Annotated in this window: 98 protein-coding genes, 1 tRNA gene and 1 pseudogene; 44 read left to right on the top strand and 56 right to left on the bottom strand. The window is 73.1% G+C overall.

Going from position 1 to position 115343, the window contains the following annotated elements; all coding sequences use genetic code 11:
• Positions 1–101: 101 nt before the first annotated feature.
• The 6 genes from H9623_RS04685 to H9623_RS04710 form a co-directional block, all read right to left on the bottom strand.
• Positions 102–1991: an alkaline phosphatase gene (locus H9623_RS04685; RefSeq protein WP_193718902.1), complete on the bottom strand. Its 1890-nt coding sequence runs from the start codon at positions 1989–1991 to the stop codon at positions 102–104.
• Positions 1992–2198: 207 nt separating this feature from the next.
• On the bottom strand, positions 2199–2795 hold the full coding sequence (locus H9623_RS04690; RefSeq protein WP_193718903.1) for a CE1759 family FMN reductase: 597 nt from the start codon (positions 2793–2795) through the stop codon (positions 2199–2201).
• A 91-nt stretch (positions 2796–2886) separates the two neighbouring features.
• A complete protein-coding gene (locus H9623_RS04695; protein ID WP_193718904.1) occupies positions 2887–3618 on the bottom strand; it encodes a hypothetical protein in 732 nt (243 codons plus the stop codon).
• Between the two features lie 138 nt (positions 3619–3756).
• The gene (locus H9623_RS20155; RefSeq protein ID WP_407671833.1) at positions 3757–3927 is read right to left on the bottom strand and encodes a lactococcin 972 family bacteriocin; all 171 of its coding nucleotides are present in this window, start codon (positions 3925–3927) and stop codon (positions 3757–3759) included.
• A 397-nt stretch (positions 3928–4324) separates the two neighbouring features.
• Complete coding sequence (locus H9623_RS04705) at positions 4325–4822, bottom strand: MarR family winged helix-turn-helix transcriptional regulator (RefSeq protein ID WP_193718905.1); 498 nt, start codon at positions 4820–4822, stop codon at positions 4325–4327.
• A gap of 149 nt (positions 4823–4971) precedes the next feature.
• Positions 4972–5733, bottom strand: coding sequence for an isoprenyl transferase (locus H9623_RS04710; RefSeq protein ID WP_193718906.1), 762 nt, complete (start codon positions 5731–5733; stop codon positions 4972–4974).
• 322 nt (positions 5734–6055) lie between these two features.
• Here H9623_RS04710 and trhA point away from each other — a divergent pair, with 322 nt between their 5' ends.
• The gene (gene trhA, locus H9623_RS04715; RefSeq protein ID WP_193718907.1) at positions 6056–6802 is read left to right on the top strand and encodes a PAQR family membrane homeostasis protein TrhA; all 747 of its coding nucleotides are present in this window, start codon (positions 6056–6058) and stop codon (positions 6800–6802) included.
• A 20-nt stretch (positions 6803–6822) separates the two neighbouring features.
• On the opposite strand, the gene H9623_RS04720 is transcribed toward trhA, so the two are convergent.
• Genes H9623_RS04720 through mca form a run of 3 tightly spaced genes read right to left on the bottom strand, consistent with a single transcriptional unit; the run spans position 6823 to position 8883 of the window.
• Entirely contained in the window at positions 6823–7665 is an 843-nt protein-coding gene (locus tag H9623_RS04720; RefSeq protein WP_193718908.1) for a carbon-nitrogen hydrolase family protein, read from the bottom strand.
• A gap of 1 nt (position 7666) precedes the next feature.
• Positions 7667–8017: a hypothetical protein gene (locus H9623_RS04725; RefSeq protein ID WP_193718909.1), complete on the bottom strand. Its 351-nt coding sequence runs from the start codon at positions 8015–8017 to the stop codon at positions 7667–7669.
• Positions 8014–8883 carry a mycothiol conjugate amidase Mca gene (gene mca / locus H9623_RS04730; protein WP_193719021.1) on the bottom strand — a complete coding sequence of 290 codons (870 nt, stop codon included), beginning with the start codon at positions 8881–8883 and terminating at the stop codon, positions 8014–8016. The genes H9623_RS04725 and mca overlap by 4 nt, the downstream gene beginning before the upstream one ends.
• 166 nt (positions 8884–9049) lie before the next feature.
• Between mca and H9623_RS04735 the strand changes: the two genes are divergently transcribed.
• Positions 9050–9541 carry a DUF4307 domain-containing protein gene (locus H9623_RS04735; protein ID WP_193718910.1) on the top strand — a complete coding sequence of 164 codons (492 nt, stop codon included), beginning with the start codon at positions 9050–9052 and terminating at the stop codon, positions 9539–9541.
• A 321-nt stretch (positions 9542–9862) separates the two neighbouring features.
• Positions 9863–10345, top strand: a complete 483-nt coding sequence (gene greA, locus H9623_RS04740; protein ID WP_193718911.1) for a transcription elongation factor GreA — start codon at positions 9863–9865, stop codon at positions 10343–10345.
• A 179-nt stretch (positions 10346–10524) separates the two neighbouring features.
• Here the strand turns inward: greA and ilvA are convergent, their stop codons facing one another.
• Genes ilvA through H9623_RS04755 form a run of 3 tightly spaced genes read right to left on the bottom strand, consistent with a single transcriptional unit; the run spans position 10525 to position 14359 of the window.
• A complete protein-coding gene (ilvA, locus tag H9623_RS04745; RefSeq protein WP_193719022.1) occupies positions 10525–11691 on the bottom strand; it encodes a threonine ammonia-lyase in 1167 nt (388 codons plus the stop codon).
• Positions 11692–11741: 50 nt separating this feature from the next.
• Positions 11742–13133 (bottom strand): AI-2E family transporter, encoded by a 1392-nt coding sequence (locus tag H9623_RS04750; RefSeq protein WP_321575282.1) that lies wholly within the window; start codon positions 13131–13133, stop codon positions 11742–11744.
• Entirely contained in the window at positions 13130–14359 is a 1230-nt protein-coding gene (locus H9623_RS04755; protein WP_193718912.1) for a cystathionine gamma-synthase, read from the bottom strand. Before H9623_RS04755 ends, H9623_RS04750 begins: the two co-directional genes overlap by 4 nt.
• Before the next feature lie 245 nt (positions 14360–14604).
• Here H9623_RS04755 and msrA point away from each other — a divergent pair, with 245 nt between their 5' ends.
• Positions 14605–15267, top strand: a complete 663-nt coding sequence (msrA, locus tag H9623_RS04760) for a peptide-methionine (S)-S-oxide reductase MsrA (protein ID WP_193718913.1) — start codon at positions 14605–14607, stop codon at positions 15265–15267.
• A 107-nt stretch (positions 15268–15374) separates the two neighbouring features.
• On the opposite strand, the gene H9623_RS04765 is transcribed toward msrA, so the two are convergent.
• Together H9623_RS04765 and H9623_RS04770 are read right to left on the bottom strand one after the other, a co-directional pair.
• Positions 15375–16292 (bottom strand): glycoside hydrolase family 19 protein, encoded by a 918-nt coding sequence (locus tag H9623_RS04765; protein WP_193718914.1) that lies wholly within the window; start codon positions 16290–16292, stop codon positions 15375–15377.
• Between the two features lie 182 nt (positions 16293–16474).
• A complete protein-coding gene (locus tag H9623_RS04770) occupies positions 16475–17242 on the bottom strand; it encodes a phosphatase PAP2 family protein (RefSeq protein WP_193718915.1) in 768 nt (255 codons plus the stop codon).
• A 125-nt stretch (positions 17243–17367) separates the two neighbouring features.
• Between H9623_RS04770 and H9623_RS04775 the strand changes: the two genes are divergently transcribed.
• Entirely contained in the window at positions 17368–18204 is an 837-nt protein-coding gene (locus H9623_RS04775) for a CPBP family glutamic-type intramembrane protease (protein WP_193718916.1), read from the top strand.
• A 53-nt stretch (positions 18205–18257) separates the two neighbouring features.
• On the opposite strand, the gene H9623_RS04780 is transcribed toward H9623_RS04775, so the two are convergent.
• From H9623_RS04780 to H9623_RS04790, 3 genes are read right to left on the bottom strand one after another with little or no spacing between them, the layout of a single operon-like run.
• Entirely contained in the window at positions 18258–18899 is a 642-nt protein-coding gene (locus H9623_RS04780; protein WP_193718917.1) for an SRPBCC family protein, read from the bottom strand.
• The gene (locus H9623_RS04785) at positions 18896–19306 is read right to left on the bottom strand and encodes an ArsR/SmtB family transcription factor (RefSeq protein WP_193718918.1); all 411 of its coding nucleotides are present in this window, start codon (positions 19304–19306) and stop codon (positions 18896–18898) included. Before H9623_RS04785 ends, H9623_RS04780 begins: the two co-directional genes overlap by 4 nt.
• Before the next feature lie 47 nt (positions 19307–19353).
• Positions 19354–20298 (bottom strand): LysR family substrate-binding domain-containing protein, encoded by a 945-nt coding sequence (locus tag H9623_RS04790; RefSeq protein WP_193718919.1) that lies wholly within the window; start codon positions 20296–20298, stop codon positions 19354–19356.
• Positions 20299–20357: 59 nt separating this feature from the next.
• On the opposite strand from H9623_RS04790, the gene H9623_RS04795 reads away from it, so the two are divergent.
• Positions 20358–20792, top strand: a complete 435-nt coding sequence (locus tag H9623_RS04795) for a DUF5997 family protein (protein WP_193718920.1) — start codon at positions 20358–20360, stop codon at positions 20790–20792.
• A 131-nt stretch (positions 20793–20923) separates the two neighbouring features.
• Here the strand turns inward: H9623_RS04795 and H9623_RS19925 are convergent, their stop codons facing one another.
• Both H9623_RS19925 and H9623_RS04805 read right to left on the bottom strand, forming a co-directional pair.
• Positions 20924–21232, bottom strand: a complete 309-nt coding sequence (locus tag H9623_RS19925) for a SelT/SelW/SelH family protein (protein WP_321575283.1) — start codon at positions 21230–21232, stop codon at positions 20924–20926.
• 194 nt (positions 21233–21426) lie between these two features.
• Positions 21427–22038 (bottom strand): LysE/ArgO family amino acid transporter, encoded by a 612-nt coding sequence (locus H9623_RS04805; protein WP_193718921.1) that lies wholly within the window; start codon positions 22036–22038, stop codon positions 21427–21429.
• Positions 22039–22107: 69 nt separating this feature from the next.
• On the opposite strand from H9623_RS04805, the gene H9623_RS04810 reads away from it, so the two are divergent.
• Positions 22108–22977, top strand: a complete 870-nt coding sequence (locus H9623_RS04810) for a LysR family transcriptional regulator ArgP (RefSeq protein WP_193718922.1) — start codon at positions 22108–22110, stop codon at positions 22975–22977.
• A gap of 34 nt (positions 22978–23011) precedes the next feature.
• Positions 23012–24289, top strand: a complete 1278-nt coding sequence (locus H9623_RS04815; protein WP_321575284.1) for a class I SAM-dependent methyltransferase — start codon at positions 23012–23014, stop codon at positions 24287–24289.
• 36 nt (positions 24290–24325) lie between these two features.
• Here H9623_RS04815 and H9623_RS04820 read toward each other — a convergent pair whose 3' ends face one another.
• Entirely contained in the window at positions 24326–24730 is a 405-nt protein-coding gene (locus H9623_RS04820; RefSeq protein WP_193718923.1) for an FKBP-type peptidyl-prolyl cis-trans isomerase, read from the bottom strand.
• Between the two features lie 176 nt (positions 24731–24906).
• On the opposite strand from H9623_RS04820, the gene H9623_RS04825 reads away from it, so the two are divergent.
• The 4 genes from H9623_RS04825 to H9623_RS04840 all read left to right on the top strand — a co-directional run bounded on the left by H9623_RS04825 (position 24907) and on the right by H9623_RS04840 (position 29198).
• Positions 24907–26913, top strand: a complete 2007-nt coding sequence (locus H9623_RS04825) for a glycoside hydrolase family 15 protein (RefSeq protein WP_193718924.1) — start codon at positions 24907–24909, stop codon at positions 26911–26913.
• Between the two features lie 66 nt (positions 26914–26979).
• Positions 26980–27834: an alpha/beta fold hydrolase gene (locus tag H9623_RS04830; protein ID WP_193718925.1), complete on the top strand. Its 855-nt coding sequence runs from the start codon at positions 26980–26982 to the stop codon at positions 27832–27834.
• Complete coding sequence (locus H9623_RS04835) at positions 27827–28426, top strand: TetR/AcrR family transcriptional regulator (RefSeq protein WP_193718926.1); 600 nt, start codon at positions 27827–27829, stop codon at positions 28424–28426. The genes H9623_RS04830 and H9623_RS04835 overlap by 8 nt, the downstream gene beginning before the upstream one ends.
• Before the next feature lie 58 nt (positions 28427–28484).
• Positions 28485–29198 (top strand): hypothetical protein, encoded by a 714-nt coding sequence (locus H9623_RS04840; RefSeq protein WP_193718927.1) that lies wholly within the window; start codon positions 28485–28487, stop codon positions 29196–29198.
• 33 nt (positions 29199–29231) lie between these two features.
• On the opposite strand, the gene H9623_RS04845 is transcribed toward H9623_RS04840, so the two are convergent.
• From H9623_RS04845 to H9623_RS04855, 3 genes are read right to left on the bottom strand one after another with little or no spacing between them, the layout of a single operon-like run.
• The gene (locus H9623_RS04845) at positions 29232–30638 is read right to left on the bottom strand and encodes a cystathionine beta-synthase (RefSeq protein ID WP_193718928.1); all 1407 of its coding nucleotides are present in this window, start codon (positions 30636–30638) and stop codon (positions 29232–29234) included.
• 7 nt (positions 30639–30645) lie between these two features.
• Positions 30646–31137, bottom strand: a complete 492-nt coding sequence (locus H9623_RS04850) for a hypothetical protein (RefSeq protein ID WP_193718929.1) — start codon at positions 31135–31137, stop codon at positions 30646–30648.
• A 59-nt stretch (positions 31138–31196) separates the two neighbouring features.
• Complete coding sequence (locus H9623_RS04855) at positions 31197–32066, bottom strand: Bax inhibitor-1/YccA family protein (RefSeq protein WP_193718930.1); 870 nt, start codon at positions 32064–32066, stop codon at positions 31197–31199.
• 286 nt (positions 32067–32352) lie between these two features.
• Between H9623_RS04855 and H9623_RS04860 the strand changes: the two genes are divergently transcribed.
• The 5 genes from H9623_RS04860 (at position 32353) to H9623_RS04880 (ending at position 37864) form a co-directional block, all read left to right on the top strand.
• Positions 32353–33327 carry an ABC transporter ATP-binding protein gene (locus H9623_RS04860; RefSeq protein ID WP_193718931.1) on the top strand — a complete coding sequence of 325 codons (975 nt, stop codon included), beginning with the start codon at positions 32353–32355 and terminating at the stop codon, positions 33325–33327.
• Entirely contained in the window at positions 33324–34196 is an 873-nt protein-coding gene (locus H9623_RS04865) for an ABC transporter permease subunit (RefSeq protein WP_193718932.1), read from the top strand. The genes H9623_RS04860 and H9623_RS04865 overlap by 4 nt, the downstream gene beginning before the upstream one ends.
• 65 nt (positions 34197–34261) lie before the next feature.
• Positions 34262–35704 (top strand): sensor histidine kinase, encoded by a 1443-nt coding sequence (locus H9623_RS04870; RefSeq protein ID WP_193718933.1) that lies wholly within the window; start codon positions 34262–34264, stop codon positions 35702–35704.
• Positions 35705–35832: 128 nt separating this feature from the next.
• Positions 35833–36477, top strand: coding sequence for a response regulator (locus H9623_RS04875; RefSeq protein WP_407671834.1), 645 nt, complete (start codon positions 35833–35835; stop codon positions 36475–36477).
• A gap of 106 nt (positions 36478–36583) precedes the next feature.
• A complete protein-coding gene (locus tag H9623_RS04880) occupies positions 36584–37864 on the top strand; it encodes an alpha/beta hydrolase family protein (RefSeq protein ID WP_193718935.1) in 1281 nt (426 codons plus the stop codon).
• Positions 37865–37949: 85 nt separating this feature from the next.
• On the opposite strand, the gene H9623_RS04885 is transcribed toward H9623_RS04880, so the two are convergent.
• Positions 37950–41183: an efflux RND transporter permease subunit gene (locus H9623_RS04885; RefSeq protein WP_321575285.1), complete on the bottom strand. Its 3234-nt coding sequence runs from the start codon at positions 41181–41183 to the stop codon at positions 37950–37952.
• A 98-nt stretch (positions 41184–41281) separates the two neighbouring features.
• Between H9623_RS04885 and H9623_RS04890 the strand changes: the two genes are divergently transcribed.
• A complete protein-coding gene (locus H9623_RS04890) occupies positions 41282–41800 on the top strand; it encodes a MarR family winged helix-turn-helix transcriptional regulator (protein ID WP_193718936.1) in 519 nt (172 codons plus the stop codon).
• 56 nt (positions 41801–41856) lie between these two features.
• On the opposite strand, the gene H9623_RS04895 is transcribed toward H9623_RS04890, so the two are convergent.
• Complete coding sequence (locus H9623_RS04895) at positions 41857–43092, bottom strand: MFS transporter (RefSeq protein WP_321575286.1); 1236 nt, start codon at positions 43090–43092, stop codon at positions 41857–41859.
• Positions 43093–43188: 96 nt separating this feature from the next.
• Between H9623_RS04895 and H9623_RS04900 the strand changes: the two genes are divergently transcribed.
• On the top strand, positions 43189–43743 hold the full coding sequence (locus tag H9623_RS04900; RefSeq protein ID WP_193718937.1) for a MarR family winged helix-turn-helix transcriptional regulator: 555 nt from the start codon (positions 43189–43191) through the stop codon (positions 43741–43743).
• 85 nt (positions 43744–43828) lie between these two features.
• Here the strand turns inward: H9623_RS04900 and H9623_RS04905 are convergent, their stop codons facing one another.
• Positions 43829–44335 (bottom strand): hypothetical protein, encoded by a 507-nt coding sequence (locus H9623_RS04905; RefSeq protein ID WP_193718938.1) that lies wholly within the window; start codon positions 44333–44335, stop codon positions 43829–43831.
• A gap of 107 nt (positions 44336–44442) precedes the next feature.
• On the opposite strand from H9623_RS04905, the gene H9623_RS04910 reads away from it, so the two are divergent.
• The 4 genes from H9623_RS04910 to H9623_RS04925 all read left to right on the top strand — a co-directional run bounded on the left by H9623_RS04910 (position 44443) and on the right by H9623_RS04925 (position 46888).
• Positions 44443–45081, top strand: coding sequence for an ArsR/SmtB family transcription factor (locus tag H9623_RS04910; protein WP_193718939.1), 639 nt, complete (start codon positions 44443–44445; stop codon positions 45079–45081).
• Positions 45078–45305, top strand: a complete 228-nt coding sequence (locus tag H9623_RS04915; RefSeq protein WP_193718940.1) for a hypothetical protein — start codon at positions 45078–45080, stop codon at positions 45303–45305. Before H9623_RS04910 ends, H9623_RS04915 begins: the two co-directional genes overlap by 4 nt.
• A gap of 99 nt (positions 45306–45404) precedes the next feature.
• On the top strand, positions 45405–46040 hold the full coding sequence (locus H9623_RS04920) for a ClpP family protease (RefSeq protein WP_193718941.1): 636 nt from the start codon (positions 45405–45407) through the stop codon (positions 46038–46040).
• Positions 46040–46888 carry a ClpP family protease gene (locus tag H9623_RS04925; RefSeq protein ID WP_193718942.1) on the top strand — a complete coding sequence of 283 codons (849 nt, stop codon included), beginning with the start codon at positions 46040–46042 and terminating at the stop codon, positions 46886–46888. Before H9623_RS04920 ends, H9623_RS04925 begins: the two co-directional genes overlap by 1 nt.
• Positions 46889–47001: 113 nt before the next feature.
• On the opposite strand, the pseudogene H9623_RS20160 reads toward H9623_RS04925, so the two are convergent.
• A pseudogene (locus tag H9623_RS20160) lies at positions 47002–47439 on the bottom strand (DUF6882 domain-containing protein); the annotation flags it as partial.
• Between the two features lie 151 nt (positions 47440–47590).
• A complete protein-coding gene (locus H9623_RS19930) occupies positions 47591–48019 on the bottom strand; it encodes a helix-turn-helix domain-containing protein (RefSeq protein WP_193718943.1) in 429 nt (142 codons plus the stop codon).
• A gap of 154 nt (positions 48020–48173) precedes the next feature.
• Here H9623_RS19930 and H9623_RS04935 point away from each other — a divergent pair, with 154 nt between their 5' ends.
• Both H9623_RS04935 and H9623_RS04940 read left to right on the top strand, forming a co-directional pair.
• Positions 48174–48569, top strand: coding sequence for a VOC family protein (locus H9623_RS04935; RefSeq protein ID WP_193718944.1), 396 nt, complete (start codon positions 48174–48176; stop codon positions 48567–48569).
• 375 nt (positions 48570–48944) lie between these two features.
• A complete protein-coding gene (locus H9623_RS04940) occupies positions 48945–52670 on the top strand; it encodes a hypothetical protein (protein WP_193718945.1) in 3726 nt (1241 codons plus the stop codon).
• Between the two features lie 614 nt (positions 52671–53284).
• On the opposite strand, the gene H9623_RS04945 is transcribed toward H9623_RS04940, so the two are convergent.
• The 16 genes from H9623_RS04945 to H9623_RS05020 all read right to left on the bottom strand — a co-directional run bounded on the left by H9623_RS04945 (position 53285) and on the right by H9623_RS05020 (position 70688).
• Positions 53285–53358 (bottom strand) — tRNA-Leu (locus H9623_RS04945).
• Between the two features lie 63 nt (positions 53359–53421).
• On the bottom strand, positions 53422–54276 hold the full coding sequence (locus H9623_RS04950) for an oxygenase MpaB family protein (protein WP_191800334.1): 855 nt from the start codon (positions 54274–54276) through the stop codon (positions 53422–53424).
• A gap of 94 nt (positions 54277–54370) precedes the next feature.
• Positions 54371–55930 carry an NAD(P)/FAD-dependent oxidoreductase gene (locus H9623_RS04955; RefSeq protein WP_193718946.1) on the bottom strand — a complete coding sequence of 520 codons (1560 nt, stop codon included), beginning with the start codon at positions 55928–55930 and terminating at the stop codon, positions 54371–54373.
• Positions 55931–56117: 187 nt separating this feature from the next.
• Entirely contained in the window at positions 56118–57512 is a 1395-nt protein-coding gene (locus H9623_RS04960) for a hypothetical protein (RefSeq protein WP_193718947.1), read from the bottom strand.
• Positions 57512–57841 (bottom strand): PadR family transcriptional regulator, encoded by a 330-nt coding sequence (locus tag H9623_RS04965; protein WP_193718948.1) that lies wholly within the window; start codon positions 57839–57841, stop codon positions 57512–57514. The genes H9623_RS04960 and H9623_RS04965 overlap by 1 nt, the downstream gene beginning before the upstream one ends.
• A gap of 166 nt (positions 57842–58007) precedes the next feature.
• Entirely contained in the window at positions 58008–58961 is a 954-nt protein-coding gene (locus H9623_RS04970) for a Ppx/GppA phosphatase family protein (RefSeq protein ID WP_193718949.1), read from the bottom strand.
• A 110-nt stretch (positions 58962–59071) separates the two neighbouring features.
• Positions 59072–59527 (bottom strand): DUF501 domain-containing protein, encoded by a 456-nt coding sequence (locus H9623_RS04975; protein ID WP_227748220.1) that lies wholly within the window; start codon positions 59525–59527, stop codon positions 59072–59074.
• A 231-nt stretch (positions 59528–59758) separates the two neighbouring features.
• Entirely contained in the window at positions 59759–60664 is a 906-nt protein-coding gene (locus H9623_RS19295) for a septum formation initiator family protein (RefSeq protein ID WP_227748178.1), read from the bottom strand.
• Positions 60665–60886: 222 nt separating this feature from the next.
• Entirely contained in the window at positions 60887–62167 is a 1281-nt protein-coding gene (eno, locus tag H9623_RS04985) for a phosphopyruvate hydratase (protein WP_193718951.1), read from the bottom strand.
• 180 nt (positions 62168–62347) lie between these two features.
• Positions 62348–63136 (bottom strand): MazG family protein, encoded by a 789-nt coding sequence (locus H9623_RS04990; protein WP_193718952.1) that lies wholly within the window; start codon positions 63134–63136, stop codon positions 62348–62350.
• A 79-nt stretch (positions 63137–63215) separates the two neighbouring features.
• Complete coding sequence (locus tag H9623_RS04995) at positions 63216–65324, bottom strand: carbohydrate-binding module family 20 domain-containing protein (RefSeq protein ID WP_227748179.1); 2109 nt, start codon at positions 65322–65324, stop codon at positions 63216–63218.
• Between the two features lie 269 nt (positions 65325–65593).
• Positions 65594–66421, bottom strand: a complete 828-nt coding sequence (locus H9623_RS05000) for an ABC transporter ATP-binding protein (protein WP_193718953.1) — start codon at positions 66419–66421, stop codon at positions 65594–65596.
• Positions 66418–67266 carry an ATP-binding cassette domain-containing protein gene (locus tag H9623_RS05005; protein ID WP_193718954.1) on the bottom strand — a complete coding sequence of 283 codons (849 nt, stop codon included), beginning with the start codon at positions 67264–67266 and terminating at the stop codon, positions 66418–66420. The genes H9623_RS05000 and H9623_RS05005 overlap by 4 nt, the downstream gene beginning before the upstream one ends.
• Complete coding sequence (locus H9623_RS05010; protein ID WP_193718955.1) at positions 67263–68210, bottom strand: ABC transporter permease; 948 nt, start codon at positions 68208–68210, stop codon at positions 67263–67265. The genes H9623_RS05005 and H9623_RS05010 overlap by 4 nt, the downstream gene beginning before the upstream one ends.
• Positions 68207–69175 carry an ABC transporter permease gene (locus H9623_RS05015; protein ID WP_193718956.1) on the bottom strand — a complete coding sequence of 323 codons (969 nt, stop codon included), beginning with the start codon at positions 69173–69175 and terminating at the stop codon, positions 68207–68209. Before H9623_RS05015 ends, H9623_RS05010 begins: the two co-directional genes overlap by 4 nt.
• A gap of 10 nt (positions 69176–69185) precedes the next feature.
• Positions 69186–70688: an ABC transporter substrate-binding protein gene (locus tag H9623_RS05020; protein ID WP_193718957.1), complete on the bottom strand. Its 1503-nt coding sequence runs from the start codon at positions 70686–70688 to the stop codon at positions 69186–69188.
• Between the two features lie 485 nt (positions 70689–71173).
• On the opposite strand from H9623_RS05020, the gene H9623_RS05025 reads away from it, so the two are divergent.
• Positions 71174–71905 carry a hypothetical protein gene (locus tag H9623_RS05025; protein ID WP_193718958.1) on the top strand — a complete coding sequence of 244 codons (732 nt, stop codon included), beginning with the start codon at positions 71174–71176 and terminating at the stop codon, positions 71903–71905.
• Between the two features lie 74 nt (positions 71906–71979).
• Complete coding sequence (locus tag H9623_RS05030) at positions 71980–73146, top strand: acyltransferase family protein (RefSeq protein ID WP_193718959.1); 1167 nt, start codon at positions 71980–71982, stop codon at positions 73144–73146.
• Here the strand turns inward: H9623_RS05030 and mfd are convergent.
• The 3 genes from mfd to H9623_RS05045 form a co-directional block, all read right to left on the bottom strand.
• The gene (gene mfd, locus H9623_RS05035) at positions 73109–76819 is read right to left on the bottom strand and encodes a transcription-repair coupling factor (protein WP_193718960.1); all 3711 of its coding nucleotides are present in this window, start codon (positions 76817–76819) and stop codon (positions 73109–73111) included. The two genes, H9623_RS05030 and mfd, sit on opposite strands and share 38 nt — an antisense overlap.
• A 224-nt stretch (positions 76820–77043) precedes the next feature.
• Positions 77044–78243, bottom strand: coding sequence for a GNAT family N-acetyltransferase (locus tag H9623_RS05040; protein WP_193718961.1), 1200 nt, complete (start codon positions 78241–78243; stop codon positions 77044–77046).
• Complete coding sequence (locus H9623_RS05045) at positions 78240–79364, bottom strand: GNAT family N-acetyltransferase (RefSeq protein ID WP_193718962.1); 1125 nt, start codon at positions 79362–79364, stop codon at positions 78240–78242. The genes H9623_RS05040 and H9623_RS05045 overlap by 4 nt, the downstream gene beginning before the upstream one ends.
• Before the next feature lie 235 nt (positions 79365–79599).
• On the opposite strand from H9623_RS05045, the gene H9623_RS19935 reads away from it, so the two are divergent.
• Complete coding sequence (locus tag H9623_RS19935) at positions 79600–80256, top strand: phosphatase PAP2 family protein (protein WP_193718963.1); 657 nt, start codon at positions 79600–79602, stop codon at positions 80254–80256.
• A gap of 32 nt (positions 80257–80288) precedes the next feature.
• Here the strand turns inward: H9623_RS19935 and H9623_RS05055 are convergent, their stop codons facing one another.
• A complete protein-coding gene (locus H9623_RS05055) occupies positions 80289–81521 on the bottom strand; it encodes a glycosyltransferase family 4 protein (protein WP_193718964.1) in 1233 nt (410 codons plus the stop codon).
• A gap of 84 nt (positions 81522–81605) precedes the next feature.
• Here H9623_RS05055 and H9623_RS05060 point away from each other — a divergent pair, with 84 nt between their 5' ends.
• Positions 81606–82733: a glycosyltransferase family 4 protein gene (locus H9623_RS05060; protein ID WP_193718965.1), complete on the top strand. Its 1128-nt coding sequence runs from the start codon at positions 81606–81608 to the stop codon at positions 82731–82733.
• 6 nt (positions 82734–82739) lie between these two features.
• Here the strand turns inward: H9623_RS05060 and H9623_RS05065 are convergent, their stop codons facing one another.
• A complete protein-coding gene (locus H9623_RS05065) occupies positions 82740–86132 on the bottom strand; it encodes a hypothetical protein (protein WP_193718966.1) in 3393 nt (1130 codons plus the stop codon).
• A 106-nt stretch (positions 86133–86238) separates the two neighbouring features.
• Here H9623_RS05065 and H9623_RS05070 point away from each other — a divergent pair, with 106 nt between their 5' ends.
• The 7 genes from H9623_RS05070 to H9623_RS05100 all read left to right on the top strand — a co-directional run bounded on the left by H9623_RS05070 (position 86239) and on the right by H9623_RS05100 (position 93512).
• Entirely contained in the window at positions 86239–87363 is a 1125-nt protein-coding gene (locus H9623_RS05070) for a glycosyltransferase family 4 protein (RefSeq protein WP_193718967.1), read from the top strand.
• A gap of 119 nt (positions 87364–87482) precedes the next feature.
• Positions 87483–88691, top strand: a complete 1209-nt coding sequence (locus tag H9623_RS05075; protein ID WP_193718968.1) for an ABC transporter ATP-binding protein — start codon at positions 87483–87485, stop codon at positions 88689–88691.
• A 2-nt stretch (positions 88692–88693) separates the two neighbouring features.
• Positions 88694–89512, top strand: a complete 819-nt coding sequence (locus tag H9623_RS05080) for an ABC transporter permease (RefSeq protein WP_193718969.1) — start codon at positions 88694–88696, stop codon at positions 89510–89512.
• Positions 89513–89531: 19 nt separating this feature from the next.
• The gene (locus tag H9623_RS05085) at positions 89532–90731 is read left to right on the top strand and encodes a glycosyltransferase family 4 protein (RefSeq protein ID WP_193718970.1); all 1200 of its coding nucleotides are present in this window, start codon (positions 89532–89534) and stop codon (positions 90729–90731) included.
• Positions 90728–91924: a GNAT family N-acetyltransferase gene (locus tag H9623_RS05090; RefSeq protein ID WP_193718971.1), complete on the top strand. Its 1197-nt coding sequence runs from the start codon at positions 90728–90730 to the stop codon at positions 91922–91924. The genes H9623_RS05085 and H9623_RS05090 overlap by 4 nt, the downstream gene beginning before the upstream one ends.
• Before the next feature lie 29 nt (positions 91925–91953).
• Entirely contained in the window at positions 91954–92142 is a 189-nt protein-coding gene (locus tag H9623_RS05095) for a hypothetical protein (protein WP_193718972.1), read from the top strand.
• 125 nt (positions 92143–92267) lie between these two features.
• Entirely contained in the window at positions 92268–93512 is a 1245-nt protein-coding gene (locus H9623_RS05100; RefSeq protein ID WP_193718973.1) for a GNAT family N-acetyltransferase, read from the top strand.
• On the opposite strand, the gene H9623_RS05105 is transcribed toward H9623_RS05100, so the two are convergent.
• On the bottom strand, positions 93484–97896 hold the full coding sequence (locus H9623_RS05105; protein ID WP_193718974.1) for a LamG-like jellyroll fold domain-containing protein: 4413 nt from the start codon (positions 97894–97896) through the stop codon (positions 93484–93486). The genes H9623_RS05100 and H9623_RS05105 overlap by 29 nt on opposite strands.
• Before the next feature lie 207 nt (positions 97897–98103).
• On the opposite strand from H9623_RS05105, the gene H9623_RS05110 reads away from it, so the two are divergent.
• The 4 genes from H9623_RS05110 (at position 98104) to H9623_RS05125 (ending at position 102315) form a co-directional block, all read left to right on the top strand.
• The gene (locus H9623_RS05110; RefSeq protein WP_193718975.1) at positions 98104–99462 is read left to right on the top strand and encodes a hypothetical protein; all 1359 of its coding nucleotides are present in this window, start codon (positions 98104–98106) and stop codon (positions 99460–99462) included.
• A 155-nt stretch (positions 99463–99617) separates the two neighbouring features.
• Complete coding sequence (locus tag H9623_RS05115; protein WP_193718976.1) at positions 99618–100283, top strand: BUD32 family EKC/KEOPS complex subunit; 666 nt, start codon at positions 99618–99620, stop codon at positions 100281–100283.
• Between the two features lie 107 nt (positions 100284–100390).
• Positions 100391–101233 (top strand): polysaccharide deacetylase family protein, encoded by an 843-nt coding sequence (locus tag H9623_RS05120; protein ID WP_193718977.1) that lies wholly within the window; start codon positions 100391–100393, stop codon positions 101231–101233.
• Positions 101230–102315 (top strand): glycosyltransferase, encoded by a 1086-nt coding sequence (locus tag H9623_RS05125; RefSeq protein WP_193718978.1) that lies wholly within the window; start codon positions 101230–101232, stop codon positions 102313–102315. Before H9623_RS05120 ends, H9623_RS05125 begins: the two co-directional genes overlap by 4 nt.
• Here the strand turns inward: H9623_RS05125 and H9623_RS05130 are convergent.
• Positions 102312–103316 (bottom strand): glycosyltransferase family 2 protein, encoded by a 1005-nt coding sequence (locus H9623_RS05130; RefSeq protein ID WP_193718979.1) that lies wholly within the window; start codon positions 103314–103316, stop codon positions 102312–102314. The genes H9623_RS05125 and H9623_RS05130 overlap by 4 nt on opposite strands.
• An 80-nt stretch (positions 103317–103396) precedes the next feature.
• Between H9623_RS05130 and H9623_RS05135 the strand changes: the two genes are divergently transcribed.
• From H9623_RS05135 to H9623_RS19945, 4 genes are read left to right on the top strand one after another with little or no spacing between them, the layout of a single operon-like run.
• Positions 103397–105562, top strand: coding sequence for a glycosyltransferase (locus tag H9623_RS05135; protein ID WP_193718980.1), 2166 nt, complete (start codon positions 103397–103399; stop codon positions 105560–105562).
• Complete coding sequence (locus H9623_RS19940) at positions 105559–106989, top strand: O-antigen ligase family protein (RefSeq protein ID WP_193718981.1); 1431 nt, start codon at positions 105559–105561, stop codon at positions 106987–106989. The genes H9623_RS05135 and H9623_RS19940 overlap by 4 nt, the downstream gene beginning before the upstream one ends.
• Positions 106986–108062 carry a glycosyltransferase family 4 protein gene (locus H9623_RS05145; protein ID WP_193718982.1) on the top strand — a complete coding sequence of 359 codons (1077 nt, stop codon included), beginning with the start codon at positions 106986–106988 and terminating at the stop codon, positions 108060–108062. Before H9623_RS19940 ends, H9623_RS05145 begins: the two co-directional genes overlap by 4 nt.
• On the top strand, positions 108059–109231 hold the full coding sequence (locus tag H9623_RS19945; protein ID WP_321575287.1) for a glycosyltransferase: 1173 nt from the start codon (positions 108059–108061) through the stop codon (positions 109229–109231). The genes H9623_RS05145 and H9623_RS19945 overlap by 4 nt, the downstream gene beginning before the upstream one ends.
• On the opposite strand, the gene H9623_RS05155 is transcribed toward H9623_RS19945, so the two are convergent.
• From H9623_RS05155 to H9623_RS05175, 5 genes are all read right to left on the bottom strand, one after another.
• The gene (locus H9623_RS05155; RefSeq protein WP_193718983.1) at positions 109191–110486 is read right to left on the bottom strand and encodes a glycosyltransferase; all 1296 of its coding nucleotides are present in this window, start codon (positions 110484–110486) and stop codon (positions 109191–109193) included. The genes H9623_RS19945 and H9623_RS05155 overlap by 41 nt on opposite strands.
• Positions 110483–112357 (bottom strand): tyrosine-protein kinase family protein, encoded by a 1875-nt coding sequence (locus tag H9623_RS05160; RefSeq protein ID WP_193718984.1) that lies wholly within the window; start codon positions 112355–112357, stop codon positions 110483–110485. The genes H9623_RS05155 and H9623_RS05160 overlap by 4 nt, the downstream gene beginning before the upstream one ends.
• Positions 112354–113568 (bottom strand): glycosyltransferase, encoded by a 1215-nt coding sequence (locus H9623_RS05165; RefSeq protein WP_193718985.1) that lies wholly within the window; start codon positions 113566–113568, stop codon positions 112354–112356. Before H9623_RS05165 ends, H9623_RS05160 begins: the two co-directional genes overlap by 4 nt.
• Before the next feature lie 173 nt (positions 113569–113741).
• Positions 113742–114341, bottom strand: a complete 600-nt coding sequence (pth, locus tag H9623_RS05170) for an aminoacyl-tRNA hydrolase (protein WP_193718986.1) — start codon at positions 114339–114341, stop codon at positions 113742–113744.
• A gap of 142 nt (positions 114342–114483) precedes the next feature.
• Positions 114484–115086 carry a 50S ribosomal protein L25/general stress protein Ctc gene (locus H9623_RS05175; RefSeq protein WP_193718987.1) on the bottom strand — a complete coding sequence of 201 codons (603 nt, stop codon included), beginning with the start codon at positions 115084–115086 and terminating at the stop codon, positions 114484–114486.
• Positions 115087–115343 lie beyond the last annotated feature (257 nt).

Consider the following 115343-nt stretch of genomic DNA (forward strand, 5'->3'; position numbering starts at 1 on the left):
AGGTCCCCGCGTCGGTGCGTGACGTCGTCGGGCGCCGGGGGCAGGACGGGCCGGCAGGCCCGGGCGCGCCGCAGCGCACCCGTGCCCGCCGGCTCAGGCGACTAGTCGACCGGGAAGAGCGAGACCGTCAGCGTGCCCGCGTAGTCGCCCGCGCGGGTGTCGACCGGGACCTCGAGCGCGAGGTCGGCCGAGACCGTCGTGGTCCCCAGGCGCCCGTCGGCGGTCGCGGTCGCGAGCGTGGCCGGAGCGGCGAGGCCCGCACCACCGCCCAGGAGGGAGGCCACGGGCGAGCCCGCGCTCACGCCGTCCTTGGCCGTGACCAGGCCGGGGGTCCAGCCGAGGTTCTGGGCGCGCAGCGTGCGGGGGCCGGAGGACAGGTCGCCTGACTGGCCCGACACGGTCCAGCCGCCCGCCGACCCCGCACGGGAGTCGGTCACCGAGACCTCGGGGAGCCGACCCGCGAAGCGCAGCCGGTCGCCCACGTTCTCGCCGCCCGTGAGCGCCACGCCCGCGCCGACGTCCGCGACCGACAGCGTGAGCTTGCCGTCCACCGTGCCGGGCTCGGGCACGGTCGCGAGCAGCGGGATGCCGTCCGCCTCGGTCGCGGCCCACAGCTCGTGGGAGACGCGCCCGACGTCGGCGTTGTCGAGGTAGGCGCCACGCACCGGGTCGGTGCCGGTCGCGGCAGCCGCGAGGAGCTCCGAGCCGGGGCCCTTGGCGTACACGGGCACGAGGTGGTTGGTGTGCCCGCCGCTGTTCCAGCTGACCTGCGGGGCCGCGCCCTGCGCGCCCTGGACGGGGGTCCAGGCCGGGTTCGCCGCGGGACCGGAGAGGTAGCCGCACTCGTGGTCGGCCGTGATGACCACGAGGGTCTCGTCCCAGCTCGAGTTCTCCTCGACCCAGTCCACGACCGTCTCGATGGTCCGGTTGAAGTCGACCTGCTCCTCGACGGCGCCCGCAGTGTTGTTGTCGTGGGAGGCCCAGTCGATCGCGCCACCCTCGATCATCACGAAGAAGCCCTCGTCGGACGCGTTGGACAGCACGTTGAGCGCGGCGTCCGTCATCTGCGGGAGCGAAGGGACGTTGTCGTTCCGGGGAGCCGTGAACGGCACGTCGCCGGACTTCAGCGCGGTGCGGTCCGCCTGGAGCGTGCCGGCGACCTGCGCGGTCCCCAGGACGTGCGTGGGCGTGTCCCCCTCGGCGAGGGCCAGGAAGTCTTCCTTGGACTGGACCAGGTCGAACGCGCTCTGGCCGTCGACCAGCTTGTTCCACTCGGTCTCGCCGATGTAGCTGTAGCTGGGCGTGGCCCGCTTGTCACCGTTGTCGTCGTACCAGGGGTTGCCCGCGCCGAAGATCACGTTCGCGCCCGAGTCCATCATGTCGGCCGCGATGTCGTGGTAGTTGTTGCGGTGCTCGTTGTGCGCCAGGTAGGACGCGGGCGTCGCGTGCGTCCACGGCACCGAGGTGACGACGCCCGTGGCCTTGCCCAGCTCGAGCGCGCGCTCGGCGACGGTCGTGAGGTCCTCGTGGTTCTCGTCCTGGCCGATCACGTTGTTGAGCGTCTTGACGCCCGTCGCGAGCGTCGTGGCCGCGGCCGCGGAGTCGGTCGAGCTCTTGAGCGGCGCGGAGAAGCTGCTCCAGTTCTGGACCGGGTCGTACGTGTTGCCGAACTGGTACGTGGACATCGCGAGGGCGACCGGGAACTCCTGGTAGACCTGCGTACCGGCCTGTCCGGGCACGGGCGTCGAGGCGCCGCCGGGCTTCACCGTGGTCTGGTAGGCCGTCCGGCCGTGCTCGAACTGGCTGCCGAGGTCGACCTGGTTGAACCCCATCCCGTCACCGATGAGGTGGATGATGTTCTTCGGCCCCGGCGCCCCGGGGTCGGCGGACGGCGCGGCGAGCGCTGGCGTGGTCGAGGAGATCGCGATACCTGCCGCGAGGACGCCGGTCCCGGCGACCCGCAGCCACTTCATCGGTACACGTGAAGTCATGGTCTCTTCCCTGTCGAGGTCTGGTCCGGTCCGGAGTCGAGTTCCGGCCGGCACTCCAGAGCCAAGCGGTCAGAGGTGGCGACGGGGTGAACGGCGAGGGGCCACCCAGGGAAGGACGGGGTAAATGTCCGTCTCGGCGCGGCGAGTCGCCGCCGTGGGCAGCTCGCGGCAGCGCGCTGCCCGGCTCGGGCGCGGGCCTCGCGCCGCTCAGCCGTCCGCGCGCAGGTCCGCGAACCGTACGAGCTGCCCCACGGCGCGCTCGGCGCGCTCGTCGAGCCACGGCATGGGGAAGAGCTCGATCGTCCAGTCCTCCTTGGACGCGAACACGCCCGTGGGCACGATCAGGTCTCCCATGAACGCGAACAGGGGACGCAAGGCCTGGTCGATCACGAGGGTGTGCCGGGCCGTCCCGCCCGTGGCGGCGAGCAGCACGGGCTTGTCGACCATGGCGAGCGAGTCGACGAGGTCGAAGAAGGACTTGAAGATCCCGGAGTAGGAGCCACGGAACACGGGCGTGGCGACGATCAGCAGGTCGGCCTGCTCGACGCTCTTGAGCGCGAGCTCGAGCTCCTCGCTGCGCATCCCGATCACGGTCGCGGTCGCGACGTCCTGCACGTGGTCGCGGACCTCGATCGTGCGGGCGTCGACCTGGACACCCGTCGCGGCCAGCCGGGCCACGGTCTTGTCGAGCAGCAGGTCCGTCAGGGCGCGCGTGGTCGAGGGGAAGCTCACCCCGCCGGTCACGGCGACGACGCTCAGCGCACGCTGTCCGGTCGGTACGGGCTGAGCGGGTGCTGCGGGCATCGTGGCTTCCTTCACTGCGGGACTGCGGGGCTGGTCTGCGTCACCTCTCGAACACGGGCGACGCGCAAGTTCATCCCGGCCCCGGCCCCCGCTACTGCTGGATCACCTGCGCAGGGACGCCGAACGTGTCCTGCTGGAGGAGCGTGTCGATCTGTCTGCGCTGGTCGCCCGACGTGTAGATGATCCGGACGAGCGCGCGATCGGGCTGGTCGTCGCACGGTAGCCCCGTCTCCACGCTCACGGAGGACCCGATGCTCTCGAGGTCCTCGACCAGACCCGGGTTCTGGGCGAGCGCGTCGTCGACCTCTCCGAGGAGCGAGATCGCGGCGAGCACCGTGACGCCGAAGCTCTGCTGGACCACGAGCGCGCGGAGCGTCCCGGCCGTCGTGTCGTCGGTCCACCGGGCGGTGATCGCCTCACGGTCCAGCCACTCGCGAAGCCCTGCCACGCGTGCCGTGTCGCCCGTGACCAGGTACTGACCACTGGCGTACGACGAGGCGAGCGCCTCGCTGCCACGGATCTGCGCGGTCCCGTCGTTGAAGAGCGGCGCGGCCGAGACCCCCGGCCCTCGCTCCCCCACGACGACGAAGACACGACCGCTCTGGTCGCCGGACAGGTCCGGCGCCACCTTGACGAGTCCTAGACCGAGGTCGTCGCTCAGAGCACCGAGCTCGGCGAAGACCTCGTCGTCGTCCATCGAGGACGCGCTCACGTCGATGCTGACGGTGGCGTGCGCCCCGATCGACTGAGGAAACGCCCGGTCGTGCAGGTCGGTCATCACGACCGCGAGCGTGGCCAGCAGCGCGAAAAGGACTGTGGACACCCCGAAGACGATGCTCCTGTGCAACTTGCTCCCCCTTGAGAACCCGCGTCCCGGCCACGACCGGTTCCCCGCGACGTTCGTCGATCGCTGCCGGGAAGGCCTCACGCCTTCCCGGCAGCGGTGTGATCACTTCGTCCGTCAGCAGGTCCGGTAGCAGTAGGCGTCGTCGTTGCTCCAGATGTTCACGGCCGACTTCTCCGCGGTCGACCGCTGGCCCGAGGCCGTGTCGGCGCTGCGCGACTGGTTGCCGTTGAGCACGACGGTGGACCCGTGGCACTTGTCGACGGTGCAGCAGGAGCGCACCTTCACGTTCCAGAAGCCGTATTCCCACGTCCCGCCCGACGACGGGTACCGGGCGTCGGGCCCCGGGTTCAGCCAGGTACTGACAGGGCACCGGTGATGGCCGGTACGACGGATGGCATCACGGCCGCGCTGGCAGCCGCAGGTGCTCCTAGGGCGGCCACCCCGAGCGCGGCGACGATGGTGGTCTTGATCTTCCGACTCATGTCTATCCCCTGATTCATGGACGGCACTCGGGATCCCCGCTGAGACGGGTCGAACCCCGTCCTCCGAGCGCAGGCATCCTTGCCTGCGTGGCGGACGCTAGCAGACTCGGGGGAGGTCGACACGTGGCGGGTCGAACCATGGTCACGTCGAGGGTGCGCGGTCGGGCGCGCTGCCGGGGGCGCTCCCTCGGCGACGCAGGTCAGGCGCGGCGCGCGGGGATGTCGGCCTGTGCGCTGCGCAGCTTGTCGAGCAGCCCCTTGAGGGTCGCGAGCTCGTCGGCGTCGAGCGCGCCGCCCACGTAGTCGCTGATGGTGCGCACGTGCTTGCGCCCGATCTCCTTCTGGAGCCGCGCCCCCTCGGGGGTGAGCCGGACGATCGTGCCGCGGGCGTCGTCGGGCGCGGGGACGCGTTCCACGAGGCCGCGCTGCTCGAGGCGCTCGGCCATGCGGCTCAGCGAGGGCTGGCTGATGAGGACGAACTCGTTGAGGTCGCGCAGGCGGGTGCCGCCCTGGGGACAGCCGGCGAGAGTGAACAGCACGTCGTACTCGCGCATGGTCAGCTCGTCCCAGATGTCGTCGGCCTGGAAGCGGCGCATGAGCGCGACCTGGGTGCGGAAGAGGGCTTCCCAGGTCTCGGCGGCCTCGCGCGTGGTGGCTCGGTCGCGGACGGTGGGGGCGACGGTGGTGGGGCTGGTCATGTGTCTCTCGATCCTGCGGCGTGCGCCTGCCCGACGGCGGTGCTCGCCTGCGCGGCACGCGTCACCCCGGGTAGATGCGTTCGTATGAACTCGAGCGGTACAACCGGCGGGGCGAGAGGTGTATTCCGGACCGCCCCGGCGGCACGCCCCTACCTGCCGAGCCGACGCTCTCGCTGCGAGTACGAGCGCAGGGCGCGCAGGTAGTCGACGCGACGGAAGCTCGGCCAGTACGCCTCGCAGAAGTAGAACTCGGCGTGCGCGCTCTGCCACAGCAGGAACCCGCCGAGCCGCTGCTCGCCCGACGTGCGGATCACGAGCTCGGGGTCCGGCTGGCCCTTGGTGTAGAGGTGCTCCTCGATGTGCTCGACGTCGAGGTTCTCCGCCAGGTCCTGGAGCGAGGCGCCGCTCGCGGCCTGCTCGGTCAGGTACGCGCGCACGGCGTCGGCGATCTCGTGCCGCCCGCCGTACCCGATCGCCACGTTGACCTGGAGCCCGTCGATGCCGGCCGTCCGCTCCTCGGCGTCGCGCAGCGCGGTGGCGAGGCGCTCGGGCAGGAGGTCGAGTCGGCCCATGACCCGCAGGCGCCAGCGGCCGGTCTCCGCGAGGTCGCACACGGCGTCCTCGATGATGTCGAGCAGCGCGCTGAGCTCTTCGCGCGAGCGGGACAGGTTGTCCGTCGAGAGCATCCAGAGCGTGACGACCTCGATGCCCAGGTCCTCGCTCCACGTGAGGAACTCGGCGATCTTGTCGGCCCCTCGACGGTGCCCCGTCGCGGCGGTCTCGCCGAAGGACTTCGCCCAGCGCCGGTTGCCGTCGAGGATGACGCCGACGTGGCGCGGCATGGCCTCACGCGGCAGGGAGGCCGCGAGTCGTCGCTCGTACAGCCCGTAGAGCAGGTGGGGCATGCGCACGTGAGGTCCTTCGCGGTGTGTAATGGATGAGCGGCGACGGGGCCGGGCGGTGCCCGGGAGCGTCGCGCGAACGGCACGAGCACGGAAGGGTGCTCGGGTTCGTCGCTCGCCACACGGTACCCGAGGCAACTGTCGATTTGTCCCGACGTCCGCATCGACGGGCGGCTTTGCGCAGGATCTTCACAGTCGCGCGCAGCAACCTACGGTGACGTAACTTACGATGGCGTAGGTTGTTCCTGAGCCACGCACGTCGACTCACGCGCACTCCCCGGGTCAGGGACGTCCCGCCCCACCCGACCGCCGAACGAGTAGGAGCTTCTCCGTGGCACGACCCTCCGACCGCCCGACCACCGGCGACGCCGTCGAGAACGCCCTGGAGTCGGCCACCGAGGCCGTGGCGAGCGCGAGCGGCAAGGTCGCCGACCTGGTCGACTCGGTCAAGCCCCGCCTGCGCGGCTGGATCCACGCCGGCACGTTCCCCGTGGCGCTCGTCGCGAGCATCGTCCTGGTCGTGCTCGCGCCACCGGTCGCGGGCAAGGTCGCGTGCGCGATCTTCGGGTTCAGCGCGTGCCTCCTGTTCGGCACGAGCGCCGTGTACCACCGCGGCAACTGGTCACCCCGGGTCGCGGGGATCCTGCGCCGGGCGGACCACTCGAACATCTTCCTCATCATCGCGGGCACGTACACCCCGCTCGCGGTGCTGCTCCTGCCGAAGCAGACCGCGACGATCCTGCTGGTCATCGTGTGGGCGGGGGCGCTGCTCGGGCTCGCGGCACGCATCATCTGGCTCAACGCGCCCCGCTGGGTCTACGTGCCGATCTACATCGCCCTCGGCTGGGTCGCGGTCGGGTACATGCCGCAGTTCTGGACCACCCCGAGCGGCCCCGCGATCGTGTGGCTCGTCGCGGTCGGCGGCCTCGCGTACACGCTCGGCGCGGTCGTCTACGGCCTCAAGCGCCCCAACCCCAGCCCGCGCTGGTTCGGGTTCCACGAGATCTTCCACGTGCTGACGGTCGTGGGCTTCGGCTGCCACTACGCCGCGATCATGATCGCGGCGCTCAACGCCTGAGGCCCCGCCTCCCGCCGTCGCTACGGCTCCCGCGGCCCGACGGCGTAGCGCCGGTTCGCGAGCGACGGGTTCGCCGCGCGCACCACGTCCAGCGCGTCGGGGTCGATGTCCGCGGTCCGCAGGTCCGCTCGCTCGTCGAGCTCGAGCCCCACCCGGCCGTCGGGCCCCACGAGCAGCGACCGACCGGTCACGCCCTTCCCGGCCTGCCCGACGGCGAGGACCACCGACGTGTTCTCGATCGCCCGGGCCCGGGCCAGGGTCCGCCAGTGGTCGGCCTTGAGCTCGCCCGCGGCCCACGCCGCCGGGACCACGAGGACGTCCGCGCCCGCGTCGACCAGCCTGCGCGCCGACTCGGGGAACCGCAGGTCGTAGCACGTCATGACACCGAACGTCAGCCCGCCCACCGTCATCGTGGTGGGGGGCGCGTCGACCGGGCCGGGCTCCAGCCGGTCCGACTCGCGGTGCCCGAACGCGTCGTAGAGGTGCACCTTGCGGTACACCCCGACCAGGTCGCCGGAGCCGTCGATCGCGACGACGGCGTTGACCGCCCGTGGAGCCGGTGCCGAGGCGGCAACCGTGCCCGTGCCCGGAAGCGTCGTGCCCGCGATGACCGCGACCCCGGTCTCGGCCGCCCAGCGCGCGAGCGTCGTGACGAACGGTCCGTCGAGCGGTTCGGCGTGCTCGACGCCGACGCCTCGCGGGTCGAACCCCGAGGCGTACTCGGGCAGGACCAGCAGGTCGGCACGCAGACGCTGCGCCTCCGTGAAGGCCGAGCGCACCACGAGCAGGTTCGCCGCGTGGTCGTCCGAGACCTCGATCTGGGCGATCGTGACCCGCACCGGACCACGCGGCGTGCGCGTCATGTCAGTCGTCGCCGCCGGAGTCGCCGCCCGAGCCGCCCGGGCCGTCACCAGCACCCGGGTCCCCGGCCGACGACGCGCCGTCCCGGCCGGTGCCGGTCCGCTCGGAGTGACGGACCTTGCGGAGCTGCTTGTTCATCGACACGAACAGCACGACGCACGCGAGCGCGACCGCGAAGATCGTCAGGAACCCCGGCAGGCCCGGGGACACGTCGGTCGGCTCGAGGCCGGGGCGCAGGTCACCGCCCGTCGGGGCAGGGGACGGCGTCGTCTCGGCCGTCACGCCGGCGGCCCAACCCGGGCCCCCCGGGAGGTGCGACGACAGGTCGACCGCGAGCTGCGGCGTCGGGCTCATGCGAGACCTTCCTCGGTGCGGATACCGGCGAACAGGTCGTCCTCCGGAAGCGTGGTGGGGACGCGCGACTCCGCGAGCTCGAACTCCTCGATGGGCCACACGGCCACCTCGAGGTCGCGCGGGATCGCGAAGAAGAAGCCGTCCGGGTCGATCTGCGTCGCGTGCGCGATGAGCGCCGCGTCCCGCTGCGGGAAGTACTGCGCGACCTCGACCCGCGTCGTGACCTCGCGCTCGGGGATCTCGCGCGCCGCCCGGGACTCGACCCAGTCGCTGAACGGCGACTCGAGACCGGCGTCCACGACGGCCTCGTGGATCGTGCGGATGCGGTTCATCGAGAAGTCGTGGTTGTAGTACAGCTTGAGGGGCTCCCACGCGGGCGCCCCGCCCTCCACCCGGTAGCGCTCCGGGTCCCCCGCGGCATGGAACGCCTCGAACGCGACCTTGTGGCACATGATGTGGTCCGGGTGCGGGTAGCCGCCGCTCGGGTCGTACGTCGTGATGACGTGCGGGCGGAACTCACGGACCAGCTCGACGAGCGGCGCCGCGGCCTCCTCGAGCGGGACGAGCGCGAAGCAGCCCTCGGGCAGCGGGGGCAACGGGTCGCCCTCCGGCAGCCCGGAGTCCACGAAGCCCAGCCAGCGGTGACGCACACCGAGGGCCCGGGCCGCCGCCGCCATCTCCGCGCGACGCAGCTCGGCCATGCCCTCGGGTGTCCCGGGGACCTCACCGAAGCTCGGGTTGAGCACGTCACCGCGCTCGCCACCCGTGCAGCTCACGACGAGGACCTCGACGCCCTCCGCGGCATAACGGGCGGACGTCGCGGCGCCCTTGCTCGACTCGTCGTCGGGGTGCGCGTGGACGGCCATGAGCCGCAGCGGTGCGCCGTCGACCGTCCCGGGCGCCGAAGCCGTGCTCGGGCGCGCCGTCGATTCGGTCACAGGTCCTCCAGGGGGTACTCCGGTGCGAAGAAGTTCAGAGACAATGATGTCTCATGAGCAGGTAGTCCACCCAACCCCTGGACCTCGATTCACCATGACGAACAGCACTCCCCCGCCGGGAACCTCCCCGCACACGGGCCCCGACGCGCTCGACGAGCACGAGAACCCGATCGGGCTCGCCCCCCTGACGACCGGACCGCGGCCCCCCGCGGGCCGCTACGGCCCCGAGCCCACGGCCACCCGCCGACGGCTCGCGATCGCGGGCATCGTGGCCACCGCGGTCGTCGGGGTCGGGATCACGATCTGGATCGGGCTCGGACAGGCCTCGACCCCGGTGCGCTACGACGACTTCGGCTTCAAGGTCGTCAGCTCCGAGCAGATCGACGTGACCTTCCAGGTCTCGATGGAACCCGGCACGCAGGCCGAGTGCACGATCGACGCGCTCGCCGAGAGCTACGCACAGGTCGGGACGGTCGACGTCGTCGTCGGGCCGAACGACCAGCTCGAGGGCCGCTACACCGTGAGCGTCGCGACCTCCGAGCTCGCCACGACCGGGATCGTCGAGAGCTGCCGCCCCCTGCCCTGACAGGTCGGTGGAACCGCTGGCCCACGCTCCTCGCCGGGTGCGAGGATGGACGTGCGGGCGGCGGGGCACCCCGCAGCACGTCCCGCAGCACCGCAGGGGTGAGCATCGGTGTGATGCAGCGGACATTTGGTATCCTGAGGGATTCACGCTGCCCCAGAAGCATCAGGACCAGCGAAACCCGCCACGCGGCGTCGGCGACCAGCCGACGTCACCACCCCGGGCAGGCAGCGAGTCGCTCTCAACCGCACCCACTGCCTCACCCTGTGCGGTCACGTCCACCGACGTCGACCGCCGGAACGCAAGGAAAGGAAGGAGCGAACCGTGACCGAGACCAGCGTCACCTGGCTGACCCAGGAGGCACACGACAGGCTTCAGGCCGAGTTGGCTCACCTGTCCGGTGCCGGCCGCACCGACATCGCCGAGCGCATCGCAGCCGCCCGCGACGAGGGAGACCTCAAGGAGAACGGCGGCTACCACGCCGCCCGCGAGGAGCAGGCCAAGAACGAGGCCCGCATCCGCGAGCTGACCGCGAAGCTCCGCAACGTGCAGATCGGCACTCCTCCGGACGACGGCAAGGTCGAGCCGGGCATGCTCGTCACGGCCCTCGTGGCCGGCGAGGAGATGTCCTTCCTGCTCGGCTCGCGAGAGATCGCCGGCGGCACGGACATCCGCGTCTACTCCCCGACGTCGCCGCTCGGCGAGGCCATCAACGGCACCTCGATCGGTGACAAGGTCGCCTACGCGGCCCCCAACGGGAACCAGATCGAGGTGGAGATCCTCGCCGCCAAGCCGTTCGAGGCGTGATCCACCGCTGACGAGCCCCACCAGCCACCACCGACGGTGGCTTCCACCCCACGGCTCGTCCGCCAGGTGACGCACGCCGGCCCGGCAACCCCCGGGTGCCGGGGCCTGCGTGCGTCATGACGAAGGAGCCGACCGGCGAGGGAGCCGGCCGACGAAGGAGCCGGCCGACGAGCCCGACCTCAGCCCGTCAGGACCCGGTACCCCGCGCCCCTCAGCCGCGCGACGAGGGCCTCGCAGTGCTCCTGCCCCTTGGTCTCGACCTGCATCCGCACCCAGGCCTCGCCGATCGCGAGGTGCACGTCCGTGCGGTCGTGGTCGATGTGCATGATCGAGCCGCCGACCCCCGCGATGACGTCGAGCATCTGCGCGAGCGCCCCGGGGCGGTCGTCGAGCAGGACCTGCATCTGCATGTACCGGCCCGCGGCAGCGAGCCCGTGCCGCAGCACGCGCAGCAGCACCAGCGGGTCGATGTTCCCGCCGGACAGGATCGCCACCACGGGCCCCTCCCACCCGGTCGGGTCGGCGAGCAGCGCCGCCACACCGGCGGCACCCGCCGGCTCGACGACGAGCTTGGCACGCTCGGTGATCATCAGGAGCGCCCGGGACAGCTCGTCCTCGGTCACGGTGCGCACCTCGGCGTCCAGCTCGGACACGATCGAGAACGGCACGGGGCCCGGGGTGCCCACCGCGATGCCGTCGGCCATGGTCGAGCGGGCGAGCGACGTCGTCGGGAAACCTGCCGCGAGCGAGCCCGGGTACGCCGCGGCGCGCGCGGCCTGGACCCCCACGACCTTGACGTGCGGCGCGGCCTCGGCCATGGCCGCCGCGACGCCCGCGACCAGCCCGCCGCCGCCGAGCGGCATGACGACGGTGCGGACGTCGGGCACCTGCTCGAGGATCTCGAGCGCGAGCGTGCCCTGGCCCGCGACGACGTCCGGGTGGTCGAACGGGTGGATGAAGACCGCCCCCGTGCGCTCGGCCTCGGCCTTCGCGGCGGCGAGCGTCTCGTCGACGTCGACACCGACGAGGCGCACCTCGGCCCCGTACTCGCGCGTCGCGGCGACCTTGGGCAGCGCGGCGTCGACCGGCATGTAGACCACGGCCTGGATGCCGAGCAGCCCGGCCGCGAACGCGACACCCTGGGCGTGGTTCCCGGCGCTCGCCGCGACGACGCCGCGCGCCTTCTCGTCGGGCGTGAGCCGGGCCATGCGGATGTACGCGCCGCGGATCTTGAAGGATCCGGCGCGCTGGAGGTTCTCGCACTTGAGGACCACGGGCACACCGGCGACCTGGCTGATCGCGCGGCTCGTCTGGACGGGGGTGCGGTACGCGACGCCGTCGAGCATGCGGGCGGCGTCGCGGATGCTGTCGAGCGTCACACCGGGCTGAGCACGGGTCACGCGTCGCCGCCGTCGCTCGTCGGAGCACCCGTCGAAGGGCCCGACGGCGTCGCTCGCCCGCGGCGCGCAGGCCTGCGACCGCGCGGGGTCTCGGGGGCGACCTCGTCGGTGCCGAAGTCCTCCTCGGCACGCCGCACCATGACCGGGAGCGCTGGTCTGCCGCGGATCACGAGGGTGTCGTCGGTCCCGAGGTCGGGGAACTTGTCGTGCCCGTTGAAGTACAGGATCACGGTGTTGATCGTCGCGGCGAGCGGCACCGCGAACAGCGCACCGACGATGCCGGCCGCGAACCCACCGCCCGCGACCACGAGGAGCACCGCGACCGGGTGCAGCGAGACCGCGTGCCCCATGAGGAACGGCTGGAGGGCGTGGCTCTCGATCTGCTGGACCGCGAGCACGATGCCCAGCATGATGAGCGCCGCGACCCACCCGTTCGCGACCAGGACCACGAGCACCGCGACCGCGCCCGTGACGACGGCACCGATGATCGGGATGAACGAGCCCACGAACACGAGGATGCCCAGCGGGAGCGCGAGCGACGGCACGAAGAACGCCGCACCGATGCCGATGCCGACCGCGTCGACCAGCGCCACGAGGATCTGGGTGCGGGTGTAGGCCGACAGCGTGACGATGCCCCGACGCCCGGCCTGGTGGATGGTGAAGCGGGAGCGCGCAGGGAACAGGCCGACGCACCACGACCAGATCGTCCGCCCGTCCAGCAGGAAGAAGAACGTGCAGAACAGCGCGATCACGGCGCCCGCGGCGACGTGCCCGACCGTCGTGGCGGCTCCCAGCGCCCCGGACACGATGGTGTCCTGGCTCGAGCTGATGACCCCCTCGAGCTCCTTGAGGTACCCGTTGATCTGGTCCGTGCCGATCCCGAACGGCCCGGCCTCCAGCCAGTCCATGAACTCGTTGAACCCGTCGATCGCCTTCTCCCGGAGCTCCGAGATCCCGCTCACGATCGTGCTGCCCGCGACCGTCACGAGCCCACCCACCACCGCGAGCATGCCCAGCAGGGCGGTGATCGAGGCCAGCCCGCGCGAGAAGCGCAAGTGCTTCTGCAGGACGCGGCGCACCGGAGTCAGCAGGACCGTGAGGAGCAGCGCGATCGCGACCGGGACCACGATCACCTTGAAGAGCGTCGTGACGTAGAAGGCCGCCGTGACGAGCGCACCGATCAGGAGCAGCCGCCACGACCACGCGGCCGCGGTCTGGATCGACGGCGGGACCGCGTCGGCACCGTGCGGCCTGCCGTCCCGCATGCTCGTGCTGACCGCCGGCTGCCCCGGCCCCGGCGAGAGGGACGGTCCCGCGGTGGCGGGCGCCGTCGTCGGGCCCTGGGCGGTGGCCTCGGCGTCGCGCCCCTTGCGCGGTGCCGCGCTCACGCGAGCGCCCGCGTGAGGTCCGCGATCAGGTCCGCCGCGTCCTCGATGCCGACCGACAACCTCACGAGGTCGTCCGGGACCTCGAGCGCCGAGCCCGCGACCGACGCGTGCGTCATGCGCCCCGGGTGCTCGATCAACGACTCGACGCCGCCCAGCGACTCGGCGAGCGTGAACACCTGCGTGCGGGCGCAGACCGCGAGCGCCTTCTCCTCGCTCCCCGCCCGGAAGGACACCATGCCGCCGAACCCGCGCATCTGCCGCGTCGCGAGCTCGTGACCCGGGTGCGACGCGAGGCCCGGGTAGACGACCTGGGTCACCGCGGGGTGCGCCTCGAGGAACTCGGCGACCGCGGCCGCGTTGGCCGAGTGACGGTCCATGCGTACGGCGAGGGTCTTGAGGCCGCGCAGCGTGAGCCACGCGTCGAACGGCCCGGCGACCGCGCCCGACGAGTTCTGGTGGAACCCGACGGCGTCGGCCAGGCCCCGCGTGCCCGCGGGCGAGAGGAGGTCGCCCGGGAGCTCGGCGCCGTCGGCCACGACGAGCGCTCCCCCGACGACGTCGCTGTGCCCGCCGATGTACTTGGTCGTCGAGTGCACGACGACGTCCGCGTCCAGCCCGAGGGGCTGCTGCAGGTAGGGCGTCGCGAACGTGTTGTCGACCACGAGGGTCGCGCCGTGCTCGTGCGCGATCTGCGCCAGGGCCGCGATGTCGCTGATGCCGAGCAGCGGGTTGGTGGGCGTCTCGACCCACAGGACCTTGGTGCGGCCCGGCTGGACCGCGGCCCGCACGGCGTCGAGGTCGGTGAGGTCCACGGCCGTGTGCTCGATCCCCCACGGACCGAAGACCCGGGCGACGAGGCGGTACGTGCCGCCGTAGGCGTCGTCGGGCACCAGGACGTGGTCTCCCGGGCGGAGCGTCGCACGCAGGAGCGTGTCCTCCGCCGCGAGGCCCGAGGCGAAGGCGAAGCCGCGCGCCTGCGCGGCCCCCGCCGGGGTCTCGACGGCGCCGAGCGCCTCCTCGAGCGCCGTGCGGGTCGGGTTCGCGGACCGGGAGTACTCGTACCCGCTGCGCAGACCGCCGACGCCGTCCTGCTTGTAGGTGGAGACCTGGTAGATCGGGGGCACCACGGCCCCCGTCGCTGCGTCCGGGTCCTGCCCCGCGTGGATGGCGCGGGTCGAGAAGCCGGAGGTCGACCAGTCGGGGTGGGGAGTGCTCGCGCTGCTCATCCTGTGAGCCTACGTGGCCGGGGGCCGCAGCTTCCTGCGGAACACGACGGTTCTCGGAGAGCGGACGTGTGGGTTGTGCACGGACCGTGGGCGGAGGTGGGGACGGGTGCGGGTCGGGTCCGGTCGGGCGCGGGCCGGGCGCGGGCCGGGCGCGGGCCGGGCGCGGGCCGGGCGCGGGCCGGGCGCGGGGAACAGGCACCGGCGGCAGGGTGTTGCCCAGGTGTCGGCTACAGGTGGAGGTAAAGATGTTCGAGTCGTTGTTCGGGTCCTCGATGAAGACCCAGATGGTCGCACCCGAGAAGGCTCTCGCCGGACGGGACGAGCCCGTGCTGCCCGTGGCACGCCCGCACACGGTCCTCGGGACCTCGATCACGGGACCGTGGCCCGAGGGCACGCGCGTGCTGTACCTCGCGATGGGCTGTTTCTGGGGCGCGGAGGAGATCTTCTGGCAGGTGCCGGGAGTGGTCTCGACGGCCGTCGGCTACATGGGCGGCACCACGCCCAACCCCACGTACGAGGAGGTCTGCACCGCGCGCACGGGCCACACCGAGACCGCGCTCGTCGCGTACGACCCGACGGTCGTGACCGAGGAGGAGCTGCTCAAGATCTTCTGGGAGCGTCACGACCCCACGCAGGGCTACCGGCAGGGCAACGACGTCGGCACCCAGTACCGTTCGGCGGTCTACTGGACGACGCCCGAGCAGGAGGCCGCGGTCCATGAGACCGAGGCCCGGTACCAGAAGGTGCTGACCGCGCGTGGGCTCGACCCCATCACGACCGAGGTCGCGCCCGCCGAGGGCCGCACGTTCTACTACGCCGAGGACTACCACCAGCAGTACCTGGACAAGAACCCCAACGGGTACCGCTGCCACGCGACGACGGGGATCCCGTTCCCCGACGCGGCGTGACGCCCTGGTCGTCCCCCCGCTGATGCCGAACCCGAGGTTCGTCTGGCACGTCCCCACGCCAGCCTGACGAACCTCGGGTTCGGCACCCCGCTCAGTCGCTCAGCAGGTCAGCAGGTCAGCCCCGACCCCGGCACGACGCCCAGGATCGCCGTGATCTTCTGGTAACGGTCGACGCGGCTCTGGACCGACGCCGGGTTGCCGCCGTTGCACTCGAGCGCGCCGTTGAGCGAGTTGATCGTCTGGCCGAACCCGGCCCCGCCGACCATCGCCTCGTGCGACGTCATGACCCCGGGACCGTTCTGGGTGTTCCAGTACCAGAGCGCCGTCTGCCAGGCGATCGACGGGTCCTGCTCGACGAGCCACGGGTTGTTCAGCAGATCGATGCCGAGCGCGTCACCGGCCGCCTTGTAGTTGAAGTTCCAGCTGAACATGATCGGGCCGCGGCCGTAGTAGGCGGTCTGGCCCGCCGGGCAGCCGAACGGCTGCGAGTAGTCGCACTTGATCCAGTAGTTCGCCTCGTTGATCTCCTTGACGTACCGCAGCCCGACCGACTCGAAGTCGGCGTGCGTCAGGAACGCCGCCGCCTCCTGGGTCCGCGTCGTCTCGGTCCCCGTGTTGGCGAACCTCGGGTACGCGGCCAGGGCGTCGACGAGCCCCTGGTACGTGTAGAACGCGTTGCGCTTCGGGAAGATCGCGTCGAACTCGGCCTCGCTGATCACGAAGTCGGACTCGCCGCCCTGACAGGCCCCCTTGTCGGCCCACGCCGTCGCGGCGCCCGGGTTCTCGCGCTGCGTCCACCACTTCGCGGTGAAGTTGCGGCCGTGGTGCGAGACCGTGGCCCCGCCCTGGTACGCCGTGCTCTCGCTCCACGGCGCGGCGCACGGGTTCGCGGGCGCCGCGGTGGCGGTCACGGCCGTGAGCGGCGCAGCGGTCGGAGCGGTCGTCGCGGCCCCCGGTGCGGCGGCGGCCGTCGCGACGACCGCGCTCACGAGCCCGGCCGCCACGATCGCGGCTCCTCGGCGCATGCCGGAGACAGTTCTCTTGCCAAACATTCGAGCCCCCATTTGCTCTTCGCTGAACAATTCTTGTGAACGGCTGGCGCCGCGGTCACAAGGTAGCGACGGTCACAATTGTCAGCAACTCGAACAAACAGGTATCGAGGGGACCCGCGGCAGCGCCCGGGACACCCCTGGACCGGCCCCCGGCGTCAGCGCCGGACGGGTACCTCCGCGTCACCCCGTGCCCCCTGCGCGAGCAGCAGCCGACCCACGGCCTCGTTGCGGCACAGCACCGCGAGCCCCGCGGCCGCCGGCCCCCGCAGCGCCAGGACGAGGGCCACGACGACGCACACCCCGACCGTCGCGCCCGCGAGGACGTCGTGCGGGAAGTGGACCCCCTGCACCAGGCGCGCCGCCCCGGTGACGACCGCGAGGACGACGGGCGCGGCGACCAGGACCCGGTAGGGCGGGAGGCGACGGGCTCGACGGAACCGGAGCGCCGTCGTCGTGCCGAGCGAGTCGCGCGGGCGGCCCGTGGCGAGCGCCGTGAGGACGACCGAGGTCGCGAGCGCGAACGCGATGGTCGTGTGGTTGCTCGGGAACGACCAGTCGCCCGCCTCGGGGCAGTGCGCGATCTCGATGAGGTCCCAGCAACCGCGGGGCTGCTGGACGATCGTCTTGGCGACCTCCGACGTCGCGTACGCGACCACGGCCGCGACGCCGCCGACCAGGGCGGTCGCGACCGCGCCGGTCCCCGCGCCGCGCGCCTGCCAGGCAGCGAGGAGCCAGAGCAGGGCCAGGGCGATCACGCCGACCTCGGCGACGAGCTCGACCCCGGGCAGGTCCGCCGTCCGGGCGGTCACGGCGAGGTAGAGCTCGGTGCTCGGCCCGCGCAGGAGCAGCAGGGACGGTACGACGACGGCGGCCGCGAGCAGCCAGAGCAGGGCCAGGAGCAGGGACGATCTGGGGGACTTCACCCCGGAATGGTACGGACGTCTGCGCCGCCCGGACATCCGACCGCGGTCGGATCCGGCGACCTCCCGGCATCCCCCGCGCGGTCCACACTCCGCCTCCACGAGCGCGCCGTGGCATCGTGGGGCGCGTGACCGACACGCGCACCGCCGCGCCCGCCGACACCGCCCTGCTCGTCGCAGCCCGCCTCCTCGCCGCGGCGCTCGTGTGCGGGTCGGCCGTCCTGCTGTTCGCGGTGCACGTCCGGCCGCTCGGGTACGTGCCCCTCGTCGCGGGCGTCGCCCTGGGTCTCGTGATCGACCGTCGGCTCGGCCGCGACCTGCTGCTGATCGCGGTCGGCATGGGCATCATCAGCACCATCCCGCTCGCTGCGGACCTGAGCGACGCGGGGATCGCGCGCTTCGCCGTCGTGCTGTCGCTCGCGGTCCTGGTGCCGTGGGCCGTCTCCCGCTACGTGTACCGCGACGACGCGATCCGCTTCCCCGTCCGCACGGGCAGGCGGTGGAACCGTACCCAGATCGTGTACCTGCTCGTCGTCCTGGTGGCGGGCTACCTGATCCTGCCCGCGTACTTCATCGGGTCCGGGTCGTACCGGAACTGGCCCGCGATCGAGACGCCGCAGGAGATCGCGCGGCTCTTCGTGGGCGTCAACGCCGTGGGGATCTGGGACGAGCTGTTCTTCGTGTGCGTCGTGTTCGCGCTGCTGCGCCGTCACTTCGCGCTGTGGCCCGCGAACCTCCTGCAGGCGGCCGTGTTCGTGTCGTTCCTGTGGGAGCTGGGCTACCGGAGCTGGGGCCCGCTCCTGACCATCCCGTTCGCGCTGGTCCAGGGCTGGATCTTCGCGCGCACCAAGTCGCTCACGTACGTGGTGTGCGTGCACCTGCTGTTCGACGCGATCGTGTTCGCGGTCCTGGTGCACGCCCACCACCCGGAGCTGTTCGACGTGTTCGTCACGGGCGGGCGCTGAGCCGCCCTCCGCGGGCTCGCCCGGCACCCGCCCGCTGTCGCGAGCACCTCGGGTCACCCTGCGGGGGTCGCTCCCCCGTCGAGCGGCGGCACGTAGAAGGCCGTGGTCGCGGCGGCCGCGGCCTCGGCCGCGGCGGGGTCCGCGCCCGAGGACTCGTGGGCGGCACGCCAGAGCTGGGCGCTGGCGGTCTGGAGCGCGCGCATCCGGGGGCTCGTCTCGAGCTCGGCAGGGTCGCCCAGGTCGACGCCCGCGAGGTGCGCGGCGAGCCCGACGAGCGTGAGGTCCCACCCGACCCCCACGGCCCCGGGGCCGAACCTGTCCCAGAACTCGGGCGGCACGACCGCGACGTGCTCGAGCGTCAGCTCGGTGGCCCCGCCGTCGGCGGGCGCGAGGCGGAGCTCGACCGTGCTCCGGTCCTCCTCGCTCATGCCCCAGGTCACGAGGAACCGGCGCGGCGGCTCGCACTCGCGCACCTCGCCGCCCGCGTTCCCCTGGAGCTGGTAGCGCCCGCCCAGGCGCAGGTCTCCGGTCACGGGCAGGAACCAGCGCGCGATGCGGTCGGCGTCGGTGCACGCGTCCCAGACGTCTTCGACGGGGGCGTCGTAGGTGCGGCTCAGCAGCACGACGCGGGCGTCGTCGCGGTCGCCGGTGACCCGACGGGCCTTGTCGATCTCGGTGCTCAGGTCGAACGTCATCTCGTGGCCTCCTTCGCGGGGTCCGGTCGCGGGTCCGCGGCCGGGGCGGTGCGGGGAGCGTCCGGCTCGTGCGAGGCGGCCCGACGGCGGGCGCGGCGCCCGCGTGCGAGCTCGGTCCCGAGCGCGTCGAGACGCTGGTCCCAGGACCGTCGGAGCCCGTCGAGCCAGTCGTCGACGTCGTCGAGCGCGGAGGGGTCCAGGGCGTAGAGCCTGCGGGTGCCGGCCGCCTGGGCGGTCGCGAACCCGTTCTCGCGCAGCACCCTGAGGTGCTGGGAGACCGCGGGCTGGCTGATCCCGAACTCGTCGCGGATCACGGCCGCGAGGTCACCGGCGGACGTCTCGCCGCCGGACAGCAGCTCGAGGATCCGTCGCCGGACGGGGTCGCCGAGGACGTCGAACGCTTCCATCAATCGATCATTCATCCACGGCTTATATAAGTCAAGAGTGAAGGAACTCAGCGGCCCTTCTTGCGACCCTTCATCGACTGCGACTTGCCGAGCCGCTTCGCGACGGACTTGCCCGACTTCTTGCCGCCCTTCGGCGCCTGCTTGGCGCCGCTGCGCGCCGCGCTCGCGGTCCGGGTCCCCTTGGTGGCCTGCCCGGACTTCGCCCCCGCACCCTTGGCGCCCGACGGCGTCCGGCCGTCGCGCTTCTTGTCCGCCTCGGGCGTGGGCGGGGTGGGGCCCGCGACCCCGCGCGAGCTGTTGGCCGTGCGGCCGCGGACGATCCCGATGAACTCCTCGACCAGGTTCGACTTCTCCTCGGTCACCCACCCGAGCGCGACGGGCGCCTCCGGCCCGCCCTCGAGCGTCCGGTACGTGAGGTCCTTGCGGTGGTGCAGGCGCGCGAGGGACTGCGGCACGACCAGCAGACCGATCCCGGCGGCGACGAGCTCGATCGCGTCCGCGGTCGTCGCCGGGCGCTCCAGGGCGGGCCGGCCGGGCAGGGCAGGACGGGCCTCGTCGTCGGCGGCAGATCCCTCTGCGGGGTCCGCCCAGCCCAGCACGTCGTCGAGCGGGTGCAGCACGACCTCGTCCGCGAGGTCCGCCACGGTGAGCGCTTCGTCACTCTCGAGGGCTGCGAAAACGTGGTCGCGCGGGACCACGACCACGGGCACCTCGGTGTACATCGCGATGTGGCTCAGGCCCTCGCTGCGCACGGGACGACGCAGGATCGCGACGTCCGCCCCGCCGTCGAGCAGCAGGGCCTCGACCTGCGATGCCGGGGCGGCGAGCGCCTCCAGGCGCACGTCCGGGACCCGGTCGATCCACGTCCGCACCCACTTCGAGGGCGTCACGCCGGGGACGTACGCGAGGCGGAACCCGGGGGTCTGCGCGTCGGTGACGTCCTCGGCCGGTAGGTCGGCGTCGTGCTCGGCGCTGCGCGCAGTCTCTTCCACCCCACAACCCTAGCCGCCCCGGGACGAGGGAACGGGGCCGGGACCGATACCCTGGGACCATGAGCACCCCGCACTCCTCCCAGACCATGAAGCCCGCGACCGCGGCGAAGAAGCTCGGGGTGTACCTTCCCGCCACTCCCCCGGAGTTCCAGGAGGGGACCATCACGCGCGGCCAGCTCGAGGAGCTCGAGACCAACCCGCCCGAGTGGCTCGTCGACCTCCGCCGCAACGGACCCCACCCGCGCCCCGGCGGCGCGGGTCGCCTCAACGTCTCGATCGCAGGCCTGGCCCGCGGCGGCGTCGAGGAGGCGCTGACCACCGAGCAGATCAACGAGCTCCGCGAGGACCCGCCGGCGTGGCTCGTGCGCGAGCGCGAGATCCAGGCCGAGGTCCGGGCCGAGGAGGAGCGCGTCAAGGCGCGCGACCTCAAGAAGGCCAAGAAGGTCGCCCGCGCCAACCGCGAGGCCGAGCAGAAGGCCCCCCGCAGCGAGTGACGACTCGTGGCACCCCACGGGGTGCCGCGAACCGTCGGGCTGCCCGGCAGCGGCCCGGACGGGTCGTCCGGTGACGCCACCCGCCCGGAGCAGGAGGAACGCGCACGCGGAGTCGACGTGCGGCGCCGAGGCTAGGGCGTGCCGCCCGCACGGTCCGTGTGACCGAGCGCGAGGCCCGGGGCCACACGGTCGCGCACGATCCGCTTGAGCACCGGGACCTCGGGAAAGCCCTTCCTCTCCTTGCGGTCCCACACGAGCTCGTCCCCCACGTGGATCTGGAAGATCCCGCCCGTGCCGGGTACCAGCGCGACCTCGGTGAGCCGGGTCCCGAACGTCGTCAGCAGCTCCTGCGCGAGCCACGCGGCACGCAGCATCCAGCTGCACTGCGTGCAGTAGGTGATCTGCACACGGGCCGGTGTCTCGGTGCTCTGTTCGTCCACGCGCCCAGCGTGCCAGACGACGAGGCCCGGCGGAGGCCGTGCCCATCGATGGTCCCCGAGGCCCCGCCCGCCGAGCACGACCTTGCGGCCGCCGCACCCGTCAGGACGACCGCAACCTCGTGCTCGGCACCGGTGCACGACACCGGAGAGGGCCGCTGTCGTGCCAGGAGGCCCCGACTCCCTGCCCGGCCCGGCTACCGCACGACGAGCACGACCGCGAGCACCGCCATGACGAGCGCGATCCCGCCGTCGAGCACGCGCCAGGCGGCCGGTCGCGCGAAGACCGGGGCGAGGACGCGCGCCCCCAGGCCGAGCGCGGTGAACCACACGATGCTCGCGATCCCGGCCCCGACCCCGAAGGCCCAGCGCCCGCCCTCCCCGTACCCGGCTGCGACCGAGCCGAGCAGCAGGACCGTGTCGAGGTAGACGTGCGGGTTGAGCCAGGTCAGGGCGAGCGCCGTCCCGACGGCGGCACCCACCGCCGTCCGCAGGCCTCCCTCGGCCGCCTCGAGGGCCGCGGGACGCAGCGCGCGCCGGGCTGCCTGCACGGCCAGGACCAGGAGGAACGCGGCGCCTCCCCAGCGCACGACCGCGAGCAGCACGGGCGCGTTCGAGACGAGCACCCCCAGGCCGGCGACCCCGGCCGCGATGAGCACCAGGTCGGAGAGCGCGCACACCAGGACCACGGGCACGACGTGCTCGCGACGAAGCCCCTGCCGGAGCACGAACGCGTTCTGGGAGCCGATCGCCACGATGAGGGACAGCCCGGTGCCAAGGCCGGCGAGAAGGGGCGCGAAGGAGGTCACGTGCTCGACGCTAGGCCCGCACCGACGGACAGTCCAGCGAATGTTTCTGCAGAACCTTAAGATCTGCTCATGGTGGATCTCCAGCCCGACCAGCTCCGCACGCTCGACGCGATCGCGACGACGGGCACGTTCGAGGCCGCGGCCCAGGAGCTCGGTGTGACCCCCTCGGCGGTCAGCCAGCGCATGCGCGCGCTCGAGGCGTCCGTGGGCCAGGTGCTCGTGCGCCGGGGCCGTCCCGCGACGCTCACCGCCCCCGGCGAGGTGCTCGTGCGCCACGCGCGCCGGCTCGCCCTCCAGCACGCCGAGGTCCTCGCCGAGCTCGACCTGGGCGACGGGGACGTCCCCGAGCTCACGCTCGTCATCACGGGCGACGCCCTGACGACGTGGGCCCTGCCCGTGCTGGCCGACGCGTCGTCGTGGGCGCGGCTGGAGATCGTGCGCGAGGACCAGGACCACTCGATCGACCTGCTGCGCGACGGGACGGCCGTCGCGGCGGTCACGTCGGTCCGGGCCGCCGTGCCGGGGTGCCGATCGACGCCGCTCGGGCGCATGCGCTACCGCCCCCTGGCGAGTCCCGCGTTCGCCGAGCGGTGGTTCCCCGACGGCCCGACGACCGCGGCCCTCTCGGTCGCGCCCGTGGTCGTGTTCGACCGCAAGGACGACCTCCAGGACCGGTACCTGGGGCAGCGCGCCGGCGGCCCCCGGCACCACGTCCCCGCCTCGCACGAGTTCCTGCGTGCGGTCGAGCTCGGGATGGGATGGGGCATGCTGCCGGACCTCCAGAGCCACGAGGCCGAGGCCGCGGGGCGCCTCGTGGGGTTCGACGACCGCGCGAGCCTGACCGTGCCGCAGTACTGGCAGCAGTGGCGGCTGCACTCCCCCACGCTCGACCGGGTCGCTGCGGCCGTCCGGGAGGCCGCCGCCGCCCACCTGCGCTGACGCCGGGCAGGACGAGGCAGGGCAGACTTGTCCTGTGCCCTCCCCCACTTCCGACGAGCGTCCCCCCGTGCCCGACCGCCCCACCCCGCCCGCGCACGTCGAGCAGCCCGCGCAGCCCGTGCCCGCGCGGGACCAGGCCGCCCTCGACCGGCTCCTCGCGGGGCTCGAGCGCTTCACGCCCGACGACGGCCCGGCTCGCCCGCACGGCGGGTCGGCGGACCCGACCCTCGTCGCGGTGGACGCGACCGACCGCCTGCTGCTCGACGAGGCCGCGAGCGCCCTGGCCGCGACCCGCCCCGGCGAGGTGGTCGTGGTCGACGACCGGTTCGGGGCGCTCACGCTCGGGGCGGCGGTGGCGCACGGCCTCACGGGGATCCGGGTGCACCAGGACGCGCTGACGAGCGAGACCGCCCTGGACCGCAACGCCCGCGCTGCCGCGCGACGCGACCTCCCCGGGCCCGAGGCGGCGTTCTCCCACCACCCGCTGGGCGAGGACCTGCTGCGGGGCGCCCGGGTCGTCGTGCTCCAGCTCCCCCGCTCGCTCGCGGCGCTGCGCGACGTCGCGGAGCACGTCGCGCGGTTCGCCGCCCCCGACGTGGTGGTGTTCGCGGGTGGCCGGGTCAAGCACATGACGACGGCCATGAACGAGGTCCTGGCCGAGTCCTTCACCGAGGTCCGGGCGAGCCTGGCCCGCCAGAAGTCCCGCGTGCTGGTGGCGAGCGGGCCCCGCCCGGGGACGGGTCTCACCTACCCCGTGACGGAGCACGTCGCCGAGCTGGGCCTGGACGTCGTCGCGTACGGGGCGGCGTTCGCGGGGGCGAGCCTCGACCTCGGGACCCGGTTCCTGCTGGGCTTCCTCGACGAGGTCTCACCGGGCGCGCGCGACGCCGTGGACCTGGGCTGCGGAACGGGCATCCTCGCCGTGTCGTTCGCCCGGGCGCGGCCGGGGGCGAGCGTCGTCGCGACGGACCAGTCGGAGGCGGCCGTGCGCTCGGCCCGTGCGACGGCCGCGGCCGACGGCGTGGGCGACCGGGTCCGGGTGGTGCGCGACGACGTCGGGTCCTCGCTCGCGGACCGCAGCGCCGACGTCGTGCTGTGCAACCCGCCGTTCCACCAGGGCGCGGCCCTGAGCACGGACGCCGCGCACCGCATGTTCGCCACCGCGGGGCGCGTGCTGCGACCGGGTGGTGAGCTGTGGACGGTGTACAACTCGCACCTGCGCTACCGGCCCGCGCTCGAGCGCGCGGTCGGGCCCACGACGCAGGCGGGCCGGAACCCCCGGTTCACGGTGACGCGCAGCGTCGCCCGCTGAGGGAGGTCCCGGCCCGTCGGGCGCGGAGGCGCGAGGTCACTCGACCCCGACGACGTCCACCACGAAGACCAGCGTGTCCGTGCCGCCGATGCCCGCCTGCGGGACGCCGCGCATGCCGTAGCCGTGCTCCGGCGGGATCGAGAGCAGGACGCGCGAGCCGACGTTCTGCCCCACGAGGCCCTTGTCCCAGCCGCCGATCACGGCGCCGGTCCCGATGGGGAAGCTGATGGTCTGGCCACGGTCGTACGACGTGTCGAAGATGTCGCCGTCCCAGACCTGCCCCAGGTAGTTGACGACGATCGTGCGCCCGGCCGTCACGACGGGGCCGCTGCCCTCCTCGAGGACCTGGACCTGGAGGCCGGCGGGTGCGCCGCCCTCGGGGAACGTCAGGACGGGCTTGTCGCCGAACGAGCCGGACGCGGTGGGGAGCTGCGTGCTCATGGTGCTACCTCTCGGGTGGTGGTGCGGGGGTCGGGAACAGCCTAAGCGTCCGGCGCACCTCCCGGCCCGGCCCCGCGCTGCCCGACGACGGAGCGCACCGTGCGCTCCCGGGTGCGCTGCGCCGTCGGGCACCTCTTGCGCCTGACAACCGCCGCGCGCGGGCGCACGCTGGAGGCATGGAGGCTCGTGACGCGTCGGTGGGCACCGACGACACCGGCGCCGACACCGCGCGCCCCGTCGACACGTCCGAGCTCGACGCGCCCGTGACGCACGCGGGCGGCGCCCAGGTGCCCGTGGGGCGGCGCTCGCCCTTCCCCGGGATCGCGGAGTACGCGTTTCTGTCGGACTGCGAGTGCAACGCGCTCGTCGCGCCCAGCGGCGCGATCGAGTGGATGTGCGTGCCCCGACCGGACTCGCCGAGCATCTTCGCGGCGGTCCTCGACCGGGGCGCGGGCTCGTTCCGCGTGGGACCGTACGGGGCGCGCGTCCCCGTGGCGCGGCGGTACATCCCGGGGACGCTCGTGCTGGAGACGACGTGGCAGACGGCGACGGGCTGGCTCGTGGTGCGTGACGCGATGCTCATGGGCCCGTGGCACAACGTCGACGAGCGCTCGCAGACGCACCGGCGCACGCCCACCGACTTCGACGCCGAGCACATGCTGCTGCGCACCATCCTGTGCGTCAACGGGACGGTCGACGTCGAGGTGGTGTGCGAGCCGCTGCCCGACTACGGGCGCGAGGCCGCGCGGTGGGAGTACGACGGGGCGACGTACCAGAGCCTCGTGACGCGCGTCGTGCACGCCACGACGCCCGACCTGCGCCTCAGCAGCAGCCTGCGGCTGGGCGTCGAGGACCGGCGCGCGCAGGGGCGCACGCGCATGTCCGCGGGCGACAAGGCGTACGTCGCGCTGTCGTGGTCGGACCGGCCCGCGCCCGACACGTGGCCCGACGCCGCCGACGCGATGGGCCGCACCGAGCAGTACTGGCGCGACTGGATCACGCAGGGCGTCTTCCCCGACCACCCGTGGCGCTCGTACCTGCAGCGCAGCGCGCTCACGCTCAAGGGGCTGACGTACGCGCCGACGGGTGCGCTCCTCGCCGCGGCGACGACGTCGCTGCCCGAGACGCCGCACGGCGAGCGCAACTGGGACTACCGGTACGCGTGGGTGCGCGACTCGACCTTCGCCCTGTGGGGCCTGTACACCCTGGGCCTCGACCGGGAGGCCGACGACTTCTTCGCGTTCGTGCACGACGTGTGCCGCGACGGGCGCGAGCTGCAGATCATGTACGGCGTGGGCGGCGAGGACCGGCTCGAGGAGAGCACGCTCGACCACCTCTCGGGCTTCGAGGGCGCCCGGCCCGTGCGGGTCGGCAACGCGGCCTTCGACCAGGAGCAGCACGACATGTGGGGCGCGGTCCTCGACTCGGTGTACCTGCACGCCCGGTCGCGCGAGCAGCTCCCCGAGTCCCTGTGGCCGGTCCTCAAGGCGCAGGTCGAGGAGGCCGCGCGGCACTGGCACGAGCCCGACCGCGGCCTGTGGGAGGTCCGCGGCGAACCGCAGCACTTCACGTCGTCCAAGGTGATGTGCTGGGTCGCGCTCGACCGCGGGGCCCGCCTGGCCCGCCTCTACGACGAGCAGGACTACGCCGACCAGTGGCAGAAGGTCGCGGACGAGATCCGGGCCGACGTCCTGGAGCACGGCGTCGACGCGCGGGGGGTGTTCGTGCAGCGCTACGGCTCGGACGCGCTCGACGCGTCGCTCCTGCTCGTCCCGCTCCTGCGGTTCCTGCCGCCCGACGACCCGCGCGTCGTGGCGACGGTCGACGCGATCGCGAACGACCTCACGGTCAACGGGCTCGTGCTGCGCTACCGGACCGACGAGACCGACGACGGGCTGTCGGGGGCCGAGGGCACGTTCACGATCTGCTCGTTCTGGCTCGTCTCGGCGCTCGTCGAGGTCGGCGAGCTCGACCGGGCACGGGCGCTGTGCGAGCGGCTGCTGTCGTTCGCGAGCGAGCTCAACCTGTACGCCGAGGAGATCGACCCGCACTCGGGGCGGCACCTGGGGAACTTCCCGCAGGCGTTCACGCACCTGGCTCTCATCAACGCCGTGGTGCACGTGGTGCGGGCCGAGGAGCGCCAGGACGGGGCGGGGCACTTCGAGGCGGCCCACCGGGGATGACCGGTTCGCGGGACGTCGCTGGGCACCTCTTGCACCCCATTGGCTAACGGGATTAGCCTAGACGCTATGAGTACTCACCAGATCGTGGAGCACCTCCCTCGCCCGGAGGGTGCCGTCGCGTACACCGTGACCGGGTCGGGCCCCCTCGTGGTCGCCGTCCCCGGCATGGGCGACCTCCGCTCGACCTACCGGGACCTGGTCCCCCCGCTCGCCGCCGCGGGCTACCGCGTGGCCGTCATGGACCTGCGCGGGCACGGGGACAGCAGCACGACCTTCCGCACGCACGGCGACGTCGCGACCGGCCAGGACCTCCTGGCACTCGTCGAGCACCTGGGCGGGCCTGCCGTGCTCGTCGGGAGCTCGATGGGAGCCGGGGCCGCCACCTGGGCGGCCGCCGAGCAGCCCGACGCCGTCGCCGGGCTGGTCCTGCTCGGCCCGTTCCTGCGGGACCCGTCCGCGAGCGCCGCCCGGGCGTCGGCGAACCGGCTGCTCTACCGCGTCGCCCTCGCGCGCCCCTGGGGTGCGGCCGCCTGGGCGGGCTTCTACTCGACCCTCACCAAGGGCCGCAGGGCGCCGTGGCACGCCGAGCACGTCGCCGCGATCCGTGCCTCGATGCGTGAGCCGGGCAGGCTGCGCAGCTTCCGCGACCTGACCCTCGCCCTCACGCACGCGCCCGTCGAGGCACGCCTGACCGAGGTGGCCGCCCCCGCGATCGCCTTCATGGGGGCGCTCGACCCCGACTTCGCGGACCAGCGGGCCGAGCTCGGGTGGATCCAGGGGGCGATCGGCGCACAGGGCCACCTCGTCCCGGACGTGGGGCACTACCCGCAGCACCAGGCGCCCGACGTCGTGCTCCCCGCGACCCTCGCGTTCCTCGCCGGCCTGCGCACGGGCGACCAGGGCTGGGGCGCCCGTGGCTAGGGCCGGGCTCAGCCGCGACGCGGTCACGGCTCTCGCGCTGCGCGTGGTGGACGACGGCGGCACGCACGGCTTCACGGACCTCACCCTCGCGAAGGTCGCCGCCGCCGCCGGGGTCGCGACCCCGAGCCTGTACAAGCACGTGGGCTCGCTCGCGGACCTGCGCCGGGCCGTGGCGCTCGTCGCGATCGACGACCTGACGCGCGCGACCGCGGCCGCGACGATCGGGCGCTCGGGACCCGACGCGCTGTCGGCGCTCGCGTGGGCCGTGCGCGACTTCGCGCGCGAGCACCCGGGCCGGTACGCCGCGGTCCAGCTCTCCCCCGACCTCGGGGCCGCAGACGACGACCCGCTCTCGCTCGCGGGCGCCCGGACGATCGCCGTGATCGTCGCGGTCCTGCGCGGCTTCGACCTGCCCGAGGAGCGGGCAGTCGACGCGATCCGCGCCGTCCGGTCCGCGATCCACGGGTTCGTCTCGCTCGAGCTCATGGGCGGGTTCGGCCTGCCCGACGACGTCGACCACAGCTTCGAGGTCCTCGTCCGGCTGCTCGTGGCCGGGATCGCGGACCTCGCCGACCTGCCGGAACCAGCGTGACCCCCGGTCGTCGCCCGTCCTGGCCCGCGCAGTCCGCACCCGTCGAAGGAGAGTCGCCATGACCGCACCGTCCGACCGGCCCCGCCCTGACCGGGGAACCGACCCGGGCACCGACCCGGACCTCGTCCGGCCCCGCACCGGAGCGCTCCTGCTCGCGCTCGCGGGCGCCCTCTTCCTCGCGTTCCCGCTCCTGCGTCCGTGGGTCCCGGAGGACGTCGCGTCCCCCGAGCTCGCGGCGGCCTTCGCCTCGGGACCCTGGATCGCCGCGCACCTGTGCGGCGCAGCAGGGTTCGTGCTGCTCCCCGCCGCCTTCCTGGGGCTGCGGGCACGGCTCGCCGGGACGCGGGGCCGGGCTCCGGCGTCGGGCGCGGTCGTCACGGCCTGGCTCGGCGCCGGGCTCGTCCTGCCGTACTTCGGGGCGGAGGTCTTCGGGATCCACGCGGTCGCGCGCGACGCCCTCACGGCGGGCGGCCTCGACCTCCTGCCGACGGTCGACGCGATCCGGTCGCAGCCCGTCGCGATGACGCTGTTCGGGCTCGGGCTGCTCGCGGTGGCCGCGAGCGGGGTGCTGGCGGCCGTGGCGGCGTGGCGCGGCGGGCTCGCCCCGCGGTGGGTCGGGCTCCCGCTCGCGGCGGGGCTGGCGCTCTACCTGCCGCAGTTCTTCCTCGCCCCGGCGGGTCGCGTGGCGCACGGGGTGCTGCTGGCCGCAGGCTGCTTGCTCGCGGCGTGGGCGATGCACCCGGGCGCGGACGGTCCCGCCCGCCGGGGGTGACCAGGAGGCCACCCCCGGGGGCGCGCGCCGCCCTCAGTGCGCGAGGAACCCCAGCAGGTCGTGGCGCGTGAGCACCCCGACCGGGTCGCCGTCGTCGATCACGAGCAGCGCGTCGGCGTCGTGCAGCGCGGCCCGGATGGCCGCGACGCCCTCGCCCGCCCCGATGAGCGGGAAGCGCGGCTCCATGTGCTTGTCCACCCGGTCGGCGAGCGACGCCTGGCCGGAGAAGACCGCGTCGAGCAGGGCCCGCTCGCTCACGGCCCCTGCGACCTCGCCGATCTTGACGGGCGGCTCGGCCCCCACGACGGGCATCTGCGAGACGCCGTACTCGCGCAGGATCTCGATCGCGTCGCGCACGGTCTCGCCCGGGTGGGTGTGGACCAGGCTCGGGATCTGCCCGCTCTTGGAGCGGAGCATGTCGCCCGCGGTCACGCCCTCCTCGGCGTCGAGGAACCCGTAGGACCGCATCCAGGAGTCGTTGAAGATCTTCGAGAGGTAGCCGCGGCCGCCGTCGGGCAGGATCACGACGATCACGGCCCTCGCCGCCGCGGCCGGGTCCTCGTCCTCGAGGCGGCGGGCCAGGCGCAGCGCCGCGACGACGGCCATGCCGCACGAGCCGCCCACGAGCAGCCCTTCCTCGCGGGCGAGGCGGCGCGTCATCTCGAACGAGTCGGCGTCGCTCACGGCGATGATCTCGTCGGGCACGGTCGGGTCGTACGCGGTGGGCCAGAAGTCCTCGCCCACGCCCTCGACCAGGTAGGGGCGCCCGTCGCCGCCCGAGTAGACGGACCCGGCGGGGTCGGCGCCCACCACGTGCACCCGGCCACCGGCGTCGGCCCCTCGTGACGCGGAGGCGTCCTTGAGGAACCGGCCGGTCCCCGTGATGGTCCCGCCCGTCCCGACCCCGGCCACGACGTGCGTGACGCGACCGTCGGTGTCGGCCCAGATCTCCGGGCCCGTGCTCTCGTAGTGCGACGCGGGGCCGTTGGGGTTGGCGTACTGGTTGGGCTTCCAGGCGCCCGGGATCTCGGCGACGAGCCTGTCCGAGACCGAGTAGTAGGAGTCGGGGTGGTCGGGGGCCACGGCCGTGGGGGTCACGACGACACGCGCCCCGTAGGCGGTCAGGACGTCGCGCTTGTCCTGGCTCACCTTGTCGGGGCAGACGAACACGCAGTCGTACCCCTTGCGCTGCGCGACGAGCGCGAGCCCGACCCCGGTGTTCCCCGAGGTGGGCTCGACGATCGTGCCACCGGGGGCGAGCTCACCGGAGGCCTCGGCGGCCTCGATCATCTTGAGCGCGATGCGGTCCTTCACGGAGCCGCCCGGGTTGAGGTACTCGACCTTGGCGAGGATCGTCGCAGAGAGGCCGTCGGTCACCGATCCGAGCCGGACCAGGGGTGTCCCGCCGACGAGGTCAGAGATGTGGTGTGCGAACTTCATGCACCGATCATGCGCTGCCGAGGGCCATTCCGCCGAGCACGGCGCACAGCGCCACGCTGACGCCGAGGACGACGACGAGCAGCGGGCGGTCCGCGGCCTCGCGGGCGAAGTACCGCCCGACGGCGGCGCTCACCCCTCCCGCGACGGCGAGATAGAGCACCGAGGCCAGGGCGACGCCGCTCGTCGCGGTGCCCGGGTCCCCGGTCGCGGCGCTCAGGAGCGCGCCCAGGACCATGAAGCTCCAGAGACCGACGCCCACGAGGCCGAGCCCGAAGAACAGGATCGTGGCCCTGCGGTCGTCCCACTCGCGGGAGATGCGGTGCCCGAGCCAGGCGAGCACCGAGCCGGCGGTCAGCGTCACGAGCAGGATCACGACCGCGGAGGCCGTGACCCACGCGACGGCGTTCGTGACGCTCCGTCCGACGAGGAACCCGTAGGGGACCTGGAGGGCGAGCAGGGTGAAGGCGGCCAGCGCGAGGCCGGCGGCAAAGACCGGCACCCGCGTCGGAACAGGTTCCGAAGCGGGTGCCGGGGACTTCTTCCGGGCGTCGGACAACGTCAGTCGCTGCTCTGCAGGAGCGCGAACAGGCGCAGGAACTCGAGGTAGAGCCAGATGAGCGTGACCATGAGGCCGAACGCGGCCGACCAGGCGAACTTGGCGGGGACGCCGGCCTCGACGCCACGCTTGATCGAGTCGAAGTCGACGATGAGCGAGGCGGCGGCGAGGCCGACCGCGACGAGCCCGACGATGATGCCGAGGCCGCCCTCGCGCATGCCCCAGCCGTCGAGGACGCCCGTCATCGTCAGCAGAAGGTTGACGAGCGAGAAGGCCAGGTAGCCGACCATCGCGATGATGAGCCAGCGCGTGAACTTGGGCGTGACGCGCACCTTGCCGGACTTGAAGAGGAAGAGCGCTGCGGCGAAGGTCGTGACGGTCGCGAGGACCGCCTGGACGACGACGCCGTTCCACTGCGTGTTGTAGAACGCGCTGATGCCGCCCAGGAACGCGCCCTGCGCGATCGTGTACGCCACGATGAGCGCGGGGCTCGGGCTCTTCTTGAACGCGTTGACCAGACCCAGGACCAGGCCGACGATCGCGCCGCCGATCCACAGGAACGGCATGGTGTCGACGAGCTGCCAGCTCGCGGCACCCACGACGACGAGCAGGGCGAGCAGCCCACCGGTCTTGATGATGACGTCGTCGTACGTCAGGCGCTTGGTGTCCGCGGATGTCGCGGTCGGCGCGTTGTACATGGCGTCGAGCGTCGCGGCGTCGGCTGCCTGCGCACCGTAGCTGCCGTACTGCGCCTGCTGCGGCGGCGTGCCGTACGCGGGGTTCTGCTGGATGGTGCCCGCAGCCCCCTGGTTGGTGCGCGCGCGCTTGGGCTCGCCGAAGATGGCGCTGTTGTTGAAGACGGGGTTGCTCATGCTTCCTCCTGGTCGCGGCGTCCAGTGCCCTCTGGCGAGGCGGGTGTCGCTGGCCGTGTTTCCATCCTATGCAACGAGCGGGTTCGCGCCGGTGTTCCCGCGAGGTTCGTCCGACTTTTCCACCCGCTCGCGGCGCAGGATCGCTCCCCTGGTCGACGACGTCATCCTTGCGGCGTACGCGAGCCCGTCGTGAAGATCGACCGTGCGGGGGCATCGCTGCCGACGTCCCGGTCCCTAGGCTGGAGGACGTACGAGCCACCACCCGCAACCCACCCGAGGGGCGAGCATGATCGAAGCACGAGGCCTGACCAAGCGGTACGGGCCCAAGACCGCTGTCGACGGGATCTCCTTCACCGTCCAGCCCGGCCAGGTGACGGGCTTCCTGGGCCCGAACGGTGCCGGCAAGTCGACCACGATGCGCATGATCATGGGGCTCGACCGTCCCACGGCCGGGTCGGTGACCGTCAACGGTCAGCCGTACGCCGCGCACCGTTCGCCCCTGACCGAGGTCGGGGCCCTCCTCGACGCGAAGGCCGTGCACACGGGCCGCAGCGCGTACAACCACCTGCTCGCGATGGCGGCCACGCACAACATCCCGAAGACCCGCGTGCAGGAGGTCATCGAGATGACCGGCCTGCAGTCGGTCGCGAAGAAGCGCGTGGGCGGCTTCTCGCTCGGCATGGGCCAGCGGCTGGGGATCGCGTCCGCGCTGCTGGGCGACCCCAAGACGCTCATCCTCGACGAGCCCGTCAACGGCCTCGACCCGGAAGGGGTCCTGTGGGTCCGCAACCTGGCCCGCTACCTCGCGTCGGAGGGCCGGACGGTCTTCCTGTCCAGCCACCTCATGAGCGAGGTCGCGCTGACCGCGGACCACATCATCGTGATCGGCAAGGGCCGCATCATCGCGAACGCGCCCGTCAAGGACATCGTGGACGGTGGAGCCCAGCACACGGTCCGTGTCCGCACACCGCAGGCCACGCAGCTCGCCGAGCTGCTGACCCGTGACGGCGCGACCGTCACGTCGGACGAGCCCAGCCTGCTCCAGATCACGGGCGTCGAGGCGCCCGGCATCGGCGAGCTGGCCGCCGCGTCGGGCATCGTCCTGCACGAGCTCACGCCCGTGACCTCGACCCTCGAGGAGGCGTACATGCTCCTCACGGCCGACTCGGTCGAGTACCAGACCGAGTCCGCGACCCAGCACGTGGGCCACGGCGTCGACGCTCCGGCCGACGCCCCGATCTCCGAAGGAGCCCAGCGATGACCGCCGCCACCGTCTCCGCAGCACGCCCGACGGCGCAGCGCGCCCCGTCCGCCCGTCTCACCTTCGGCGGAGTCCTCAAGTCCGAGTGGATCAAGCTCTGGACCCTGCGCTCGACCGTGTGGACGTTGTCCATCACGGTCGTGGTCATGGTCGGGATCGCGCTGATGTTCGGCTTCTTCATGAACCTGGCGACCGAGAACCTGTCGGCTGAGGAGGCTGCCGCGACGTCGGCGATCCTCCCCTCTGCCGCCGTGGTCGTGAGCGGCTACCAGATGGCTCAGCTCGTGGTCGGGGTCCTGGGTGTCCTGATCATCACCGGCGAGTACTCGACCGGCATGATCCGTTCCACCTTCTCCGCCGTCCCGCGCCGACTGCCTGCCTTCTTCGCCAAGCTCATCGTGCTGTTCTCGATCAGCTTCGTGGTGACGCTCGTCGGCGTCGCGCTCTCCTACCTCGTGACGATCCCGTTCGTCCCGCAGGCTGTGGACCTGGCCGACGGCGACAGCATCCGGGTCCTGGTCGGTGCGGCGCTCTACGTCGCGACGATCGCGGCCCTCTCGCTCGGGATCGGCACGCTGCTCCGCAGCACGGCCGGGTCGATCTTCACCGTGATGGGTCTGCTGCTCGTGGTCCCGAACATCCTCGCGATCGTGACGGCCTTCTCGGACAACGTCGTGATCGAGGCCATCTACAAGTACCTCCCGTCGCTGGCCGGCCAGCAGCTCATGGCCATGGGCGGCATCGACCCGATGACCGGTGCGATGGCGACGGACGGCCTGTCGCCGTGGGGCGGCTACGGGGTGCTCGTGGCCTGGACGGTCGCCGTCCTGCTGGCCGCGGCGGTCGTCCTCAAGCGTCGGGACGCCTGACCATCTTCCGCACCGCGCACAGCCCGGCGCCGGACCACGAGACCCGTGGTCCGGCGTCGGGCGCTGTGCGTCCCGGGGCTCCGAGCAACCCCGGTGCCGGCAGGGCACCCAAGCCATCCCCCCGGCCGCGCTCGGGCAGCATCGCGGTCTTCACCGAGCTCGACGCGCGCAAGCTCGGACCGGTCCGCCGGTACTTCGTCCGTCACCCGGTCGTCATGGACTGGTTCGTCGCGGCCTGGTTCACGGTCCCCGGCCTCCTGACGACCCTGCTGCCGCCCGAGCACGCGCGCTACGGCGTCGCTGCCGCGACGCTCGTGGGCGGTGCCGTGCTGCTGTGGCGTCGGCGCAACCCGCTCCTGACCGCAGCGGCCATCGGGGTCCTCGCGGTCCTCACGATCGCCCTCAGCGGCGACTCGGCTGGCTTCGAGCTCGCGGTCGCGTTCGCGATCTATGCGGTCGCGACGACCTACCGCCCGGTCGTGGCGTGGAGCGTGCTCGGGGCCCTGGTCCTGACCGTGTGCACCGCAGAGATGATCTGGTACGACTTCGCGGTGAGCGAGTCCGGCGCGATCGTGCGCGCCGAGGTGAGCAGCGGTGAGGTCACGGGGTCACGGGTCGCGGCCGTCGCGATCACGCTCACGTTCGCGCTGCTGGGCATCGCGATCGGGTCGAGCGTGCGCGGCCGGCGTCTGCACGTCGCGGACCTCGTGGACCGTGCCAACGCGATCGCGCGCGACCGCGACCAGCAGGCGCAGCTCGCAGCCGCCGCAGAGCGGGCGAGGATCTCGCGCGAGATGCACGACGTCGTCGCGCACAGCCTGACCGTCATGGTCGCGCTCGCCGACGGAGCCAAGGCGCTGGGGGCCAAGGACCCCGAGCTCGCGGGCCAGGCGCTCGACGAGCTGACCGAGACGGGCCGGGCCGCGCTCGCCGACATGCGCCGGGTCCTGGGGGTCCTGCGCGACCCCGACGGCTCGGTTGCCCCCCTCACGCCCACCGCCGACGTGCCGACCATGGAGGACATCGCGGAGCGCTTCCGGCACGCGGGCCTGCCCGTGCGTCTCGTGCGGGTCGGCGTCCAGCCGGACCCCGACCCGGGGCTGCGTCAGGCTGCGCACAGGATCGTGCAGGAGTCGCTGACCAACGTCCTGCGCTATGCGCCCCTGACCCCCATGGTCGTGGTCGAGATCGCCCGGCGTGACGCGGGCGAGGTCGACGGTGGAGACTGGCTCGTGATCACGGTCACCAACAAGGCGGGTCGCGCACCGGGCGGGACGGCCCGGGACGGGGCGGACGCCCGCCCCCTGCCCGCGGGCATCGCGGGCGACCAACCCATCGGCACAGGAAGAGGGATCATCGGGATGCGCGAACGTGCGGCCTTCTACGGGGGGACGGTCACGGCCGGTCCCACGGGCTCGGGCTGGGAGGTCGTGGCGAGGCTGCGCCTCGACGGCACGGGGAGCGACCACGCGTCCCGGCCCGACGGCGGCACGGGGGCCCCGCTGTGAGCCTCCCGTCCACGAGGGGGCCGGGCGGCTCGGACGAGAGTGCCGAGGACGGCGCCCGGACGTCCGTGCCGCACGACGCCACGCACCCGGTCCGGGTCCTGCTCGTCGACGACCAGTCGCTGCTGCGCATGGGTTTCCGCATGATCCTTGCCGCCGAGGACGACATCGAGGTGGTCGGCGAGGCGAGCGACGGCGAGACCGCGTTCGCCCAGGCCACGGCCCTGCGCCCCGACGTGATCCTCATGGACGTGCGCATGCCGGGCGTCAACGGGATCGACGCGACCGAGCGGATCATCGCCGAGCTGCCCGCGAGCCGGGTCATCATCCTCACGACGTTCGACCTCGACGAGTACGCGTTCGCGGCGCTGCGCGTGGGTGCGAGCGGGTTCCTCCTCAAGGACGCGCGGCCGGCCGAGCTCGTCGGCGCGATCCGCAACGTCGCGAGCGGCGACGCCGCGGTCTCGCCCCGGGTCACGCGCCGGATGCTCGAGATGTTCGCGGGCTACCTGCCCGAGGACGCGCACGCACAGGGTGCTGCGGGTCCCGGGCAGGGTGTCGACGACCCGCGGCTGCGCGAGCTCACGGCGCGCGAGCTCGAGGTCTTCGCCGCGCTCGGCGAGGGGCTGTCGAACGCCGAGATCGCGGCGCGCTTCGTGGTCTCGGAGGCCACCGTCAAGACGCACGTGGGTCGGGTGCTCGGCAAGCTCGGACTCCGCGACCGGGTCCAGGCCGTGGTGCTGGCCTACGAGACGGGCGTGGCCCGCCCGAGCTGAGCGACGCCGTCGGGCCCCGGCTGGTGAGCGCCCGTGTTCAGGGGGATCGTCGGAGAGGACCCGACGCCCGTCGGCTCCGCCGCGCACGCCGCACGAGGGGACCGCCATGCCCGCTCACCACGACCCGTTCGACGCCGGGTTCTCCGGCGACCGCGACCGGGACTACGAGATCCGCACCGTCCTGGGCGGCGCCACGAACGGGACGGCGGACGTGGGCGAGGTCCTCGCGGCCGTCGCGCACGTCCGCGACAAGGACCACCAGGGGTGGTTCGACGCGTGGCACGCGCTCGGCGACCGCGTGGCCGGGATCGCCACCGGCGCGGCGGCCGCCGGGCACGACGCGAGCGCTGCCGCCGCGTTCCTGCGCGCGTCCGCGTACTACGCGGTCGCGGTCGACGCGGTCGCGGCCCTCGGCAGCGACGACCTGCTCCTGCCCACCTTCCGCAAGCACCGCGCCGCGTGGGACCGGTGGGTCGGGACGAGCGGGCTCGACGTCGAACGCGTCGACGTCCCGTACGAGGGCACGACCCTGCCCGGGTACCTCTTCCACGCCCCCCGGATGCCTGGCGGCTCGACGACCGGCGGCGCGGGACGCGGGCCCTCTGGTCCGCGCCCTCTCCTGGTCGCGGTCAACGGGTCCGACGGCTCGTTGACCGCGATGTGGAACGCGTGCGCAGCGGGCGCCCTGCGTCGCGGGTACCACGTGTTCGTGTTCGACGGCCCGGGGCAGCAGTCGATGCTGTTCGAGCACGGCACGCCCTTCCGGTACGACTTCGAGGCGGTCCTGACTCCCGTGCTCGACGCCCTCGTGGACCGACCGGACGTGGACGCGCAGCGGGTCGCCGTCTACGGCTCGAGCCAGGCCGGGTACTGGGTGCCGCGGGCGCTCGCGTTCGAGCACCGCCTCGCGGCGGCCGTGGTCGATCCCGGGGTCGTCGAGGTCGCGGCCTCGTGGACGACGACGATGCCGAAGGCTCTCCTCAAGCTTCTCGACGAGGGCAAGGACCACGCGTTCGACCGGGACATGGACCTGGGCCTGCGCCTGTCGAAGGGCACGGCGGCCACGTGGCGGTTCCGTTCGCGGCCGTACGGCGTCGAGGGCTACGCCGCGACGCTCCGCGCGGTCCAGAAGTACGACCTGCGGGACGTCGCCGCCCGCATCACCACGCCCCTGCTCGTGACGGCTCCCGAGGGCGAGCAGTTCTGGCCCGGCCAGTCCGAGGAGCTCGTCCGGCTCGCGCCCGACGTCGCGACCCTCGTGCGGTTCACCGCCGCCGAGGGGGCGAGCCTGCACTGCCAGCCCCTCGCCCGCGCCCTGACCGAGCAACGGGTCTTCGACTGGCTCGACGAGGCGCTCGCCCCGGTGCTCGTGGCCGACGAGCGGTGAGTGCACGAGGCCCGCCCGGGAAGGACGGGCGGGCCTCGGTGTGCTGGGCCTGCGAGCGCAGGCCCGCGGGCAGGTCCCGGGGCTGTCAGACCGCGGGCTCGACCTCCGGCTCCTCGGTGGTCTTGCCGACGAGCTCGGCGGCCTCGGCGTCACGCTTCGCAGCGCGCCTGGCAGCCCGCTTCTCGCCCGCACGCTCGGCGATCGTGTAGAGCACGGGCACCACGACGAGCGTGAGCAGCGTCGAGGACAGGAGCCCGCCGATCACGACGAGGGCGAGCGGCTGCGAGATGAACGAGCCGCCACCCGTGATGCCGATCGCCATGGGCGTGAGCGCGAAGATCGTCGCCGCGGCCGTCATGACGATGGGGCGCAGGCGCTGGCGCGAGCCCTCGAGCACGGCCTCGTCCAGCCCGCGCCCCTGCTGGCGGTACTGGTTGATGAGGTCGATGAGGACGATCGCGTTCGAGACCACGATCCCCACCAGCATGAGCATGCCGATGAGCGCCGGCACACCGAGCGGCGTGCCGGTCGCGAGCAGCAGGAGCAGCGCACCGGTCGCGGCGAAGGGGATCGACACGAGCAGGATGAACGGCTGCAGCAGGCTGCGGAACGTCGCGACCATGACGAGGTAGACGATCGCGATCGCGACCAGGAGCGCGAGGCCCAGGTCGGCGAACGCGTCGGCCTGCTGGGTCGCGACGCCGCCGAGCTCGACGGTCGCCCCGCCCGGCAGGTCGAGGTCGTCGATCGCGGCCGTGAGGGCCGTCGTGAGCGTGCCGAGGTCCTGGCTCGCGGGCGTGACCGCGATGGTCGCGCTGCGCTCGCCGTTGACCCGGGAGATCGACGTGGGGACCTCGACCTCGTCGATGCTCGCGATCTGCGTGAGCGGGACGACGCCCGCGGCCGTGGGTACCACGAGCGCCTCGAGCTCGTCGACCGTGGCAGGAGCCTGCCCGACGGCGACGCGCACCTGCACGGGGCCGTCACCGAGGTTCACGCTGCCCACGGGCGAGGGCGACATGAGGCTCGCGACGGTCCCCGCGACCTGGGTCTCGGTGAGCCCGACGGCGGCTGCCGCGTCCCGGTCGACCGTCACCTGGATCGTGGACTGCGCGCTCGCGAGGTTGTTGGTGACCTCGGACGCGCCCTCGGTGTCCTCGGCGAGCTGCTGGACCTGGTCGGCCGCGTCGGCCAGCGTCTCGGTGTCGGGAGCACGGACCACGAGGTCGACGGTCGAGCTGCCGAACGCCGCGTCGGCGCCCGCGACCGTGATGCCCTCGGAGTCCTCGCCACCCAGGTCGGCGACCGCGTCACGGACCTCCTGCTGCGCCGCGACGCCGTCGGCGTCGGCCGAGAGCGTGAGCGAGAACGTGGCCTTCGGCGACCCTCCGCCGCCGAAGAACGCGGCCTCGGGGCCGCCCGCGGTACCGACGGTCGTCTGGACGGTGTCGACGGACTCGAGGTCCATGAGCGCCTGCTCGACCTCACGAGCCGCGGCGTCCTGCGTCGCCAAGGACGTGCCCGGTGCGAAGGACTCGGTGACCGTGATCGTGTCCTGACCGGAGTCGCCCAGGAAGTTGGTCTCGAGGCGCGGCACGAGCGCTACCGTGCCCGCGAGGACCGCGACAGCGACCGTCAGCGTGATGGCGGGGTGGCGCAGCGCGGCGCCCAGCGTCGGCAGGTAGCCGCGCTGCCACAGCCCGCGGCGCTCCTTGAGCTCGGCCTCCTCGCGAGCCTGCTCCGCCACGATCCGAGCCTGCTCGGGGTCGGCCGGGACCGCGGGGGCCTTGATGAACCAGTAGGCCAGGACGGGGACGATCGTCAGCGCGACGAGCAGCGACGCCGTCATGGCGATCGCGACCGTCATGGCGAACGGACGGAAGAGCTCGCCGACCATGCCGCCGACCAGCGCGATGGGCAGGAAGACCGCGACGGTGCAGACGGTCGAGGCCGTGATCGCGCCGCCGACCTCCTTGACCGCGGTGAGGATCGCGGTGGTCTTCTTCTCGCCGTAGGACAGGTGTCTCTTGATGTTCTCGATCACGACGATCGAGTCGTCGACCACGCGGCCGATCGCGACCGTCATGGCCCCGAGGGTCAGGATGTTCAGGGTGTACCCGGTCGCGTTCATGACGATGAACGTGACGAACAGGGACAGCGGGATCGAGACGGCCGAGACGAGGGTCGAGCGCAGGGACGTGAGGAACAGCAGGATCACGACGACCGCGAACACCAGGCCGAGGAGGCCCTCGGTCGCGAGGCCCTCGATGGACTCCTCGATGAACGGGGCCTGGTCGAACACGACCTCGACGCGCACGTCGCTCGCCTCGAGGGCGCCGTCCATGTCCTCGATCGCGGTCTGGATCGCGTGCGAGACCTCGACCGTGTTGCCGGCCGGGGTCTTGGTGATCGCCACGGCGAGCGCGGGCTCGCCGTCGAGGCGCGAGTAGGAGGTCGCGGGCTGCGGGCCCACGGTCACGGTCGCGACGTCGCCCAGGGTCACGGGCGCGCTCGGAGCGATCCCGGCTGCGGCGCCCGCGGCGGACGCGGCCGGCGAGGCGACGAGCGGCAGGTTGATCAGGTCGTCGGCGCTCGTGACCGCCGAGCCGACCTGGACGGACAGGGTGCGGTCGCCCGCGGCGACCGTCCCGGCCGGGACGACCACTCCGTTGTCCTGGAGGATCGTGGTGACCTGGGCCGGGCTCAGGCCCGCGGCGGCGAGGGCCGCGACGTCGAGGTCGATCGTGACCTGCTGGTCGGCGACGCCGCTGACCGCGACGCTGCGCACGTCCGCGACCTCTTCGAGCGCGGGCACCACGACGCTGTCGACCGTCTGGGCGAGCGCTGCCTCGTCGGCTCCCCCGGAGACGGCGAGCTGGATCACGGGGAGGTCGTCGACCGAGCCGGTCACGACGGTCGGGTCCACGTCGGCGGGCAGCTGGCTGCTCACGCGCGTGACCGCGGTCTGGAGCTGCTGCGCGGCGAGGTCCATGTCGGTGCCGTACGTGAACTGCACGGTCGTCACGGACATGCCGGTCGAGGAGCTCGACGTGACGTCCTCGACGCCGTCGACTCCGCGGGCGGCGGTCTCGAGGGGGGTCGTGACCTGCTGCTCGACGATCGCCGGGGCAGATCCGGGGTACACGGCGACGACGGCGGCGGTGGGGATCTGCAGGCTCGGGATGAGCTCCTGCTTGAGCGATCCCATGCTGACGACGCCGAACACGGCTATCGCGATCGTGGCGAGCGCGACGACGGCGCGGTTCGCCAACGACGTTCGGGCGAGACGGAACACGGGGCCTCCAGGGTGGGTGGTCACGACGTCGTCGTCGCAGAGTCGTTAGCCTAACGCTAAGGAATCCGCGAGAGTTCCCGCGTCCCGCAGACCGGCCACCGGCGCTCGGATAGAGTCTCGCCGTGACCTCGGACCCCCCTGGCGATCGCGCCCGGCTCCACCGCGAGCTGATCGACGCGCAGCGCACCCTCCAGGAGCTCGTGCTCGCACGGCGCCTCGAACCTCTCATGCGGACCCGGCTGACCGCACAGCAGATGCGCGCCCTGGGGATCCTGCTGATCGACGGCGAGCGGAGCACCGCACACCTGGGCGAGGTCCTCGGCGTCAGCCCCGCCACGATCTCCGGGATCGTCGACCGGCTCGAGGCCGCGGGGATGGCCTCGCGGCGCTCCGACCCCGAGGACGGCCGGGTCCGGCTCGTGGCCGCGACCGACCGCGGGGCGAAGGCCGTGCGCAGCATCGTCGCGAGCGACGGGCCGGCCGGACCCGAGACCCTGGAGCACCTGACCCTCGACGAGCTCGAGGGGCTGCGGCTCGGGCTCGCCGGCCTGGTGCGCGTCGTGCGCGAGCGCGGCGACGAGATCGACGGCACGACCGCCGAGCCGAGCGCGGAACCGGACCGGGCCCCGGGCGAGAGATAGGCAGACGGCGGGACCTGCGCGCACGCCCGTGCCCGACGACGCCTCCCGCCTCCCGCTCAGATCTCGCCCAGCGCCTCCTCGGGCGTCCCCTCGACGGCCCGGGCCCGACGGTTCCAGCGCGACCACAGGACCGACTCCCCCAGCTCGCCCGCCATCCTGTGCGCCGTCGCGAGGAACGCGACGACCCCGACGAGCAGCACGCCCGCGCCGACCCAGTACGGGACCGACGGCCCGACCGGGTGGAGCAGACCCGCGATCACGGGAGCCGGCGCGGCGAAGCCCCACCGGACCAGGTTGAACGCCCCGGTCGTCACGCGACGGTCGGGGCTGCCGAGCGCGAGCGAGAGGTCGGTCAGGTTCGCGTTCGCGATCCCCATGAACACCCCGGCGACCACGAGGACGACGACCGACCCGGCCGTGCCGAGGTCGAGCGCGAGGGCGACCGTGGCCAGGAGCACGCCGACGACCGCGATCCCCATGGTCTGGACCGCGCCGACCGCGTGCGCGAGCCGGTGCCCCACGACGAGGATGCCGACCGCGAGCCCGATGCCCCACGCCGTGAAGACGAGGCCGAGCGGGATGACGTCGAGCCCCAGGAACACGGGCGTGTAGCCCAGGATGACGAAGAAGACGAAGTTGTAGGCCGCGGTGACGATGCACAGCGCCCGGAAGCCCGGCTTGCGGAAGAGCGCGAAGACCTGCCCCACGTGGAGCGGGGTGGGCTTCTCGGCCGGGTCCTGGAGTCGCGTGATCGACAGCGCGAGCGCGACGATCATGAACAGGCCGCACGCGAGGAACGGGATGCGCCAGCTGAACTGTCCCAGGAGCCCACCGATGAGCGGTCCGACCGCGAAGCCCAGGCCCACGCACGTCTCGAACAGGCCCACGACCCACTCGCGGTCGTTGGCGAGCGAGACGAGCAGCACCATCGCGGTCGCGAAGAACATCGCGTTGCCCAGCCCCCACAGCCCGCGCAGCGCGGCGAGCTGCCCGATGTTCTGCGAGAGGGCCGCCAGGATCGCCGCGACGGCGACCAGGCTCACGCCCGCGCCGAGGACCTTCTTGTACCCGAACCTCCCCGTCGCGAGGACGGCCGGGATCATGCCGATCGCCATGACCGCGATGTAGGCCGTGAAGAGCAGCTCGATCTGCCAGGTGCTCGCGCCGATCTCCTGGCCGATGATCGGCAGGATCGGGTCGACCACGGCGATGCCCGCGATGGCGAAGAAGGCCGTGAGGGCGGTCGCGTAGATCGCGGTCTTGTTGGGCTCGTTCCTGGTGGTTCTGGACACACGTCCCCCGGGGTCTGGTGGGTGCTGGTACGCGGGCCGCTGGGGCCCCGCCGGATTTACCTGCATCATGCAGATAACTACCTGTAGAATACACCCATGACAGTTGCTCGGGGTAACAGTTCTGTGGATCGAGCCGCCGAGGGAGGCGCGGCGGCGCCCGACCCCGCCGCGCGCGAGGTGCTCTCGACCATCGAGCTCGAGCTCGCCCAGCTCCTGCGACGCGCCGAACGGACCACCGCTGCGGGACGCGCCAAGTCGGCCCGGGCAGGCGGACCGCCGAGCGGCACCCTGGACAGGTCGGCCTACCTCCTGCTCCACGACCTCCTCGTCGACGGGGCCCAGAACGTCAACACCCTCGCCGACCACCTGGGCCTCGACGCCTCGACCGTGACCCGGCAGGTCGTCGCGATGGAGAAGGCCGGCCTCGCCCGCCGCACGCGCGACCCCGCGGACGGGCGCGCCGTCCTGGTCGAGGCCACACCGCAGGGCATCGACGAGCTGGCCCGGCACCGCGAGATGCGCACCGAGCTCTACGCCGAGGTCCTGGCCGACTGGTCACGCCTCGACCGGGCGCTGCTGGGCGAGCTGCTCGAACGGCTCAACGACGACCTGGACACCTACAAGCGCGGCGGGCGCAGGGTCGCGGACTGACGGCATCGCCACGGCGCGGCCCGGTCGGACGGCCCGCGACCCATGGGCCCGCGCGACGGACGGGCGTCACAGCACCCGACGCAGGTCATGCGAGGCGCTGGGTAGCGAGATGATGCTCGAGGCGACCGACGGCACCCCGCAACCTCGTCCGGTCGGGACTCGTCAGCACGGCGCTCTCGTCCGCGTGCGGCAGATCGAGGATCAGCGTGACGCCGCACCCGCGGACAGCCGCCGAGCGTGCGCGCCCGCTCTTGCCGTCGAGCAGCAGATCGGGCGGAGGCATTCGGATCGCCTGCCAGGCAAAGAGCCAGCCTTGGCCCGCCCGGTCGAGCTCGTCGGCGGCATCGAGCACCTCCGCCGGGCTCATGAGGAGGTCGTACCGGAGCCCCCGCACCCTGCGAACCCCCGCGACATCGGGCGCTGCGAGCGGGACGTCGACGTCGTGCCAGCCCGACCGGAATGGTAGGTGCCCCTCGATCACCACGAACGGGACCTCCAGATCGAGGGCCCGCACGAGCGTCGACGGGTGCATGCCGTGCACGCCGACCGACCACAACCCGTCAGCCGTCTCGCGCGGCTCCTCGATGCTCACGGCGACACCCTAGCCAGTCGGGCCCACCACGCCGCCCACAACGGCTCCAAAGAACTCGTTGCAAAGAATCTCTTGCAAAGAGACCTTTGCACCGCTACGGTGGTGTCATGCCCACGAACCACGAACCCGAGCAGGCACCCGAGCCCCGCACTCAGCGGGCCGTCGGCCCTGAAGCGCTCAAGGCACTGTCGCACCCGCTGCGGATCCAGATCCTCGATCTGCTGGGGCACCACAGCGCACTGACCGCGAGCGGCCTCGCCGAGCTGCTCGGCGAGTCGAGCGGCGCCACGAGCTACCACCTGCGCCAGCTCGAGCGCCACGGGTTCGTCCAGGAGGTCCCGGGCCGCGGCACGGCGCGCGAGCGCTGGTGGGAGCGGACACCCGGCGGCTTCACTATCGACCTGCCCGACGACGCGTCGGCGTCCGGCGGCGACAGCCAGGCCAACGTCATCGCGACCCTCGCGATCAACCGCGAGTTCGAGGCCATGCGGCAGCGCAAGATCATGGACTTCCTCGACGGCGCCCGCACCCTCGATCGCACCTGGCTCGAGTCCGGTGCCACGCTCGCGACGATCAACATGTGGCTCACCAAGGAGCAGCTCGCCGAGGTCCAGGCCGAGTGGCAACGCTTCAGCGACACGGTCCTCGACCGGTTCGCCGGTCAGCAGGACACCCCCGGGGCCCGCCCCGTCCAGGTCCACTTCAACGCGTTCCCCCTGATCAACGGCAAGGAGAACCCCTCATGAGCGCCTACGCCCCGGCCCGCACCGACTTCCGGTCACCGTCCCTGCGCGCGCTGCGCCCGAGCGACCGGCTCCTCGTCGTCGTCGGCGCCCGCCTCACCACCTGGGGTGAGCGGAGGGCCGCAGCGCACGCGACGCGTGCCGCACGAGGTACCGACCTCGACGACGCCGCCGACGACCGCGCCCAGCGCTCCGCCCGCCTGCACGAGGGACGCTCGATCGTCTGACGGTCCGCCCGACGGCACACGGACCCCGTCTGCCGTCGGCAGATCCGCCCCGGGCGGATACCCGGGCCCCGACCACCGCACCGGGGGCAGGGTCGAGGCATGACGAACCAGCCACCGCTCCTGCGGACCGAGGCGGCCCCGCCGCCCACCACCCCGTTCGACGACCAGCTCGCGTCCCGCCTGCTGCACCAGCGCATCGTGGTCCTCGGCACCGCCGTCGACGACGCCGTCGCGAACCGCGTGTGCGCCCAGCTCCTCCTGCTCTCCGCCGAGGACCCGCGTGCCGACATCGCCCTCTACATCAACTCGCCCGGCGGTTCGGTGAGCGCAGGCCTCGCGATCTACGACACCATCCAGCTCCTGCCCAACGACGTCAGCACGCTCGCGATGGGCTTCGCCGCGAGCATGGGACAGTTCCTGCTGTGCACGGGCGCCGCGGGCAAGCGCTACTCGCTCCCCCACGCGCGCATCATGATGCACCAGCCCTCGGCCGGGATCGGAGGGACGGCCGTGGACGTCGCGATCCAGGCCGAGAACCTCGAGTACACCAAGGGCCTCATGCACCGACTCACGGCCGAGCACACGGGCCAGACCACCGAGACGGTCACGGCCGACAGCGACCGCGACCGCTGGTTCACCGCCGAGCAGGCCCTCGCCTACGGCATGGTCGACCACGTCGTCGCGTCGGTCGACGACGTCCGCCCCACCGCCGTGTCCCGGAAGGTCGGCCTCTGATGTCCACCTACACGATCCCGACCGTCGTCGAGCGCACCCCGCTCGGCGAGCGCGCGTTCGACGTCTTCAGCCGCCTCCTCTCGGAGCGCATCGTCTTCCTCGGCACCGAGATCGACGACGGCGTCGCCAACGTCGTCATGGCCCAGCTCCTGCACCTCGAGTCCGACGCCCCCGACCAGGAGATCGGCCTCTACATCAACTCCCCCGGCGGCTCGATCACCGCGCTCATGGCCGTCTACGACACCCTGCAGTTCATCCGCTGCGACGTCTCGACCATCTGCATGGGCCAGGCCGCGTCGGCCGCCGCGGTCCTGCTCGCCGCGGGCACGCCCGGCAAGCGGTTCGTGCTCGAGCACTCGCGGGTCCTGCTGCACCAGCCCTCGGGCGGCGCGGAGGGCACCATCTCCGACCTGACGCTCCAGGCCCAGGAGATCCTGCGCCTGCGCGCGGAGACCGAGCTCGTCCTGGCCCGGCACACGGGTCAGAGCGTCGAGCGGCTGCGCGCCGACACCGACCGCGACCGCATCTTCACGGCCCACCAGGCCGTGGAGTACGGGCTCGCCGACGCGGTGGTGACGTCCCGCAAGCTGTCGGCGCCACTCGTCCCCGCACACGGGCGGCCCCGCCCGGGCTACCTCGTGCGACCGAACCAGCCTCGGCGCGCCGGCCGCTCGGGACGCGCAGGCACCGTGGGCGGCACCGGCTCCGGACCGGGCGCGAGCTCCACCGACACCCCGCTCAGGCGACCGCGCTCGTCGAACGACACCGTCACGTCCCCGTCGCTCACCCCCACGACGGCCGTCTGCGCGTCCTCCCACCGGATGTCCAGCCCGCGCAGGACCGCGTAGGCGCGCACTGCCCGACGGTGATCGGCGACCGCCGTGCTCCCGAGGCCCTCCGGGACCACGCGCGCGACCCGCGCGACCGTCGCCGGCGGCAGCTCGAACCGCGGGTGCGTCAGCAGGAACCACGCGCACGTGCCCCCACCCGTCGGGCCCGCGAAGTGCGTGAAGTGCCCCGTCACGGCCTTCGCCGCCAGCGCCAGCCGGTACGGGACCGCGTCCGTCAGGAGGATCTCCGGGGTGCTCAGCTCGAAGATCCCACCCGTCACCCCGCGCTGCCTGACGTGCTCCGCCGCCGCCACGACCGACGCCGGGAAGTTGTTGACGTTGTTCCACCCCCACAACCAGCTCCTCGTGCTGGGCACCGCCGCCCCCAGGAAGTGCGCCCCGCACACGAGCGGCACCTCGCTGTGGAACGTCACCATGCCCGCCTCGAGATCCGCGTCCCACGCCGACTCGCCCCCCAGGTCCGCGAAGTGGAGCTGGTGCTCGGTCGACAGGATCACGGCACGATCCACGAGGTCGTCGAGAGTCGGGGCCGGGTTCGTCTGCGACATCCAGACAGCACACCACCGACCCGCGCCCGGCGCGCGGCGAAACGGACAGAACGCCGCGCGTGGCGCGACGATTCACCCTCGGCGGAACCGGGGTGGGGCAGGCGCGGACGCAGCCTGGCGCACGCGCCGCCGGCCGCGCCGGGCGCGACCGTCAGGCGGCGAGCAGCAGGACCGTCGTGGTCGGCGTGGTGGTGCGCACCGGTGCCGAGCTGCGCCGGGGCGACGCACCGAGCGCGTGGAGCTCGCGCGCGGCGCGCTGCTGCGACGTGAGGCTGCGACGCTCGACACCGGCCCGGCGGGCGGCCTCGGCGTCGAACTCGTCCTGGCTGCGGGCCAGGAGGTCGACCACGCGCAGGCCCAACGCACGACAGATCGCGGCCAGGACCTCGGACGACGCCTCCTTGCGGCCGCGCTCGACCTCCGAGAGGTACGCCGTCGAGACCTGCGCCGAGAGCGCGACGTCGAGCAGCGTGCGCGCCTGCTCGGTCCGCTCGGCCCGCAGGATGCCGCCCACGACGTGGCGCAGCAACGGTTCGGCGGTCCGGCGCCCGAAGAGCACCACCTGGCCAGCGGCTGCCATCGCCTGCTCCTTCGTCGCGGTCGTGGGCGCGGTGGCCCTCGTCCCCTCAACCTAGCGTCGCCCCGAGACCCGGACGCCCGCAGGAGTGGTCCGTCTGCTGCTGGCGTAACGTGGGAACGGCTCCGAGGAGACCATCGCGAGAGGCGGCCCGCCGATGTTCCGCACGCTCTTCCCCATCCTCGTCACGACCGACCTCGACCGGTCGCTCGGGTTCTACCGCGACCTGCTGCGCGGCACCGTGACGTACCAGTTCCCCGACGACGGGCCACCCGTGTACGTCTCGGTCACCGTGGGCGACGGCTCGCTCGGGATCGGGGTCGACCGCGAGAGCGCCGACGTCGGGCGCACGCACCTGTGGGTCACGGTCGACGACTGCGACCAGGCCGTGGCGCACCTGGCCGCCGCCGGGGTCGTCGTGGTCTCGCCGCCCGAGGACCAGCCGTGGGGCGAACGCGTCGCCCGGGTGCTGGACCCCGACGGCAACCAGGTGTCGCTCGGCCAGGAGGCCGCCGAGGACCCGGAGCCGGACGGGCCGACGGGGTTGTCGTAGGCAGGGTGCCCGTCCAAAGAGAGTTGAGAACCATGGCCTGCCCTGGAAACCGTTGCTTCTCGCCTGTCGCGGGGCGCATACAAGCGTTCCGAGCCCTCGGCGACCGACTCTCGCGGCCGGTTGGTGCGCCCAACTGGGAAGACTCGAATGCTCCTGAGCGCCGCCGAGGTAAGAGAGCTGGTGGCGCCATACGAGTAGGACATGACGCTCGCACAGCTCGGTGAGCGGATCGGCGAACGCCGGGCGCTATCGCCTCGTCTGAGCTGATCGGCGCTCCAGGGGCTACTCTTCGTGGGTTCGGCGGCACGGCCGCGCCTGCCAAGATTATCGGTCATTTGTCGAGTTCATATCGGCATGGGGCACTATATTCTCCATATGATCGATGTGCTGCTTCGCGACGTCGATACAGCGCGCGTCCTTGCCGCCAGCGCCGCGCTGCAACTCGACCTCCAGAACGTAAACGAGCTGTTGTTGCTCCAAGCACTGTCGGCCCGGGCAGCGGCCTTAGTCACGCCACCTGGACGGCCGCTATCTTCGTCGGCAGTCAGACGCCTTCTCGCCAGCGATGAAGTCGGCGGCCCGAACATGTCCGCGCAGCTTGACGAGTTCGACGGTTTCCCGGTCGTCGAGTTGCCGCTGCCACCGCGCCGATTGCTGGTTCTCGAGGGTGTCGCGACCGGTTCTGCGCAGGTCGCCGATGGCCTACTCCGCTCGGTTCTCGCAGATCCCACCGGAAAGTTCCCAATACTGTTCACGGCCCAGGTCCTGTCGGCCGCGAAGTTCCTGCTGGGACTGAGTGATCTCTTGGCCCACCGCTTCGACAGAACGGTCGACGATCGTGCGCCCGCGCTGACTCGCAGGATCAACGTGCCGAGTGCCGCACAGCTCGACCTACGGTCCCGACTCGTCACCTTCGAGGCATCGGAACTGTTCGCGGGTCTCAGTGAAGCCGAGTCCAGGTTCTTGTACACCAACCTTGTCTGGAAGCATGGCGAAGTCACCCCGAGTGCGCCAGTGGACGCCGACTCGGCTGCGTTCACAGGGCACTTCGGTGTCGATCTCGATAGCAGTTTGGTGGTGCGGCCACTGATCGACACGCACCTCGGAGTGATCGTCGCCAGTCCTACCGAACTGGCGACGGCGCTGCGGCACTTCATCATCGTGTCGGCGTACAGACACGACTGCACCCAGCAGCTCGTCGACTCGCTGACTAAGGTGGCCGTAGCCGACGCCGCACTTCTGCTCAACGCGATGACCGACGAACCGCTGGTGGACGCCTCGCCGGAGGGGGTGTCCGGGTTTGTGCGAATGACGGCGCCGTTCGACGGCGACAAGGTAATGGACCTGAGGGTGTCTGTCGACACTCTCGAGAACTACGAACCCACCTCGGTGTGGGGCGCCGCGACGAACGCCGTCGCCGACGTCGCGCCCCTGGGCACCGACCCGGACCGAACGTTGGTGCTCGAGGTCCGATCGGGAGTCGGCCGAGACGATCAGCTCTTTGTGGGCGCGGACGAGGGTCCTTCGTTGGCGCTCCCAGCGGACGACCTGCAGACGATCCTGCGCGCGCCAGAGACCAACAGCCTGACGCTCTGGTACTTCGCGCGGGCCCTCCGCCGTCTCGGTGAGTCGACCCAGGTAATGTCGTTCTCCACGGTCGACACTTTCTCGCTCTTCCGGGACTCGCGCGACAGCCTCTACCTGTCGGACGACGTCGCACCCACGCTCCTGAGCGTCACTCCTGGTCACGGCAAGGAACTGCGTGAGGAGGCCCATCGTGCGGCAGGACCCGCCTTCGCTCTCTACGCCAACGGCATCTCCAGGTCGATCTCGATGCACGCCGAGGCGAGCCCGGTCCGAACGGTCTTCGCCGATCCGAATGTCTGCTTCGTAAGACTCGGCGACGTGACCGCGTGGGCCCGTGTGCGCACATTCGGTGCGGCCGACGCCGGTGATCGCCAGGCGCGCGTGCTAGCAGAGTCGATGGCGTACTGGTTGTGGCAGCTCCACTTGGTCGCCCCAGGTCTACTCGAACTGGCAAGACCCCAATCCGAACTCATCGTCGAGCTCCGGCTCGACTCGATCCACGATGACACAGACGACGTCGTGAATCTCGACCTCGCCGAGGGGACGTGGGTGAGCTACGACGAGGCGTCTGTCTGCCCCGCACCTCCGGTTCTCGGTGCGGCTTCGGCAGGTTTCTACCTCGATGGGTGGCCACCATCAGTTGCGGCTCCAGGCGCGCCACCGAACGGGTTCGACCGGCAGCTCGTCTCGGCACTCGTGGATGGGCTCGTGGCGCTCGTTTCGACCGCTGAATCCTGGCCAAGCGAGCGTCGTCGACATGTCGTTGACGTCGTCGCGCCTCCCGGGTGGAAGATCATGACCCAAGTCATCAATGCTGAAGACGACCTGCTGCTCTGGCCCGGTCGTCTACCTTCCGCGCCGTACGTCAGCGACGCGGCAACAGCCATCGTCCTTGATGAGCTCGGCGCGCACCTGGCAGAGTCAGGCTTCCGCCACGGCAAGGTGGCCGACGTCGACCGCACCGCGTTCCTCAACGACCACGTGACCGCGTTCCTCCAGGATTGGCTTGCCCGCGAACTCGCCGAACTCGCTGGACACGGAGCGCTGCGTCAACTCCTCGGTCTCCACGAGGCGCTCCTGCACGAGATGGCGTCTGACGAGAGGCATCTTCCGATCCGGATCGCGTGCTTCGGCGAAGCCGCGAACGACGTCAGGCGGATCCGGCGCCATCGTCAGAAGGCCACGACCTCAGCAATCGCACTCCGCTACCTCGTCGAGCGGCTCTCGGCGCGGCCCTCGGATGGCGTGCACGACCTGACTCGCGAACGCTACGACCTCGTGCTGGCTATCGCGGCCGAGATCGTGAACAAGGGAATGCTCTCGGACGCTCTGCACGGCGGGCTGGCCGACAACGAGATCAGCGTGCTCCGCTCCGGCCGGCTCGGGGTATCGCGCGAGCAGGAGGCCTTCACCCGGGCGATCGCGGAGTTCGCGGAGGGGTTGACCACTCGAACTGTCGCCGAGGCAGCGGCGCTTGCGAGCGATGTGCACCGCGACGGGCGAGAGCTCTCTGACGATGTGGACTCCGCCGCCGCCCCGGGCGAGCAAACGACAACTGGATCCCCACTGGAGGCTCTCAACCCACTCGCGGTCGCGGAGTACGGCTTCTCATACACGCAGCTTGTCAACGGCTGCGGCGGGTTGATCGATGCCTCCCGACAGCGCGGCCAGGACGACGTTGGGGAACTCGAGCTATCGGTGGCGATCACAGCCATCCGGGCTGCTACCGATGTTGATGATGACCTCGCTCACCAGATGATCGCTTGCCTCTCACTCGATCCTGTGGACGACTTCTCGTCCGCTGGCGCCGATGCCTTCCCGTGGCGATTCACCCGGGGACGCTCGTTCATCGTGCGTCCGCTCGTCGTCGTCTCCGAGGAGGCCGAGCCCGATCGGGTGCTGTTCGGACACCGAGCCCTGTGGCTGACGCCTCGGCGATGGTTGGAGCGCCACTTGAGTGGTCGCCTGCAGGCGAACTCGCCGGCCATGCGACGGGCGCTGGCCGCGCAGCGCGACGCGAAGGGCGGTCAGTTCGAGATCGAGGTGGCGGAGGTGCTCAAGGCAATGGGGGCCGGTCCGGTCCGCCGACGCTTCGTTCGCGCCGGGAGCATGGACCTGGCAAACGTCGACGGCGAGAACCTCGGGGACATCGATGTCCTTGCGGCCACACCGACCGGGGTACTCGTCGCTGTCGAGGCTAAAGACCTCGAGGCGGCCCGCACGCCAGTTGAGGTCGTTCGCGAGGTGCGTGCGCTGTCGACCGGGCCGAAGGCCGCAACCGCCCGACTGGCTCGGCGAGTCGAGCAATTGTCGGCGAACGTCCGGGCCGTCGAGGACACACTTGGACTCGAGCACGTCGCACGGCGGCGCGTCGTCGCACTCGTCGTAACGAACGCGCCGCTTCTCGGCAGTCGCCTCAGCGATTCGCACGTCCGGATCGTGGCTCTCACGGAGCTCCCCGCAATGCTTGCAGATCTGGACGACATTGCGCCCCGTGGCGCCCGACGCCGTTGATTGCACGTCCGGTCGCACACCCATGTGAGAGGCGTCCCCCGTCGGGTCGGCACGTTCGCCTCCATAGGCGTAGGTAGACGAGCGCGCAGATCGGCGATGATGCTGCGTGGAGTCGGGCTGGGTGATCCGGGCACGGGAGGAGAGATCTACGAGTTCTTTCGACTGGCAGCGCGCGGTAGTCCGGCGGCACCCGGTCCCGGTGATCGCGGCGTCAACGAGGCACGCCATGACCGGTCGGCGAGGCCCCACCGGCCTCACCGGTGCCAGCGACCACCACCCACAATGGGTAGAACCATGCGGCGATACGCCCCATCGGGTCGGTGCGATCGCTTTCGGGCAGATTCCGGCCGAGCTCAAGCCGTCGACCGTCTGCCTCCGAGGGGTCGGCGACACCGTCACCTGCTCCTGCAGCAGATAGCTACGGCGTGGCTCCACATGACGTTCCTGCGGCAGTTGCACTGAGGGTTGCGACCGGATCGCAGGGGTTGCCCGGCGCAATCGGGCGCACCACCTCGCAGCACCCACCGCGTTGGAGCCACCACCGCGCACCAGCGAGAATGACATCTGACCAGGACTTTTGCAGCATGGTACGCGGCGCGCACCACGGATGCTTGTGCCCCCACTGGGACTCGAACCCAGACTGCGCCGATTTTAAGTCGGATGCCTCTGCCGATTGGGCTATGGGGGCCCGGGTGAGGATATCCCGGCGACGGCCAGGGGCGCCGCACGGCCCCTCCGGCGCGCCCCTGCGCTACGACCCCGCGAGCGCCCAGCGGATCGCCTGCGTGACGGTCCGGCCACCCGCCCGCACCAGCACCGACTCGCCCCGCATCGGCCACCGCACCGGGATCATGCGCCGCGACCACGGGGGCAACGACGCGACCGAGGCCGCTCCCAGCGCTGCGTACGGGCCCCGGGCGAGGAACGGGAGAGGCGGCTCGGACAGCAGGAAGCGCGCGACGTCGTCGGACTCGGTGGTCCTCGCGAGCTGCGGGCGGAACTCCTCGAAGGCCCGCGCCAGCTCGGCGCGCGAGCGCGGCGGGTCCACGGCTCCGAGCCGGTCCGCGATCGTCGCGGCCTGGGCCAGGTACTCGTCGCAGCCCGCGGCGTCGAGGGGACGCTCGCCGTAGCGCTGGTGCGCGGCGAGGAAGCTGTCGGCCTCGGCCACGTGGACCCAGCGCAGCAGCCAGGGGTCGTCGGCCGCGTACGGGCGCCCGTCGGGAGCCGTGCCGCGCACTCGGACGTGCACCGAGCGGACCACGTCGATCGCCTGCTGCGCGTGCTCGACCGTCCCGAAGGTCGTGACCGCGAGGAAGGTGCTCGTGCGGGCCAGGCGACCCCACGGGTCGCCCCGGTACCCCGAGTGCGCCGCGACCGCCGCCATGGCGAGCGGGTGCAACGACTGGAGCAGCAAGGCGCGCAGGCCGCCCACGAACATCGACGCGTCGCCGTGGACGCGCGCGATCGCCGAGTCCGGTGCGAACCAGCGCGGGCCCGGGGTGTCGTGGATCCGGGAGCGCTCGGCCGGACCGTCCGGCCCCGCGACACGCTCGAACAGGGCACGGCCCGCACGGGACCGCAGGTCGTCGACCACGCGAGTGCTCACCCGCCCATTGTGCGCGCCGGTCGTCGTCCCGGGACGCCGCGAGGGCGGCCCCTTCCGGGACCGCCCGCGCGGGACGTGCTGACGTGCGGGTAACTCAGGCCTGGGTCGCAGCCTTCTTGGTCGCCTTCTTGGCCGGGCCGTGGCCGGCGTCGGTAGCGGCGGCCTCGGCGGGCGCTGCCTTGGAGGGCTCGGCCGCGACACCGCCGCCCTCGGCCTCGGCGGCCGACGACACGGCCTCCTGCTTGACGGCGTCGCCCGCGGCCTTGGGCGGCACGGACGCCTGGCGGAACTCCGCACGCGGGTCGTGCAGCGAGCCGAGCGAGACGAGCTCGCGGCCCATGAGGAACTGGCCCATCCACCCGATCGCGATGCGGATCTTGCGGTTGCCCGTGGGCATCGCCATCACGTGGTAGCTGCGGTGCATGGCCCAGGCGAGGAAGCCCTTGAGCTTGAAGATGCCGAACAGCTCCGCGACCCCCTTGTACAGGCCGAGCGACGCGACCGTGCCGACGCTCTTGTGGCTGTACTCGACGGGCGCGTCGCTGCGCAGCACGGCGACCAGGTTGTCGGCGAGGCGCGTGGCCTCACGGATCGCGTGCTGGGCGTTCGGCGGGCAGAACTTGCCCGGGTTGAGCACGTCGGGGACGGCGGCGCAGTCGCCTGCGGCCCACGCGTCGGGGATGACGTTGCCGTCCGCGTCCGCGACCTGGAGGGTCGGGAGCACGGTCACGCGGCCGAGCTTGTCGACCGGCAGGTCCGAGTTCTCCTTGATGACCGGGTTCGCCTTGACGCCCGCGGTCCACACGATGGTGTCGGTGTCGAACTCGACGCCCGTCGAGGTGACGACGTGGCCGTCGACGCACGAGGACAGGAACGTGTTGAGGTGGAACTCGATGCCGCGCTTCTTGAGCTCCTCGAGCGCGTACTGACCCATGGGCTCGGAGACCTCGGGGAGGATGCGGCCCGAGCCCTCGATCATCACGAAGCGCAGGTCCTCGGGCGCGATCGTCGGGTAGTTGCGGGTCGCGTAGCGCGCCATGTCCTCGATCTCGCCGATCGCCTCCATGCCGGCGAAGCCGCCGCCGATGAACGCGAACGTGAGCATGCGCTTGCGCAGGTCCTGGTCCCAGGTGGACGACGCGACGTCCAGCCGGTTGATGACGTGGTTGCGGACCGCGATGGCCTCTTCGACGTTCTTGAAGCCGATCGCGTTCTCCGCGAGGCCCGGGATGGGCAGCGTGCGCGAGACGGAGCCGAGGCCGACGATCAGGTGGTCGTAGGTGACCGAGTAGTCGTCGCCCTCCTCCGGGTGGATCGTGATGCTGCGGCCGGCGTGGTTGATCTCCACGACCTTGCCCTGCAGCACGTCGACGCCCTTGAGGGCGCGGCGGTGGGGAGCGACGACGTCACGTGCGTCGATCGAGCCCGCGGCGGCCTCCGGCAGGAAGGGCGCATAGGTCATGTACGGGCGCGGGTCGACGACCACGATGGCCGCTTCGCGCTTGCCGAGCTTCTTGCGGAGGCGGCGCGCCGAGTAGAGACCGACAGAGCCGCCACCCAGGACGATGATGCGGGGAACCTTGCGGGGACGCGGCGAGGCAGCGACATCCGCGTTCTGGGCAGGGGTGACCGAGGTCAGGTCATTCTGAGGCATGAAACCAGAGTATTACTGTCTTCAACTTCTTGGTGAACTTCTGTCCGATCCGTGAGCGTGACAACCTTCACAAGCGCTGCCGGACCGCCCGAAGATGGCGTGTTGGTGCCGGTTTCGGCAGGCACTGCGCCGGGGTCGGTCGGCCGGTCCCCCGTCGTCCGGCCGACCCCGGCGTCAGCACGGGAGGTCAGTCGCCCGACGGCGCAGCCCCCGTCGAGACCTCGACCACCGGGCTCGCAGCGGCCGGAGACGGCGTCCCGGGCACCCTGGCCGAGGGCGCCGCGGTCCCCTCCGCCGGCGGACCGGCCGGGTCCTCGCCGTCGGCGGGGACCTGCGGAGCCTCAGGGGTCACCGGGGTGGTCGCCGCACCCCCCGGCTGGTCGGGAGCCGGTGCCGTGCCGCCCGTCGAGGGCACCAGGAGCGACTGCGCCTGGAGGAACGGGGCCGGCATGGACCGCGGCTGCTCGCCCTCGAGCGGGACAGGTCGGTCGGAACCGTCCCACTCGACCGCGTCGTCGGGCAGCCCACGCAGCGGGTAGACGTTCCAGCGGTCCCGGCCGTCGGTCGACAACGACGGCTGGAAGTACCACCCCTGCTCGAAGTCCGGGAGGCTCCAGGCCTGCGCAACCCCTTCGCCCGTGAGGGTCCGCACGGGACGGCCCTGGTCGTCGAAGATCTGCACGTCCTGCAGGGCGCGGCCGCTCGCGTCGTACACGAACAGGTTGCTGACCTGCGAACCGTCGACGTACACACCGCTGCCGGTCCCGTCCGCGCTGACGCCGCTCGCGCCGAAGATGCCGGACCGGGCGTCACGGACACCGTCGTCGTAACCCTGCTGGTACGAGCCGCCGGAGGACGTCCTCAGCCCGTTGAGCTCGGCGTTCGCCCCGAACGCGGCGCTCACGAAGAGCGGCACGGCCACGAGGACCGCGACGACGTCGACGGCCTTGCGCAGGAGGTGCAGCCCGCGCCAGCGCAGCCACCGCTCGCGCCCCCACTGCACGCTCACGACGACCGCGACCACCAGCAGGAGCCGCCAGTACGTGGCCTGCGGCACGAGCTCGAAGTTCTGCGGCCGGTGGAACCAGCCGTACGCCACGAGCACCACGACCCACGCCCGCAGCACCCACCACGCGGGTCGCAGCACCGCGGCGAACTCGAGGAACGCGGCCCACTGCGGCGTCGACGTCACGGGGGCCCACAGGGACTTCCACCCCGACCCGAAGATCCCGCCGAGCACGAACAGCCGGCCGCGCAGCCCGATCCGCGGACGCGGCCCCGGCGCGGCGGGGTCCAGGCCCGCGGCCGACCGGAGCTCGGCCGCGTACACGGCGGCCGGACCGAAGCGTGCGGCGACGTCGAGCAGCGCCGTCGCTCCGCCGTCGGGCACCTGGCCGCCCGCGGCGACGGGCCGCAGCGAGCCCGGCATGTCCGCGAGCGCCTCCGCGAGGTCCGCCTCGAGGCCGTCGGTGAGGTCGTCGACCTGCTCGGGCGACAGGTCGGCGAGGTGCGCGCGGACGTCCGCGGCGTAGCGGCGGACCTGGTCGAGGACCACGGTCTCGGGTGTCAGGGTCGTGGACATCACGCGGCTCCTTCAGTCGTGAGGAGCCCGGTCAGCGTGCCGGAGAACTCCTGCCACTCCTTGCGCTGGGTGTCGAGCATGGCCCGCCCCTGCGCGTTGATCCCGTAGTACTTGCGGTGCGGACCCTCGTCCGAGGGGACGACGTAGCTCGTGAGCATCCCGCCCGAGTACAGGCGGCGCAGCGTGCCGTAGACCGAGGCGTCCCCCACCTCGACGAGCCCCGCCGCTCGCAGGCGTCGCACGACGTCGTACCCGTACCCGTCCTCGTCCGCGACCACGGCGAGGACCGCCGCGTCGAGGACGCCCTTCAACAGCTGTGTGGTGTCCACCCTGACTCCCTGCTCGACCGGCTCCTGTGCGGCAGACACTACTACGCAACCCGCACTACCGGCCAGAGTGAACTACCGCGTGTCGTGCAGAGAAGGTGCCGAACCCGAGGTTGGTCAGGCACAGCGCCTCAAACGGCTGACCAACCTCGGGTTCGGCACCGACGGGTCACGCGATCGACAGCGCGATCCCGTCCAGGATGTCGTGCTCGCTCGTCACGACCGACGTGAGCTCGCCGCCCGCGGCCGCGACGTCGTCACGCACGCGGCGCACGACCTCGGCCCACACGAGCGCCCCCGCCCCGATCACGTCGACCCGCCCCGGGTGCATGAAGCCCAGCGCCGCCCGCTCCTCGCGCGTGCGCGCCAGCAGGTCCTCGCACGCCGCCAGCGTCTCCTCGACCGTCAGCACCGCGCCGTCGATCCGGTCGCGGTCGTAGCGCTCGAGGCCCAGCGCGTGGGCGGTCACGGTCGTGACCGACCCCGCGAGCCCCACGAGCGTCGCGGCCTTGCCCAGCGGGACGGTCAGCGTCGCGGTGTCGAGCGCCGCCCGCACGTCCGCACGGGCCGCCGCGACCTCCTCGGCCGTCGGCGGGTCCGAGCGCAGGTGACGCTCGGTCAAGCGCACGCACCCCACGTCCATGGACCACGCCGCCTCCGGGGCGTCGGTGCCCAGCACGAGCTCGGTCGACCCTCCCCCGAGGTCGACGACCACGAACGGACCCGGATGGTTCGCCGCGACCACGCCCGTCGCGCCGCGGAACGACAGCTCAGCCTCCTCGTTCCCCGACACGACCTCGGGCGCGACGCCCAGGCGCGCGAGCACGCCGTCGACGAACTCGGCCCGGTTCTCCGCGTCCCGCGTGGCCGACGTCGCCACGAAGCGGGTGCGCGTCGCCCCCAGGTCCTCGATCACCCGGGCGTACTCGGCCGCCTGGTCGAGCGTGCGGGCCAACGCCTCCGGCGCCAGGCGCCCCGTCCGGTCGACCCCCTGGCCGAGGCGCACGACCTCCATGCGGCGGTCGAGCTCGGTGAGGACGCCCGTCGTGGGGTCGACGTCGGCGACGAGGAGTCGGATCGAGTTGGTGCCGCAGTCGATCGCGGCGACGCGAGAAGAAGTCATGACATCAAGGGTGCCACCCGTCGCCGCCCCGGGAGGGCGCGAACCGGCCCGCGGACGGCGACCGTCGCGAGCGTCACAGCCGACGTCGCGACCGGTCGCGGGTCAGCGGCTCAGCACGTGCAGCGGTCCGCGCGCCACGCGCCCGAGATCATGACGAGCGCCTCGTCGCCCAACGGGTTCACCCCGGGGCCGGCCGCGAGGGCGTGACCCACGAGCACGTGCAGGCACTTGACGCGCACGGGCATCCCGCCCGCGGAGATGCCCGCGATCTCCTCGACGTGCCCGAGCGCCTCGCGCGCCGCGAGGTAGTGCTCGTGCGCGCGGGCGTAGGCCGCGGCGAGCTCCTCGTCGTGCGTCAGGCGCTCCGACATCTCCTTCATGACACCGTTCGCCTCGAGGCTCGAGGCCCCCGCGACGGCGCCAGGGCTCGTCAGGTAGTACGTCGTGGGGAACGGGGTGCCGTCGGGCAGGCGCGGGGCCGTGTGCACCACGAGCGGGCGGCCGCACACGCAACGGGCCGCGATCCCGACGACGCCGCGCGCCGGGCGTCCGAGCTGCTCGTGCAGGACCTCGAGGTCCTCGGGCGTGACCTCGGGGCGCGAGCGGTCGGCCTCGGGGACGGCCTGCGCGGCGCCTGCGGGTGCGGCGGGACCACCGAGGTCCGCGGCGTCCGGGGCGGTGGGGGTCGAGTCGTTCACGAGGAGTTCCGTTCTGCGGCGTGCGGTGCTGGGGCGCGCCGGGGGACGGCGCACTCCCCATTGTCCCCGGTCGTGCGGCCGGAACGGCAATCGGCCCGCCTAGGGCGTCCCGCCGTCGGTCGGCGGCGTCTCGGGGCCGTCGCCCGGCTCGGTCCCCCCGTCGCCGTCGCCGCCTCCCGGTGCGGGCTGCTCGCCGGCCAGCTGGACCGACCGCCACACCGAGACGTACCAGGGTGCACCGTCCTCGGGGTCGACACCGACCGGTCCGTCGGTGAGGCGACGTCCCGTCTCGGGGTCGACCACGTCGACGACCGTGTCCGGGTCGATGACCCGCCACGCGCGCTCGCCCGGCATCACGAAGCTCAGGCGGTCACGGGCCTGCGCGACGACGTAGGCCTCGTCGTCCCAGCGGCCGAGCTCGACCTCGAGGGCGTCGCGCTCGGCCTCGGCCGCCGCCACCTCGGCGCGCAGCGCGCGGAGCTCGCCCGTCTGGTTGACGTAGGCCCGCACCGTGGGCAGGAGCAGGACGACCGCGAGGAGCACGACGACGGCGATCACCAACGAGCGGACCGTCACCACCTCGGGGAGCAGCAGCCCGTACCGGCTGCGGCGACGGTCGGCGAGCGCCGGCGCCCGCGACGCGGTGGGCCGCGCGGACCGCGGGGCGCGCGGGGTCCGCCCGGCCGACGAGCCGGCCGACGCGCCCGGCCCCCCGGCGGGGGTCGAGGTGGAGGACGGCTTGCGCGGCGCGGTCGGTCTCTTGCCCGCGCCCTTCGCGGCGCCCGGGCTCTTCGCGGCCGCCGGGCCCTTGGCGGCCGCAGGGTCCTTGGTCGAGCCCGTGCCGGCCGTCCCGGCCCCGGACCGTCCGGAGGTCCCCGCGTCGGTGCGTGACGTCGTCGGGCCGGAGGAGCCGCGGGCCCGACCGGCCGAGCGTGCCGACCCGCTGCGACTGCCCCCCGGGCGCGGCGCGGCGCCGGGCGTGGACGGGCGGCGGTTCGAGGACATGGTGCCGATTGTGCCGCCCCGCGCCCTCTCCCGGTCGCAGGGTCCACGGCGTGCCGGGGCTCCGTGGCCGGATCCACACCAAGCGTTCACAACCACGGGAGCCCGTGCCGGGCGCGGCACGGACGCACGGACGCCCGGTGGTTCCGAGGAACCACCGGGCGTCCGGGTGCTGCGCGCGACGCCGACCGGGGGTCGGACCGTGCTCAGCGGGGATGCGTCAGCTCACGCCTTCCAGCGCGGGAACGCCGAGGCGCCGGCGTAGCGTGCCGCGTCGTCCAGGGCCTCCTCGATGCGCAGGAGCTGGTTGTACTTGTTGATGCGCTCGCCACGGGCGGGGGCACCGGTCTTGATCTGGCCGGCGTTCGTCGCGACCGACAGGTCGGCGATCGTCGTGTCCTCGGTCTCGCCCGAACGGTGCGAGACCATCGCGGTGAAGCCGTTGCGCTGCGCCATCTCGACGGCGTCGAGGGTCTCCGACAGCGTGCCGATCTGGTTGAGCTTCACGAGGAGCGAGTTCGCAGCCTTGAGCTCGATGCCCTTGGCCAGGCGCTCGGGGTTGGTGACGAACAGGTCGTCGCCCACGATCTGGACCTTGTCGCCGACCTCGGCCACGAGCTGCGACCAGGCGCTCCACTCGTCCTCCGACAGCGGGTCCTCGATCGAGACCAGCGGGTAGTCCGCCACGAGCTGCTTGTAGTAGGCGATGATCTCGTCCGAGCTCGTCGCCTTGCCCTCGAACTGGTACGCGCCGTCCTTGAAGAACTCGGTCGCGGCGACGTCGAGCGCGAGGCCCACGTCGACGCCCGGCTTGAAGCCGGCCTGCTCGATCGCGACGAGGATCAGGTCCAGCGCGTCGCGGTTGCTCGGCAGGTTGGGGGCGAAGCCGCCCTCGTCGCCGAGGCCCGTCGCGAGGCCCTTGCTCTTGAGCACGGACTTCAGGGAGTGGTAGACCTCTGCGCCCGTGCGCAGCGCCTCACGGAAGGACGTGGCGCCGATCGGGGCGACCATGAACTCCTGGATGTCGACGTTGGAGTCCGCGTGCGACCCACCGTTGAGGATGTTCATCATGGGGACGGGCAGGACGTGGGCGTTGGGGCCACCGACGTAGCGGTAGAGGTCCAGGCCCGAGCTCTTGGCGGCTGCCTTCGCGACCGCGAGCGACACGCCGAGGATGGCGTTCGCGCCGAGCTTGCCCTTGTTGGGCGTGCCGTCGAGCTCGATCAGGGCCTGGTCGATCAGGCGCTGGTCCTCGGCCTCGAAGCCGAGCAGCTCGGGGGCGATCTCGTCGATGACCGCGTTGACGGCGTCCTCGACACCCTTGCCCAGGTAGCGGGACTTGTCGCCGTCACGACGCTCGACGGCCTCGAAAGCGCCGGTCGAGGCGCCCGAGGGGACGCCTGCGCGGGCAAAGGTACCGTCGTCGAGCACGACCTCGACCTCGACGGTGGGGTTTCCGCGCGAGTCGAGAATCTCGCGTGCTCCAACGGCTTCGATGCTTGCCACGGTTGCTCCTTCAGCTGCTTCCAGGTCCGGAGCGCAGGGCAGGCGACGATGGCGGTCGGGCGCATCCGGGGTTGTCGCATCCCAGCCTAGTGGTCGGGAACACATGTCGCTGGGGTCGTCGGCCCGTGGACACGAACGCCCGCATGTCGGCCCTCGCCCCCCGGACGGCGCCCGCAGGGATCACTCCGGGCGTGTCGGACCGGCGGTCTCGGCGGCCACGATCGCCCGCTCGACCTCGCGCAGCGCGCCCCGCAGCGCGGACTCGGCGTCCACGCCGTCGGCCTGCGCGCGCCGCACGACGTCGAGCAGCTCGCGCCCGTACGCCCCCTCGTCCGCCGCACCGTCCTGCGCGCCCGACGACGTCGCGCCCCTCCCGTGCGTCGCCCCGCCCGGGGAGAGAGCCGGGACCGCCGCGACCTCCGCCGTCGGGCCGGGACCCGCGACGACGCCGCCCAGCCCCGCACGCTGCGCACGGGACACGACCTTCTGCGCGCGGGCCAGCGCGCCCTGCGCGAGGGGGATCCCCTCGAGGACCGACTCGCGCTGCTTCTCCTGCTGCTTGATCCGGTCCCACTGCGCGTGCAGCGCGGCGTGCCCGTCGCCCGCGGCGACCGCGGTGTCCGCGAACACGTGCGGGTGGCGGCGGACGAGCTTGGCGACGAGGTCGGCCGCGACGTCGTCCACCGTGAACGGGTCGACCGCGTCCTCGCTCGCGATGCGGGCGTGGAACAGGACCTGCAGCAGCAGGTCGCCCAGCTCCTCGCGCGTGCCCGCGCGGTCGCCGGTCTCGATGGCCTCGGCGAGCTCGTGCGCCTCCTCGAGGAGGTAGCGCACGAGCGACTCGTGCGTCTGCTCGCGGTCCCACGGGCACCCGCCGGGCGAGTAGAGACGGTCCATCACGGCGACGGCCTCGCGCAGGGGGTCGGCCGCGGCGGCCGTGACGGGCAGGGACGGCTCGGTGGTGCTCATGCGCCCATCGTAGGGAGCGCGGACCGGAGGGCCCCGGGAAGGAGCCCTCCGGTGCGCTGCCCGGTGAGGGCGGGGGCGGCTATTTCCAGGTGTCGTTCAGCGTCACGGCACCGTCGGCCCCCACGGTCGCGGTGCGGTTCGCCCCGCTCTCCCAGACCACGTTGCCCGCGCCGTCCTTCTTGACGTACTTGTACTCGAACGTCGTGCCGGCCGGCAGGTCGAGCGTGAGCCTCCACACGGGGTAGGTCGCGGCGGAGAGCTGCTTGGCCGAGGCAGGTGCCCACGCGCCGAGGGCGGGGATGCTGCCCACGACGAACACGTTCTGCCCCAGGACCGTGGTGGCGTTCACGGCGAAGACGGCGTCGCCCTGCGTGGTGCCGCCGCCGTCACCCCCGCCGCTCCCCGCGCACGGGTCGCCCGAGGTGACGACGCCACCGGATACCTGGGCGTGCTGCCCCGTGAGGACGAAGTCCTTGCCGCCGTTGTTGTCCCAGGTGCCCGAGCCGTTGGTGAACGCGGCCGTGACCGTCGCGCCGTTCGCGGGGATCTCGCGCGAGACCCAGCCCGTGCAGGCCGCGGTCATGTCGACGCCGGGGGCCGTGGTCCATGCGCCCGTACCGACCTTGTAGTGGACCTTGTACGCGTTCCAGCCCTGCGAGGTCGAGTAGTAGACCGTGGTGGCGGACGTGGTCGGGCAGTCGACCGTGCACGGCGTGCCTCCGGTCCTGCCGACGTGCAGCGCGAGCGCGCCGTACGCCGGGACGGTCGCGGTGAAGGTCCCCGAGGCGCTCACGGTCCGCGTGACGGAGCAGTCCTTGGCGGCCACGACGTCGCAGTACGTGCCCGCGGGCAGCGAGGTCTGGTAGGTGCGCGTTACGGCCGAGGCGGTGTTGTTGATCGCCACGTAGCCCTTGTCGCCGCGACCGTAGGCGATGTTGTTGTTGCCGTCGTCCCACCAGTTCGTGACGGACGTGCCCTCGACCGTGTTGTGGAAGCCGACCATGCCGGCGATCTCCGTCCAGCGCTGCGTGCAGGTCCAGGCGCTGTCGGAGCAGCTCGCGTCGGGGACGGACGTGCTGGTGGCGCCGGGAGCTCCCGCGTCCTTGTTGTCCCACGTGTAGCCCGTGTAGACCGAGGGCGAGCCGTAGGGCCAGGAGAGCATGAAGGCGTTGGCAAGCTTGTACTTCGCTCCCCACTTGTAGCTCATGGTCTCGCCGTTGCGCTCGGTGTCGTGGTTGTCCACGAAGACTCCGGCACGGTCCGAGGTGAGCAGCCCGTTGCCGATCTCGTCGAGGCTCGCGATGCTGCCGTCGAAGCGGCTCTTGAGCGTGCGCGCGTAGTTGAACTCGTGCGAGTCCCCGCTGCCCAGGTACTCGGAGGGCTGGATGGGCTCGCCCGCGGCCCCGATGACCTCGTGGACCCAGTAGACGTCCGGGTTGCTGAGCCGGGCCTTGATGGCCGCGAGGTCCGCGGCCGGGATGTGCTTGGCCGCGTCGATGCGGAAGCCCGCGACGCCCAGGCCGATCAGGTCGTTCATGTAGCCCGCGATCTTGCCGCGCACGTGGTCGGAGCTCGTGCGCAGGTCCTGGAGCGAGACGAGGCGACAGTTCTGGACGTTGTACCGGTCGCCGTAGTTGGTGATGTTGGCGCGGCAGTCGTTGAAGTCGTTGGCGCCGTACGGGACGCCGGGGAAGCTGTCGACCGAGTAGCCGGTCCCTCCCGTGCCCGTGCCGGACCCGGTGTCCGCGCCGGCCGTGTGGTTGACGACAGCGTCCACCACGATGCCGACGCCGGCGGTCTTGCAGGCGCTGACCATGTTCTGGAACTCGGCGCGGTTGCCGAGCTTGGACTCGATCTTGTAGCTCACGGGCTGGTAGGAGGTCCACCACGCGGTGCCCTGGATGTGCTCCTGGGGCGGCGAGACCTGCACGTAGCCGTAGCCGGCGGGCCCGATCGTGCTGGTGCACTCGGCCGCGACCGCGTCCCAGGTCCACTGGAACATGGTGAGGACGACGTTCCCACGACCGTTCTCGGACGTGACCACGGGTGAGGGGGTCGGCGCCTTGGCCGAGGCGGGTACCGCCGCGGCGACGAGGCCGGAGGTGACCACGGCGAGCGCTGTGAGCCCGGCGAGGAGTCGGTGCCGCTGCTTCGTGCGGGCGGGTCTGGTCGTTCGGCTGAGCATCATTGCTGTCTCCGTCTCGGTGCTGCGCACAGCCCCGCGTCGGTGCGTGGCTGCCCGTCCTCGCACCGGCGTCGGCGCCGGCGCGTCTACCGCTTCCCCTGGTCCGGTCCGAAACGACCGGAGAACCCGCGCTCTGCCACCTTGCAGACATTTGCCGGTTCTTGCTGAAAGATTACACAGGGCGATGCGGCGTGTCAGCCCGTGCGGACACGCAAGAAGGTTGCAGGTCGTCGGAGCGGACGGCTCGGTGCCCTCGGCGCCGGGAACACACCTCAGGGCAGCGTCGGCACCGCCGCGAGCAGCTCGCGCGTGTAGGCGGCCGACGGCCGCGTCAGCACGTCCCGCGTGGGGCCCGCCTCGACGACCTCTCCCCCGCGCAGCACCACGGTCTCCTCGCACAGCTGCCCGACGATCGCCATGTCGTGGCTGACCAGCACGAGCGTGAGGCCCAGGTCGCGCTGGAGCCCGCGCAGCAGGTCCATGACCTGCTCGCGCACCGAGACGTCGAGCGCGCTCACGGGTTCGTCGCCCACCAGGACCGACGGCGAGGGCGCGAGGGCCCGCGCGATCGCGATGCGCTGGCGCTGGCCGCCCGAGAACTGGGCCGGGTACTTGGTCCGGACGTCGGGGTCGAGCCCCACCCAGCCCAGCACCTCGTCGACGCGCGCCGACACGTCTCCCCCGACCTTGAGCGAGCGCAGCGGCTCGGCCACGATCCGCGCGACGGTCATGCGCGGGTCGAGCGACGTGCGCGGGTCCTGCAGGACCACCTGCACCTCGCGCCGGTACCGCCGCATGAGCGCACGGTCCCGGCGGTCGAGGGGAGCACCGCGGTAGGAGATGGTGCCGCTCGTCGGGCTGTCGAGCCCGAGCAGCAGCCGCAGGAGGGTCGACTTCCCGGCCCCCGACTCGCCCACGATCCCCACGCTGCGCCCCGCCCTGACCGTGAGGTCGACGCCCGCGAGCGCCGTCGTCGGGGGCGTGCGGCGCGAACCGCCGAACTGTCGCCACACGCCGTCGAGCGCGACGAGAGGCACGGCGTCGCCTGCGGGCCCGTCACCGGGGACGGGCCGGTCGCCCCTCACGTGCTGGTCGCTCATCGGTCCTCCAGGGTGGGCAGGTGGGTCACGGCCCGCGCGGCGGCGAGCAGCGAGCGCGTGTAGGGATCCTCGGGCGCGTCGAGGGCGCGGGCCACGGTCGTGGTCTCGACGACCTTCCCGTGCCGCATCACGACGAGGTCGCGCGTGACCCGGGCGACCACGGGCAGGTCGTGCGACACGAACACCAGGGCCGTCCCGGTGCGCTCGATCAGGTCGTCGAGCAGGTCGAGGATCTCGGCCTGGACGGTCACGTCGAGCGCCGTGGTGGGCTCGTCGGCGATCAGCACGTCGGGCTCGCACGCGAGGGCCATGGCGAGGCACGCGCGCTGGCGCTGCCCGCCGGAGAGCTGCCACGGGTAGGACCCGAGGATGCGCTCGGTGTCGTCGAGGCGCACCAGGCGGCACAGGTCCGCCGCGATCTCGGCGGCCCGCGCACGCGAGACCTTGCGGTGCAGGCGCAGGGGCCCGGAGATCTGCCGGCCGACCGTCATGAGCGGGTCGAGAGCCGTGAGGGGCTCCTGGAACACCATCGCGACGCGGGCGCCGCGGACCCTGCGCAGGGCCTTCTCGCCCAGGGGCAGCAGGTCGGTCCCGTCGAGCAGGACCTGCCCGGTCGCGGTCATGCCGTCGGGCAGGAGCCCGAGGATCGCGGCCGCGGTGAGGGACTTGCCCGAGCCGGACTCGCCGATCACGCCCAGGCGCTCGCCGGGTGCGACGTGCCAGCTCACGCGGTCGAGCAGCACCCGGCCCGACGACGTCGCCACCGTCAGGTCGCGCACCTCGAGCCCGGCGGTGCTCGGCGTGGGAACCGCGGTGCTCGGCGTGAGTGAGGTGGAGGGGGTCATCGGTCGCCCCGCAGGCTCGGGTCGGTCCGTTCACGGATGCCGTCGCCCAGGAGGTTCAGGCCGAGCACCGTCCACGCGATGAGCAGCCCGGGCAGGATCGCCCCGAGCGGCTGGACCGCGACGGACTTCTGGGCGGCGCTGAGCAGCCGCCCCCAGGACAGCGCGGTCGGCGAGCCGAGGCCCAGGTAGGACAGCGACGCCTCGGCGAGGATGGCCCCGCCCGCGAGCAGCATGAGCTGGACGAGCAGGGTGGGGGCGACGTTGGGCAGGACGTGGCGCAGGATCGTCCCCCACCATCCCGTGCCCGACGCCGACGCGGCCGTCACGTAGTCCTCGCGCAGCACGCGCGCGGCGTTGACCCGCGTGACGCGCGCGATCACCGCCGCCCCCGAGATGCCTATCGCGACGATCGCCGAGGTCAGCGAGGCCCCGCGGACCGTCACGATCAGCATGGCCAGCAGCAGCGTGGGGAACGCGATCATCAGGTCGATCACGTTGAGCAGCGCGACGTCGGCCCACCGCGTGGTCGCCGCGGCGACCACACCGATCGTGATGCCCAGGACGCCCGCGATGACGACCGAGGCGAGCGCCACGGTCATCGCGACCGTCGCACCTCCCATGAGCTGGCTCAGCAGGTCGCGTCCCAGCCGGTCGGTGCCGGCCCAGAACTGCGCGCTGGGCCCCTCGAGCCGACCGCCCGTGCCGGCCGCGCCGGCACCCACGTCGTAGGGCGTCCAGAAGATCGCGACGACCCCGACGAGCGCGACCAGCCCGACCATGACCAGGCCGGCGACGTACGACGGGCTGACGCTCCGCCGTCGGGCACGCGGGGTCTCCCCCGCCCTCCCCGCGGGCGACGGCGCGAGCGCGCCCTCCTCGCGGGCCGGGACGACCCGCCCGGAACCCTCGACGGCGGGGATCTCCCCGCCCAGGTCGATGCTCATCGTGCGCCTCCGAGGGCCGAGCCGGCACGCAGCCGGGGGTCGATCCCGCGCTGGGCGAGGTCGACCAGGAAGTTCGTGACGAGGACCAGGGCCGTCAGCCCCAGGACGAGGGCCTGCACGACCGGCAGGTCACGTCCCGCGACCGACGACACCAGGAGCGTGCCCAGGCCCGGCAGCGCGAAGACGTTCTCCACGACCACCGCCCCCAGGAGCGAGGTCGCGAGCTCGATGCCGAGGATCGCGACGACCGGGACCGCGCCGTTGCGCAGCCCGTGCCGCGCGAGCGCGTGCCAGCGGCCGTAGCCGAGCGAACGCGCGGTACGCACGTAGTCCTGGTCCAGGACGTCGAGCGTCGCCGACCGCACGTAGCGCACCATGACCGACGACATCGCGATCGCCACGGTCGCCACGGGCAGCACGAGCGACCGCACGGCCGCTGCGGGGTCCTCCCAGCCCTGGCGGGGGAACCCGCCCGCCGGCAGGACCCCCGCCTCGAGCGCGAAGACCCACACCAGGATCACGCCGACCCAGAAGACCGGGACCGCGACACCCAGCTGGGAGACGGCCGAGACCGCGACCCCCACGACGCCACGACGCCTGACCGCCGCGACCACCCCGAGGGGCACCGACACGAGCACCGAGACCACGAAGGCCGCGAGGCTCAGGGGCAGCGTGATCGGCAGCTTGCTCGCGATCAGCTCGCCCACCGGGAGGCGCGAGACGAACGACGTCCCCGCGCTCCCCGAGAACAGCCCCGCGACCCACTGCCCGTACTGCGTCCACAGGGGCTGGTCGGTGCCGAGGTCGGCACGCAGCTGCTCGAGCTGCTCGCTCGTCGTGCCCACGCCGAGCGACGTGCCCGCGCTGTCGCCCGGCAGGAACCGGAGGACGGCGAAGACCACGACGCTCGCAAGGAGCAGCGACAGCAGCAGCGTGCCGACGCGGGTCAGGAGGTAGCGGGACATGGGTGCTCGGTCAGCCTTCCCGCACGATGTCGGCGACGTAGAAGCTCTCCGTCACCTGGTTCACCGGGAAGCCCGTGATCTCGGCGCGCGCGACCCGGATCTGCGGGTCGAGGTACAGCCAGGCGCTCGCCGCCTCCTGCCCGATGGTCTCGTTGACCTGGGTCAGCAGGGCCGTCTGCTCGTCGGCCGTGGCCGCCTGGTCGGCGTCCGCGACCCACTGCTGGACCTGGGCGTTGTCGTAGCCCCAGTAGAAGTCCGGGTTCGCGTACCAGACGACGTCGCGCGGGTTCACGTGCCCCATGAGCGTGGTCTGGAAGTCGTGGTCCGTGTAGATCTTCTGGTACCACGTCGCGTCGTCGATCGGGTTGAGCGTGAGCGTGACGCCCACGGCCTGGAGGTCGGCCTGGAGGAGCTGGGCGATGGTCTCGGACGGGTCGCCCGCGACGTAGTCGACCGCGATGCTCAGGCCGCTCACGCCGGCCTGCGCGAGCAGGTCCTTGGCGGCCTGCGGGTCGTACGCGTGCACGTCGGCCTGGTCGACGAACCAGGGGTCGGTCGGGGGGACCATCGAGCCGATGACCTGGCCACGGCCGTCCCACACGGCGTCGAGCACCTTCTCACGGTCGACCGCCTTGTACAGCGCCTGGCGGACGCGGACGTCGTCGAACGGGGCGACGCGGTCGTTGAAGGCCCAGATCTGCTTGGTCGTCGACGTGCCCTCGGTGATGGTGAACGCGTCGTTCCCCTCGAACTGCACGAGCTGGTCCGGGGAGTCCTCGGCGATGACCAGGTCGAGGTCCCCGGTCAGGAGCGCGTTGTTGAGCGCGGTCGTGTCCTGGAAGAAGCGGAACGTGACGCCCGAGTTCTTCGCGGGGGTGCCCCAGTAGTCGTCGTTGCGCTCGATCGTGAGGTGGTCGCCCTGCGTCCACTCGACGAACCGGTACGGGCCCGTGCCGTTCTCGCTCGACAGCTCGGTGTCGCCGTCCTGCACGATCGTCACGGACGCGAGGTAGAACGGCAGCGACTGGCTGCGGCGCGACAGGTCGAGCTGGACCGTGGCGTCGTCGGGGGCCGTGATCGCGGAGATGACCGACAGGTCGTTCTTGCGCGCGCTCTTGGACTCGGGCGCGATGGTCTGCGAGATGCTCCAGACGACGTCCTGCGCGCTCAGCGGGGACCCGTCGTGGAACTGCACGCCCGGCTGCAGGTGGAACGTGTAGACGAGGCCGTCCTCGGACACGTCCCAGTCCTTCGCGAGCGTCGGGATCACCTCGCCGTCGACGTCGACCGAGGTCAGGCCCTCGAAGACGTTGCGGGTCATGGTCTGCGAGACGCCCGAGCTGCCGCCGACGTTGCGGACCAGGCCCGTGGGCTCGTTGGTCGAGCCGATGACGATCTCGGCGTCGGCGCCCGACGCGGCGCCGCTGCCCGCGTCGCCGGACCCGCCCGAGCCGCACGCGGCGAGCAGGAGGGTCGTCGCCAGGACCGCGGCGGCTGCCTTGAGGGTTCTCATGGGGGTTCTTCCGTTCCAGAAGGTGCAGCAGGACTGCACGGGGACCACCGCGACGGTGGTGGCCGCCCGGTGGTGGAGGGGTTCGTGGAGCGTCGGCGGCCGACCGCGTGGGGGGCCACGGGAGGGGTGCCGAGGGGCCGGCGGCGGCGCGGCGGCCGCGCGAGAGCACGACGGCGGGACCGGCACGGGCCAGCGGGAAGGTCAGACCTGTTCGAGAGGGGGCGTGTCGGGGATCATCCGCGACGGACGCCGCCTGTCAGCGGCTGCTCAGAGACAGCGACAACAGCGGGCGGAGCTCGTCGAGCCGTGCCGTCCGGTGCTGTGGGCGCGCGTGGGCGCATTCAGGTCGAGAAACATGATGCGACAACTATCTCACCGACCAGGCGGTATGGATACACGCCCGGGGTGTGGTGGTGGTCACGTCGCGACGCTGCTAGTGTCGCCGAGCCGAGCCTGAGCTCGGCTGTGTCGTCGATGGAGCACCCATGCTGCGTGTCACCGTGCCGGTCAGAGCTCTCGTCCGCAGCCTCGCGCTCGCGATCGCCGTCCTGGCCCTCCTGCACCTCCTCGCCAACTTCCTCGAGAAGGCCGCCGACCTCCACGGCGGCGCGATCGAGCCGCTCGTCCACTACTTCAGCATGGACGAGGAAGTCAACGTCCCCACCTGGTTCACGGTGATCCTGCTCGCCTGCACCGGGCTCGTGACGGGCGACCTGCTGCACGGCGAGCCGGACCGCGGCCGCCGCTGGGCCTGGGGGCTCGTCGCGTTCGTGCTCCTGTACCTGTCGATCGACGAGATGACGAGCTTCCACGAGCACCTGGGGACGTCGCTCGAGGAGCACTTCCGCAGCATCGCCGACCTTCCCTTCAACGGGTGGATCGCCTTCTACGGTCCGCTCGCGCTCGTGGTGGCAGCGATCGTCGTGCCGCTCCTGTGGCGGCTCCCCCGGCAGTTCCTGCGTCCCATGGCTCTCGCCGGGGTCCTGTACGTGATCGGGGCCGTGGGGTTCGAGGCCGTCGCCGGGCTGCTCGAGGACCAGGGCTTCGACCGCGCGACGTTCGTCGGGCAGCTCGCGGTGCTCGGCGAGGAGGGCCTCGAGATGGTCTCGGTCGTGGTGTTCCTCGTGGCCGTGGTGCGCTACCGGGACTTCCTCGACGGGGAGAGCGCCCCCGTCGGGTCAGGCGCGGCCGACGCCAGGACGACACTTCATCCTTGACCCTCGCGCCCCGGCGCGCCGACGATGCAAGAGCAGGTCCGCGACGGGCCGCGCACCGGCGGCAGGGGACCTCGATGACGACGACGGGCTCGAGCACCGCTCGACGCACCCTCCCCTCGCTCACCGCGATCCGCGCGGTCGCCGCCGCAGCGGTCCTGGTCTTCCACCTCGACTACTGGCAGGTCCTCGACATCCCGGGGGCCTTCTACGGCAGCACGGGCGTCGCGCTGTTCTTCGTCCTGTCGGGGTTCATCCTGACGTGGACGGCCGACCCGGCACGTTCCCGGGCCGGGTTCTACGTGCGCCGGGTCGCCCGGATCTACCCCGACCACCTCGTGACGCTCGTCGTCGCCCTGGTCGTGGCGCTGGTCGTCGGGAGCCCTGCCGTCACGGGGCGCGTCGTCGGCGCGAACGTCCTGCTGGTCCAGGCGTGGTCGTTCGACCCGACGGTCGCGTACGGCCTCAACGGCGTCGCGTGGTCGCTGTCGTGCGAGCTCGCGTTCTACCTCGCCTTCCCGTTCCTCCTGCCGCTGCTGCGACGGTGGTCCCCGCGGACGCGGCTCGTGGTCGCCCTCGTGGCGCTCGCCGTCCCGCTCGTCGCGACGATCGTGGCTCCGGCGACCTACCAGGTGCTCTACCACTTCCCCCTCGCACGGTTCCCGGAGTTCGTCCTGGGCGTCGTCGCGGGGCTCGCGTTCGTCGAGGGCCGCAGGTCACGGGTCCCGTGGGCGGCCCTGCTCGGCATCTTCGCGGCCGTGCTCGTCACCGCCCAGCTCACGCACGCGACGGAGGCCGTGGCACGGGTCGCGCTCGTCGTTCCGTTCGCGCTCTTCCTCATGGTCTGCGCCGAGCGCGACCTGCGCGGCAGGAGGTCGCTCCTGACGCACCGCGCGGTGCTCGTCGCCGGCTCCGCCTCGTACGCGTTCTACCTGGTGCACGAGCTCGTGATCCGTCGCGTGCTCGACACCCCCTTGACGGGCGCGCTCGCCGCGGTCGTGATCACGGTCGCCTCCGGGGCCCTCGCCTACGCCCTGTACCGGTTCGTCGAGGAGCCCGCACGCCACGTGATCGTGAACCGCTGGCGGCGGCGCGCGGCGGCGCGGACGTCCAGGGGCACGGCGCCGTCCTCCCCCGGCCCGACGACGTCGCGCGCCGAGGCGGGCACGTCACCCGCCGGCGCCCCTGCCGCCGCGACGCAGACCGCTACCGCTTCGCCGTCCCCACCGTCGCCGCCGCACTGACGTCGCCCGTGATGACCGCGTCGATGAGCTGACGCGCCCAGGCGAGCACCTCCATGCCCCGCAGCGGACGGCCCCCGATGCGCGCCGTCGTCGGGAAGGGCACGAGGAACGCGCGGATCGCGGGCTTGAGCATGGTGCCCGGGTAGAGGCGCTTGAGGCGCAGCTCCGCGGACTCCGGGAGGTCGACCGGCGCGAAGCGCACGAACTTGCCCTGGGCCGTGACGTCGGCGAGCCCCGCGCGGCGCGCGTGGTTGCGGAAGTCCGCGACGGCGAACAGGGCCTCGACGACCTCCGGCAGCGCGCCGTAGCGGTCGACGAGCTCGGCCCGCACCTCGGCGAGCGCGGGCTCGTCCTGGGCCGCCGCGATCTTGCGGTACGCCTCGAGGCGCAGTCGCTCGTGCGCGATGTAGTCGTGCGGGATGTGCGCGTCGACCGGGAGCTCGATAGAGACGTCAGCGACCTCGTCCGCTGCGTTCTTGTCCTCGCCCTTGAACGACGCCACGGCCTCCCCGACCATGCGCACGTACAGGTCGAACCCGACGCCCGCGATGTGCCCCGACTGCTCGCCGCCCAGCAGGTTGCCCGCACCGCGGATCTCGAGGTCCTTCATGGCGATCTGCATGCCCGCACCGAGGTCCGTGTTGGCGGCCATGGTCGCCAGGCGGTCGTGCGCGGTGTCGGTCAGCGGGCGCTCGGGCGGATACAGGAAGTACGCGTACGCACGCTCGCGCCCACGGCCCACGCGGCCGCGAAGCTGATGGAGCTGGGACAGGCCGAGCATGTCGGCGCGCTCCAGGATGAGCGTGTTCGCGTTCGAGATGTCGAGGCCGGTCTCGATGATCGTGGTGCAGACCAGGACGTCGAGCTCCTTCTCCCAGAACGCCGTGATCGTCTGGTCGAGCTGGGCCTCGCTCATCTTGCCGTGAGCGACGCCGATGCGGGCCTCGGGGACGAGCTCGCGCAGGCGCTGGGCCGTGCGGTCGATCGTCTCGACCTTGTTGTGCACGTAGAACACCTGGCCCTCGCGGAGCAGCTCGCGGCGGATCGACGCCGAGATCTGCTTCTCCTCGTACGCGCCCACGTACGTGAGGACCGGGTGGCGCTCCTCGGGCGGGGTCGCGAGCGTCGACATCTCGCGGATGCCCGTGACGGCCATCTCGAGCGTGCGCGGGATGGGGGTCGCGCTCATCGCGAGCACGTCGACGTTGGTCCGGAGCTGCTTGAGCGTCTCCTTGTGCTCGACGCCGAACCGCTGCTCCTCGTCGATGATGACCAGGCCCAGGTCCTTGAACTTGATGGACCCGGAGATGATGCGGTGCGTGCCGATCACGACGTCGACCGACCCGTCCTTGAGCCCCTCGATCGTCTCCTTGGACTCGGCCTCGGTCTGGAAGCGCGAGAGCGCCTTGACCGTCACGGGGAACGCCGAGTAGCGGTCCGCGAACGTCTGGAAGTGCTGCTGGACCAGGAGCGTCGTGGGGACCAGGACCGCGACCTGCTTGCCGTCCTGCACGGCCTTGAACGCCGCGCGGACCGCGATCTCGGTCTTGCCGTACCCGACGTCGCCGCACACCAGACGGTCCATGGGGACGGGCTTCTCCATGTCGGCCTTGACCTCGTCGATCGTGACGAGCTGGTCGGGCGTCTCGACGTACGCGAACGCGTCCTCGAGCTCACGCTGCCACGGGGTGTCGGGGCCGAACGCGTGCCCCTGCGTGGCCATGCGCGCGCTGTAGAGGCGGATGAGCTCGCTCGCGATCTCCTTGACGTGCTTGCGCGCCTGGCTCTTGGTCTTGGCCCAGTCCGAGCCACCCATCTTGTTGAGGCTCGGCGACTCGCCGCCCGTGTACTTGGTGACCTGGTCGAGCTGGTCGGAGGGCACGAAGAGACGGTCGCCCGGCTGGCCGCGCTTGCTGCTCGCGTACTCGATCACGAGGTACTCGCGCGTCGCAGCGTTGCCGCCCGTGCCGAGCGTGCGCTGCACGAGCTCGACGAACTTCCCCACGCCGTGCTGCTCGTGCACCACGTAGTCGCCCGCGCGCAGCGCGAGCGGGTCGACGACGTTGCGTCGCCGCGAGGGCATCTTGCGCATGTCGCGCGTGCTCGACCCCTGACGTCCCGTGAGGTCCGACTCGCTGAACACCGCGAGCTTCAAGTCAGGCGCGACGAAGCCCGGCCCCACGGGCGCGGGCGTCACGAGCACGACGCCGCCTTCTGGCTCGGTGTCGATCGACGCGACGAGCCGCGCCGCGGTGTCGACCGCGGAGAGCTGCTCGGTCATGCGGCGAGCGGGGCCGTGGCCCTCGGTCGTCAGGACCAGGCGCCAGCCGGCGTGCTGGAGCGAGCGCAGGTCGTCGAGCGCGCGCTCGACCTCCCCGCGGGAGGCCTCGACGTTGCGCGCGGGCACGGTGAAGGTGGTCACGCCGCCTCGGTCCGCCCCCTGCCCGACGGCCGCAGCGTCTCCGGGGAGCTCGTCACCCGGGTGCGACTCGCCGTCGGAGGTCGCGCCCTCGTCGAGGCCGAACGGGCTGAGCGTCCACCACCCGAGGCCGCGGCGCTCGGCGACGTCGTGGACGTCGGCGAACGTCTCGAACGACGCGGCCGACAGGTTGATCGGGGTCGAGCCGCCCGCGGCCGCGCCGGTCCAGGCGGCGGCGAGGAACTCCTCGGTCGTCGCGACGAGGTCGTGGGCGCGGCGGCGCACGCGCTCGGGGTCGTTGATGATCAGCAGGGCGTCGTCGGGGACGAGCTCCAGGACGGGCAGCATGCGGTCCACGAGGACCGGCGCGAGGGACTCCATGCCCTCCACGGCGATGCCGGCCGCGAGCTTGTCGAGCATGTCGGTCGCGCCGGGCAGCGTCTCGATCAGCTCCGCGGCCCGGGCGCGCACCGCGTCCGTCAGCAGGATCTCGCGGCACGGTGGCGCCCACACGCCATGGTCCGCGATCTCGAGGCTGCGCTGGTCCGCGACCGCGAACCAGCGGATCTCGCTGACCTCGTCGCCCCAGAACTCGACGCGCAGCGGGTGGTCCTCGGTCGGCGGGAACACGTCGAGGATGCCGCCGCGCACCGCGAACTCGCCGCGTCGCTCGACCATGTCGACGCGCTGGTACGCGGCCGCGCTCAGGCGCTCGGCCACGTCCGTGAGGTCGGCCGTCTCGCCCGTGCTCAGCTCGACCGGCTCCAGGTCGCCCAGGCCCTCGACGACCGGCTGGAGCAGCGCGCGGACCGGCATGACCAGGACGCGCACCGGACCCGACTGACCGATCTCGCTGCTGGGGTGCGCGAGGCGCCGGAACACCGCGAGCCGCCGCGCGACCGTGTCGCTGCGCGGAGACAGGCGCTCGTGCGGCAGCGTCTCCCACGCGGGCAGGACCGCGACCAGGTCGCCCAGCTCGTCGGGCAGGTACGCCCGCACGCTCGCGGCGAGCTCGTCGGCCTCGCGCCCCGTCGCGGTCACCACGACGAGCGGGCGGGAGCCCTGCGCGGGGGCGCCCTTCTCCGTCCCGGTGGTGTCCCCGGTCGCGGTCGCCCCCGCCATCGCGGCGAGCAACGGCGGGCGCACGCCCACCGGTCCGACGACGTCGACGGCGCCACGCAGGCGCACGTGCTCGACGACCGCGCGCGCGGTCGGGTCGGCCAGGAGGGCGGGCAGGATTCCGGTGAGGTTCATGGGTTCCTTCGAGCAGGGTCACCGACGGCGTGGGCGTCCACGGGCGCAGGCCCGGGCAGGTGTGGACGTCGTTCGACGCGACCCCGCAGCGAGGCGCGGGCGCGCCGGAACAGCACGAGCGGCCCGGACCGAGGTGAGGACGGTCCGGGCTGAGGGTGCGAGCACCAGGTTACGCCGCAGGGCCGACACGAGGCACGGCGGTTCGCCCACGGCAGGACGCGTCGTCAGCCGCGCCGGGCGCGCAGGATCCGGCCGGCGCGCAGGCTCCGCCGGCCCCGCCCCGCCGCCACGATCGCCGACAGCAGCACCCGCGACGGCCAGCTCCCCACGGCGCACGTGACCGAGACCAGGTCCACGCGGTCCGGGTAGAGGAGCGTCTCGTCGGGGTAGCGGCGCGGGTCGACGCAGCTGTCGACCAGCACCGTCCCCGGCGCCTCGGCGAGCAGGCGCATCCCGAGCAGCCGCCCCCATGCCCCCGGTGAGTGCGCCGACCAGGCCGGTGCATAGGCGTCGGAGATCGAGAAGACCACGCCGTCGCGCCGGACGCGCACCGCGAGGTACACCGGCTCCGCCGCCGGGCCGACGCGCAGCACGTGCGCCTCGCCACGCTCGCGATAGGCCTCGACCAGCCCGGCGAACCACGTCGCGGCCCCGGGCACCACGCGGCGGGCCTGACCGCCCCTGTCCCGGTCCCCCTTCCACCCCGCGGCCTCGAGGTCGAGGAACTGCTCGACGACGCCCGGCTCCGACGTGGCGTCGACGATCCGCAGCTCCTCCCCCAGCGCCTCGGCGAGGTGGCGACGTCGGCGCCGGAGGTTCTTGCGCCGCGACGCCGACATCTCCGGACCGAGCTCCGCACGCACGCCCCGACCCGGGACGAACGCACCGCGCGAGATGCGGTCCCACTCGCGCACGGGCATTCCCGCACGGGCGAAGGCCTCCAGCAGCAGCGTCGTGGTGTCCCCCGACGCTCTCAGCAGCGGGAGGTCGACCGCCTGGCCGAGCGCCCGCCGTCGGGCACGGAGGGCCGCGACCAGCGACTCGACCGCGAGCCGCGGGCGGGCCGCGTCCAGGAGCGGCGCGCGCAGCGCCGCGAACCGCTCGACGAACGGCCCGTCGAGGCTCGCGTGACGCGCGGGCCACAGCCGGTTGCGGCCCACCGACTCGAACGGGAGGAACGCGAGCCAGCCCGACCCGTCGGCCACGACGAGGGCCATGACCGCGCGCCCGCCACCCATCCCGCGGGTCGCCGCCCCCAGGACCGCGGGCTCGAAGTAGAGGTTGGGCTCGAGCGAGGAGTCCGCGAGGCGCTGCCAGGCCGCAAGGTCCTCACCCGCCAGGTCGGCGACCCGGACGACCCTGCTCGTGACCCCCGTGCCCGTCGTCTCGACCGCTCCGACGAGCGTCGCCGGTCGCGCCCTCACCGGAAGCGCCGCACCACGCGTGCGGCCGCGCGCATGACCCGCATGGCCAGGCGCGCGAGGAGACCCCCCGTGACGACGGTCGACGAGACCATCGTCAACCGGTCGGGGAACAACGCGGTCGCGTCGGGGTAGAGCGAGGGGTTCATCGAGCTGTCGAACACGTCGACCTCGGAGTTCTCGTCGAGCCACGACAACGCCATCATGCGACCGATCGCGCCCGGCCCGTACCGGGCCCACTCCTCGCTGTAGACGTCGAAGTAGCCGAACGCCGTGGACCCCGTGCAGACGATCACCGCCATGTGCAGCAGGACCCCGCCGGCCACGAGCGCGAACACGTGGGCGCGGCCCGTCCCGGCGAACCCCGCGAGCATCTGCGTGAACCACTCCTGCCCGCCGCGCCTGCTCCGGAAGCCCATGCCGCCGCGCGACGCGTCGCCCTTCCACCCCTGCTGCTCGAAGTCGAGGAACGCCTTCGCGATCTCCGGGTCGTCGGCCCGGTCCTCCAGGACCAGGGTCTCCCCGACCGCACGCTCGAGACGTCGGCGACCGCGCGCGAGCGACCTGCCACGGGGCATGCGCTCGGCCCAGCTCCCGGGCGCCCCCTCGTCAAACCGGACCGCGCCCCGGGGGTCGCCGCCCCAGGTGTGCACCGGGATCCCCCGCTCCCGGCACACCTCCTCGAGCCGCTGGTCGACCCGACCGCCGCGGGCCAGCAGGTGCAGGTCGACCGCCTGCCCGAGCTCGCGCCGCCGCTCGTGGAACGCGTCGACCAGCGCGTCGACCGCCTCGTCGACGCGCGCGCCGTCGACGAGCGGCGTGCCCAGCGGGCAGTACAGCGCGAGGAAGTCCGACCCGGTCGAGGCGTGCCGCAACGGCCAGTGCTTGTCGCCCGGGACCATCTCGAACGGGAGCGCGGCCCACCAGCCGGGGTCCTCGTCCGGGCCCGCGTCGACGACCAGGAGCCGCAGCCCGGCCCCGCCGGAGAGCTCGCGCACGGCGGGCACCAGCATCTCGGGCTCGAAGTAGGGGTTGGGCTCGGCGGCGCGGGTTGCGAGCGCCCGCCACGCCTCGATGTCCTGATCCGTCAGGTCGACGATGCTCAGCACCCGGCTCCGTGCCATGAAGGACCTTCTGTCGTCGGACGAGCGGCGCCCCGGACCTCGCGAGACCGGTGCCCGGGGCATCTGTGCAGTACGACGGTAGACACCGAACGCCACCGGGGCCACAGTGGGAGCACCGTTTTCACCCGACCGGCTCGCGCACGACGAGCCGTCGTCGTCCGACAGTGCTCACAGCCACCCGTGGACGCTCCCGGGTGCCGCCCGCCGCACGTCCCCGCTCGAGGAAGGCCTGCCCGTGACCACGGACGAGCTGCACGACGTCGGCACGCGCCGCGGGCGCTCGGCCCGCGTCCCGCTCCTGCTCGCCGCAGCCCTGGTGCTCGGAGCAGTGTTCGCCGCGACGTACGTCGTGACCGTCCGCACCCTCGCGGGGCAGCAGCTCGACAACGGCGCGTTCGTCTCGTGGCAGCAGCTCAACCCGTTCCTCGGCTCGTTCGCGCAGGTCCTGCGCCCGGCCCTGCCCGTCGCGCTCGGGGCCGTGTGCGCCGTGCTCGGCGTGCTCGCGCTGCGGGCCGGCCGACGCCGCGCGGTGCTGCGCGCGGTCGGGGTCGTGGCCGTCACGGTCCCGCTCGCCCGCTGGCTCCGCGACGGGGCGCTCGACCGGCCCGACCTCGCGGACCTGGCCTACCCGCAGAACACCCTGCCCTCGGGGCACGTGGCCGTGACCGCCGCGCTGTGCGTCGCGGTCCTGTTCCTCTGGCCGCGGCGGTCGGGGGCGCTCGTCGCGTGGGCCGTCGTCGTGAGCCTCGCCGCGTGCGTCGCCTCGTTGCTGGAGCACGCGCACCGCCCGAGCGACGTCGTCGCGTCCCTGCTGCTCGTGGGCGCGGTCACGTGCCTGGTGCTCGCGTGCACGCAGCGCCCCACGGCGCGCTCCGGGCCCCTCGCGGGGTAGGCCGTCGTGCGCGAGGCCCGGCAGGCAGGGCGCTACCTCCGCGGACGGCCTCGCTGGGCGGGACGTGCCGCCAGGACGCGCTCGTAGACCTCGTCGTACCGGTCCGCGACGGCCTCCCACGTGTAGTCCTCGACCGTGCGGCGCCCCGCGGCCCCCATCGCGGCCGCGACCTCCGGCGCGTCCAGCAGCGCCCCGATCGCGTCCGCGAGCAGCACCGGGTCGCGCGGGTCGACCAGGAGGCCGTCGACGCCGTCGGTGACGAGGGTGCGCGGGCCACCGAGCACGGTGCCCACGACCGGGCGCCCCGCCCGCCAGGCCTCGAGGACCACGATCGACGCGGCCTCCTTGCGGCTCGGGACCACCACGACCGCGGCGTCCGCGAGCGCCGCGGCGACCGCGTCGGGCCCGAGCATGCCCGGGAAGGACACGCGGTCCGCGACCCCGAGCACCTCGGCGCGACGGCGCAGCGTCGCGAGCTCCGACCCGTCGCCCACGACCACGAGCCGCGCCCGGTCCGCGAGACCCGACGCCGCGAACGCCTCGAGCAGCAGGTCGAAGCCCTTGACGTGCTCGACCCGGCCGACCGCGAGGAGCACGGGAGGCCCGACGGCGTCGCTCGGCTCGACGGGGCGGGCCCGGGTCCCGCGCGGGGCCGGGGCGGGGGCGGCGACCGCGGGGGCCACGGGTACCGGGGTGGGCGTCGTGAGGTCCACGCCGTTCGGCACGACCACGGCCCCCGCGTACCCGAACCGCTCGGCCAGGTCCTCGGTGACGATCGTCGAGCAGCCGGTCACGGCGTCGGCGCGGGCGAGCGACGCGCCGAACCAGGTGCGCATCCACCACGACGTGCCGAGCGCGTCGTGGTCGTCGGCGAACGTCTCGCCGTGCGAGCTGACCACGAGCGGGGTGCGCGTGACCCGCCCCAGGGCCGTGGCGTAGACACCGTTGGGGCCGAAGCACTGCACGTGCAGGACGTCGGGGCGCAGCGAGCGGTAGGCACCGAACCACCGCCAGGCGGCCGCGGGCCAGCGGACCGCGAAGGCCAGGGCGCCGCGCGCACCGCGCGAGGGCTGGGGGGTCGGCAGGTAGCGGACCGTGACGCCGTCGAGCACGCGGGTCCCGAGGTGCTCGCCCTGGTCGACCGCCCACACCTCGACCGTCTCCCCGCGGGCGGCGAGCACGCGCGCGACGTGCTGGACGTGGGTCTCGACGCCACCCGTGCGGGGCGCGTAGGAGCTGGTGACGAGCGCGGTCCGGGGACTCATTTCGCCCTCTCAGGACCGTGGTCCAGGCGCTGCGCGCCGCTAGAGTGAGGCACTTCCCGGACCGCGAGAGAACGGACTCCCCGCATGCCGCAGCTGGTGATCGCGACCGTCGCGGTAGAGGTGCCCATGGGCGCGCAAGTTTACCAGGAGGAGGTCGCCACGAGGGCGGCCGGAGCCCTGTCCGCACCGGCCGGACCAGCGGTTTCACCCGCTCGAGCCGGTGCCCCCACGTCGCCCGGGGCGGGCTCGGCGAACGCGCCCGGGGACTGGACCGTGACGCGTGCCGTCGCGCGGTCCCTGCGCTCGCCGCTGCCCGGCACGCTCCGCCTCCCGCTGTCCCGGCTCGGCACGGCCTCGCCCGCGCTGCGCCGAGCCGCAGGCCGGCTCGTGTACCCGCGCGGCGCCGTCGTGCACCGCGTCGGCCTCGAGCTCCCTCCGCACCCGACGCGCGACGTCGTGACCATCCAGGACGTGGTCTCGTGGCGGTTCGAGGACGAGTCCCGCCCGGTCCGCGCCGCCGCCGAGGAGGCCCGCCGGGCGGCGGCCGTCGTCACGGTCTCCGAGTTCAGCGCCGACGAGATCGCCGAGCTGCTCGGCGTCGAGCGCCCGCACGTCGCCTACAACGGGGTCGACGAGCGCTACTTCCGCACCCCGCCGCTCGACGCCGCAGCGCTCGAGGCCCTGGGCGTCACGGGGCCGTACGTCCTGCACGCGGGCGGCGCCTCGCAGCGCAAGAACCTGGAGAGCCTCGCCGCGGCGTGGCCCCTGATCCACAGCGCGCGGCCGGACCTCACGCTCGTCATGAGCGGCCCGCAGAACTGGCGGCGCGACAAGCTGTTCGGCGCGCTCGCGGGCACGCGCCTCGTCGGTCGCCTGCCCGACGACGTCATGCCCGGCCTGGTCGCCGGCGCGGCCGTCGTCGTGGTCCCGTCGCACTACGAGGGGTTCGGCCTGCCCGCGCTCGAGGGCATGGCCGCGGGAGTTCCCGTGGTCGCGGCCCGCACGAGCTCGTTGCCCGAGGTCGTGGGCGACGGCGGGCTGCTCGTCGACCCGACGCCCGACGAGATCGCCCAGGCGACCCTGTTCGCGCTCTCGGACGACGCGGAGGTCGCGGCCATGGTCGAGCGCGGCCGGGCCCGCTCGGCGGACTTCACCTGGGAGCGCAGCGCGGCGCAGCACGCGGCCGTGTGGCGGAGCGTGGCCGCGCGCTGACGCTGGTCAGGCCCCGGGCCCCCAGGCCTGGAGCGCGCTCACGGTCGCGACGTACGCGCTCTCGGTCGCGAGCGGCAGGAACGACGGGTGCAGCCCACCCACGACGCCCGAGTAGTTCGCCGCGAGCACGGGCACGCCCCGCTCGGTCGTCATGGGCACCGAGACGCGCACCGCGGTGACCTCGACCGGCTCGATCTCGAACACCGCGACCCGGTCGGAGAACTGGTCCTCCTGCCGGGCGACGTCCTGCCAGGTGCCGTCGGGGAGCTGGACCGAGACCGTGTAGTCGCGCAGACCCATGCTGCAGCAGCGGATCCCCGCCGTCGCGACGGCGATCCGGTCGACGGTCTGCGGCCCGTCGGTCGTCACGGTCACCGAGGGGTTCTCGTCGACGACGTCGTCCGCGAGGCGACCGGACCGCCACGGGTCGCGCACGTCGAACGTCCCGGACGTCACGACCTGGGCGTCGGCCTCCTCGTGGGTCGAGGTGGCCGTGACGGGACGCCCCGCCAGGAGGTCGGGACCGAACGGCTCGACGGCCTGGACGCCCAGGGTCTGGCCGGGCTCCCCGACGAGGAAGACGGGCGCGCCCGTGACCGGGAGGTCGACCCCGTCCCCTCCGACGTCGAGGGACGCCACGGCCCCGTACTGGTCGATCCTTCGCACCGTGCCGTCGTCGCCGTCGTCGCCGTCGCCGCCCGCCGCCGTCAGGCGCACGGTGGTCGACAGGTCGTCTCCCCAGACCGCGAGCAACGGCTCGCCACCGGGCCCCTGGGCCGTGGCCGCGAACGTGCCCGGCACGCCCGTCTCGACGAACGTCGGCGTCCCGTAGGGCTCGAGCAGGGCCGAGGTCGCGGCGAAGGCCGCCCCGGCGGGCTTGACGTAGCTGCCGTACTGCACGAGGGACCACGAGTTGCCGGACTCCCCGAACCCGCCCTCGGAGAAGAAGTAGGTCCACTCGTCGATCCCCTCGGACCCGTACCACAGGAGCTTGCGCGCGACGTCGGAGCCGCCGGCCCAGAAGTTCGCGACGCCGTCGGACCACCAGCCGGACTCGGTGTCCCACAGCGGGACGTCGCCGCACGGCGCGAGCGCGTCCCGGAGCTGGTCGAGCTCGGCGTCCGCCACCGAGAAGCCCTCCTCCTCCCAGGACCGGTTGAGCCCCGTGTAGGGATGGATCCCGACGACGTCCATCGACGCGCACCCGCCCGCGTCGACGAGTGCGGCCCACCAGTCCGGCACGATCCCGAGCGTGTTCCCCCCGACGACCACGACGCCCGGCAGCGCTGCGCGCGCGCCCGCCGCGAACGGCGCACCGACCTGCTCCTCGTACTGCGCACCGTCGCCGAAGCCCGTGTTGTTGGGCTCGTTCCAGGGCTGCCAGGCCACGATCCCCGGCGCCCGCTCCGCGACGGCCGCGACGATCTCGCGCGACCACCCCTCCCACGTGCCCGCGTCGACCGCGGCCCGCTCGGCCTCGCCGCCCGACCCGAGCTGGAGGGTCAGCGTGACCCCGCTGCTCCCCGCGAGCGCCGCGGCGGCCGCGAGCTCGGCGAAGGGGTCGGGGTCGGTCTCGGCCCCCTCCTCGGGCTCGGGCACGCCCGCGCTCGGGAGCGAGTCCCAGACCAGCCCGTCGGCGGCCGGGGTGCCGGTCGGGTCGGGGACGATCGCCCCGAAGTCGAGCTGCCAGCGGTAGCTGTCGACGCCGAGCTGGTCGGCGAGCTGCACCCCCCGCAGGACCGAGGCCCCTCCCCAGTCGGCGCCGTCGGCCAGCCCGGCGAGGTCGAGCGGGGCGCCGGGCGCGCCGACCGTGTACCGCAGGCACGTCCCCGAGACGGGGTCGCCCGACGCGCGCTCGACCAGGGCGGCGTCGACCTCGTAGACCCCGGGCCTCGTCGCGGGCAGCGTCACGGGCACGTCCCCGCCGTCCGCCGGGATCTCGGCGACCTGCTCGTCGCCCACGACGGGGTCCGGGACGCGGGGGTCGCCGCGCACCTGGAGGCGCAGCTCGTAGCGGTCGGCCCAGCGGCCCCACGAGTCGTCGAGGCTCAGGCGCACGGCGGGCTCCTCGCCCGGCGGGAAGTAGTTGTAGACCTCGTCCGTCACGAGGCCCGCGCCGGCGCCCAGCACCGCGAGGAAGCCGTCGTTGACCGCGTTGTACTTCACGGGCGCGCCGAGCTGGTAGGCCATGCGGTCCTGCGTGATCGCCGTGAGGGCGACGGCCCCCTCGCTCGTCGTCAGCGTGTAGTACGTGCCGTCGTCCAGCACGAGGGGCGAGCCGTCGAGGAGCGTGAAGTCCGCATCCAGGTCGGCGCGTGCGTCGGGCCACACGCCGCGCCGCACGCCGTCCGCGCCCACGTGCTCGAACCCGAGGCCGTCCTCGATCACCACGAGCCCGTCGCCGTCGGGCGCCGGGGCGACGCCGACCACGGAGTCGAACCAGTACTGGGACGGCTTGCCGAACGCCCACCGGCCGTTGGCCGTCGCCCCCAGGTGCAGCTCCTCGCCGCCGTCCTGGTCGAGGACCGTCAGGTCGTCGGTGGACCCTGCGTCCGAGGAGCCCGAGGACTCGAGCACGAGCCCGCCGTCGGGCAGCTGGCCCAGGACCTGGCCGGGGAAGTCGTCACGCGTACCGACGATCTTCCCGTCGGTCCCCACGAGGTGCATGGTGCGCTCGGTCTCGTGCACGCCGACCACGGGCCGACCGTCGAGGTCGTCCCACAGGGCCATGCCGAACAGGTCGAGGACCCCGCCCTCGGTCTGGTCCCCCTCGGGCAGGTGCGTCGTCCAGGACCGTGTGCCGTCGAGCTCGAACCGGACCAGGTCGCGGCGCTGCATGAGCGTGTCGAGGAAGTAGACGCCGCCCTCGGCGTCGACCTCGAACTGCTCGGGGCTGAACGCCTCGCTGCCCTCGTCGAGCTGCAGCTCGAAGTCCGTGGTCCCCTCGACGTCCCCCGTCGCCACGTCGTACCGGGTCACGCGGTAGGCGCTCGACCGGTCCCACTCGAGGACGTACGCGAGCCCGTCGCGGACCCGCAGCGAGAGCACGGTGCCGTCCGTCAGGGTCGCGACCTCGTCGACCACGTCGCGGCGCCCGCCGAGGTCGGCCGGGTCGACGCCGTCGTGCGTGACCTTGTCGAGCACCGGGAACCCGCACACCGGCGCGGCCCCCGGCTCGCTCGCGCTCACGACGGTCGGCATGGCGGGACCGGGCTCCGCCGCGGCGCCCCCGTCGACCGTGCGGACGACCAGGACGGCCCCCGTGGCGACCACGACGGCGCCCGCGACGCCGACGACCCAGGGCCGGCGCCACCACCCCGTGGGGCGCTGGGCCTGCTCGTCCTGCTGGGGCGGGTCGGTCACGTCGGTGCTCCCGTCGGGCCCGGCGGCGCGGGCCAAGGGTCGATCGTACGTCGCGGACCCCCGCCGCGCTGGGCGACCGACCGCGGATTTCACCCTCGTCGAGGGACCTTCCGCAGCGGGGGTCATCCCCTACGCTGACCGCATGGACCAGGACGCGCCCGACACCTCCCGTGCCCGGCGTCCCGTCCTGTGGCTCAGCAACGAGACCCCCGACCGGGACGGGCAGGGCGGCCAGCGCAGGCAGTACTTCCAGATCCGCGCGCTCGTGCGCGCCGGCTGGGCCGTGCACGTCATGACGCTCGCGGGCGACCAGGACGACACGTCGCTGCGCGAGATCGCGACCGTCGAGCGGTTCGCCCCGTTCCTCCACAAGCGCCTGCCCCACCCGACGCGCTACTTCCTCGCGCGCCGCCGGGCGCGCTCGGGCCGGTTCGACCACGTGGTCGTCGCGCACCTCGAGTCCTGGGCCCTGCTGCGCGGGGCGGGGCGCCGGCTCGGGACCCCGGTGCTGGTCGACGTCCACAACGTCATGAGCCCGTGGCTGACGCGCCTGGGCAGGACCCGCGAGGCCCGCTCGTTCCGCACGGTCGAGGACCGGGTCCTGCGGGACGCCTCCGCGGTGTCGGTCTGCTCGCCCGCCGAGCTCGACCGCCTGCCCGCGGGGGGCGGCGCGCGCCGGCTCGTCGCGCCGCACGGGATCGACGCCGACGAGTGGCCCCCGCCACCGGCGGCCGCTCCCCCGCCCGTGGTCGGGATGTTCGGCAACTGGTCGTGGACCCCGAACACGGCAGGGATCGCCTGGTTCGCCAAGGACGTGTGGCCTCGCGTGCGGCAGGCCGTGCCCGACGCCGAGTGGCACGTCGCGGGGAGCGGCACCCCCGCCCGCTTCACCGAGATCGAGGGCTACCGCGGGCTCGGTCGCGTCCCGGCGCTCTCCGACCTCACGGCGCGCAGCCGGGTGGTCGCGGTGCCCGTCCGGGCCGGCGTGGGCGCCCCGGTGAAGTTCGGCGAAGCCCTTGCGACGGGTCGTCCCGTGATCGCGACGACCGACGGGGCCAGCGCTCACCCGGGTTCCCCGGCCCGGGTCACCGACGACACCGACGAGTGGGTCGAGTGGCTCGTCGAGCGCCTGGGCCCGGACCCCGCGCCCGCCGACGACGAGGGCCGGCGCACCTACCGCTACGCCATGGACGAGCTCCCGTGGGAGTGCACGACCGCCCCGATCGTCTCGTGGCTGTCGGAGAATTCCACCCGCTCCCGGCCCTGATCCGGGGTCTGCCCGCTGATAGTGTGCCCGTGTCGTAGAAGGCCCGGTTCTCACCGGTCGAGACTCCTCCGACCACCACACGATCCGCAGCGCGCGGACACCATGCCGAAGGGGACACCGTGGCGGATCCCGCTGTTGCCGTGAAGGGCCTCTCCAAGTCCTACCGCATCGCGAAGAGCGGCTTCCGGCCGACGACCGCTGCGGAAGCAGTGATCAACCGCGTCAAGCACCCGCTCCACAAGCCGGAGTACGAGGACTTCGAGGCCCTCAAGGACGTCGACTTCGAGGTCCCGTGGGGCGAGGCGCTGGGCATCATCGGGCGCAACGGGGCCGGCAAGAGCACGCTGCTCAAGCTCCTCACCCGCATCACGGCCCCCTCGACGGGCCGGATCGAGCTGGGAGGGCGCGTGGGCAGCCTCCTCGAGGTCGGCACGGGGTTCCACCCCGAGCTGACCGGCCGGGAGAACGTCTACCTCAACGGCACGCTCCTGGGCATGCGTCGCAAGGAGATCCAGCGCCGCTTCGACGAGATCGTGGACTTCTCGGGCGTCGAGAAGTTCCTCGAGACCCCGGTCAAGCGCTACTCGTCGGGCATGTACGTGCGCCTGGCGTTCGCGGTGGCAGCGCACCTCGAGACCGAGATCCTCGCGATCGACGAGGTCCTCGCGGTCGGCGACGCCGAGTTCCAGGCCAAGTCCCTCGCCAAGATGCGCGACGTCGCACGCGACGGTCGCACGGTGCTCTACGTGAGCCACCAGGCGCAGACCGTGTCCGCGCTGTGCACCCGCGCGATCTACCTCGACCAGGGCAAGCTCACCTACGCGGGCAACGTCGAGGACGCGCTCGCCGAGTACCGCAACAGCTTCACGAGCTTCCACGTCGCCCAGCAGGACGCGTCCCGACGGGCCGGCACCGGCGAGCTCCGTTTCACCGAGGCGGCGATCGCCGAGGAGACCATGGAGCCCACCGAGGACAAGGTCATCGAGTTCGCCGTGAACGCGAACCCGGACCTGGTCGGCAGCTACTTCGTCTCGTGCCACATCAACGACATGAACGGCAACATCGTCGTGCAGTGCGACTCACGCCTCGTCGGCCTGTGGCTCGACCCGACCGTCCCGCAGCGCGGCGCGCTGACGATCAAGGACCTGTGGCTCAAGCCCGGCAAGTACACGTACGACCTGTACGTGTGCAAGACCGGCATCCTCGACGCCTGGGAGGGCGCGGGGGCCTTCGAGATCCTGCCCAACCCGCCGTACCCCGAGGTCACGTCCGACGAGGCGCTGACGCACGGCATGGTGCTGGCGGACTTCCAGTACGAGAGGTGGTGACGATGAGCAAGACCGTGATCACCCCGCCCGGGCGGTGGGACCTGCCGTCGGTCAAGGAGCTGTGGGAGGCCCGCGAGGTCCTCGTCAGCTTCGGTCGGCGCGACGTCCTGCTGCGCTACCGGCAGACCGTGATCGGCATCGCCTGGGTCATCCTGCAGCCGCTCGCCTCGGCCGGGATCTTCGCGATCGTGTTCGGTCAGGTCGCGGACCTGCCGAGCAACGGCGTCCCGTACTTCATCTTCGCCTTCGCGGGCCAGCTCGCGTGGAACGTGTTCAGCGGCGTCGCGAGCCGTTCGTCGTCCTCGCTCGTGGCGAACCAGTCGCTCGTGTCGAAGGTCTTCTTCCCGCGCATGCTCGTGCCGCTCTCGACGATCCTCGCGGTGCTGGTCGACTACGCCGTCGCGTTCGGGCTGTTCGTGGTCCTGCTGTTCGTCTACGGGATCAACCCCGGCTGGCCCATCCTGCTCGTGCCGTTCTGGACGCTCCTGGCCGTGCTGCTCGGCGCCGCGATTGGCGTCGCGAGCTCGGCCGTCATGGTCAAGTACCGCGACGTCGGGTACGCGCTGCCCTGGGTCATCCAGATCCTCATGTACGCGACCCCCGTCGCGTACTCGCTGGAGGCCGTCCCCGCGAACCTGCTGTGGATCTTCAACATCAACCCGCTCACGTGGCTGCTCGAGGGCTTCCGCTGGTCGCTGCTCGGGCAGGCGGCCCCCGAGGCGTGGCAGGTCGTCGCCCTGGTCGTGGTGTCGGGGCTCGCCTTCACGGGTGGCGCACTGATCTTCCAGAAGCTCGAGCGTGGCTTCGCCGACGTGATCTGACCCGGTCAGGAGGGTCCCGATGAAGCGGTCCGACCAGTCGCTGCCCGTCCGTGCGCACGAGCGCGGGCACGTCCACGTCATCACGCCCGGCGACCACTACTCGCCGCGCACGGGCAGCGCGGTGCCGACCGTCGTGGACGGCCTGGTCCGGGGGGCGTCGACGACGTCCGCACCGTCGTCGGTCGTCGTGGCCCGCGGCACCTACCCGGACCGTTACGGCGGCGTGAGCGTCCTCGAGTACCCGCAGGCCTCCGCGCGACGGTGGGACCGCTACCTGGACGCCGCCTCCTCGCGCGCCGGGCTGCCCCGCCACGGCGCGCGCCGCGCGTACGCCGCCACGGTCCGCGACCAGGGCGGCTGGGCGCCGTCGTACGTGCTAGCGCACAACGCCCCCCAGCTCGTCCCGCTCGTCGACGCCGCCCGCCACGTGCCCGTCCTCTACGCGCACAACCAGCTCCTGCGCACCTACGGCCACCGCGAGCTGGCCCGCACGCTCGGGCCCGTGCACCGCATCGTGTGCGTGAGCGCGTTCCTGGCCGACGAGACCGCGACCCTGCTCCCGCCCGGGCTCCGGGACCGCGTCGTCGTGGTCCACAACGGGGTCGACGCCCCTGCCGAGCACGGCGCACGCGCACCCCGTGGGGACACCCTGCACGTGGTCTTCGTGGGCCGCACCATCCCGGACAAGGGCGCCGACGTCGTCGTGGACGCCGTCCGCCGCCTGGCCCGGCCGGACGTGCGGCTGACCGTCGTGGGTTCCGCGGGGTTCGACGCCGCAGCCCCCCTGACACCGCACGAGAAGGCCCTCCGGCAGCGCGCCTCGGGGACCCCCGTCCCCCCGGCCTTCACCGGATTCCTCCCGCGCGGGGAGGTCCGCGAGATCCTGCGAACGGCCGACGTCGTCGTGGTCCCGTCCCGCTGGGCCGAGCCCTTCGCCCTGACCGCCCTCGAGGGGATGTCCGCGGGTGCGGCCGTCGTGGCCTCGGACGTCGGCGGCATCCCGGAGGCCGTCGGGTCGGCCGGGATCCTGGTGCCACCCGGCGACGTGGTGGCCCTCGCGGACGCGCTGGCCGCGCTCGCCGACGACGAGTCGCTGCTCGCGCGTGCCCAGGAGGCCGGTCGGGCGCACGCCGCAGCGATGAGCTGGTCGCACGCCCGCGCCCGGCTCGACCGGGTCCTCGACGGTGCTCGGGCCCCCAGCCCCCGGGGGACGCCATGACCTCCACGGGCACCACGACGGCGACGGGTCCGCTCGCCCCCACGGGAGCCGTGCGCGCCCGCACCGTGCGGCTGGGCGACGTGTCCGACGCCGAGGCCGAGCGCTGGGCCGACCTGGTGGACCGTGCGCTCGAGCCCAACCCGTTCCTGTCCCCCGCGTACCTGCTCACGGCGTCCCGGTGGCTCGCCCGCACCGCCGGGATCGTGCTCGTCGTCGTCGAGCGCGACGACCGCATGATCGCCCTCCTGCCGCTCAGCCGCGGCGGGCGGTTCCACGGCACGCCCCTGCGGTGCGCGACGACCGCGGGCGCCTTCCTCAAGGACGACTCACCACTGTGCGCGCCTCTCGTGGACGCCGAGCACGCGGCGACCGCGCTCGACCACCTGCTCCGCTTCCTCGCCGACCGACGCAACGGCTTCCCGCCCCTCGTCGAGCTCACGCTGCTGCCCGGTGACGGCCCCCTGCACGACGCCCTGCACGACGCCTGCCGCCGCGCACGGGTCACGCTGCTCGAACGCTCCCGCTTCGAGCGCGCCGTGCTCGACCGGTCCAGCGCCGCACCCCCTCCGAGAGAGGCGCTGAGCCCCTCCAAGCGCAAGCAGGTCGAGCGCCTGACCCGCCGCCTCGAGGAGGCCACCGGGGCGACCCTCCGGTGGGAGGACCGGGGCGAGGACCCGCAGGCCTTCCAGGACTTCGTCGCGCTCGAGGCCGCGGGCTGGAAGGGGGACGCCGGCCGGGACGGGGGCGCGCTCCAGGTGACGCCCGGCGCCGTCGAGTGGTTCACCGACGTGACCGACGGCCTGCGCGCCCGCAGGAGCCTCCACCTGCTCACGCTCGTCGCGGGGGACGACGTCGTCTACATGTCGTTGCAGTTCGCCGCCGCAGGATCCCTGTTCTCCCTGATGGACACCTACGACGAACGGTTCGCGAGGTTCAGCCCCGGCGTGATCGGGCGCGTGATGGAGCAGGAGCACGTCCTGGAGCGCACGACCGCCGACCGGTTCGACCCCTGCATGCACCCCAAGAACGCCGGTCCCACGGCCCTCTACCGCGACCGCCGACCCCTCGTCGGGGTCGTGCTCGCGACGCGCGGCGTCCTCCCGCGGCTCCTCCTGCGCTCCGTGCCGGCCCTGCGGGGCCTGCGCACCCGCGTCGCGCGCACGCCGCGCGAGATCGTCGAGGACGCGACATGATCGGGACGACACCCGGCGGAGGGCCCTCGATGGCTTGGAACGACCGCGGCATCCTCGCCGCGACACTCGGTCACACGCGCAGGTCGTGGACCGACGCACCCTCGGACCCCGCCCCTGCCGCTCCCGTCTACCTCCGGCGCACGACCTACCGTGGCCCCGCGCTCGGCCTCGAGCACCCCGGTGAGGGTCCGCCGTCGAACCTCCCGACGGCTCGCTGACCTCCTCCCTGCCCTGACGGGTCGATCGAGGACCTCCTCTCGCCCCGCCGCTCCACCGTGCAGCCCGCAAGGGCTCGCTCCGCCGTGCGGCACCGTCGTGCCGCTCCGCCCCCGAACGGGAACCCATGACCTCGCACACCACCTCGCACGCCACCCCTCGCCTGTCGGTCCGTCTCGCCGCGGTCTCGACCCTCGGGCCGGACGACGTCTCCCGCTGGCGGGACCTCGCCGAGCACGCCGCCGAGCCCAACGTCTTCTACGGCCCGGACTTCCTGGTCCCGACCGCCGCACACTTCGACCGGGACCGCACCCTGCGCCTGGTGATCGTCGAGTCGGACGGCACCTGGCTCGCGCTCATGCCCTACGAGCTCGTCGCGGCGAACCGGCGCTGGCCGCACCGGCACGCGTCGAACGACGGGCCGATCCTCAACCAGTTCACCTCGCTCGGCGTCCCGCTGCTGCGCCAGGACGACCCACGGCGGGCCGCGAGGGGGCTCGTGCGGGCGTTCCGTCGGTTCTCGCGCGAGCTCGGCGGCAGCATCGAGATGGCGTTCGTCTCCGGGGACGGCCCCGGGGGCGCCGCGCTCCAGCAGGCGTTCGCGGACGACGGGTCGACTCTCCACGTCTGGGGTGGCGACGCCCGCGCCGCCGTCCGCTTCGCCGAGGTCGAGGACCCGGGCGCCTTGGGGTACCTCCCGCGGTCCCGCGCCAAGGCCGTGCGCCGCAGGGCCCGTCGGCTCACCGAGGCGATCGGCGTCCCGGCCGAGCTCGACTCCCTGACGCTCGACGTCGTCGACGACCCGGCGGAGTTCCTCCGGTTCGAGCTCGAGACGTGGAAGGCCGACCCCGCCCGCGACGGGGTCGGCTTCTCTCGCCTGCGCGAGGGGCCCGAGTGGTTCACGGACGTCTTCCAGGCCCACGCCGCCGCGGGCCGCGCGACGCTCCTCGCCCTGCGGCCCGCGGGCGAGACGCTCTACATGGCGGCCTTCCTGCGGTCCGGTCGCACCCTCTTCGCCTGGTACGACGAGTACGCCGAGGCGTGGGCGCAGCACGCCCCCGGGGTCCTGGGGCGGCTGCTGACCGTCAAGCAGCTCGCGGCCGAGGGCGGTGCCGACCTGCTGGACTCCTGCATGCACCCGTCCCTCTACCCCGACCAGAACGAGCTCTACCCGTCGCGGCTGCGGACGGTGTCCTTCACCGCGGCGCTGGGTCGTTGGCCGGGGCAGCTCCTGCTCCGGGAGATCGTGGCGCTCGGGCACGGTCGCCGGGCGCTCACGGGCCGTGTCCGCGAGGCGCGTGCGGACCGGCGGGCCCGGGCCGAGCGCCCCGGCGGGAGAGGGGTCAGGCAGGGGGCGGTGTCTGGGTCCTGAGGGCCGCGACCTCGCCCGCGCCGAGCGCCCGGTCGTAGAGGCGCACGCCGTCGACGGCCCCCTTGAGCGGGAGCGTGCCGCCGGGCTGCCCGCCGAGGATCAGCGGGAGCGTGTTGACGCCGACCGCTGCGGGCCCGGCGACGTTTCCCTGCTCGACGCCGTCGACGTACAGGCGCATCCGCTGCCCGTCGAAGGTGCCCACGAGGTGCACCCAGGTGGCGCCGTCCGAGGGGTACGTCGACGTCGCGTTGACCCGGTAGGTGTCTCCCGACGTCGCCTGGTTGAGGCGCAGGAACGCCTTGCCGGCGCTCGACAGCCCCAGCTCGAACCCGTCGGTCGCGCTCGGCGCGGCCTTCTTGACGACGTACTGGGTCGCGACCTGCTCGGGCCGGACCCAGGCGGCGACCGTCAGCGCGGTCGAGACGTCGAGGACGTCCGCGTCGGGGACCTGGACCTTGCCGGTGGCCCCGTCGAACCGCACGGCGGACCGTCCGCCCGAGGTGACCCACGTGGCCCCGCCCGAGAGCGCGCCGCCGTTTCCCCAGCCCGACGAGTCGGCCGCGGCGAGACCGGTGCCCTCGTCGAGGTCCCACGCCCCCCGGATCCCTCCCGCGGGGGCGACCTGGACGGTCGCCGTCGCGACGTTCGACCAGAGCCCGTTCGCGCCCACCCGGTACGTGAAGGTCGTGGTCCCGACGAAGCCCGCGGCGGGCGTGTACGTGAACGCGCCCGTGGCCGCGTTCGTCACCGCGACCGAGCCCGACGACGGAGCGGCGACCACCTCGAACGTCAGCGCACCGCCGCTCGGCGAGCTGCCCACGAGGGTGCCCGAGACGGCCGTGCCGCTCACGGTCGAGGCCGCCACGTCCTGGGCGACGGGCGCCTGCGCCGGCGGCTGGACGGCCTGGCGGAGCGCCGCGACCTCCGCCCCGGACAGTGCCCGGTCGTACAGCCTGGCCTGGTCGACCGCTCCCTGGAAGGGGTACAGACCGTCGGGCTGGGCGCCGATCGTCAGCGGGAGCGCGTTGACCCCAACCGACGCCGGACCCGCGACGTTCCCCTGCTCGACCCCGTCCACGTAGACCCGCAACCGCTGCCCGTCGTACGTCCCCGCCAGGTGCACCCACGTGCTCCCGTTCGTCGGCAGCACCGACGTCGCGTTCACCCGGAACGTGTCACCCGAGGTCTTCTGGTTGACCCGCAGGAACGGCCTGCCCGCGCTCGAGATCCCCAGCTCGTAGCCGTCCGCAGACCCCGACACCGCCTTCTTCACGACGTACTGCGTCGCCGACCGCTCCGGACGCACCCACGCCGAGACCGTCAGCGCCGACGACACGTCCAACCCGTCCGCATCCGGCACCGACACCTTCCCAGCGGTACCGTCGAGGCGCACCGCCCTGCCGTCGATCCCGCTCACCCAGGTGGTGCCGCCCGACAGCGTCCCGGTCTGGCCCCAGCCCGACGCGTCGGCCGTCGTGGTCCCGGTCCCCTCGTCGAGGCCCCACAGGCCTCGGATCCCCGCGATCGAGGTCACGCGCACGGTCTGCGTCGCGACGTTCGACCACGTCGCCCCCGCCTTGACCCGGAACGTGAAGGTCGTGGTCCCGACGAAGCCCGCGGCGGGCGTGTACGTGAACGCGCCCGTGGCCGCGTTCGTCACCGCCACCGAGCCCGACGACGGAGCCGCGACCACCTCGAACGTCAGCGCACCGCCGCTCGGCGAGCTGCCCGCGAGCCTGCCCGTGACCGCGGTACCGGTCGTGGTGGTCGCGGCCCCGTCGGTCGCGACCGGGGTCGTGGGCACGGGGCCGCCGCCCTGGACGAGCTCGGCGACCTGGGTGGCGGTGAGCGCCCGGTCGAAGAGTCGCACCGAGTCGACCGCTCCCTGGAAGGGGTACAGACCGTCGGGCTGGGCGCCGATCGTCAGCGGGAGCGTGTTGACCCCGACCGACGCCGGACCCGCGACGTTCCCCTGCTCGACCCCGTCCACGTAGACCCGCAACCGCTGCCCGTCATAGGTCCCCGCCAGGTGCACCCACGTGCTCCCGTTCGTCGGCAGCACCGACGTCGCGTTCACCCGGAACGTGTCACCCGAGGTCTTCTGGTTGACCCGCAGGAACGGCCTGCCCGCGCTCGAGATCCCCAGCTCGTAGCCGTCCGCAGACCCCGACACCGCCTTCTTCACGACGTACTGCGTCGCCGACCGCTCGGGGCGCACCCACGCCGAGACCGTCAACGCCGACGACACGTCCAACCCGTCCGCATCCGGCACCGAGACCTTCCCAGCGGTACCGTCGAGGCGCACCGCCCTGCCCACCTTGCCCGTGACCCAGCTCGTGCCCCCGGTCAGCGTGCCCTGGAAACCCCAGCCGGAGGAGTCCGCCGCGACCACGCCCGAGCTCTCGTCGAGCTCCCAGGTGCCCCGGGCTCCGGCCACCGCCGTGACCCGCACGCTCTGCGTCGCAACGTTCGACCACGTCGCCCCCGCCTTGACCCGGAACGTGAACGAGGTCGCCCCCACGAAGCCCGCAGCGGGCGTGTACGTGAACGCGCCCGTGGCCGCGTTCGTCACCGCCACCGAGCCCGACGACGGAGCCGCGACCACCTCGAACGTCAACGCACCCCCCACCGGGGACGCCCCCTGGAGAGTCCCGGTCACGGGGACACCGACCGACGTCGCCGTGAGCCCCGCCGTCGCGACCGGTCCCCGCGGGTCCACCCAGGCCAGCCGGGCCGTGCCGGCGGTCGAGCTCGAGGCCGCCATCACGAGCGTCGTCCCCGGCACGTTCTGCTTGGCGCCCGTGACGTTGTTGTACGTCCCGTCGAGCACGGTCGTGGCGCTCTGCGAGAAGCCGATCGACGCGAGCGGCGTGACCTTCTCGATGATGTCGTCGAGGACCTCACTGCGTGTGTAGACGACGCGCAGGAGCCCCGTGACCTCGTCGATCTCGACGACAGGACGCGTCCCGAGCCGGTCGACCTCGTGGAGCGGGTCCCACGTGCCGTCCGGCCGGCGGACGAGCAGCCCGATCACCGTCGCACCCTGCGCGTCGTACGACGTCTTGATCGCCGCGTAGAGGGTCCCGTCCGCGGCCACCGCGACGTTCATGTGATCGTCGGCCATGCCGTCACCGAGGTTCAGGGCCGAGGCCTGTGCGGGCTTCTCGTCGGCGGTCCACGTCTGCGGGTCCGCCCCGTCGACGTGCGTCCGGAAACCGAAGCGCTCGGTGCTCTGGTTGGACCAGAGCACCCCGATCCGCCCGCCCGGCAGGGCCGTGACCATCCCGATGTCGTCGTCCAGGACCCCCGAGGCGACCGTGACCGGGGCCGAGAAGGCCGTGTACGGCGAGTCGGCGTAGCGCGCCTGGATGCTCGTGCTGGTGTCCGAGACGAGCCACAGCCGCCCCGTCGAGTCGACGTCGATCGTGCCCGTCTCGCTGCCCGGGAGCGAGACCGCGGTCGCCGTCGGACGCTGGGACCACGGCTGGTAGGAGTTCGAGGAGGCGACGTACTCGACCGAGACGAGCGACGTCGTCGGGCCGTGGAGCAGGACGTGCGCGACGTCTCCGACGACCTTGACGTCCGCACGGACGTCGGTCCGGTCCGAGATCCGTACGACGTTGGTCCAGGTGCCCGCCGACGCGTCGTGGCGCCACACCCACGTCCCCGCGGGGGTCGTGCTCGTCGAGGCGAGCGCAGCCCACCACGTCCCCCGCGCGAACCACAGCTTGGACTGCGGCTTCTCGCCCGTGGTGCCGCTCAACGGGATCGACGTCGTGGTCAGGGGCTGCTCGGCCGCGAGCGCCTGCGGGGTGGGGAGGGCGTCGGGCGCCGGGGCGGGCTCCTGCCAGGTCAGCGTGACGAGGCCGGGCTCGTCGTCCTGGGTGCCGACCTCGACGAGGTACTCCTCGCCCTCGACGGCGTCGAACGTCACGCGCGACGTCGCGACGTCCCCGTCGTCGTCGTTGCTCGCGACCACGGTCCTCGGAGCCGACGCCCGCCGCACGGCGATCGTGGTGCCGACCTCGCTGCCGCTCGTCGAGAAGCTGACGGGGCCGGACGTCGGGGCCGTCCACCGCCACCAGAGGGACGTCGCGACCGTGGTCGGCGCCTCGGGGCCCGCGCCGTCGGCCGAGAAGTTCGGGGCGACGTCCTGCCCGACCGTCCCGCCGATCGGTCGGCTCTCCGCGACCCTGTCCCCCTCGACCGCGGTCACGGGGACGGGGACCGGGGCCGACGCCGTCGCGGACCGCACGTCGCCCGAGACGACCGACCCTGCCGTCGCGAGGACGAGCCCCATGACCAGCAGCGGCGTGACCGCACGGCGGACGCGGGTACCGGTGGTCCCGGGGCGTCGGTGGGGCCCGGCGGGGCGTGACGTCATGTTCGATCCTGTCCGGAGTCCCTGGTGATGGATCCGTACGTCACCGCGACGGCGTGCGACGTACCCCCGGAGCGGCCACCAGGTCACCATCGAACCATCGGCGCGGAACGCGACGATAGGGCGAGGGGCGAAGTTCACCCGGGCGGACCACGCTCCCAGCGCGTCGCACCCCGTCGCCGGGCGCGGCCTGTGCGTTACTGTCGCGCCATGAACCGTCCCGGCAGCGACCTCGACCCTGCGCCGGCCGTGCGCCCTGCCCCGACCCCCGTCTCGTCGTACGACCCCGCGCACCTGACCTACCGGTGGTCCCGCGAGGTCGGCGCGTTCGCCCACCAGTACGACCGTGACCTGCAGCTCCTGGTCGTGTGGTCGGGCGGCCGCGAGCACGAGGCGGAGATCGTCGAGCGGGTCGCGGCCGACTTCACGGTCCTCGCGCAGGTCGAGGTCCGCTGGAGCCCCGAGAAGGTGGTCAACGACTTCGAGCGGCTCTACGGGCAGACGCTGTGGGGCACGTCGCCCAAGCACGAGGAGGTCGGCGACGGACCGTTCCTCCTGCTGGTGCTCGAGGACCCCGCCCCGGCCTACTCCTACCGCCAGAACGTCACGGGCTACGTCGAGCTGACCAACGTCAACGTCGCGCGCGTCAAGGCCGCCGCCCGTGCGCTCACCGGCGGGTACCGCATCCACTCGAGCAACAACATTCGCGAGTTCTTCCGCGACGCCACGCTGATCCTCGGGCCCGAGCGCCTCGGCGAGATCCTCGCGCAGGACGGGCCCGCGACGGGGACCACGGTGCTCGCGGAGGACCTCGTGGGAAGCCACGGGTGGGAGAGCCTCGACCAGGTCTTCCGCACCCTGCGCTGGACGTCCCGGTACGTCGTGCTGCGCAACTTCGAGGATCTTCCCGGCGCGCTCGAGGACGACCACGAGATCGACGTGCTCTGCGACGACCAGACGGACCTCGCGGCCGTCCTCAACGCGACCGAGGTGTACCCCGGACCCGAGGGGGCGCAGTTCCGGACCCTCGTGGGAGGCGACGAGGTCTTCTTCGACACCCGGTACGTGGGCGACGGGTACCTCGACACCGAGTGGCAGCGCGAGATCCTCGCGCGCCGCGAGTGGCGGGAGGGGCCCGTCGCGGTGCCCCGCCACGACGACCACCTGTTCTCCCTGCTGTACCACGCCAAGGTGCAGAAGCCGGCCGTCAAGCCCGCCTACGTCGGTCGGCTCACGGACCTCGCCCTCGAGGTCGGGCTGCCCGAGCAGGTCGCGCGCACGCTGACCCAGGACGAGGTCGCGGCCTCGCAGCTCGACGGCTACCTCGCGGGCCACGGGTTCACGGTGCCGCTGCCCGTCGACCCCGCGGTGCACCGCAACACGGCGTTCCTCGACCGCTTCCGCCTCACCCCCCTGGCGGACCCGCCGCTCAAGGTCGCGACGTCCGAGCTCTGGGCGTCGGCCAAGCGCAGCCCCGTGGCCAGGGCGCTCGGCCGTTCCCGCGTGGTGCGCGGTGCCTACCACCGGCTGCGGTCGGCGTTCCACGCGCTCAAGGACCGCGGGGCCTGACGGGGCGCCGCCTCGCACGGCGGGGCGCGACCCGCCGTACGGCGGGAGAGGCCCGCCACGGCCGCCCGGATTTCGCCCGCTCCGGCGGCGCCCCGCCATGGACCGGTCGAGGGGCTCCCCGCTCCCTGGTCCGCCGGGTCGTCGACCGGGCGCGGATGGTCTACATCTTCGGCAGCCCGGTGGGCGCGACGTTCGTCAAGGCCACCGACCGCTCGGTGACCGTCTACACGACGCACCGCGGACGCCCGACGGTCTCGAAGTACTTCGCCCGTACGCGCGTCGGCAAGGACGCGTTCCTCGCGGAGAAGGCCACGGGCGACCTCTTCGGCGACCGGCCGTGGCGCATGCCCGTGGTGCGCTGGCACCGTCGCGGCTTCACGGTCCCGCGCCTGCCGGACGAGTCCCGGCTCGACGTCGCGGGGCAGCAGCTCTCGCGCGAGGACCGGGTCGGCATGGGGGCGTGGACCCTGGACGTCCTGCTCGAGATCTACCTCACGGGGCACCTGCACGGCGACCTGCAGCCGCACAACATCTGGATGCTCGACGGGCGGCCCGTCGTGACCGACTTCGAGACGTTCGGGCCGCGGACGGCAGGCATCCCGTTCCTCGACTCGGGCGACATCACGGGCAACGACCCCCGCCCGCGCGACCGGAGCCTGGACCCCGCGTTCGACCCCGAGGACGACTGGTCGTTCCACCACATGCTCGGTGTGACGCTCCAGGACGCCGTCGACGCGCTGCGCCCGCGGCTCGTCGCCGCGAGCGCCACCTCGCCCGAGGCCCGCGCGAAGCTCGAGGCGCTCGACGGGGAGCGCACCTGAGGCGGGACGGCGCGCGCGCCCGCCCCGCGGCCCCCGTAGCATCTGCACCACCGCGCCCGGCCCGTCCGGCGCGCTCCACGTCCCGGACGACCAGAGAGGGTCAGTCGATGTCCGAGTCCCAGCCCGGCGGCTCCCGCACGGCCGCCCGCCGTCCTCCACGCGGGATCGTGGTCCGTCGCCGCGACATCGAGAGCACGCCGCCGCCCGTCGGGGGCCGCTTCTCCGACGTCGCGTACACCCGGCTGCCGCTCCCCCGGGCGCTGACGCGCGCGCTGGGAACGTTCTGCGTCAACACGTCGGACCGGGTCGTGGCGATCACGTACGACGACGGCCCGCACCCCGAGCACACGCCTCGCCTCCTCGACCTGCTGGCCGAGCGCGGCGCGACGGCCACGTTCTTCGCGCTCGCCCGGCAGGTGCGGGCCCACCCGGAGATCGCCCGCCGCATCCTCGCCGAGGGGCACGAGCTCGCGCTCCACGGGCAGGACCACCGGTCGCTGCTGACGATGGGCGACGCGGAGGCGGTCCGGTACGTGCGGGACGCGAAGGACGAGGTCGAGTCGATCGTCTCGGCGCCGATCGTCTCGTTCCGGCCTCCCTACGGCGCGCACACGGTCCGGCAGGCCCACGGCATCGCGGGCCTGGGGATGGACGTGCTCATCTGGTCGGGCGACGCGTTCGACTGGATCGACGGCGAGGAGGAGCAGATCGCGGAACGCGCACTGTCGACCGTCTTCCCCGGGAGCATGCTGCTGCTGCACGACGACCGCGGCGACCCGGAGACGCTCGCCCCCGACGAGGTGCTGCCGGCCTTCGACAAGGCACGGGTCCTGGACCTGCTGCTGGATCGGCTCGCGGCCGACGGCTACCGGACCGTGACCGCCCACGACCTGACGGCGTCGTACCAGCCCGTCATGAGCATGGCCCGCGAGAGGATGCGTCAGGCATGAGCACACCCACCGGTGCGGGGGCCCGCCCGGAGCTGTCGGTGATCATCCCGGCGTACGACGCCGAGGCGACCCTCGGGGTCCAGCTCGGTGCGCTGCTCGCGCAGCGCCCGGCCTGGCCCTGGGAGGTGATCGTGAGCGACAACGGGTCGAGCGACGGGACGCGTCGGCTCGTCGCGGAGTGGACCGAGCGCATGCCCGAGCTCCGGCTCGTGGACGCCTCGGCCCGTCGTGGTCCCAGCGCGGCCCGGAACATCGCGGTCGCGCAGGCGAGGTCCGAGGCACTGGCCTTCTGCGACGCCGACGACATGGTCGCCGACGGCTGGGTCGAGGCCGTGCACCGTGCCCTGAGCGAGCACGAGTTCGTCGCGGGCCCGTTCGAGGGGGCGCGGCTCAACGCGGGCCTGACGTCGGCGGTCTCGTGGACGGCCCAGACGGACCGGCTGACGGTCAAGCCCGGGCTCGAGCAGTTCGTCACGGCCGGCTCCGGCAACATGGGCGTGCGCACGGCGGTCTTCGACGAGGTCGGGGGGTTCTACGAGGGGGCCCGGACCGCCGAGGACGACGACTTCTGCATCCGCGTGCAGCTCGCGGGGCACGACCTGGTCTTCGACCGCGACATCGTGCTGCACGTCCGGCGCCGTGACGGGCTGCGGAACATCGCCCGGCAGTCCTTCGCGTACGGCGCGGGCGAACGGTGGCTGAGCCGCCGCTACGCGCTGCTGTACGCGCAGGCGCCGCAGCACGCCGGCGGTGACCCCGCGACCGCGGCGCCCTCCTCCGAGGCCGCCGGGGCGGAGGTCACGGGCGGCGCTGCGGGGACGACCGCGACGGGCGCCGGCTCGACGACGGGTACGGGGACCGGGAGCCGCGTCTCCGCGCTCGCCCGGCGCGGCAGGACGTTCGTGGTGCGCGGCGCCTCGTTCGCCCGCAAGGCCGTCCGGAAGGCGTCCACGGTCCGCCGCCCGGGGGACCTCTCGGACCTGGTGTGGCGCCTGAGCTGGGACGCGGGGTGGCGGTTCGGGCGCATCCCCGAGGCGCCGCCGATCGTCCCGCCGCCGAGCTGGCGGCGCGACGCGACCTAGCCCTCGGCCGAGCCGTCCGGCAGGCGGTCCGGGTGGCCGCCCCCGTCCTGCCCCCGGTCCAGGGCTCGCCGGGCCCGCTCGCGCACCCAGTCGACGGGGGCGAGCGGCGCGAACCGCGCGGCCCACGCCACGTGGCCCAGTGCGGCGCCGACGCGACGCTCGGCGAGCTCGGCACGAGCGGCCCGTGCGGCGCTCCACGCGGCGAAGCGGTCGTTGGCGCGCAGCCGGTCGCGGTAGGCCGCGTCCAGCCCGGCCGTGCCCCGGGGGTCCGCAGCGCGGGCCTGCGCGCGACGCTCGCGCAGGATGACCCGGATCCCGGCAGCGAGGTCGCGGTAGGCGCGCGTGGTGTTGCCGGGGTGGTAGCGGTAGTCGACCAGGACGTCGTCGACGTGGACGAACGGTCCGAGGGTCGTGGCCGCGAGGACCAGGTCGAGGTCCTCGCCCTGGCGGTAGACGGGGTCGAACCCACCCACCGCGTCGAACGCGCTGCGGCGGATCACGAGGTTGGGCAGCATGATGCCCGTCCGGCCGCGGACCACGTCGCGGGCGTCGCGGGCCGGACGCTGGTCGGCGGCGACGAGCTGGTCGCCCGCCGCGTCGACCGTGCGCATCGCGCAGTAGCCGATCACGGCGTCGGGCCGTGACGCCAGGGCCTCGACCGTGAGGCGCACGCGGTCGGGGTGCCACCGGTCGTCGTCGTCGAGGAACGCGAGCAGCGATCCCCGCGTGTGCCGGACGCCCGTGTTGCGGGCGACGGACACGCCCGACGGGTCCAGGCGCAGGACCGTGCCGACGCCTGCCTGCTCCACGAGGTCGCGGATCACGGCCGGGTCGGGCGACCCGTCGTCGACCACGACGAGCTCGACGTGGGGGTACGTCTGCGCCGCGACCGAGGCCAGCGCCTCGGCCAGGAAGGGGCCGCCGCGGTTGGTCGCGACGACCACGCTCACGAGCGGTTCGGCGACAGCGGCGGCCGCGGCATCGGGACCTCGGTCGGGCACGGCGCTCCTCGGTTGTCGGTCGGGGTGAAATCGCTGAGATCGCAGGGGCCAGGGCCCCTCGCTGGTGGACAATCTCCCACATGAGGATCCTCCGCGTCTCGCACAGCGCCGTGGTCGACGCATGGCGGGAGCGGGAGCGGGAGCTGCGGACGGCCGGGCTCGACGTCCACCTGGTGTCGGCGCTCGCCTGGGACGAGGGCGGCACCACGGTCCCGCTGCGTCCCCGGCCGGGCGAACCGGTCGAGGGGGTCCGCACGTTCGGCTCGCACCCTGCGCTCTTCGTCTGGTCGCCCGGCCCGCTCTGGCGGTTGCTGGGCCAGGGGTGGGACGTCCTGGACCTGCACGAGGAGCCGTTCGCCCTGGCCACGGCCGAGATCCTCGCGCTGCGCGGGCTCCGCGCCCTCGTGCCGGGCAGGGCCCGCCGCCCCGCGCCGCCGTACGTGCTGTACTCGGCGCAGAACATCTCCAAGCGCTACCCGTGGCCCTTCCGCGCGTTCGAGGCCGCGGCCCTGCGCGGCGCGGCAGCGGTGTCGGTGTGCAACGAGGCCGCGGCGCGCATCGTCCGTGCCAAGGGCGCGCGCGGCGCGGTCGAGGTGGTCCCGCTGGGCGTGGACCTGTCGGTCTTCGCCCCCGCCCCGGCGAGCGACCTGCCCGACGGCGCCGCCCCGCTCGCGGCGCCGGGGCACCCGGGTGGAGCGGGAGAGCCTCGCAGCACGGGCGGGACGACGGGCACCGCGACCGCGGTCCACGTCGGCTACGCGGGTCGCCTCGCCCTGCACAAGGGCGTGGACGTCCTGCTCGCTGCGGCCGAGCTGGACGGGCGCCTCCACGTGACCCTCGCGGGCGACGGCCCCTCGGCACGCGCGCTGCGCGAGCGTGCCCGACCGCTGGGCGACCGGGTCCGCTTCGTGGGACCGCTGTCCGGCGACGACCTGGTCGCGTTCTACCGCTCGCTCGACGTCCTGGCCGTGCCGTCCCTCGAGACCTCCGGCTGGGTCGAGCAGTTCGGTCGGGTCGCGGTCGAGGCCATGGCGTGCGGGACTCCCGTGGTGGCGAGCGACTCGGGGGCCCTGCCCGACGTCGTGGGCGGTGCGGGACTGCTCGTGCCCCCCGGTGACGCTGCGGCCCTGCGGGCGGCGCTCGTGCGGGTCGTCGACGAGCCGGGCCTCGCCGCGACGCTCCGCGACCAGGGGGTCGCGCGCGCGTCGTCGTGCTCGTGGCCCCAGGTCGCCCGCCGCTACCTGGCCCTCTACGAGCACGCGACGGCGCACCCCTCGCCCGGAGCCCCCGCCCCCGCGCCGTCGCCCCCTCCGGGCGACGAGCCCGCCCGCGGGACCGGTGCCGCGCCGTCGGGCAGCGAGCCCGGGCAGCCGCCCGAGGTGGTCCTCGTCGCCTACGGGTCCCCGGACCTGGTGCGCGACGCGCTGGCTCCGCTCGTCGGGAAGCTGCCCCTCACCGTCGTCGACAACTCGTCGATGCCGGAGGTCCGCGAGGTCGCCGAGCTCGCCGGGGCCCGCTACCTCGACCCCGGCCGCAACGGCGGGTTCGCGGCAGGCGTCAACCACGCGCTGCGCCACCGGCAGACCCCCGGGTCGGACGTGCTGCTGCTCAACCCCGACGCGGTCGTGACCCCGGAGGACGTCCTGACGCTCCAGGAACGGCTCCACGGGGCACCCGACCTCGCGAGCGTCGGCCCGGCACAGGTCGACGGGCAGGGCGCCGCGGCCCGCGTCGTGTGGCCCTACCCGTCCCCCGCCGGGACGTGGGTCGAGGCCGTGGGCCTCGGCGCGCTGAGGCCCACCCCGCCGGGCAGGTCGTTCGTCATCGGGTCCGTGCTCATGCTGCGGGCCGACGCGCTGGAGCAGGTCGGGACGTTCGACGAGAACTTCTTCCTGTACGCCGAGGAGACCGACTGGGCCTACCGCGCGACCCTCCTCGGCAAGCGCCACCTGGCCGTCACCGAGGTCGAGGCCCTGCACCTCGGTGGTGCCACGAGCAGCGACCCCACCCGCCGCGAGACGCACTTCCACGCCTCCCAGGAGCGGTACCTGCGCAAGCACTTCGGGACGGCGGGCTGGCAGGCGGCGCGCGCCGGCGTCCTCGCGGGGTCGGCCGCGCGCGCCGTCGCGCTCCGGGGGGACGGGCGCACCCTGGCCCGCCTGCGGGTCCGCCTGTACCTGCGCGGCCCCCTCTCGGCAGAGGCCGCGATGCTGCGCGGCCCCGCGTCGCCGGACCCCGCGACGTGATCCGCCGGTCGCTCGCCTGGGTCGTGGGCTCGGCCGCGGTCGCCGCGGTCCTCGTCGGGATCGGCTTCCTCGTCCCGGAGTACACCGCGATCTCGGTCGGGGTGGCCGCCCTCGTCCTCGTCGTCGGGATGACCGTCTACGAGCCCGCGGCCATGCCGATCCTCGCGATGCCCGCGATGGTGATCGTCGAACGGGTCGGGGGCGACGCCGTCAACCTCTCGCTCAGCGACTTCGCGCTCTTCGGCGCGTTCTGGTTCGCGCTGTTCTTCACCCAGCGCCCCCTCTCGCGGCCCATGCGCTCGCTGCTGTGGCTCTCCGCGCTCTACCAGGTCGCGACCCTGTTCACCGTGATCGCCAACCCGTACACCGCGAACACCGTCGAGTGGTTCCACGCGTGGCTGTCGGTGGGCGGGGCGCTCCTGGTCGGCTGGGCCGTCGGGAGGGCAGGACGCGCGCGGCTCGGCCTCACCCTGTTCATGATCCCGTGCCTGATCATCGCGGTCCTCACGTGCTTCACCGCGCTGCAGCAGCTCGCCGCGGGCGACACGGGCCCCGTGTACCTCCAGATCCCGTTCCCGATGCACAAGAACTTCGTCGGGTGCGTCCTGGGGAGCGCGGCGCTGCTCGCCTATGCGCGTCCGTGGTGGGTGGGGTGGCCCAAGGCGTTCACGTACCCGGCGTTCTGGCTGTTCGGGCTCGCGGTGCTCGCGTCGCAGTCGCGCCAGGCCCTGATCGGCCTCGCGATCGGGGTCGTCCTCATCACGCTGCGCGCCGACCCCGACCGCAAGCGCTCCAAGCTCATCCTGCTCGCCGCGATCCCCGCGGTGTACTTCGTGTGGGCCGCCGTCCAGGAACAGCTCGCGACCAACGACCAGTTCAACTCCGCGTACCAGCGGCTGACCTGGTACGAGCAGGCCATCGACGTCTGGGAGCGCAGCCCGTGGGTCGGGGTCGGGCTGCGCTGGTGGGTCGCGAACCGCACCGAGTACACCTTCCAGCCCCCCAACGCCGAGCTCGAGGTGCTCACGTCGGCCGGGCTCGTCGGGCTCGTCGCGTTCATCGTCCTGTTCTTCGGTTCGCTCGTCGTGCTGTGGCGGATCAACCCCCGGTTCGGGACGCTCGCGTTCTCGGTCCTCCTCATGCGGTTCATCCAGGGGCAGTTCGACCTGTTCTGGGTGTCGGTCCAGGTGTCGGTGCCGTTCCTCATCGTCGGCGTCTGCGTGGGCGCCGACGCCTACGCCGAGTCCCGGCGAGCCGCGCGCGAGGAGACCGGCGACAGGCTCCCGGTCGACGACCTCCGGTCGGTCGAGGAGATGCTCGACGCCCGGGGCCCCTCGAAGCACCTCGTGCTCACCCCGGCCTCGATCCCCGTGCCCCAGCCCGACCCCGCGCCCACGGGCCGCCACCGGAAGGACCCGACCACGTGAGAGTGCTCCACGTCGTGCACTCCGACGCCTTCGCGGGCGTCGAGCGGCACGTCGCCCGACTCGCCCGGGCGCAGTCCGCCCACGGCAGCCAGGTCGTCGTCGTCGGCGGGGACGTGCCCCGCATGCGGGAGACCATCGACGACCGGTCGGTGCGGGTACTGCCCGCCGGGTCCCTCGCACAGGTCGTGCGGACGGTCCGCACGACCGCCCCCGGCGCCGACGTCCTGCACGCCCACATGACGTCGGCCGAGGTCGCGGCCGCGCTCGCGGCGCCCACGGTCCGGGCCATGCCCCCCGTGGTCGCCACGCGCCACTTCGCGCGCCCCCGCGGCAGCGGCCCGGCAGCCGGCCTGACGGCAGCGGTCGCCCGCCGGCCCGTGCGCGCGCAGATCTCCATCAGCCGGTACGTCGCGGACCACGTGGACGGCGACAGCGTCGTCGTCCACCCCGGGATCGACGACCGCCCCCCGGCCCCCACCGCGTCCGACCGCGACCGCACCGTCCTGCTCGTCCAACGCCTCGAACCGGAGAAGCGCACCGACCTGGGCGTCCTCGCGTTCGCCGCGTCCCGCCTGCACGACGACGGCTGGCAGCTCCTCGTCGCGGGAAGCGGCTCCCAGCGTGCCCACCTCGAGACGCTCGCCGCCCGCGAGGGCCTCGGCGCGCACGTGCGGTTCCTCGGTGCACGGTCCGACGTGGACGACCTCATGCGCCACGCCGGCGTCCTGCTGGCCCCCTGCCCGATCGAGGGCCTGGGCCTCAGCGTCCTGGAAGCCATGTCCAACGCGCTGCCCGTGGTCGCGGCCGCCGCCGGCGGCCACCTCGAGACCCTCGCCGGGCTCGATCCCCTGGCCCTCTACCCGTCGACCGACGTCGCCCGCGCAGGAGAGCAGCTCGCGACCCTGGCCGCGTCCGCGTCGCGCCGGGACGCGTACGGCGAGGCCGCCCGCACGGTCCAGCGCACGCACTTCACGCCCCACGCCCAGGTCGACGGGACCGCCGCCGTGTACCGCGGCGTCGTCCGTCGTCCGCAGGCCCGCCCGGACGACCAGCATCGGAGCCCCTCGACGTGAGCGCCCTCCCCCAGCCCACGGTGCACGAGCTCGTGGTCGTCTCGCTCGAGTCGTGGGACATCGTGTGGCGACGCAACCAGTACCTCGTGACCGAGCTCCTGCGCGCGGACCCGTCCCTGCGGGTCCTGTTCGTCGAGCCCGCGGCGGACCCGCTCCACGAGGCCCGCCGAGGGTTCCGGCCCCGTCCCGGCCTCGGCCTGCGCCGGGCCACCCCCGTCGAGGGGGTCGGCCCCGACCAGCTCTGGCTCTACCAGCCGACCAAGATCCTGCCGCGCCGCGTCGACCCGCGCGTCGACGCACGGCTCGCGTCCCTCGTCCGCCGCGCCGCGCGCAAGGTCGGGCTCACGCGCCCCGTGCTGTGGGTCAACGACCCTGCGGCGTCGACCCTCGCCCGGGACACCGACTGGCCGTCGCTGTACGACGTGACCGACGACTGGGTCGCGGCCGACCGACCGCCCGAGATACGCCGTCGGCTCCTCGCGGACGAGGCGCACCTCCTGGCGGAGTGCGACGAGGTGACCGTCTGCTCGCCCCACCTCGCCGCGAGCAAGGGCACGGGCCGGCCCGTCACGCTCATCACCAACGGGGTCGACGTCGACCGCTACCGGCAGCCCCGGGAACGGCCCGCCGACCTCCCCCCCGGCCCCGTGGCCCTCTACCTGGGCACCGTCCACCGTGACCGGTTCGACCTCGACCTGGTCACCCGGACCGCGACCGCGGCGGCCGGGGCAGGGACGGTCGTCGTCGTCGGGCCCGTGCTCGACCTGTCGAGCCAGGAGTACGACGACCTCGCGGCCGCGGGCGTGCGGCTCCTCGGAGCGCGTCCCTGGACCGACGTGCCCGCCTACCTCCAGCACGCGACCGCGCTCCTGGTCCCCCACCTCGTCGACGACTTCACCGACAGCCTCGACCCGCTCAAGCTCTACGAGTACCGGGCCGTCGGGCGCCCCGTCGTCGCCACCCCGGTCGCGGGGTTCCGCGACGCGGCCGACCCGCGTGTCACGGTCGCCGACCCGGCGGGCTACCCGCAGGCCGTGCGGGCGGCCCTGACCGCCCCGGCACGGACCGACACCCACCAGGACGACGACATCCCGACGTGGGACACCCAGGGCCGCGCGATGCGCGAGGTCATCGAGAGAGCCTGGCGGCTCGCCGCCACACCCCGCTGACGACCTCCGCGGTACGCGTCGCGGCGAAGCGCTCGCGCGCGACCTCGGCGGCGCGGCGGGCCCTCGCCGCCGCGTCCCGCGGGTGGTCAAGCACCGCCAGCACGCCCCGTGCCAAGGAGTCCGCGTCCCCCGGCTCGACGAGCTCACCGAGCGGCGCCGGGTCCTCCGGCGTGCCGGCGAGGACCTCGACGACTCCCCCCGCCCGGGTCGCGACGACCGGCACCTCCCGGATCATCGCCTCGACCACGACCTGGCCGAACGGTTCCGGGACGGGCGACGCGTGGACGCACACGTCGAACCCGTCGAGCTCGGCCGCCGGGTCCGCCACGAACCCCACCCAGACGACGCGGTCCGCGACGCCGAGCCGGACGGCCTCCGCACGGACCTCGTCCGCGTACCCCTCGGCACCGAAGCTGGGTTCGCCGACGAGCCGGAACGAGGCCCCCGGGTGGTCCACGAGCACGCGAGACGCCGCCCGCACGAGCTCGAGCTGCCCCTTGGTCGGGCTGATCCGCCCGACCATGCCCACGACCGGGCCGGGGGCCACCTGCCCGGCGGCCACCTGCCCGGCGGCTGCCTGCCGGGCGGCTGCCTGCCCGGCGGCCACCTGCCGGGCGGCTGCCTGCCCGGTCGGGTGGCCGGTCGCGCGCCCACCGACCAGGACCTGGTCCGCGCCGAACCCCGGGTACGCCACGGTCGAGGGACCCGGGAGGGTCTCGGCCGTCGCGCGCGAGTTCACGATCACCGCGGCGGGCAGGCGCGACGCGGCCCAGCGGAAGGCACGGACGACCCGCGCCGGGAGGTAGTCGTCCGCGATCCTGTCGTGGACGTGCCAGACGAGCGCCGCGCGCGCGACCCGCGCGGGCACCACGCCGAGGAGGTCGGCCTTGAGCGACGTCGTGTGGACCACGTCGGGTCTCAGCGCGCGGACCCGGCGGACGAGCGCCCAGGTGAAAGGGACCAGCCGCAGCAGGGAGACGAGCTGGGCGGCCCCCGCACGGCCGACGGCCTCACGCGAGGTCGAGACGGTGCGAGCGTCGAGCGGCAGCACCTCGACGACCGCACCGGCGGCCCGCAGGCGCGGGACGAGCGGACCGTCCGAGAACAGCAGCACCCGCACGTCGACGTCCGGGCCGAGCGCCTCGAGCAGGCGCACCAGCGCGAGCTCGGCACCGCCGAGCTGGCCCGTGTGGTCCAGGACGAGCACGCGCACCGGCCGGTCGGGGCCGACCCCGACCGCGCGTCCTGCCGTCACCAGCGGAACGGCAGCCTACGCCCCGCGCTGCTCTCCCCGGGTTCCGACTCCTCGCCCTTGCGGGCGGGGTTCGAGCGGGAACGCGTCTCGCCCGGCGTGCCGGGAGACGTCGAGACCTTGCCCCACTCGGGGGACAGCAGCGGTCCCTGCCGCCCGCCGCCGGAGGACTGCGGCCGGGGGCCAGAGGCCTGCGGTCCCGTTCCCTGCGCGGGCGTCGCCCTGGTCGCGGCCGGGACGCCGGTGCCCACGGCTGCGGCCCGTTCCCGGGCGGCACGGCGCGGTTCGTCCACGTGCTCGTCGTTGTCGTCACGCGTCGGGGCGTCGGGCCGCTCCGCGGGGAGCGCCGGGGCCGACGGCTCCGTGTCTCCGGACGGGCGGTCGGGGTGCCCCGCGTCCTTGCGGTCCGGGTCGCCGTAGGTCGAGGCATAGAGCATCCGCCGGTCGCTCTTGACCCCGGCCAGCGCGATCCCCACCAGGGGGACGTTGTTGATGCGCAGGCGCTCGGAGGCCTCGGCGAGGACCGCGCGGTCGGTCTTCCCGGCGGAGGCGATCAGGACCACCCCCGTCGCGTAGCGCCCGAGGATCGTGGCGTCGGCGGCCGCGAGCACGGGTGGTGCGTCGATGACGAGCACCTCGGCGTCGTCGCTGAGGTCGGCGATCAGGTTGCCGGCACGGGTCGTCGCGAGGAAGTCCGCCGGGTCCATCTCCTCCTCCGGGACGGGGAAGACGCCCAGGTTGGGGATCGTGGTGGGGCGCAGCGTGTGCGGGTCGCCCGACCACCCCTCGGGAGGTGGCAGCACGCGGTCGAGCTCGGGGCGACGAAGGTCGCCCGAGACCGCGATCGTGCGCCGACCGCTCAGCGCGAACGACGCGGCGAGGTTCGCCGCGATGAAGGTACGGGGCGCGTGCGGGTCGGCCGCGGTCACGACGACGACGACCTTGTCGGCCTCCGCGAGGGAGACCTGGACGGCGGTCCTCAGCTCGCGGATCGACTCCGTGAACGGGGTCGCGACCTTCCGGGAGACCGGGAGGGTGTGCGTGTGGCTGTAGTCGCGGTCGGAGGACCGGACGCCGTAGAGCTCGGCGAGGACGGGGGTCTGCGCGAGGCGGGCGGCGGCGGCGGCGCCCCGCACGCGCACGTCGAGCCCGCGACGGGCGAACGCCAGCCCGATCCCGGCGACGAGGCCCGCCAACGCCGCGAGGACGAGCACCGTGGCCCGGCCCGGGCCGAGCGCCTCGGCCCCTGCGGCCGGGGTCTCCACCTCGCCCGGGACGCCGATCGCCCGCAGGGTGTTCGTCTGGACGGTCAGGCTCGTGTACTCGGTGACGATGGTCTCCTTCTCGGCGAGCGCGAGCGGGTCGTCCGAGTTGACGGAGAGGCGGGCGGTGACCCCGGCGAGCTGCTCGGCGAGGGCCTGTCTCCTGGCGTCGAGCGCCGCGACCTGGGCGTCGCGGAGGACCGTGAGCTGGGCGACGTAGGCGTCGGCGAACGCGTTGGCGACGTCCTGCGACTCCTGCGGGTCGAGGGTCTTGGCGCTGATCGCGATGACGCTCTGGCTCTCGCCGGGGTACTCGGCCGAGACCTGTGCCGCGAGGGCCGCGGGGGCGCCCGTGTAGCCCAGGGTCGTCGCTGCGGCGGCCACCACGGGCTCCGACGTGATGTCCCCGAGGTCGGTCGCGACCGTGACCTCGACGACCTGCTCACCACCCTGCGCCGTCTGCACGCCGACCAGCCTCACGGTCGCCGTCGCCTTGTAGACGGTCTCCTGCTGGTCGAGGTAGACGAACGCCCCGACCACCACCACGAGGACGGCCGCGAGGACGTAGTACTTGCCGTCCCACACCGTGCGGACGAACTCCCGGACTGTCATGGGTTCCTCTTCCCTGAGGTGCTGGTGCCCCCGTGCACGATGCTCCGTTGGGCGTCGACGACCTCACGGAGCCGCGCGACGAAGCGTGGGATCGCGAACGTCTCGACGTGCGCGGTCAGGACGTCATCCTCCCACGGGACGTCCGAGGCGTCCTGGACTGCCCGCGCGACGAGCCGCGGCTCGGGGGCGTCGAAGAAGGTCCCCGTCACGCCGTCGACCACGGTGTCGAGGTAGCCGCCGTCGCGGAGCACCACGGAGGGGCGGCCGAAGGCCCCGGCCTCGAGCGGGGACAGCCCGTAGTCCTCGTAGGACGCCGCGACGAGCATCGAGCAGTTCCGGTAGAGCCAGCGCAGCTCGGGGTCGTCGACGCGCCCCAGGAGCGTGGTGCGGCCACGCGCCGCCACCGTGCCCGACGGCGAGCCCCACCGCCCGGAGACGGGGGCACCGGTCGCGGCCAGGCCTTCGAGGCGCGCCCGGTCCGGGCCGTCCCCGACGATCACGAGGCGCCGGCCCGCGAGGCGGGCCGCCTCGACGAGGACGTCGACGTTCTTGTAGGGCAGGAGCCGCGCGACGCACAGGAGGAACCCGGGCTCGATCCCGGGGACCTCCTGCTCGGGACCGGCGGGCAGCATCGCGGGGGGCGGGGGCAGGATCTCCGCCTCGATCCCGTACGCCTCGCGGATCGCGCGCTGGGTGACGGTGGAGTTGGCGAGGTAGACGTCGGCGCGCTCGGCCGCGCGCCGGTCCCACCCGCGCAGGGCGGGGGACAACGTGGCCAGGGCGGCCGAGGCGATACCGCCGCGGACCCGGTCGGCGGCGCCCCGCCCGTCGCGTCCCCCCAGGTAGCGGTCGCGCTGGTAGAGCCACCGGGCCGGGGCGTGGCAGTAGACGACGGTCCGTCCGGCGCCCTTGTACCCGTGGGCCCAGCCCGTGGAGCTCGCGAGCAGGACGTCTGCCTCGACGCGCTGGGCCGAGACCGCGGGGGCGAGCAAGGGCAGGGCGAGGCGGTGGTGCCGGCGCAGGGCGCCGACCCGGTCGAGCGGCGAGGTCCGCAGGTCGAGCCGGGAGAACTCGGGGAAGGTGCCCTCGTGGTCGTAGAGCGTCGTGTACATGGGCGAGCCGGGGAAGGCCTCGGCCAGCCACAGCGCGACCCGTTCGGCGCCCCCGCGCTGGGTCGCGTAGTCGTGCGCGAGTGCCACACCCTCGGTCATCGTGCCTCCGTCGTGGGGCAGGAGGCGGCCACCCGCCCGGATTGGATATCGATCCAGCCTAGGGCGCTGTTATGTGCCAAAACGGGCGAGACGGACAAGTCACCCGGGTGAAACCGAGGGGCGGACGACGATCCGCGGCCGGGGCCGGCGCCCGGGCGTTCCGCAGACCGAGGTCAGGCCTTGGTGTGGAACTTCCCCTGGGCGGCGAGCAACCCCTCGGTGAGGACCATCTCCACGGCGTCCGCCGCGTCGTCGAGCAGGAACGGCAGCTCCTTGGCCTCCGCACCGGAGAAGTTCTTCAGGACGTAGTCCGCGGTGTCCATGCGTCCCGGAGGGCGCCCGACGCCCGCGCGGACGCGCACGTAGTCGCGCGTGCCGAGCGCCTTGGTGATGTCGCGCAGGCCGTTGTGCCCGCCCTCGCCGCCACCGGACTTGAGCTTGATGTCGCCGAACGGGATGTCCACCTCGTCGTGGACGACGATCACGTGGTCGGGGTCGATGCCGAAGTACTGGGCGAGACCCGCGACGGGGCCGCCCGACGTGTTCATGTACGTCGACGGCTTGGCCAGCAGGACCCGTGGCCCCGGAGCACCGCCGGGCAGCACCCCGAGGCGCGCCTCGGCGACCGCGGCACGCGCCTTGTGCGCGCTGAAGGTCGCTCCGGACCGCCCGGCCAGGACGTCGAGCACCATGTGCCCGACGTTGTGGCGGTTGCCCGCGTAGGTGGGTCCGGGATTCCCGAGCCCGACGACGAGCCACGGCTGATCGGTCATGTCACCTGGTCCTTCGACGACGTCTGGGAGACGTGCGAGGCGTCCGGCGCCGTACGGCACCGGACGCCTCGCACGTTCGTGTCCTGCGGTCCGGGTGGTCACGCCCGCGGGTTCAGCGGGCGCCACCTCCGGAGAGTGAGGCTCAGGCCTCGGCGGGAGCCTCGTCGGTCGCCTCGGCGGCCTCGGCCTCGGCCTCGGCAGCGACCTCGCTGCGGGGCTCGGTGATCGCGACGACCGCGAGCTCGGGGTCGCCGTGGAACACGGAGCCCTTGGGCAGCGTGATCTCGCCGGCGCGGACGATGTGACCGGCCTCGAGACCGTCGATGGAGACCTCGACGGACTCCGGCAGGTGCGTGGCCTCGGCCTCGAGGAGCAGCGTCTGCGACTCGACGACGTGGATCGTGCCGGGGGCGGACTCGCCGACGACGTGCACGTTGACCTCGACCTCGACCTTCTCGCCCTTCTTCACGATGAGGAGGTCGATGTGCTCGACGATCTGCTTGACCGGGTCGCGCTGGACGTCCTTGGCGATCGCGAGGACCGGCTTGCCGTCGAGCTCGATCGAGAACAGGGCGTTGGCCTGCTTGAGCGAGAGGGTCGTCACGTGCGCGGGCAGCGCGATGTGGACGGGCTCCGTGCCGTGCCCGTACAGGACGGCGGGGATCTGGTTGTTGCGGCGGATGCGGCGCGCGGCACCCTTGCCGAACTCGGTGCGGGACTCTGCGACAAGCTTGATCTCGGACACGTGAACTCCTGAAGAACGGTTGCGGGCCGACCACCAGTGGGAAGCGGTCGGCTGTCCGGCCGGCTGGTTGTCACCGGAGGACGGGGCGGCTGCGTCGGCGCGGGACACATGACGGGCGCACGAGGACGACCGCCCAGTCGATTACGGGGACCCATCAGGATCCTGCTGACCTTCCGGTGACTCACCGGCCGTCAGACGTCCCTCGCCGAGGCAACCGAACTACTGTACCCGGGCGCGCCGCGTCAAGGGAAACGCGC

The sequence above is a fragment of the Oerskovia douganii genome, from assembly GCF_015142735.1.
GTDB classification, from domain to species: Bacteria; Actinomycetota; Actinomycetes; order Actinomycetales; family Cellulomonadaceae; genus Oerskovia; species Oerskovia douganii.

Bases quoted from the DNA above. Each gene is read 5' to 3' on its own strand.
- H9623_RS04995 (WP_227748179.1), bottom strand. From the start codon at position 65,324: ATGATGCTCAGCCGAACGACCAGACCCGCCCGCACGAAGCAGCGGCAC.
- H9623_RS05120 (WP_193718977.1), top strand. From the start codon at position 100,391: ATGTCCGAGTCCCAGCCCGGCGGCTCCCGCACGGCCGCCCGCCGTCCT.
- H9623_RS05100 (WP_193718973.1), top strand. From the start codon at position 92,268: ATGACCTCGCACACCACCTCGCACGCCACCCCTCGCCTGTCGGTCCGT.
- H9623_RS05000 (WP_193718953.1), bottom strand. From the start codon at position 66,421: ATGAGCGACCAGCACGTGAGGGGCGACCGGCCCGTCCCCGGTGACGGG.
- H9623_RS04755 (WP_193718912.1), bottom strand. From the start codon at position 14,359: ATGAGCAGCGCGAGCACTCCCCACCCCGACTGGTCGACCTCCGGCTTC.
- H9623_RS04955 (WP_193718946.1), bottom strand. From the start codon at position 55,930: ATGCCTCAGAATGACCTGACCTCGGTCACCCCTGCCCAGAACGCGGAT.
- H9623_RS19295 (WP_227748178.1), bottom strand. From the start codon at position 60,664: ATGTCCTCGAACCGCCGCCCGTCCACGCCCGGCGCCGCGCCGCGCCCG.
- H9623_RS04990 (WP_193718952.1), bottom strand. From the start codon at position 63,136: ATGAGCACCACCGAGCCGTCCCTGCCCGTCACGGCCGCCGCGGCCGAC.
- H9623_RS04785 (WP_193718918.1), bottom strand. From the start codon at position 19,306: ATGGAAGCGTTCGACGTCCTCGGCGACCCCGTCCGGCGACGGATCCTC.
- H9623_RS05005 (WP_193718954.1), bottom strand. From the start codon at position 67,266: ATGACCCCCTCCACCTCACTCACGCCGAGCACCGCGGTTCCCACGCCG.
- H9623_RS05125 (WP_193718978.1), top strand. From the start codon at position 101,230: ATGAGCACACCCACCGGTGCGGGGGCCCGCCCGGAGCTGTCGGTGATC.
- ilvA (WP_193719022.1), bottom strand. From the start codon at position 11,691: ATGCTCGACGGCGTCGCGTACCGCACCCCCGTCCAGACGAGCCGCGCG.
- H9623_RS04855 (WP_193718930.1), bottom strand. From the start codon at position 32,066: ATGAGCAACCCCGTCTTCAACAACAGCGCCATCTTCGGCGAGCCCAAG.
- H9623_RS04690 (WP_193718903.1), bottom strand. From the start codon at position 2,795: ATGCCCGCAGCACCCGCTCAGCCCGTACCGACCGGACAGCGTGCGCTG.
- H9623_RS05105 (WP_193718974.1), bottom strand. From the start codon at position 97,896: ATGACGTCACGCCCCGCCGGGCCCCACCGACGCCCCGGGACCACCGGT.
- H9623_RS04705 (WP_193718905.1), bottom strand. From the start codon at position 4,822: ATGACCAGCCCCACCACCGTCGCCCCCACCGTCCGCGACCGAGCCACC.
- H9623_RS05110 (WP_193718975.1), top strand. From the start codon at position 98,104: ATGAACCGTCCCGGCAGCGACCTCGACCCTGCGCCGGCCGTGCGCCCT.
- H9623_RS04840 (WP_193718927.1), top strand. From the start codon at position 28,485: ATGACCGCACCGTCCGACCGGCCCCGCCCTGACCGGGGAACCGACCCG.
- H9623_RS05115 (WP_193718976.1), top strand. From the start codon at position 99,618: ATGGTCTACATCTTCGGCAGCCCGGTGGGCGCGACGTTCGTCAAGGCC.
- mca (WP_193719021.1), bottom strand. From the start codon at position 8,883: ATGGCCGTCCACGCGCACCCCGACGACGAGTCGAGCAAGGGCGCCGCG.
- H9623_RS04915 (WP_193718940.1), top strand. From the start codon at position 45,078: ATGAGCGCCTACGCCCCGGCCCGCACCGACTTCCGGTCACCGTCCCTG.
- msrA (WP_193718913.1), top strand. From the start codon at position 14,605: ATGTTCGAGTCGTTGTTCGGGTCCTCGATGAAGACCCAGATGGTCGCA.
- H9623_RS04935 (WP_193718944.1), top strand. From the start codon at position 48,174: ATGTTCCGCACGCTCTTCCCCATCCTCGTCACGACCGACCTCGACCGG.
- H9623_RS05090 (WP_193718971.1), top strand. From the start codon at position 90,728: ATGACCTCCACGGGCACCACGACGGCGACGGGTCCGCTCGCCCCCACG.
- H9623_RS19930 (WP_193718943.1), bottom strand. From the start codon at position 48,019: ATGGCAGCCGCTGGCCAGGTGGTGCTCTTCGGGCGCCGGACCGCCGAA.
- H9623_RS04865 (WP_193718932.1), top strand. From the start codon at position 33,324: ATGACCGCCGCCACCGTCTCCGCAGCACGCCCGACGGCGCAGCGCGCC.
- H9623_RS04825 (WP_193718924.1), top strand. From the start codon at position 24,907: ATGGAGGCTCGTGACGCGTCGGTGGGCACCGACGACACCGGCGCCGAC.
- H9623_RS05030 (WP_193718959.1), top strand. From the start codon at position 71,980: ATGACGACGACGGGCTCGAGCACCGCTCGACGCACCCTCCCCTCGCTC.
- H9623_RS05020 (WP_193718957.1), bottom strand. From the start codon at position 70,688: ATGAGAACCCTCAAGGCAGCCGCCGCGGTCCTGGCGACGACCCTCCTG.
- H9623_RS04875 (WP_407671834.1), top strand. From the start codon at position 35,833: ATGGGTTTCCGCATGATCCTTGCCGCCGAGGACGACATCGAGGTGGTC.
- H9623_RS05095 (WP_193718972.1), top strand. From the start codon at position 91,954: ATGGCTTGGAACGACCGCGGCATCCTCGCCGCGACACTCGGTCACACG.
- H9623_RS04920 (WP_193718941.1), top strand. From the start codon at position 45,405: ATGACGAACCAGCCACCGCTCCTGCGGACCGAGGCGGCCCCGCCGCCC.
- H9623_RS04940 (WP_193718945.1), top strand. From the start codon at position 48,945: ATGATCGATGTGCTGCTTCGCGACGTCGATACAGCGCGCGTCCTTGCC.
- mfd (WP_193718960.1), bottom strand. From the start codon at position 76,819: ATGAACCTCACCGGAATCCTGCCCGCCCTCCTGGCCGACCCGACCGCG.
- H9623_RS05055 (WP_193718964.1), bottom strand. From the start codon at position 81,521: ATGAGTCCCCGGACCGCGCTCGTCACCAGCTCCTACGCGCCCCGCACG.
- H9623_RS05045 (WP_193718962.1), bottom strand. From the start codon at position 79,364: ATGGCACGGAGCCGGGTGCTGAGCATCGTCGACCTGACGGATCAGGAC.
- H9623_RS05015 (WP_193718956.1), bottom strand. From the start codon at position 69,175: ATGTCCCGCTACCTCCTGACCCGCGTCGGCACGCTGCTGCTGTCGCTG.
- H9623_RS05135 (WP_193718980.1), top strand. From the start codon at position 103,397: ATGAGGATCCTCCGCGTCTCGCACAGCGCCGTGGTCGACGCATGGCGG.
- H9623_RS04830 (WP_193718925.1), top strand. From the start codon at position 26,980: ATGAGTACTCACCAGATCGTGGAGCACCTCCCTCGCCCGGAGGGTGCC.
- H9623_RS04725 (WP_193718909.1), bottom strand. From the start codon at position 8,017: ATGAGCCCGACGCCGCAGCTCGCGGTCGACCTGTCGTCGCACCTCCCG.
- H9623_RS05070 (WP_193718967.1), top strand. From the start codon at position 86,239: ATGGACCAGGACGCGCCCGACACCTCCCGTGCCCGGCGTCCCGTCCTG.
- H9623_RS04735 (WP_193718910.1), top strand. From the start codon at position 9,050: ATGACGAACAGCACTCCCCCGCCGGGAACCTCCCCGCACACGGGCCCC.
- H9623_RS04720 (WP_193718908.1), bottom strand. From the start codon at position 7,665: ATGACGCGCACGCCGCGTGGTCCGGTGCGGGTCACGATCGCCCAGATC.
- H9623_RS05080 (WP_193718969.1), top strand. From the start codon at position 88,694: ATGAGCAAGACCGTGATCACCCCGCCCGGGCGGTGGGACCTGCCGTCG.
- H9623_RS04925 (WP_193718942.1), top strand. From the start codon at position 46,040: ATGTCCACCTACACGATCCCGACCGTCGTCGAGCGCACCCCGCTCGGC.
- H9623_RS05025 (WP_193718958.1), top strand. From the start codon at position 71,174: ATGCTGCGTGTCACCGTGCCGGTCAGAGCTCTCGTCCGCAGCCTCGCG.
- H9623_RS05160 (WP_193718984.1), bottom strand. From the start codon at position 112,357: ATGACAGTCCGGGAGTTCGTCCGCACGGTGTGGGACGGCAAGTACTAC.
- H9623_RS04845 (WP_193718928.1), bottom strand. From the start codon at position 30,638: ATGAAGTTCGCACACCACATCTCTGACCTCGTCGGCGGGACACCCCTG.
- H9623_RS04780 (WP_193718917.1), bottom strand. From the start codon at position 18,899: ATGACGTTCGACCTGAGCACCGAGATCGACAAGGCCCGTCGGGTCACC.
- H9623_RS04685 (WP_193718902.1), bottom strand. From the start codon at position 1,991: ATGACTTCACGTGTACCGATGAAGTGGCTGCGGGTCGCCGGGACCGGC.
- H9623_RS04880 (WP_193718935.1), top strand. From the start codon at position 36,584: ATGCCCGCTCACCACGACCCGTTCGACGCCGGGTTCTCCGGCGACCGC.
- H9623_RS05165 (WP_193718985.1), bottom strand. From the start codon at position 113,568: ATGACCGAGGGTGTGGCACTCGCGCACGACTACGCGACCCAGCGCGGG.
- H9623_RS04820 (WP_193718923.1), bottom strand. From the start codon at position 24,730: ATGAGCACGCAGCTCCCCACCGCGTCCGGCTCGTTCGGCGACAAGCCC.
- H9623_RS04810 (WP_193718922.1), top strand. From the start codon at position 22,108: ATGGTGGATCTCCAGCCCGACCAGCTCCGCACGCTCGACGCGATCGCG.
- H9623_RS04960 (WP_193718947.1), bottom strand. From the start codon at position 57,512: ATGTCCACGACCCTGACACCCGAGACCGTGGTCCTCGACCAGGTCCGC.
- H9623_RS04900 (WP_193718937.1), top strand. From the start codon at position 43,189: ATGACAGTTGCTCGGGGTAACAGTTCTGTGGATCGAGCCGCCGAGGGA.
- pth (WP_193718986.1), bottom strand. From the start codon at position 114,341: ATGACCGATCAGCCGTGGCTCGTCGTCGGGCTCGGGAATCCCGGACCC.
- H9623_RS04970 (WP_193718949.1), bottom strand. From the start codon at position 58,961: ATGACTTCTTCTCGCGTCGCCGCGATCGACTGCGGCACCAACTCGATC.
- H9623_RS05010 (WP_193718955.1), bottom strand. From the start codon at position 68,210: ATGAGCATCGACCTGGGCGGGGAGATCCCCGCCGTCGAGGGTTCCGGG.
- H9623_RS05060 (WP_193718965.1), top strand. From the start codon at position 81,606: ATGCCGCAGCTGGTGATCGCGACCGTCGCGGTAGAGGTGCCCATGGGC.
- H9623_RS05085 (WP_193718970.1), top strand. From the start codon at position 89,532: ATGAAGCGGTCCGACCAGTCGCTGCCCGTCCGTGCGCACGAGCGCGGG.
- H9623_RS04765 (WP_193718914.1), bottom strand. From the start codon at position 16,292: ATGCGCCGAGGAGCCGCGATCGTGGCGGCCGGGCTCGTGAGCGCGGTC.
- H9623_RS04910 (WP_193718939.1), top strand. From the start codon at position 44,443: ATGCCCACGAACCACGAACCCGAGCAGGCACCCGAGCCCCGCACTCAG.
- H9623_RS04795 (WP_193718920.1), top strand. From the start codon at position 20,358: ATGAGCACCCCGCACTCCTCCCAGACCATGAAGCCCGCGACCGCGGCG.
- H9623_RS04860 (WP_193718931.1), top strand. From the start codon at position 32,353: ATGATCGAAGCACGAGGCCTGACCAAGCGGTACGGGCCCAAGACCGCT.